The organism is Stieleria magnilauensis, from assembly GCA_007753675.1.
Lineage (GTDB): Bacteria > Planctomycetota > Planctomycetia > Pirellulales > Pirellulaceae > Stieleria > Stieleria magnilauensis.
Genome location: CP036432.1, coordinates 10,664,154 through 10,769,056 on the forward strand (window position 1 = coordinate 10,664,154; position 104,903 = coordinate 10,769,056).

General features: G+C 59.0%; 82 protein-coding genes (1 of these 82 only partly in view). 46 read left to right on the plus strand and 36 right to left on the minus strand.

Annotation, left to right across the window (positions count from 1 at the left end; all coding sequences use genetic code 11):
• Together TBK1r_RS37645 and TBK1r_RS37650 are read left to right on the plus strand one after the other, a co-directional pair.
• Positions 1-1,494, plus strand: partial view of an Rne/Rng family ribonuclease gene (locus tag TBK1r_RS37645; RefSeq protein WP_145221621.1) — the 3' portion only. The gene continues 111 nt to the left of window position 1, outside the view; the window shows 1,494 of its 1,605 coding nt (coding positions 112-1,605); its start codon lies off the left edge, out of view; the stop codon is at positions 1,492-1,494.
• A gap of 496 nt (positions 1,495-1,990) precedes the next feature.
• Positions 1,991-2,977, plus strand: a complete 987-nt coding sequence (locus tag TBK1r_RS37650) for a DUF6807 domain-containing protein (protein WP_145221624.1) — start codon at positions 1,991-1,993, stop codon at positions 2,975-2,977.
• Between the two features lie 382 nt (positions 2,978-3,359).
• On the opposite strand, the gene metG is transcribed toward TBK1r_RS37650, so the two are convergent.
• On the minus strand, positions 3,360-5,405 hold the full coding sequence (gene metG, locus TBK1r_RS37655; RefSeq protein WP_145221627.1) for a methionine--tRNA ligase: 2,046 nt from the start codon (positions 5,403-5,405) through the stop codon (positions 3,360-3,362).
• Between the two features lie 257 nt (positions 5,406-5,662).
• Here metG and TBK1r_RS37660 point away from each other — a divergent pair, with 257 nt between their 5' ends.
• The 15 genes from TBK1r_RS37660 (at position 5,663) to TBK1r_RS37730 (ending at position 19,892) form a co-directional block, all read left to right on the plus strand.
• Positions 5,663-6,997: a trypsin-like peptidase domain-containing protein gene (locus TBK1r_RS37660; RefSeq protein WP_145221630.1), complete on the plus strand. Its 1,335-nt coding sequence runs from the start codon at positions 5,663-5,665 to the stop codon at positions 6,995-6,997.
• Between the two features lie 131 nt (positions 6,998-7,128).
• Positions 7,129-9,678, plus strand: coding sequence for a secretin N-terminal domain-containing protein (locus TBK1r_RS37665; protein WP_145221633.1), 2,550 nt, complete (start codon positions 7,129-7,131; stop codon positions 9,676-9,678).
• A 14-nt stretch (positions 9,679-9,692) separates the two neighbouring features.
• Positions 9,693-9,929, plus strand: a complete 237-nt coding sequence (locus TBK1r_RS37670) for a hypothetical protein (RefSeq protein ID WP_145221636.1) — start codon at positions 9,693-9,695, stop codon at positions 9,927-9,929.
• A complete protein-coding gene (locus tag TBK1r_RS37675) occupies positions 9,926-10,408 on the plus strand; it encodes a hypothetical protein (RefSeq protein ID WP_145221639.1) in 483 nt (160 codons plus the stop codon). The genes TBK1r_RS37670 and TBK1r_RS37675 overlap by 4 nt, the downstream gene beginning before the upstream one ends.
• Positions 10,405-12,045: a GspE/PulE family protein gene (locus tag TBK1r_RS37680; protein WP_419580781.1), complete on the plus strand. Its 1,641-nt coding sequence runs from the start codon at positions 10,405-10,407 to the stop codon at positions 12,043-12,045. The genes TBK1r_RS37675 and TBK1r_RS37680 overlap by 4 nt, the downstream gene beginning before the upstream one ends.
• A 5-nt stretch (positions 12,046-12,050) precedes the next feature.
• On the plus strand, positions 12,051-13,256 hold the full coding sequence (locus TBK1r_RS37685) for a type II secretion system F family protein (RefSeq protein WP_145221642.1): 1,206 nt from the start codon (positions 12,051-12,053) through the stop codon (positions 13,254-13,256).
• Between the two features lie 76 nt (positions 13,257-13,332).
• Complete coding sequence (gene gspG / locus TBK1r_RS37690) at positions 13,333-13,797, plus strand: type II secretion system major pseudopilin GspG (RefSeq protein WP_419580782.1); 465 nt, start codon at positions 13,333-13,335, stop codon at positions 13,795-13,797.
• A complete protein-coding gene (locus tag TBK1r_RS37695; protein WP_145221645.1) occupies positions 13,794-14,297 on the plus strand; it encodes a type II secretion system protein in 504 nt (167 codons plus the stop codon). Before gspG ends, TBK1r_RS37695 begins: the two co-directional genes overlap by 4 nt.
• Complete coding sequence (locus TBK1r_RS37700) at positions 14,294-14,668, plus strand: type II secretion system protein (protein ID WP_145221648.1); 375 nt, start codon at positions 14,294-14,296, stop codon at positions 14,666-14,668. Before TBK1r_RS37695 ends, TBK1r_RS37700 begins: the two co-directional genes overlap by 4 nt.
• A gap of 158 nt (positions 14,669-14,826) precedes the next feature.
• Positions 14,827-15,402: a PulJ/GspJ family protein gene (locus TBK1r_RS37705; protein WP_419580783.1), complete on the plus strand. Its 576-nt coding sequence runs from the start codon at positions 14,827-14,829 to the stop codon at positions 15,400-15,402.
• Entirely contained in the window at positions 15,392-16,351 is a 960-nt protein-coding gene (locus TBK1r_RS37710; RefSeq protein WP_145221654.1) for a hypothetical protein, read from the plus strand. The genes TBK1r_RS37705 and TBK1r_RS37710 overlap by 11 nt, the downstream gene beginning before the upstream one ends.
• A gap of 36 nt (positions 16,352-16,387) precedes the next feature.
• Complete coding sequence (locus tag TBK1r_RS37715) at positions 16,388-16,975, plus strand: type II secretion system protein N (RefSeq protein ID WP_145221657.1); 588 nt, start codon at positions 16,388-16,390, stop codon at positions 16,973-16,975.
• Positions 16,972-18,339: a type II secretion system protein L gene (locus TBK1r_RS37720; RefSeq protein ID WP_145221660.1), complete on the plus strand. Its 1,368-nt coding sequence runs from the start codon at positions 16,972-16,974 to the stop codon at positions 18,337-18,339. The genes TBK1r_RS37715 and TBK1r_RS37720 overlap by 4 nt, the downstream gene beginning before the upstream one ends.
• Entirely contained in the window at positions 18,336-18,857 is a 522-nt protein-coding gene (locus tag TBK1r_RS37725) for a type 1 periplasmic-binding domain-containing protein (protein WP_145221663.1), read from the plus strand. The genes TBK1r_RS37720 and TBK1r_RS37725 overlap by 4 nt, the downstream gene beginning before the upstream one ends.
• Before the next feature lie 21 nt (positions 18,858-18,878).
• Positions 18,879-19,892, plus strand: a complete 1,014-nt coding sequence (locus TBK1r_RS37730) for a tetratricopeptide repeat protein (protein WP_145221666.1) — start codon at positions 18,879-18,881, stop codon at positions 19,890-19,892.
• A 466-nt stretch (positions 19,893-20,358) separates the two neighbouring features.
• On the opposite strand, the gene TBK1r_RS37745 is transcribed toward TBK1r_RS37730, so the two are convergent.
• Positions 20,359-20,877, minus strand: coding sequence for an FxsA family protein (locus tag TBK1r_RS37745; RefSeq protein ID WP_145221675.1), 519 nt, complete (start codon positions 20,875-20,877; stop codon positions 20,359-20,361).
• 181 nt (positions 20,878-21,058) lie between these two features.
• Here TBK1r_RS37745 and TBK1r_RS37750 point away from each other — a divergent pair, with 181 nt between their 5' ends.
• Positions 21,059-22,006 (plus strand): alpha/beta fold hydrolase, encoded by a 948-nt coding sequence (locus tag TBK1r_RS37750; RefSeq protein ID WP_419580784.1) that lies wholly within the window; start codon positions 21,059-21,061, stop codon positions 22,004-22,006.
• Between the two features lie 77 nt (positions 22,007-22,083).
• Here TBK1r_RS37750 and serS read toward each other — a convergent pair whose 3' ends face one another.
• Positions 22,084-23,358, minus strand: a complete 1,275-nt coding sequence (gene serS, locus TBK1r_RS37755; protein WP_145221681.1) for a serine--tRNA ligase — start codon at positions 23,356-23,358, stop codon at positions 22,084-22,086.
• A gap of 420 nt (positions 23,359-23,778) precedes the next feature.
• Here serS and TBK1r_RS37760 point away from each other — a divergent pair, with 420 nt between their 5' ends.
• On the plus strand, positions 23,779-25,050 hold the full coding sequence (locus TBK1r_RS37760; protein ID WP_145212265.1) for an IS110 family RNA-guided transposase: 1,272 nt from the start codon (positions 23,779-23,781) through the stop codon (positions 25,048-25,050).
• 86 nt (positions 25,051-25,136) lie between these two features.
• Here the strand turns inward: TBK1r_RS37760 and TBK1r_RS37765 are convergent, their stop codons facing one another.
• The gene (locus tag TBK1r_RS37765; protein WP_145223397.1) at positions 25,137-26,507 is read right to left on the minus strand and encodes a dipeptidase; all 1,371 of its coding nucleotides are present in this window, start codon (positions 26,505-26,507) and stop codon (positions 25,137-25,139) included.
• 209 nt (positions 26,508-26,716) lie between these two features.
• Between TBK1r_RS37765 and TBK1r_RS37770 the strand changes: the two genes are divergently transcribed.
• A complete protein-coding gene (locus TBK1r_RS37770) occupies positions 26,717-27,052 on the plus strand; it encodes an ATP-dependent Clp protease adaptor ClpS (protein WP_145221684.1) in 336 nt (111 codons plus the stop codon).
• A 3-nt stretch (positions 27,053-27,055) separates the two neighbouring features.
• A complete protein-coding gene (gene mtaB / locus TBK1r_RS37775) occupies positions 27,056-28,369 on the plus strand; it encodes a tRNA (N(6)-L-threonylcarbamoyladenosine(37)-C(2))-methylthiotransferase MtaB (protein WP_145221687.1) in 1,314 nt (437 codons plus the stop codon).
• Positions 28,370-28,412: 43 nt separating this feature from the next.
• Here the strand turns inward: mtaB and speA are convergent, their stop codons facing one another.
• The 3 genes from speA to accD form a co-directional block, all read right to left on the minus strand.
• Complete coding sequence (speA, locus tag TBK1r_RS37780; protein ID WP_145221690.1) at positions 28,413-30,461, minus strand: biosynthetic arginine decarboxylase; 2,049 nt, start codon at positions 30,459-30,461, stop codon at positions 28,413-28,415.
• Between the two features lie 95 nt (positions 30,462-30,556).
• Positions 30,557-31,486, minus strand: a complete 930-nt coding sequence (locus TBK1r_RS37785) for a serine/threonine protein kinase (protein ID WP_145221693.1) — start codon at positions 31,484-31,486, stop codon at positions 30,557-30,559.
• A gap of 7 nt (positions 31,487-31,493) precedes the next feature.
• The gene (gene accD, locus TBK1r_RS37790; protein ID WP_372894788.1) at positions 31,494-32,330 is read right to left on the minus strand and encodes an acetyl-CoA carboxylase, carboxyltransferase subunit beta; all 837 of its coding nucleotides are present in this window, start codon (positions 32,328-32,330) and stop codon (positions 31,494-31,496) included.
• 322 nt (positions 32,331-32,652) lie between these two features.
• Between accD and TBK1r_RS37795 the strand changes: the two genes are divergently transcribed.
• From TBK1r_RS37795 to TBK1r_RS37815, 5 genes are all read left to right on the plus strand, one after another.
• A complete protein-coding gene (locus tag TBK1r_RS37795; protein WP_419580785.1) occupies positions 32,653-34,977 on the plus strand; it encodes an FAD-dependent oxidoreductase in 2,325 nt (774 codons plus the stop codon).
• Positions 34,978-35,137: 160 nt separating this feature from the next.
• Entirely contained in the window at positions 35,138-37,858 is a 2,721-nt protein-coding gene (locus TBK1r_RS37800; RefSeq protein ID WP_145221702.1) for a DEAD/DEAH box helicase, read from the plus strand.
• A gap of 210 nt (positions 37,859-38,068) precedes the next feature.
• Complete coding sequence (locus TBK1r_RS37805) at positions 38,069-39,406, plus strand: glycosyltransferase (RefSeq protein ID WP_145221705.1); 1,338 nt, start codon at positions 38,069-38,071, stop codon at positions 39,404-39,406.
• A gap of 20 nt (positions 39,407-39,426) precedes the next feature.
• Complete coding sequence (locus TBK1r_RS37810) at positions 39,427-40,383, plus strand: glycosyltransferase family 2 protein (protein WP_145221708.1); 957 nt, start codon at positions 39,427-39,429, stop codon at positions 40,381-40,383.
• Positions 40,384-40,640: 257 nt separating this feature from the next.
• A complete protein-coding gene (locus tag TBK1r_RS37815) occupies positions 40,641-44,435 on the plus strand; it encodes a DUF4347 domain-containing protein (RefSeq protein WP_145221711.1) in 3,795 nt (1,264 codons plus the stop codon).
• 72 nt (positions 44,436-44,507) lie between these two features.
• On the opposite strand, the gene TBK1r_RS37820 is transcribed toward TBK1r_RS37815, so the two are convergent.
• Both TBK1r_RS37820 and TBK1r_RS37825 read right to left on the minus strand, forming a co-directional pair.
• Entirely contained in the window at positions 44,508-45,494 is a 987-nt protein-coding gene (locus TBK1r_RS37820) for a sulfotransferase family protein (RefSeq protein ID WP_419580786.1), read from the minus strand.
• A gap of 71 nt (positions 45,495-45,565) precedes the next feature.
• The gene (locus TBK1r_RS37825) at positions 45,566-46,378 is read right to left on the minus strand and encodes a glycosyltransferase family 2 protein (protein ID WP_145221718.1); all 813 of its coding nucleotides are present in this window, start codon (positions 46,376-46,378) and stop codon (positions 45,566-45,568) included.
• Between the two features lie 704 nt (positions 46,379-47,082).
• Here TBK1r_RS37825 and TBK1r_RS37830 point away from each other — a divergent pair.
• Positions 47,083-47,811: a DUF2071 domain-containing protein gene (locus TBK1r_RS37830; protein ID WP_145221721.1), complete on the plus strand. Its 729-nt coding sequence runs from the start codon at positions 47,083-47,085 to the stop codon at positions 47,809-47,811.
• A 95-nt stretch (positions 47,812-47,906) separates the two neighbouring features.
• Here the strand turns inward: TBK1r_RS37830 and TBK1r_RS37835 are convergent, their stop codons facing one another.
• From TBK1r_RS37835 to TBK1r_RS37890, 12 genes are all read right to left on the minus strand, one after another.
• Positions 47,907-48,251 carry a hypothetical protein gene (locus TBK1r_RS37835; protein WP_145221724.1) on the minus strand — a complete coding sequence of 115 codons (345 nt, stop codon included), beginning with the start codon at positions 48,249-48,251 and terminating at the stop codon, positions 47,907-47,909.
• Positions 48,252-48,301: 50 nt separating this feature from the next.
• Positions 48,302-49,765 (minus strand): sigma-54-dependent transcriptional regulator, encoded by a 1,464-nt coding sequence (locus tag TBK1r_RS37840; protein ID WP_145221727.1) that lies wholly within the window; start codon positions 49,763-49,765, stop codon positions 48,302-48,304.
• Between the two features lie 155 nt (positions 49,766-49,920).
• The gene (locus TBK1r_RS37845) at positions 49,921-52,419 is read right to left on the minus strand and encodes a PAS domain-containing hybrid sensor histidine kinase/response regulator (RefSeq protein ID WP_145221730.1); all 2,499 of its coding nucleotides are present in this window, start codon (positions 52,417-52,419) and stop codon (positions 49,921-49,923) included.
• A gap of 305 nt (positions 52,420-52,724) precedes the next feature.
• Positions 52,725-53,858, minus strand: a complete 1,134-nt coding sequence (locus tag TBK1r_RS37850; protein WP_145221734.1) for an endonuclease/exonuclease/phosphatase family protein — start codon at positions 53,856-53,858, stop codon at positions 52,725-52,727.
• A gap of 146 nt (positions 53,859-54,004) precedes the next feature.
• On the minus strand, positions 54,005-55,054 hold the full coding sequence (locus TBK1r_RS37855; RefSeq protein WP_145221737.1) for a mechanosensitive ion channel family protein: 1,050 nt from the start codon (positions 55,052-55,054) through the stop codon (positions 54,005-54,007).
• 90 nt (positions 55,055-55,144) lie between these two features.
• On the minus strand, positions 55,145-55,324 hold the full coding sequence (locus tag TBK1r_RS37860) for a YqaE/Pmp3 family membrane protein (RefSeq protein WP_095741812.1): 180 nt from the start codon (positions 55,322-55,324) through the stop codon (positions 55,145-55,147).
• Positions 55,325-55,463: 139 nt separating this feature from the next.
• Positions 55,464-55,739 (minus strand): hypothetical protein, encoded by a 276-nt coding sequence (locus tag TBK1r_RS37865; protein ID WP_145221740.1) that lies wholly within the window; start codon positions 55,737-55,739, stop codon positions 55,464-55,466.
• 643 nt (positions 55,740-56,382) lie between these two features.
• Positions 56,383-56,646 (minus strand): hypothetical protein, encoded by a 264-nt coding sequence (locus TBK1r_RS37870; protein ID WP_145221744.1) that lies wholly within the window; start codon positions 56,644-56,646, stop codon positions 56,383-56,385.
• 4 nt (positions 56,647-56,650) lie between these two features.
• On the minus strand, positions 56,651-57,136 hold the full coding sequence (locus tag TBK1r_RS37875; protein WP_145221747.1) for a phage holin family protein: 486 nt from the start codon (positions 57,134-57,136) through the stop codon (positions 56,651-56,653).
• Positions 57,137-57,142: 6 nt separating this feature from the next.
• A complete protein-coding gene (locus TBK1r_RS37880) occupies positions 57,143-57,346 on the minus strand; it encodes a hypothetical protein (RefSeq protein WP_145221749.1) in 204 nt (67 codons plus the stop codon).
• Positions 57,343-57,750, minus strand: a complete 408-nt coding sequence (locus tag TBK1r_RS37885; protein ID WP_145221753.1) for a hypothetical protein — start codon at positions 57,748-57,750, stop codon at positions 57,343-57,345. The genes TBK1r_RS37880 and TBK1r_RS37885 overlap by 4 nt, the downstream gene beginning before the upstream one ends.
• Before the next feature lie 2 nt (positions 57,751-57,752).
• Complete coding sequence (locus TBK1r_RS37890; protein ID WP_095742511.1) at positions 57,753-58,184, minus strand: CsbD family protein; 432 nt, start codon at positions 58,182-58,184, stop codon at positions 57,753-57,755.
• Between the two features lie 408 nt (positions 58,185-58,592).
• On the opposite strand from TBK1r_RS37890, the gene TBK1r_RS37895 reads away from it, so the two are divergent.
• The 6 genes from TBK1r_RS37895 to TBK1r_RS37915 all read left to right on the plus strand — a co-directional run bounded on the left by TBK1r_RS37895 (position 58,593) and on the right by TBK1r_RS37915 (position 63,981).
• Positions 58,593-59,783, plus strand: a complete 1,191-nt coding sequence (locus TBK1r_RS37895) for a mechanosensitive ion channel domain-containing protein (RefSeq protein WP_419580787.1) — start codon at positions 58,593-58,595, stop codon at positions 59,781-59,783.
• Between the two features lie 374 nt (positions 59,784-60,157).
• Complete coding sequence (locus TBK1r_RS37900; RefSeq protein ID WP_145221759.1) at positions 60,158-60,622, plus strand: response regulator; 465 nt, start codon at positions 60,158-60,160, stop codon at positions 60,620-60,622.
• Positions 60,623-60,896: 274 nt separating this feature from the next.
• Positions 60,897-62,555 carry an ABC1 kinase family protein gene (locus TBK1r_RS37905; RefSeq protein ID WP_145221762.1) on the plus strand — a complete coding sequence of 553 codons (1,659 nt, stop codon included), beginning with the start codon at positions 60,897-60,899 and terminating at the stop codon, positions 62,553-62,555.
• Between the two features lie 113 nt (positions 62,556-62,668).
• Positions 62,669-63,127: a PA2169 family four-helix-bundle protein gene (locus TBK1r_RS37910; RefSeq protein ID WP_145221765.1), complete on the plus strand. Its 459-nt coding sequence runs from the start codon at positions 62,669-62,671 to the stop codon at positions 63,125-63,127.
• A 110-nt stretch (positions 63,128-63,237) separates the two neighbouring features.
• Positions 63,238-63,360, plus strand: coding sequence for a hypothetical protein (locus tag TBK1r_RS39410; protein WP_419580788.1), 123 nt, complete (start codon positions 63,238-63,240; stop codon positions 63,358-63,360).
• Positions 63,361-63,423: 63 nt separating this feature from the next.
• Positions 63,424-63,981, plus strand: a complete 558-nt coding sequence (locus TBK1r_RS37915; protein WP_145221768.1) for a c-type heme family protein — start codon at positions 63,424-63,426, stop codon at positions 63,979-63,981.
• Here TBK1r_RS37915 and TBK1r_RS37920 read toward each other — a convergent pair.
• The 3 genes from TBK1r_RS37920 to TBK1r_RS37930 all read right to left on the minus strand — a co-directional run bounded on the left by TBK1r_RS37920 (position 63,966) and on the right by TBK1r_RS37930 (position 66,176).
• Positions 63,966-64,424 carry a hypothetical protein gene (locus TBK1r_RS37920; RefSeq protein ID WP_145221771.1) on the minus strand — a complete coding sequence of 153 codons (459 nt, stop codon included), beginning with the start codon at positions 64,422-64,424 and terminating at the stop codon, positions 63,966-63,968. The two genes, TBK1r_RS37915 and TBK1r_RS37920, sit on opposite strands and share 16 nt — an antisense overlap.
• 333 nt (positions 64,425-64,757) lie before the next feature.
• Positions 64,758-65,696: a histone deacetylase family protein gene (locus tag TBK1r_RS37925; RefSeq protein ID WP_145221774.1), complete on the minus strand. Its 939-nt coding sequence runs from the start codon at positions 65,694-65,696 to the stop codon at positions 64,758-64,760.
• A 6-nt stretch (positions 65,697-65,702) separates the two neighbouring features.
• Positions 65,703-66,176, minus strand: coding sequence for a DUF1579 domain-containing protein (locus tag TBK1r_RS37930; protein WP_145221777.1), 474 nt, complete (start codon positions 66,174-66,176; stop codon positions 65,703-65,705).
• 514 nt (positions 66,177-66,690) lie between these two features.
• Between TBK1r_RS37930 and TBK1r_RS37935 the strand changes: the two genes are divergently transcribed.
• Positions 66,691-67,455, plus strand: coding sequence for a 50S ribosomal L9 C-terminal domain-containing protein (locus tag TBK1r_RS37935; RefSeq protein WP_419580790.1), 765 nt, complete (start codon positions 66,691-66,693; stop codon positions 67,453-67,455).
• A gap of 398 nt (positions 67,456-67,853) precedes the next feature.
• On the opposite strand, the gene TBK1r_RS37940 is transcribed toward TBK1r_RS37935, so the two are convergent.
• From TBK1r_RS37940 to TBK1r_RS37970, 7 genes are all read right to left on the minus strand, one after another.
• Positions 67,854-68,957 (minus strand): hypothetical protein, encoded by a 1,104-nt coding sequence (locus TBK1r_RS37940; RefSeq protein ID WP_145221783.1) that lies wholly within the window; start codon positions 68,955-68,957, stop codon positions 67,854-67,856.
• A gap of 443 nt (positions 68,958-69,400) precedes the next feature.
• On the minus strand, positions 69,401-70,816 hold the full coding sequence (locus tag TBK1r_RS37945; RefSeq protein WP_145221786.1) for a UdgX family uracil-DNA binding protein: 1,416 nt from the start codon (positions 70,814-70,816) through the stop codon (positions 69,401-69,403).
• A 9-nt stretch (positions 70,817-70,825) separates the two neighbouring features.
• Complete coding sequence (locus TBK1r_RS37950; protein WP_145221789.1) at positions 70,826-72,079, minus strand: putative DNA modification/repair radical SAM protein; 1,254 nt, start codon at positions 72,077-72,079, stop codon at positions 70,826-70,828.
• Positions 72,080-72,254: 175 nt separating this feature from the next.
• A complete protein-coding gene (locus TBK1r_RS37955; RefSeq protein WP_419580149.1) occupies positions 72,255-73,583 on the minus strand; it encodes an IS4 family transposase in 1,329 nt (442 codons plus the stop codon).
• A 292-nt stretch (positions 73,584-73,875) separates the two neighbouring features.
• Positions 73,876-74,187, minus strand: coding sequence for a Wadjet anti-phage system protein JetD domain-containing protein (locus tag TBK1r_RS37960; protein ID WP_145221792.1), 312 nt, complete (start codon positions 74,185-74,187; stop codon positions 73,876-73,878).
• A gap of 48 nt (positions 74,188-74,235) precedes the next feature.
• The gene (locus TBK1r_RS37965; RefSeq protein WP_419580791.1) at positions 74,236-75,684 is read right to left on the minus strand and encodes a sigma-54-dependent transcriptional regulator; all 1,449 of its coding nucleotides are present in this window, start codon (positions 75,682-75,684) and stop codon (positions 74,236-74,238) included.
• A 24-nt stretch (positions 75,685-75,708) separates the two neighbouring features.
• Entirely contained in the window at positions 75,709-77,247 is a 1,539-nt protein-coding gene (locus TBK1r_RS37970; protein WP_145221797.1) for an ATP-binding protein, read from the minus strand.
• Positions 77,248-77,844: 597 nt separating this feature from the next.
• Here TBK1r_RS37970 and TBK1r_RS37975 point away from each other — a divergent pair.
• Both TBK1r_RS37975 and TBK1r_RS37980 read left to right on the plus strand, forming a co-directional pair.
• Positions 77,845-80,121: a bifunctional SulP family inorganic anion transporter/carbonic anhydrase gene (locus TBK1r_RS37975; protein WP_145221799.1), complete on the plus strand. Its 2,277-nt coding sequence runs from the start codon at positions 77,845-77,847 to the stop codon at positions 80,119-80,121.
• Positions 80,122-80,220: 99 nt separating this feature from the next.
• A complete protein-coding gene (locus TBK1r_RS37980) occupies positions 80,221-82,410 on the plus strand; it encodes a cation:proton antiporter domain-containing protein (RefSeq protein WP_145221802.1) in 2,190 nt (729 codons plus the stop codon).
• 42 nt (positions 82,411-82,452) lie between these two features.
• On the opposite strand, the gene csrA is transcribed toward TBK1r_RS37980, so the two are convergent.
• Positions 82,453-82,671 (minus strand): carbon storage regulator CsrA, encoded by a 219-nt coding sequence (gene csrA, locus TBK1r_RS37985; RefSeq protein WP_145221804.1) that lies wholly within the window; start codon positions 82,669-82,671, stop codon positions 82,453-82,455.
• Between the two features lie 537 nt (positions 82,672-83,208).
• Between csrA and TBK1r_RS37990 the strand changes: the two genes are divergently transcribed.
• The 5 genes from TBK1r_RS37990 to TBK1r_RS38010 all read left to right on the plus strand — a co-directional run bounded on the left by TBK1r_RS37990 (position 83,209) and on the right by TBK1r_RS38010 (position 92,467).
• The gene (locus TBK1r_RS37990; protein ID WP_145221807.1) at positions 83,209-84,105 is read left to right on the plus strand and encodes a hypothetical protein; all 897 of its coding nucleotides are present in this window, start codon (positions 83,209-83,211) and stop codon (positions 84,103-84,105) included.
• 683 nt (positions 84,106-84,788) lie between these two features.
• Positions 84,789-87,413 (plus strand): DUF1592 domain-containing protein, encoded by a 2,625-nt coding sequence (locus TBK1r_RS37995; protein WP_419580793.1) that lies wholly within the window; start codon positions 84,789-84,791, stop codon positions 87,411-87,413.
• 34 nt (positions 87,414-87,447) lie between these two features.
• Positions 87,448-88,890 carry a DUF1552 domain-containing protein gene (locus TBK1r_RS38000; protein ID WP_145221813.1) on the plus strand — a complete coding sequence of 481 codons (1,443 nt, stop codon included), beginning with the start codon at positions 87,448-87,450 and terminating at the stop codon, positions 88,888-88,890.
• Between the two features lie 361 nt (positions 88,891-89,251).
• Entirely contained in the window at positions 89,252-90,799 is a 1,548-nt protein-coding gene (gene malQ / locus TBK1r_RS38005; RefSeq protein ID WP_145221816.1) for a 4-alpha-glucanotransferase, read from the plus strand.
• Between the two features lie 144 nt (positions 90,800-90,943).
• Positions 90,944-92,467 (plus strand): mercuric reductase, encoded by a 1,524-nt coding sequence (locus TBK1r_RS38010; RefSeq protein WP_145221819.1) that lies wholly within the window; start codon positions 90,944-90,946, stop codon positions 92,465-92,467.
• A gap of 127 nt (positions 92,468-92,594) precedes the next feature.
• On the opposite strand, the gene TBK1r_RS38015 is transcribed toward TBK1r_RS38010, so the two are convergent.
• Both TBK1r_RS38015 and TBK1r_RS38020 read right to left on the minus strand, forming a co-directional pair.
• Entirely contained in the window at positions 92,595-94,295 is a 1,701-nt protein-coding gene (locus TBK1r_RS38015) for a glycosyltransferase family 8 protein (RefSeq protein ID WP_145221822.1), read from the minus strand.
• Positions 94,296-94,368: 73 nt separating this feature from the next.
• Positions 94,369-96,507, minus strand: a complete 2,139-nt coding sequence (locus TBK1r_RS38020) for a prolyl oligopeptidase family serine peptidase (RefSeq protein WP_145221825.1) — start codon at positions 96,505-96,507, stop codon at positions 94,369-94,371.
• A 133-nt stretch (positions 96,508-96,640) separates the two neighbouring features.
• Between TBK1r_RS38020 and TBK1r_RS38025 the strand changes: the two genes are divergently transcribed.
• The 3 genes from TBK1r_RS38025 to hemA all read left to right on the plus strand — a co-directional run bounded on the left by TBK1r_RS38025 (position 96,641) and on the right by hemA (position 101,545).
• Positions 96,641-99,262: a ComEC/Rec2 family competence protein gene (locus TBK1r_RS38025; protein ID WP_145221828.1), complete on the plus strand. Its 2,622-nt coding sequence runs from the start codon at positions 96,641-96,643 to the stop codon at positions 99,260-99,262.
• 169 nt (positions 99,263-99,431) lie between these two features.
• On the plus strand, positions 99,432-100,268 hold the full coding sequence (gene ccsA, locus TBK1r_RS38030; RefSeq protein WP_145221831.1) for a cytochrome c biogenesis protein CcsA: 837 nt from the start codon (positions 99,432-99,434) through the stop codon (positions 100,266-100,268).
• Entirely contained in the window at positions 100,268-101,545 is a 1,278-nt protein-coding gene (gene hemA, locus TBK1r_RS38035; RefSeq protein WP_145221834.1) for a glutamyl-tRNA reductase, read from the plus strand. Before ccsA ends, hemA begins: the two co-directional genes overlap by 1 nt.
• Before the next feature lie 10 nt (positions 101,546-101,555).
• Here hemA and TBK1r_RS39415 read toward each other — a convergent pair whose 3' ends face one another.
• Complete coding sequence (locus TBK1r_RS39415) at positions 101,556-101,984, minus strand: hypothetical protein (protein ID WP_419580794.1); 429 nt, start codon at positions 101,982-101,984, stop codon at positions 101,556-101,558.
• A gap of 105 nt (positions 101,985-102,089) precedes the next feature.
• Positions 102,090-102,866, minus strand: a complete 777-nt coding sequence (gene scpB / locus TBK1r_RS38045; RefSeq protein WP_419580795.1) for an SMC-Scp complex subunit ScpB — start codon at positions 102,864-102,866, stop codon at positions 102,090-102,092.
• Between the two features lie 143 nt (positions 102,867-103,009).
• On the opposite strand from scpB, the gene TBK1r_RS38050 reads away from it, so the two are divergent.
• Positions 103,010-103,657: a hypothetical protein gene (locus TBK1r_RS38050; protein ID WP_145221837.1), complete on the plus strand. Its 648-nt coding sequence runs from the start codon at positions 103,010-103,012 to the stop codon at positions 103,655-103,657.
• On the plus strand, positions 103,658-104,803 hold the full coding sequence (locus tag TBK1r_RS38055; protein ID WP_145221840.1) for a cysteine desulfurase family protein: 1,146 nt from the start codon (positions 103,658-103,660) through the stop codon (positions 104,801-104,803).
• Positions 104,804-104,903: the final 100 nt, after the last annotated feature.

Sequence of the window (104,903 nt, forward strand, 5' to 3'; positions counted from 1 at the left end):
TTTGCGGGAAACATCTACCGCGGAAAAATCGTCAACTTGGAACCCAGTATCCAAGCCGCCTTCGTCGACTTCGGCGTCGGACGCAACGGCTTTCTGCACATCAGCGATGTCGAACCGGAATACTTTCGACAAGGCGGCTATGACCCCGAAGAGATCAAACGGGAATCGGACGAAATGGCCGAAGCGGCCGCCAAGCGCGCCCGCGAATCCGGACGCGGCTCCAAACGAGCGTTCAAAGGCGGTCGGCCACGGATCAAACCGCCGATCCAAGAAATCTTTAAACGTGGCGACGAAGTCTTGGTGCAGGTGATCAAGGAAGGGATCGGCACCAAGGGCCCCACACTCAGCACGTACATTTCGATCCCCGGACGTTACCTGGTGCTGATGCCCGCACTGGAACGGGTCGGTGTCAGCCGCAAGATCGAAGACGACGACGACCGCAAACGGCTCCGTCGCTGCCTGCTGTCGCTCGGCCCGCCAAAGGGGCTCGGCTTCATCGTCCGCACCGCCGGTGCCGGCCGCAGCGAGAAAGAACTCGGCCGTGACATGGACTATCTGATCCGGTTGTGGAAGACGATCGTCCGTCGCGTCAAAAGCGGCAACCAACCCGGCGTGCTGTACGAAGAGAGCGATCTGATCATCAAAACGATTCGCGACATCTACAACGATGACATCGACCAGATCGTGATCGACGAGAAAGAGGCGTTCGAAAACGCCCGCGACTTCTTGAAAATGGTCATGCCCCGCGTCGTCGATCGGCTGAAACTCTATGACGGTGCTTCACCTTTGTTCCACAAGTACAACTTGGAACAAGAGATCGTCAAGATTCACCAACGCCAGGTCAAACTTCCCAACGGCGGTTCGATCGTCATCGATCCGACCGAAGCGTTGGTCGCGATCGATGTGAACAGTGGCAACTTCCGCGGCGAAAAGTCGGCCGAAGACAACGCGTTTCGCTTGAACCTGGCCGCCGCCAAAGAGATCGCCCGTCAGTTGCGACTGCGTGACCTGGGCGGCGTGATCGTCAACGACTTCATCGACATGCGCAAAGAAAGCCACCGGCGCAAAGTCGAACGGGCGCTGCGTGATGCGATGGCCGGCGACCGCGCCCGCACCAAGATCTTGCGGACCAGCCCGTTCGGATTGATCGAAATGACGCGGCAACGGATTCGACCGAGTCTGAAACGCAGCATCTATCAAGATTGTCCGTGTTGCGAAGGTCGTGGGTTGGTCAAGACCGCCGAAAGCATGTCGATCGAAGTCGTCCGGATGCTGGCCCTGGCCGTCAAGAACGAACACATCCAACGCGTCACCGTTCGCGTCAACGATGCCGTTGCGGCGCACCTGAACAACCAGAAGCGCCGCAGCGTGATGGAAATGGAAGACACCGGCGGCATGACGGTCCAAATCCTCGGCAGCGAAGGCCTGTACCCCGAGCACCTGGAAATGGACTGCCGCGACGCCCAAGGCGAACGCGTCGAAATCGACTCCTAAACGCTGCCATTGCGTGGGATAGGCTTCCAGCCTGTCGTCCTCCACTCGTTCCCAGGCTCCAACCTGGGAACGAGATGTACGACGTCTTTTCCAGGTCGTCGCGCGTCACTGGTCGTCCACCGCAGCGTCGTTTTCGATTGGGCTCAGCAGTCGCCGTCGTCTCCATTCTGCCCGAACGATTCTGCCATCCCGCTCTTGATTTCCGCCGACGTGACAGGACGCCTTGGCTGGGTGGAGCGGTAGGAAAATTTTGGAGGTAAGAAAATTGGCGCAATCGAACGGTTTTTGCATTTCAACATTTTCTTACCCCCGAAATCTTCTTAGCTGATTTACCGCAAAAGCTGGGCCGCGTGCACGAACCGACTGATGTCAGTTGCGCTTTCCAGCCCAGTCGCCACATGTTTGTTTCTGGTCGATCGCAAAACCGCCCGCCGGCAGTTCTACTAAACTATGGGGGCTGTACCTTCCACATCCCACCCTCGATCCCCACCGCAACATGACCGCTCGAATCCTGTTTGCCTGCTTGGCGTTGATTCCGTCCCTCTGTCTGGTCGCCGATGCCCCGGCTGCCGATGCCCCGGCCGCCGATGTCCAGATCACCGACGATGGCACCAAAGCGGTCGTCACGATCGACGGACAGCCGTTTACCGAATACCGATACAGCGGTTATGCCAAGCCGATCCTGTATCCGGTGTACGGTCCCGGGCAAAAACCGATGACCCGCAACTACCCGATGGTCAAGGACGTCGACAACGAGGCGAGCGACCACCCGCATCATAAATCGATCTGGTACACGCACGACGAAGTCGGCGGCATCCGATTCTGGATGGAAGATGCCGAAGGCAAAACGTCCAAAGACGTCGGCACTCAGGTGCAAACGTCGCTCAAGATCGACGGCAACAAAATCATCGCCCAAAATGATTGGAAAAGTTCCGACGGCGAAACGGTTTGCAGCGATCAACGAATCTTGACCTTCGGCAGCGACGGCGAAGCCCGAACCATCGATTACGAAGTCACCTGGATCGCCTCCTCCGGTGACCTCGTCATCGGTGACACCAAAGAAGGCACGATGGGCATGCGGACTCATCCACGGCTGCGTTTGAAAGCTGACCCGAAGCGCGGCAATCACACCGCCGGCGGTCACTCCATCAACAGCGAAGGTGTCGAGGGAAAAGAGATGTGGGGTAAACGAGCGGCTTGGGTCGACTACTGGGGAGAGATCGATGGCCAGCTGACCGGCATTGCAATGTTCGACCATCCCAGCAACCCGCGTCATCCGACCTGGTGGCACGCTCGCGACTACGGACTCGTTGCAGCGAATCCCTTCGGCGTCAATCATTTCGAAAACAAACCCGACGGCAGCGGTGACATGACGCTCAAGGCCGGGGAGACGATGACGTTCCGTTATCGATTCCTGTTCCACACCGGCGACGCCGAATCCGCCAACGTCGCCCAGGCGTACAAGGCGTACGCGGAGGAGTGAGCGGCGGGTAGAGTCACTTGGGGTGCGCTTCGCGAACCGGACCGTGTTGTGGCACAGGAAGAGGTAGCGGAACGGCGCGAGCCGTCCGGTGACGCCGCAGAGCGGCGTGAGAGACCGGAGGGCTCGCGCCCTACCGCTAACAACGGCAGCAAAACGCATCGTAGCGGAACGGCGCAAGCCGTCCGGTGACGCCGCAGAGCGGCATGAGAGACCGGAGGGCTTGTGCCCTACCGCTAACAACGGCAGCAAAACGCATCGTAGCGGAATGGCGCGAGCCGTCCGGTGACGCCGCGAACGCCGTGAGAGACCGGAGGGCTTGCGCCCTGCCGCTAAAAAATGCTTCGCCGCGATACCCGTTCGGGTTCTACCGCACCGGCCAACATCAATGCACGCGTTGACCGGGCAGGGCGCCTTCGTCGGGCGAGAGCAGGAACACGTCTTCACCGCCGGGACCGCTGGCACACACCATGCCTTCGCTCAATCCGAACCGCATCTTGCGCGGCTTCAGGTTGGCCACCATCACAACCAATCGCCCGACCAGACTCTCCGGTTCGTAGGCCGCCTTGATTCCGGCAAACACCTGACGCGTTTCGTCACCACCCAGACCCAGTGTCAGCTTGAGCAACTTGTTCGCTTCGGGAACATGTTCGGCCGACAGCACGCGGGCGACGCGAAAGTCGACTTTGACAAAGTCGTCGATCGTGATTTCATCGGCGATCGGTTCGTCTTTGAGCGGCTGATCAGAATCGTTGAACGTCGGTCGATTCTCTTCGGCGGCTTCTGCGGCAGCAGCTTCTTTGCTCTCTTCAATCATCTTTTGCAAATCCTCGGGTTGAATGCGTTCCATCATGCGTTGAAATTTCGCCACCGATGTCCCCAACAGCGGCGTTTTACTTTGGTCCCACGACGTGATCGGCTCGCCGAGCAGCGCGTCGCATTTCTCAGCCAGCGTCGGTAACACGGGCGCCAGATAAATCGTCAGTTGCCGAAACAGGTTCAGTGCGACGGTGACCACATCGCGTAGTTCGTCCTGTCGCTCGGGATCTTTTTTCATCTCCCAAGGCTTGGCGTGCTCGACGAACGGGTTGGCGGCATCGGCCAGTTCCATGATCAACCGCATCGCGCGGCTGTAGTCGCCGACTTCGTACGCTTCGGCAATCGAATCCCCGGCTTTGGCGGCGGTTTCAAACAAGCCTCCGTCGTCGGGATAGGTTTCCGCCAGCCCGGTGTTCTTGGCAAACTTGCCGACCCGGCTGGCCAGATTGACGACCTTGCCGACCAGATCACTGTTGACCTTTTCGACAAACTCGTCGATGCCCAAGTCCAGGTCCTCGACACGCTGCGTCAACTTGGTCGCGTAGAAATAACGCAAGTAGTCTGGATCGGAATGTTTGCGATAGGTTTCCGCGCTGATCAACGTCCCGGTCGACTTGCTCATTTTTTCGCCGCCGACGTTCAAGAATCCATGAATGTGGACCTTCGTCGGCAACTGCAGGCCCGCGGTGTGCAACATGCCCGGCCAGAACAACGTGTGGAAATACGTGATGTCTTTGCCGATGAAGTGGTGGATCTCGGTCGACTCGCTGCGCCACCAATCGTCGAACGATTCCCCGTTGGCCTCACACCACTCCTTGGTGCTGGAAACGTAACCGATCGGCGCGTCGAACCAGACGTACCAGTAGTTGCCCGGTGAATCGGGGATCTCGAAACCGAAATACGGGCCGGGGCGGCTGATGTCCCAGTCCCGCAGCTCTTTGTCTTCGGCCAGGAAGAAACCCTTCAAATAGTTGGCGGTTTCTTTTTGCAGTGCATCGCCGTTGTCGATCCACTCGATCAGGAACGAACGCAGCTTTTCCAGGGTGACGAACAGATGGACCGCCGAGCGGACTTCGGGCGTGGCGCCGCTGAGCGTGCTTTTGGGATCGATCAAATCGATCGGAGAATACGTCGCCCCGCATTGGCAATTGTCCCCCGGTTGGTTCTTGTGACCGCTGACCGGACAGGTTCCACGGACGAAGCGATCGGCCAAAAACGTCTCCGCTTCGGGGTCATAAAGCTGTTGGATGCTCTTTTCGGTGACCAGATCGGCGTCGCGGAGGGCTTGCCAAAACAGGTGACAAAGCTCCCGATTGGCGTCGCTGTTGGTGCTGCCGTAGTGGTCAAAGTCGACGTGAAAATCGGCGAAATCGCGTTGGTGCTGAGCGCTCATGTCGGCGATCAGTTCCTCTTCGCTGCGGCCTTCCTTTTTCGCCCGGATCATGATCGCGGTGCCGTGCGTGTCGTCGGCGCAGATGTAGACGCAGCGATTGCCGATCAGACGCTGAAAACGCACCCAAATATCCGTTTGAATGTATTCCACCAGGTGGCCGATGTGGATCGGCCCGTTGGCGTACGGTAGGGCGCTGGTGACCAAGATGCGTCGGGTCATGATTTGAATAATGGGCGTGTCGAAACGGGGGGATTCAGGGGCGGATTGTACAGATCGTCGTGAAACACGTAATCCCGAATGTTTCACAGGGTTTCCCAGGGGGAAGGGTTTCGTTTGGGGTTGTCGCCACGGCGGCCGATTTCGGAAAGTCCCTTTGTCGTCAGTTTGTCTCAAGTGAGCACTCACTTGTGACGGGGGACGACAACCATTCGGCTGAAGGATCGGCCGATCCGGGCACTTGTCTAGGGAGAGACACTTTGAACACGCATTTGTTCGGCCGGCTATACCCGGCCATCGTTTCGGCGTTTGTACTGGCCACCGTGACCGTCGCGAACGCCTCGGCAGCCAACAGCGTGCTCCTGGCGTTCTCCTCGGACCATTGCGGTCATTGCCAGGCCATGGTGCCGACGCTGCGGCAACTGGAGCAACGTGGAACGCCGATCCGGCACGTCAACGTCAATGCGGAGCCCGAACTGGCGCGACGCCACGGCATTCGTCAAGTGCCGACCTACGTCGTGCTGTCGGCCGGCCGCGAATTGACGCGTTTGGTCGGAACGCAGTCCGCGCAAAGCCTGCAGCAAGCGTTGGCGATTGACCCGGCCGGCCCACTGTTTCAAACCAAAGCCAATCTCCACAGCCAAACGGGCCCGGACGCGGCCCAGGCCCGCCGCGCCGCCGGACCCTCCGCTCCCATCGGCGACGCCCGTGGCGAAGCGATGCCCAGTCTGACGATGGCCGACGCCGTCGAACGCGCTCGAGCCGCGACGGTGCGACTGAAGGTCCACGACGGCAACGGGTTCGGGGTCGGGACTGGAACGATCATTGATCGACACGGCGACGAAGCCCTGGTGCTGACCTGCGGTCACCTGTTCCGTGAAACCAAACTGCAATCCAAAGTCGAAGTGGAACTGTTTGTCGCCGGGCAAGTCAAAACGGTCCCCGGCCAAGTCATCGACTATGACGCCGACAACCGTGATATCGCTCTGGTCGTGATGCGGCCGGGATTCGACGTCCAACCGATCCAGATCGCCAACCCCGACAACCCGCCCCAGACCGGTCAAACCGCGTTCAGCTTCGGCTGCGACCACGGCGACGATCCCTCACGCCGCGACACCGCCATCACCGGAATCAACAAGTACAACCAACACGTGGGCGCCTCGAACATCGAAATCGCTGGTGCCCCGGTCGACGGGCGCAGCGGCGGCGGACTGTTCGACGCCATGGGCCAGCTGATCGGCGTCTGCAACGCCGCCGACTACAAGGGCGATGTGGGGATCTACACCGGACCGGGAAGCGTCAAATGGCAACTCGACCGCGTGCAACTGGCTCACCTCTACCAAACCCAGCCCCCGGCACCGGTGACCGTGCCGTCGCGACGACCCAACGGCCAGCCCGGCCAGCCCCAGACCCGATTGGCCTCGCTCAACGCTCCTCAACAAGCCTCACCGAGTCACGCACGCGCCAGCCAACCCGCCGTGACGGAAATGATCGTCATCATCCGCGATCCAAACGCTCCGGGAGGGCAACGCGTGATGAACATCCAGCAGCCGACAGCTGAACTGATGGAAGTGATCAGCCGCCACGCTCGGTAACAGGCGTCTCCTGATGGAGGGTAAGAAGATTCTGGAGGTAGGAAAATGAGTTCGGCCGAACAACGACCACCTCTTCCTACGACAATCAATCTTCTTGCCCCATCATTTTCTTACCCCCCTCTCCACCTCCTATGACTGCTAGCAAATCGTTTCGACGCTGCTGTTTGCCGCTCGCCGCTGCGCTGGCATGCGTACTGGCGGGCAGCGGAGTCGTGCAGGCACAGCTTGACGATGGGGACGAGATTGTCGAACTCAACTTATCGGGAACCGTCCGCGTCACGACGTTGTTGGATTTGATGAGCAAGCAGTTGGGGATCCGGTTCTTGCACGCCGCGGACATCGCCCGCCGTGACGTGACGGTTTACACGCCGGCCAAACTACCCAAGAAAGTGTTGCCGACGTTGTTGGGCAGCCTGCTTCGCGAAGCCAACTTGGCCGTCGTCGATTCCGAAGTCCCGGGTTGGAAACGCGTCGTCGACATCGCCGACATCGTCAGCAGCGCGCCGGCCGGTGACGCCGCGGAAATCTCGCGTCGCAACGGCCCCGCCGCCGCCGTGACTCAGGTGTTGCCGGTCAAACACATTGACATCACCACCGCATCAACGTCACTGAAACCCTTTCTCAGCAAGACGGGATCCAACATTGTCGCACTCGGCGATCAAGGCATCTTGATCGTGTCCGGTTATGCCGCTGACGTGCGGTTGGTCGCGGAGCTGTTGGCGATGATCGATCGCCCCGACGCCGAGGGAACGATCGAGTTCTATCAGACGCGGCGTCGACCGCCATCGATGTTGATCGAACAATACGAAACGATTCAACCAACCGACACCACCACCAAAGCTGCCTCGGACAACAAATTAAAACTGTTGGTCGACAAGACCGGCCGTCGTGTGGTCGTGGCAGGCCGCAAAGATTTGGTCGCTGCGGCGATCGGGTTACTGGAACGACTGGATTCCGGCACGGAGTTTTTGACTCGCGTTTATCGGCTGGAATACATCGGCGCATCGCGACTGGACAATCTGATTCGAGGGTTCGTCGAGATGCCCGGTGAAGGCAATCGACGGACCGAGTCGAGATCGATTGAAACGACGATCGACGAAGAAGGCAACTTGTTGGTCGTGCGTGCCGGCGCGGAAGTTCATCAACAGATCGAAACCTTGCTCAAGGAACTCGACCAGCCGGTGGATTCCGACGAGAGTCCGATTCGGTTTTATAAGCTCAAGAACGCGACTGCGATGGAGGTGCTCTATTCGTTGCTGGCACTTCAAGAGGCCGCCGGCAGCGGTGTTGCCCAAGCCGGCGGACTGGGCGCGGGAGCGTTCGGCACGCTCGGCGGCGCGAACATGGGTGGCATCAGCCCCGCGATGGGCTTTGGCGGCAACCCGATGGGTGCTGCCGGAGGCGGCGTGAACAGCATGTTTCAAGGCGGTCGATCACGGGCGCAACAACGACTCGACGAACTCGGCGGCGGATCGTTCGGCGTGGCGGGTCAAAACTTGAGCAACAACATGACCTCCAGCCGGGTCCCCAATCAGAACGCCGCACTCGGTTCGATGGCCGGTATCGGTGCCGGAGGATTCGGCGGTGGCGGCTATGGAGCGGGCGGTGGCGCCGCAGTGGCCACGTTGCCCGGCGGCGCGCGAGTGTCGGCCGATGTCGCGACCAACAGCCTGATCGTGTTCGCGCCTTCGAACGTCCAGTCGCTGTACGAAAAACTGATTCGGTCGCTCGACCAACGCCGTCCGCAAGTATTAATTCAAGCCGACATCTTGGCGATCGACACGAGCGACAATTTCTCGCTAGGCGTGGAAATCAGCGGCGGCGATCGCGAGGGATCCAAACGGCTGTTTGAATTCACCTCGTTCGGACTCAGTGAAGTCGACCCGACGACCGGCGCCCTGTCGATCAATCCCTCGCTGGGTTTCAACGGCGTCTTGGTGGACCCGGAAGTCGCCGATGTGATCGTCCAGGCGCTCAGCCGACACCGGCGCGGCCGCGTGTTGTCCTCGCCGAAGGTCTTGGTCAACGACAATCAAACCGGAACGCTGAACAGTATTTCCAGCATCCCGTTCCAGGCATTCAGCCAGGGTGAAACGACCACGCTGACGGGCCTGGGCGGCAACCAGGAAGCGGGCACGACGATTTCCGTCACGCCACACATCAACGAAGACGATCATCTGCAATTGGAATTCGATGTCGAATTCAGCACCTTCATCGGTACGGCCAGCGATAATCTGCCGCCGCCGAGACAAATCGATCGAGTCGGTAGTGTCGTCACGATTCCTGATGGCAAGACGATCGTCGTGGGGGGGCTGAAGCGAACCCTCGAAGGCAACTCGTTCACCGGCGTCCCCTGGTTGGAAAAGATTCCCGTGATCCGTGATCTGACCAGCTTGCGGAGCGAAGAACAGACGACGACTTCGTTCTTTCTGTTCATTCGTCCCCGAATCCTCCGCGACTCGCAATTCCGGGATTTGCAATTCCTGTCCGACCTCGAAACCCAAGACGCACAGCTGCCGGCCGACTATCCTGTTAGCAGGCCCTTGCTGGTTCCCTGCCCGACGCCCGCTGGATTGGATCCGATCGGTTCGGAACACTTGTTGCCGCCGATGCACCAAAGCGATCCGATGGACGAGTACGAAGTGATCGGCCAACCGCAGGTGGTCTATCCGTCGCCGTAGCACGAACAAACGCCATGTCCGATCACGAATCTGCCACCGAAGCCTACCGCCGCAAGATCGCCTGGCAGCGGACGCCCGAAGAGAACATGCGTTTGTTTGTCCAATTGCAACGGCAAGCGTTCGAAGTCTTGGAAGCGTGTCCCGACGCCATGGACCACTTCATCCGTCGCAACCACCGCAAACGCCGACAATCGGAGGTGGACAAGTTGCTTCGACGTCACGGGATCTCTCGCCCCCCTTCGTGTCCATGACCGCTCGCCCGTTCGCCCTGATCGAATTGCTGCTCGAACATTCGGTTCCGTTGGTCATCATCGGAGGACACGCGGTCAACAGCTACGGTTACGCTCGCGCGACGGAAGTTACGGATATCATCTTCGATCGAACCGAATCATCCGAGCAGGCTTTGTATTCGGCACTATCAAAGATCAACGCGTTTTGGATCAGCGTTGACATCGACCCGGTGACGCGTCTGGAGAAAACGGTCCAAGTCGATCTCCAGTACATTCGGTCGCATCGATTCATGATGCTGGGAACGGACTTGGGCTACCTCGACGTTTTCGATTATCTCCCCGGCGTTGACGATGAGCCGACGTCCGTCGCATTCGAGGACGTTCATGTCGTCGGTGGGTTGCCCTACGTTTCATTGCGTTTGTTGCGAAAGATGAAACGCGCGTCGGGACGTGGCACGGATCTGTTGGACCTCGAGAACCTGCCGACGGAAGCGACATGACCGAGACGCTCAGCCAAGATCGTCACGAATCCGCCACCAGGCAGGCGACCGAGCAGCTCGCCGAGCGGCTTCAGATGCCGGTCTCCGAAGACCTGTCAAAGCTGCAGCCCTCGGATGTCTTTCAGAACCGCATCCCGATCGCGCATGCTCGCGAGCATTGCGTGATGGGCTTTCGCGGCAAGCAGGACGACGACGTGTGGTTGGCGATCGACTCGATGGCCGGATACGAACACTTGGATATCATCGCCCGCGCACTCGCCCAACGACCCGAAGGCGGGCTCCGCCCGTTGCGTGTGCGTCCGTTGCCGGCAACCACCACCGCCATCGGACGCGCGATCAACGCTGCCTATTCCGATCAATCCAGTCGAACGCAAAGCGTGATCGATTCGCTCGATCGCGACGAGTTACTGGGCCAGCTGGCCGGCTTGGGTCCCAAGGAAGACTTGCTGGACACCGAAGGCCGCGCTCCGATCATCCGCTTGGTCAATCACATCCTGTTCGATGCGGTCAAATCGGGCGCGTCGGATGTTCACATCCAACCGTACGAAGACCGGTTGATGGTGCGCAAGCGTATCGACGGCGTCTTGTTCGATACCTTTGAAATTCCCAAATCTGTCCAAGAAGAGGTGCTGTCTCGGGTCAAGGTGCTGGGCAAAATGAACATCGCCGAGAAACGCTTGCCGCAAGATGGACGGGCGACGGTGCAACTGGGTGATCGCACGGTCGACTTGCGGATCGCGTCGCTGCCGACCAGCCACAACGAACGCATCGTGATTCGGTTGCTGGACAAGAGCGCGCGGCTGTACACGCTGGCCGAACTCGGGATGCCGGCTCATGATTTCCAACGCTTCGCATCGTTGATCGCTCGCGACCATGGCTTGATCTTGGTCACCGGTCCGACCGGCAGCGGCAAAAGCACGACGCTCTACGGAGCACTGCAGGAACTCGATAGCGAAGAACTGAATATCCTGACGCTCGAAGATCCAATCGAGTATCAGTTGGACGGGATCAGCCAAACCCAGATCAATGAAAAAAAGGGGATGACGTTCGCCTCCGGCATGCGGAGCGTGCTGCGGCAAGACCCCGACATCATCATGGTCGGCGAAATCCGCGATGCCGAAACCGCGATCATGGCGATCCAAGCCTCGCTGACCGGTCACCTGGTGTTCAGCACGCTGCACACCAATGATGCCGCGAGCGCCGTGACGCGTTTGTTGGACTTGGGGATCGAGCCCTATCTGGTCAGCAGCTCGCTCGTCGCTTCGCTGGCCCAGCGTCTGGTCCGCAAGTTGTGCGTCGACTGTAAACGCCCACGACGCAGCAGCGAGGTGTTGCCCGATGTGCCCCCGCTGCTGCTGGAGTCCCATGGTTTGGCGCAGTCGGATTTGGTCGGCGTGTTTGAGCCGGTCGGATGTGATGCCTGTCGTGGGTCGGGATTCCGCGGCCGGGTCGGATTGTTTGAACTGTTGGTCATCGATGACACCTGTCGTGAATTGGTCCAAACTCGAGCCAATGCATCAGCGATCCGCGAAGCCGGGCTACAATCGGGGATGCACTTGTTGTCGATGGACGGTTTGTTGAAAGTCCATCAAGGCGTCACGACGCTCGATGAAGTCCTCCGCGTAACGACGCTGTGAGCCCGATGGCTGTCTTTTCTTATTCCGGTATCGACGCGGCTCGCAAATCCGTCCAGGGAACGATCAGCGCCGACACCGCTCGCGAAGCCCGCGATTCGCTCCGTGGCCGCGGCATCCACGTTCGCAAAATCGCGGCCTGTAACCACCGCGAATCGAAGTTCCGTCTGCCGCGATTTTCGCTGATCGGATCGAAGAGTCATTGGGCGACCGCCGTGTCGGAGTTGTCGATGCTGTTGCACGCCGGCATCCCGATGCTCGATGCACTCGATACGATCGTGGAACAGAATCACGGTTCGTTTCGCGCGGCGCTGCTGGCGGTCCGCGATCGAGTCGCCGCGGGTGAATCATTCGCCCAGGCACTCGGCGGACGTCCCGATCTGTTCGACGAGGCTTCGGTGCAGATGGTCGAAGTCGGCGAGAATGCAGGGACGCTTGACGAAGTGCTTTCGCAACTCGCCGAATTCAAACAACGCCAATCCCAGTTCACCGATGCGGTCACGACCGCGCTGGTCTACCCGATCTTTCTGGTTTGCTTTGGAACCGCGGCCGGCGTGTTCTTGATGACCAGCGTCCTGCCGCCGCTGCTGGAGAACCTGGAAGAGACTCTCGACGAGCTGCCGTTCCCGACGCGGGTCGCCAAATCGCTCAGCAGCTTGCTCGTCGACTATCGCTGGTTCTGGATCGTGGGGCTGGTCGTCGGCGTAGTCGCTTTGACGTTGGCCTTTCAAAGCCGCCGGGGCAGGCAGGTCTTCGATCGCCTGGTGTTGCGCGTGCCGATTCTTGGTCCGATGCTGGTCAAACAAGGTGTCTCGCGGATCGCGATGATCATCGGAACGCTCTCGCGAAGCGGCGTCGAATTGACCCGAGCGTTTGAGTTGGCTGAACGATCGACCCGCAACACGGTGTTCCGATCGGCGCTGCGTGAATGCGGCAGCCGGATTTCCGCCGGTGAAGAGCTTTCCGATGCCTTGCAACGCAGTGGGGCGTTTCCCCCGCTGGCGGTGCGGGTGTTCTCCATCGGCCAGGAGTCGGGAAAACTCGATGAAATGCTTTTCCGTCTCGCCGAAGACTATGATGAACAAGTCAAAACGGCGTCGGCACGACTGACCTCGTTGATCGAACCGGTTCTCATCCTCGTCTTGGCCGCCATGGTGGGATTTCTGTTGTTGGCCACAATCCTTCCGATCCTGGAGGCTGGAAATGTTTTGTGAGAGGGGTGAAACGAAGTCACCCTCCCTCGGGGAGGGTCGCGGAGGCGTTTACGACGACGCGGGGAGGGAGGTTGCGATGGTAATGTTGCCAACATGCACCAAACAAAGAGATCCGCATCAGTATCGGAACCCTTCGCGGACCAACGACCGACGCGGCTTCTCCCTCGTCGAGTTGATCGTCGTGATGGTGATTCTGGGCATGTTGGCCGGGTTGGTCGCCGTTCGCACGCGTGGCTATTTGGTCAACTCGCGCAAGAACGCGGTCAAAGCAGAAATCGCAACGATCGTGAACGCACTGGAGACGTATCGCATTGATCAGGGACGTTATCCCACCGAAGACGAAGGGCTGGAGATTCTAAGGGAGGAAACCGAAACTTGGCCGGAAGGTTTCCTGACCAAGATGCCCGTCGATCCTTGGAAGAACCCCTACCTGTACTTCGTCAGCGAAGAGGGCGTCGAAGTGGTCAGTCTGGGTGCCGATGGACGTGAAGGAGGTGACGGAGAGGACGCCGATTTCTCCAGCGCGATGTTGGAAGAATGAGGGGTCGTTCCGCAGAGACGTTGGAATCCGGTTTCTCCCTCATCGAATTGGTCGTCGTGTTGGTGCTGATGGCGGTGATCGCTTCGCTGGCGACGTTGTCGGTCCGCGGCGTGATCGCCAGGCAACGTCTCGGGCGAGCCGTCGAAGTCATCGAGCAATTTGATACCGCGCTGCGTCGCTCCGCACGCGACCAGCGCCGCCAAGTCGCCGGTGTCATCGACCGTGGGCGCGGCCGGCTGACCGTTGATCCGTCGGGGAATCCATCAAGAACGTACACGTTGCCGCGACAAGTTTCCATCGATGCGATTCGGTTCGGCCCTGTGCAAAGGTCGGCAGCAGGTTCCCAAATCATCGCAAACGCTGACGGTTCGTCGTCCAGCTATGCGCTGCGACTGGCCACCGGTGACACGCGGCGCTGGATCTTCTTCGTCGGGGGAAGCGGACAGGTCGTTGACGATTTCAACGACATGGCAGTCGATCTGGCATTGGGGATGCGATGAACCGTCGACGTGCATTCACGCTACTGGAAATCATCGTCGCGTTAGCGCTGATGGGCTCGGTGCTGGTTGCATCCTTGCTCGCGTTTTCGCGGCATCGTCAACAACTCTCGATGGCCGAGAAACGGCTGGAAGCCACCCGAATCGCCGATCGATTGGTGCACGAACTCTCGGCACAGCAAGGCGGATTACCGATCGCCTCGCGCGGCGCGGTGGCCGGCAAGGGCGATTGGGTTTGGCAAACCTCGCTGATCGGAAGCACAGTCTTGGCGACCGTTGAGATGCAGGTCGTGCGGTTTGAAATCGTGGAACTCGGTGCCGCACCAACGCCGTTGGTCACGGTCGATCTGGTCAAACCGGCGGGCGTTCCATGATGATGCGACGTAATCAAAGATCGGCAAAGGAGTGTCTGCCCAATGGCACGGGCAGAGCGGTTGGTGTGCAGGCTTTAGCCGCCCACTGTCGCTGCATCGCAGCGACCGGACATCGCCTAAAGGCTAGACACCAACGGTTGCGGAATCCTTTTTTGGTGATGCCCGTTCCGTTGGAGTGTGTGCCGCTGTGTAGCTGCCGTCGCCAGACGTCAGGCCATCCACGCTCCGCGGCCGACGCCTTCACCTTGATCGAGATGATCGTCGCGCTGGTGCTGGCGTCGTTGATGATGGTCGGCTTGTTGGGCATCGTGGCGTCGGTCTCGACGCAGTCCACTCAATTGCGTCGCGAACAAGTTGATCATGTCGCAGCCGGGATTCTGGCCGATCGTTTGCGGAACGATTTGATCAACGCGCGAGGCATCGCCGCCGGCACCGACACGTTGATTCTGTCGGGTTACGTTTCGCCACAACAGGTGCCGGGTATGATCCGTTATACGCAGGCGACGATCGGAACGCGACGATTGTTGATTCGTCTCGCAGGTGGTCAGCGTGATCTGTGCTGGATCGATTTCGGTGCCTTCGACTTCGAAACGTATGACGAGTTCGATGCGGAAACCCCCGTACCCGACATGACCGGTGGGCTGCTGCCGATGCCCAGTCGCTTTCGCATCGCCGGTCGGGACGTACAAGGTCGAGTCTTGTTCAACGAGGTGATCGACCATCATGCGGACTGAACGAGGTCGCTCGGGATACGTGCTGTTGGCGGTGCTGGCCGTGATGGTGTTGATGGTCACCGTGCTGGCGACGCTGTCCAAGCTCAGCCTGCGCCGTGCACTCGCCGCAGCCGATGCGCAGGTTCGTCTGCAACAGCGGCTTGGTGCCGAGTCGATTGAACGAGTTCTGTTGCCGCAAGCCGGCAAGGTCTTTGATCAACGGGAAGAACAAGCCGATGCGATGGCAAAATCGACGGGAACGGTTAGCCCCTTTCCCAGGCAGATTCGCGGCGCGGTGACGATCGGCGGCGTGACCTTTGACGTGGTTCTGGCCGACGAAGATGCCAAGTTGAATTTGAATCAGGTTTACCACATGACCGGTCGGCGGCGGACGGAGACGACCCTCGGCGAAGTGCTCGGGCCGGTCGCCGCACGGGCGGTGCGGCTGTTGCCCGCCACCCGTCCGATGACCGACGCGTTGCTGGAGTCGGCGGCCGACGACGGATCCGAGGACGAATCGGATCAGCCGATGACGGAAATCCCGCGTGCGTTTCGAAGCTGGGGAGAGGTATTTGATCTGTCCAGACTTTCCGCCAGTATCGGATCGGACGCCGCCCTGCCGTCGGTGAGTGGCGACATCACGTGCTGGGGTGGCGGCGGGCTGAATCTCCGTCGGGCCTCGGAGACATCGATTCAAGCGGCCGCGGCCTGCGTTTTATCCGATGCTGGAGCCCGCCGGCTGGCCAGCCGATACAAAGACAATCCGACCACGTCGCTGGCGATTTTGGTCCAGCAAGAAGGGAAAACGGAAACCGAACGTCTTCGGCTGCTTAGAATGTTATCCGAGACCAGCACGCACTTTTCGCTTTGGATCGATGCCTCCGCAGTGGCCCGTGGAAGCATGCGGACCTTTTCGGTGATGCGAACGACCGATGACGGTTTGACGCTCAACGAACGCTTTTCTTTTTGAATGACCTCGCAGTTGAACGAGAGAGATTGCTGAAGGATGGATTTGACCGCCCAACGACGATTGATCACCGCGTTGACTGCAGGCTGCTTGGCCGTTGCAGCGGTGGGAATCGTCTGGTCGCTCGGCGGTATTGATTCACCCGGTCGGCAATTCGACGCCACACGCGGATCGCAGCCCGGCAAGAAAACCGCGGTCGACCCGCCGCAGCAGGAGTCGCCGACTGTCGAAGCGGCAGGCCAGATCGACCTGGCGTTGAAACTGCAACAGCCCCTCTACGACCCGCCCAAGCCACCGCCGCCCAAACCCAAACCTCAACCGAAACCCGTGGTCGTCCGCAATCCGCCGGCGGTCAAAGCGCCGCGTCTGGATTGGACGCTGACCGGAACGATCATCGACTCCGCTCAAAGCGTTGCGATCCTGACCGATGCGTCCGGCAAGACCGACATCCGTGGTGCGGGCGAAGTCGTCGAGCTGTCACCGCCGGGCGTATTGGTTCGAAAGATCGATTCAGAGAAGGTCACGCTGGAGGTTCGCGGAACGGAGTCGACGTTGCGATTGAAATCGTCGTTTCAGTCCAGCGGCGGCGGCAAGCCCGATCGGCCGAACCGGAGACCAGCTCGATGAGCGATCGGTTCTGCATCGACGGCGGTGGATTGATCGCGCACACCGAATCAGGATGGTTCCTTCAAGTCGGCTTCGAACAAACCGAACTTGCCGCCGAAACGCCGCCGAAAGTTGTCGCCGAACGGTTCGCCCATCTGTGCGACTCGGTCAAAGGGGCCGACAAACGATGTGTGCTCGGCGTGCCCAGCGGCGAGTGCTTTTTCGTCTGCGATGAACTGCCCGATTCGATCGACGCCAAAGACCGTAGCGCCGTCACGTTTGAACTGGAACGCCATTTTCCGCTCGACGCCGAATCGATGGTCGCGGACTATTTTGTCCGTGCCGCATCGGGGCAAATCGCTGCGGTCGCAATCGAAACCCGCCGACATCAACCGACGGTCGACGCGCTTGAAGCGGCGGGGATCGAAGTCGTTTCGATTCTGCCGACGGCGTTCCTGATCGCCAGAGCCTTCTACCGCAGCGACGCCGAAAAGTCACCGTTCACCTTGTGGATCTTCGCCTCGACGTCGGCCGAATCGTTGTCGGTCGACGGCGGCGGGGTGTATCGCTGGCGGCAGTTCTACGACGCCGATGATGAACTTCGTCGACATCAAGCCACCGTCGCGGACCAAGTCGACGCATCAGAAAGGACCGTCATTGTCGGCCGAAGTGAATTGACGTTTCAACCGCGCGGCCGAGTCCAATGGTGTGATCGCGATGCCGTACGTCTGGCCGCCGAAGGTGCGGGGCTTGCACTCGGCGGTCGTTGGGGGCGTTGGCCCGACTTGCGGCGTGGTGACTTGGCACCGAGCGATCCGCTGTTCGCCGTCGCCGGCCCCCTACGCAAGCTCGCGGTGGCGGCGACGTGTTGCTTTCTGATCCTCTCGATCGCGGCTTGGTATCGCGGCAATCGGCTGGCCGCCGAATCCGAATCGGTTCGACAGCAACAGCGCGCCGTGTTCGCCGAAGCCTATCCGGGGCGACGCGTTCCCGTGATGTTGATGCGAACCGTACGGGGCGAGTACAGCAAGACGCTTGGTTCGCGCGGTCGGGGCGATGCGATCAAGCTGCCGGTTCCCGCGACGCGCGTGCTCAAGGATCTGTACCGCGGTTTGGAACACGCGCAACGTGTCGGCGGCGTGCGGCTGCGTTTGATGGATTTGAAGATCGTCGATGGCGTCTGCTCCTTGACCGTGCGCGCCGTCGACGCCGTCCAAATCGGGACCATCGCCAAGTCGCTCGAAACGATCGGGTTCGACGTCACGCCACCGGCCGCCGAGCAGATCGATCCCAGCAAGGACGAGCCGATTCCGACTTACCAATCGACCCTCTCGGCCGTTTGGAATCCGCCCGCGAATCGGGCGGAGGAAGGAGTCGAATCGTGACTGTAACGACGAAACGATTGATCGCCGCCGCAGCCATCGTGCTGTTGGGACTCTACGCCACGTCGAGTGTCATGAACACGTGGTCAGCGGCGAGCCGGCTGCAGCTGGATCGCCAAGACTTACACGAGCTGCGTCAAAAGCTGGACGAGATCGAACGGGTCGCCGACGCGCCTCGCGTCGCGGCGTTGGAACTGGAAGAACCCAACCAAATCTTGGATCGCATCAACGCGGCGCTCAAGCAAGCCAATCTGTCCTCCGATTTGCTGTCAAATCAAACTCCCAACCAACCGCAGCGGATTGGTCAGACGGATTTCAAACTTCGGCGGGTCGAAATCAAACTCAACGCGGCCACGGTTCCCCAGATCGTCGCCTTTTGTGACGCGCTCAAGGATGAATCGACCGGCAGTCTGGTGAGGGATTTGCAGCTCTTTGATCCTCGGCAATCCGGCTCGCGGGAAACCTGGAATTCTCAGCTGACCTTGACCCAAATCATCTTTTCACCGAAAAGCGACACGTGAAAGTGCCTCGGTGGAAATGGAATGCGTCGAAACGGAGTTCGTAGCGATCGATTGCGGCTAACGGTGTTGTCTGCTGCGCGGGCGACGGCGCGTCTGACGGTGCGTGCAGCTGTGGGGTCGTTGAGCGGTTCGCGGCGAGCTTGGGGTCTGGTCATCCTGTCGGTCGCCGGTTGTCTGTTGCCGGGCGGGTGCTCGTCGCTTCAGAGCAAGAATCGATCGGTCATCAAGGTTCAGACCAAACGGGACACCGAGCGGGCCAATCGGCTGACGTATGCGGGGATTCGATCACTGCAAAAGCAGCAGATCGACCGGGCGGCCAAACAATTTCGTGAAGCGGTCGAGGCTGATGAGACGTATGGCCCGGCGCACAATAATCTGGGTCTGATGCATTATGAACAAGGCAACTTGTATCAGGCCGTGATGGCATTTGAGCAGGCGCGGGAGTTTTTGCCTGGCGACCCGGCGGTGGTCTACAACTTGGCATTGGCGCTCGAATCGGCCGGACGGACCGACGAAGCGCTCGAGCTTTATTACACCGCCATTGCGATGGATCGCGCCAATCCGCTTTATCTTGGCAATTTGGTCCGGTTGCGGGTCCGGCTGGGCGAGCACGATGACGTGCTGGTCCAGCAACTCAAGGATTTGGCCCTGATCGAAACGCGACCGGATTGGAGACGCTGGGCGGACACACAGTTGGCGCTGTCGCAAAACGATGTGTTGGATCGCGGACCGGAGACACCGGATCTGGAGTCGACGGTCGACCGCGCAGTCGGGTCGGATCCCGGGGAACTGCGTACCAAGATCATCGATTTGACACCGGTCATGACGGCTTCGGCGGAGGAGCCGATTTCAGACCCGCTCAGGTTCGACGATTTGCCCGATGCTCCGCGCCGCAAAGCCCCACCGCTCCGAGCTCCACGCAAGGCCCCACGCCAAGACGGTCCGACCTTAGACTTGACTCCGCCCGCCCCGCCCGCCGCCGAAGCGTCATCATTAGAAGAAAGCTACGTCGAAGACCTGACCGACCACGACTAAACATTCGCTCCACCCCCACACCCGTCCACCCAGGGACAGACCCCATTCACCCAGGGACAGACCCCATTCACCCAGCACCCGTCCACCCAGGGACAGACCCCATTCACCCAGGGACAGACCCCATTCACCCAGAATGTTCACCCGGGGACAGACCCCGGATGCTCCGAAATTGCGGGGACAGACCCCGGGTGCTCGAGCGGACGAATGTTCACGTGAATGTTCACTTGGGGACAGACCCCGGTTGTTCAGGGACAGACCCCGGTTGTTCAGGGACAGACCCCGGTTGTTCGGGGACAGACCCCGGTTGCTCGGGGACAGACCCCGGTTGCTCGGGGACAGACCCCGGTTGTTGGGGACAGACCCCGGTTGTTGGGGACAGATTCCGGTTGTTGGGTGTTGCTAGCAACTTGGAGGTCGACGGCATTCTTATCGGTGCCGTGTCCCCGGTGGGTGCTGGTGGGGTTTGCTAGCGGCGGGTGGCTCTGCCTTCGATTGTCTTGCTGTCATCGAAGGGGTGCAGGGGTGTGCTTTCAAAGGTGGTCTTGGTGTGGACGTGCACGGACCCGAAGCCCCCTGACCCGGAGCCCCCTGACCCGGAGCCTCCTGACCCAAAGCCCCCTGACCCAAAGCCGCGGAACAGTCGCGAAAGTACAAACTTGCGAATCAGATTGCGTCCGACCGGAACCAGCATCACAAAGCCGACGATGTCGGTCAGCAAGCCGGGGGTGAGCAGCAGGGCGGCGGAAAATACGATCATCAATCCGTCCTGAATCTCGCGGCTCGGCATCCGGCCTTCGGCCAACGCCAATTGAAACTTTTGCCACGCAATCAGGCCCTCACGTTTGGCCAGCCAAGAGCCGATAATGCCGGTAATGATGACCAGCAAAAATGTCGGACCCGCCCCCGTGAAACCGGCAAGCTGCAACAACAGATACAGCTCCACCAGGGGGACGGTAATGAACAGCAGAAGAAGTCGAAGAAGCATCTCGATCGCCTGAAATGGGCGGAAAAATTGGACGACAGCGTTCAAAATGAACCTGTTTCGGACCGGTCCGTCGGAGTGCCATCCTGACAAATGTCCCTTGCAGAACGGATCAGGACGCGAATTTCGTGCCAGATCCCACAATTTCCAATCACCCCCCGCACCAATCCATCAGGTGACGATCGTGATCGCCCAATCCCTGACGATCCCCAACGCGGAAGATTTGTACGCGCGGCTCTGGCATCGCGGCGACGGCACGGAGCTGGGCGTGATGATTTTGGTGCACGGATTGGGGGATCACGGTGGACGATTCGCGTCCTTTGCCAAGCGGATGCTGCGTCGCCGCTGGGCGGTTTTCGCCTTCGATTTGCCCGGTCACGGCCGCTCGCCGGGACGACGCGGAACCGTCAAGAGTTACGATTCCATTTTGCAGATCATTGCGTCCTCGCGGAGGCTGTTGTGGGACCGCTTCGGCGAGAAGGATCAGGTCGTGGCCGGCCACAGCATGGGAGGCAATTTCGCGGTCAACTACGCCCTGCGCCGCGATGAGTTTGATTCGGTTTCGACGCCAGATCTTTCGGGATTGGTATTGGTCGCACCGATGTTGATGCCACCCACTTTCCTGGATCGACCGAAGCTATTCGCTGCCTGGGGAACCGGCCAGTTGTTTCGTTGGATCCAAATTTCCAAACCGGCCAGAGTGGAACAATTGACGCGCGACCACGAAGCAGCCGAGCGTCTTCGAGCAGACCCGTTACAACACAGTCACGTCTCGCTGTACTTGGCGACCCAACTGCTAGCGCAAGGCCGATTCGCACTCGACCACGCCGCCGAGATCGAGACACCGACGTTGATCATGCAAGGGACCGAGGACGAGTTGATCGATCAGGCCGCCTGTCGCAATCTGGCACTCCGCATGCGTGATCGCGGCGAGTTTGTGCGGTGGTCAGGCGGACGACACGATTTGGTCCACGACGTCGACGCCGACGCCGTGGCGGATCAGATGGCGGGTTGGATGAACGGCAAGCTCACCCGAGTCACACCGACAGTGTCGAACGGGTCGACTGCACTCGGTACGCAACTGCCGTCACGGGCTCAAGTAACCGAACTGTGTTGCGACGGTATCGCTTGAGACATAAAACGCGCAGTGCCGGGACATAGCCGCTGGGACATAGCCGCTGGGGCAGTGATCGCGGAAGCAGGCGCTGCTTACCCGATCACGTCGCAACCCATCCAGGGTTGCAGCACCTTGGGAACCGAGATGCTGCCGTCGGCGCGTTGATGGTTTTCGATCACCGCGATCATCGCACGTCCGGTGGCGACGGCGGTGCCATTGAGCGTGTGCAGGAACTTGGTTCCCTTCTCTCCGGTTACCTTGTAACGCGTGTTCAGCCGACGCGCCTGGTAGTCGGTGCAGTTGCTGGTGCTCGTCACTTCGCCCCACTCGCCGGCGTCGCCCCGCCCCGGCATCCAGGCTTCCAAATCGTACTTTCGATAGGCCGGACCACCCAGGTCGCCGCTGGCAGTGTCGACGACACGGTAGGGGACTTCCAAGGCATCGAACAATTCACACTCCAACGTCCGCATCTCTTCGTGCATCGCGTCACTGTGCTCGGGCAACGTGAAGGCGAACATTTCGACCTTGGTAAATTGATGCACGCGGTACAGACCTTTGGACGCGCGACCGGCCGCTCCGGCTTCGGTGCGGAAACAGTGACTGAGCCCGCACAGCTTGATCGGCAACTCGGTGTCGGTCAACGTTTGATCGGCCATCATGCCCCCGAGTGTGATCTCCGCGGTGGCGACCAGGTTCAGCTCCGTGTTCTCGATGCTGTAAATCTGCGTCTCCGGACCGCGCGGGTTGAACCCGGTTCCCTGCAGCACGCTGGTCAGCGCCAGGTCGGGCGTGGACACGGGGGTGAAACCGCGATCGGAAAGGAAGGCAATGGCGAACTGTTGCAGCGCCAGGTCCAAGCGGACGGCGGCGTTGCGGAGAAAGTAGAACCCGGCCCCGGCGACACGCGCACCGGCTTCGAAATCAAACAGGTCGTGCTTTTCACCGAGCTGCAGGTGGTCCAGCGGCTGGAAATCGAACTCCGGTTTCGGCGTCGCACCGAACGACAATTCCTTGGCATCCTCTTCGCCACCGGTCGGCGCGTCGGGGTGCGTCAGGTTGGGGATCAGCGTTTGGATCGCCAGGATTTCAGTTTCGAGATCGTCGCATCGTTTTTGTGCGTCATCTTTCTGTTGTCGCAGCTCGCGGCCCTTGGCGATCAGCTCTTGCCGTTCGGCATCCCCGGCGGCCTTGGGGATTTGTTTGCTGACTTCGTTGGCTTGGCGATTGAGCTCTTGGGCGAGCTGCAATTGTTCGACGCGTTGACCGTCCAGCTCGACGATGCGATCGACATCACATGGCACGCCGCGTCGCTCGCAGTTCTCGCGGACCAGGTCGACGTTTTGGAGGATGAATTTCCGATCTAACATGATGAGTTGAGGTAGGTGGGGAAAGGTGAATTCGAAAGTGTTGTAGTCGTCTCAGCGGCGGGTGAATGTTGATCGAGGCTGAAAATGATTCGATGACGCCTGATCGACCCTCCCCTTATAGCATCTCCTCAGTGTTCGGCGTTGAGCGTCCTTGCCATCGCGCAGCCCTTTCCGCAGCGCAGCTTTGGCATGGCGGATTCTCAACGCCGCGCTGATTATTATTTGAAGCGGTAGCCAGCGGAGTGCTACGGATCCCCTCCCCAGCCGCATGACGGCTTAGCGAGACTTCCGAGCACACCGCTCGCTTCATCCCAAAACGGATCACTCAGATGTAGCTTAGCGGGCTCTCTATAAGGTTTCCGAAGTGGGTGAGGCTGGACTACCAATCACACAAGCCTTTCAACTCGGTGAGACTACAGCATGAACGACAATTCACCCACACTCAACCAATCCATCGCGCTTTTTGTTGGAATCGATTGGGCTGATCAGAAACATGACTGCCACATCATTGATTCTCAAGGCAGAGAATCGGCGATGGAACTGCCCCACACCCCCGAAGCGATCAACCAATGGATCGCCAAGATGACTGAGAAAGCCAAGGGCGGGAAAATCGCGATCATGCTCGAACAGTCCAAGGGCCCCCTGATCCATGCCTTGATGTTCCGTCAGAACATCGTTCTCTACCCGATTAACCCTAAACAACTCTCTCGCTATCGAGAAAGCTATCCGGGTGGCGATGGCAAAAGTGATCCTACCGACGCGATGTATCTGGCCAGGCTTCTTCGCGAACGAATCGAGACCCTTAAGGCATGGCTGCCTGATGATGAGCAGACGCGATTGCTGAACCGGCTTTGCGAGCAAAGACGCTTCATCGTAGGCAGCCAAACAAAACTGCGTCAGCAGCTTATCAGCGTACTTAAACAGTATTTTCCTGTAGTTTTGGAGCTGTTCGGCAAATCCCACCAGCTGGATTTGCTACTGGCTGTACTCAAGCGGTGGCCTGATCCCAGGCAACTCCGTCGTGCTGATCGTCGGTTGATTGTTCGGGTTCTGCGAGAACACGGAGTCCGAAATGAGGAGCGGCAAGAAGAAGCCCTCGATGCCATTCGTAGCTCGCCGTTGCTCTGCGATGACTCTGCCCTGATCACTCCCATGTCCATGACGGTTAAGCATTTGGCTCAGCAAATCGAAGGATCCATCAAAACGATTGAGCAGTTCGACCAACAGATTAGCGAGTCGTTCAAGGCTCACGGCGATGCCCACCTGTTCTCCTCGCTCCGAGGAGCCGGCCCAGCACTTGCGCCTCGACTTCTGTGTGCGTTCGGTTCGCAGCGTGATCGCTGGTCCGATGCCGATGAACTGGCTTCCTTTAGCGGAATCGCACCCATCACGCGTCAAAGCGGAAAGCAGCGTCATGTTCAACGGCGCTATGCCTGCCCGAAATACCTTCGCCAAACCTTTCATGAGTTTGCAGCCGCAGCCCGGACATGGTGTCCGTGGACCAAAGCTCGCTACCAAATGTTACGAGCCCAAGGAATGAAACACCACGCGGTGCTACGCAAGCTCGCACGTAGTTGGATCCGGATTCTCTACCGCGTCTGGCAGACCCGCATCCCGTTCGACTGTGGTCGATACATTGAAACTCTCAAACGCCGATTACCCGGTATCGTCCCCTACCTCGAAAATTCCTGAAATCCGAAAACAAGCCACTTGCTCAGAGCTCAGATGTCTCGCTTCGCTCGACCCTCCCGGCCAGGGAGGGTTGCTTCATTGGAAGCCTATTCCACTTGTTTGGCGATTTCATTCCAGAGCCGGGCGGAGGCTTGGATGCCGCGATGGTAATCCTCGACACGAAATTTTTCATTGGGGCTATGGGCGTTATCGTCGGAAAGCCCCCAGCCGAGCAACAGGCAATCGCAGCCCAAGACCTCTTGGAAACGGGTGACGATCGGAATCGAGCCGCCTTCGCGAATGAAGACCGGTTTGGCACCGAAGGCGGCGTCGATGGCCCGTTCGGCGGCCTTGGCGAACGGCGTGTCGATGTTGGCCAGCATCCCGGGCGCCCCGTGATCGGATACCAGTTTCCAGCGGACACCGGGCGGAGCGTTGGCGCTGAAGTGTTCGTTCAATTGCTGCGTCAGCTCCCGGGGGTCTTGGTCGGCGACCAACCGAAAGCTGATCTTCGCGGACGCTTTGGCGGGGATGATCGTCTTGACGCCTTCACCTTGATGGCCCGAGGTCAGCCCGTTGATGTCGAACGTCGGTCGTGCCCAACGTCGCTCGTCAGTCGTGTAGCCTTGTTCGCCGAACAGTTCCTGGACACCCACGTTTGCGGCAAACGCTTCGTCCGATTGCGGAAGCTCGCGCCATTGCCGCCGTTCCTGGTCGGTCAGCGGCTGAACGCGATCGTAGTACCCTGGGATTTGGATCACGCCGTTTTCATCGACCATGGAGGCCAACATCTTGCACAGCGCGATGGCGGGGTTCATCACCGCACCGCCGAATGATCCGCTGTGCAGATCTTGGCTGGGGCCGTCGACGCTCAATTCGTAGGTGGCGATGCCCCGCAGCCCATACGTGATCGCCGGTTGTCCGTCGGCGTACTGGCTGCTGTCGCTGATGACGACGCAATCACAGGCCAGTTTTTCGGCCAGATCCGGCAACATTCGCTCCAGGTTTTCGCTGCCCACTTCCTCTTCGCCTTCGATCAGAAACTTGATCTGCAGCGGCAAGGGGTGACCGGCCGACAGCCAGCGACAAACGCTTTGAATGTGCGTCAGAACTTGTCCCTTGTCGTCGGTCGCACCGCGGGCAAACAGATCTCCATCGCGAACGGTCGGTTCGAACGGTCCGCTGACCCAATCTTCCAGCGGCTCGGCGGGCTGGACGTCATAGTGTCCATAGACCAAAACTACCGGCGCTCCCTCGATCGGAGCGGTTTGGGCAACCACCATCGGATGTCCCTCCGTCGCGATGGTTTCCACCGACAGTCCGGCCTGCTCCAGTTTTCGGCTGACCCAGTCACAGGCCTGGCGAACTTCCCCCTGACGCCGGCTGTCGCTACTGACGCTAGGGATCCTTAACCACTCCAGAAGGTCGTCCAAAAGCGCGTTGCGGTCGGAATCGAGCGATTCAATCAATTGGTCCAGTGACGCGTCGTCGAGCGGCCCGGTGGCCGCATTTTCACGGGATGGAGACACGGGAACGACTCAGTGAATGTGGATGAAAATCGGAAAAAACCATCAAAATCGGGTCTGCCTTCGGTTCTGCAGCCGCGCTACAATAGGTCCCGTGTAATCGTAGCAACAGAGGGCGTGACCGTTCGCCCAGCGTTCACACGACGGAGCAGTTTTCGAAAATGTCAGACAAGCAAGTCGCGGTTGCCGATCCGGCCGTCGAGCAAGAGCAACAAACCAAACCGAAGAAACAGCCTCGCTACAACGTCGTCCTTTGGGATGACTCCGATCACAGCTACCAATACGTCGTGATGATGATGCGAAAACTGTTTCGCTACCCGGTCGAAAAAGGGTTCCAAATCGCGACCCAAGTCGACAGCCACGGCAAAGCGATTTGTCTGACCACCACCATGGAACACGCCGAATTGAAACGCGACCAGATTCACGCCTACGGCAAAGATGACTTGATCCCGCGTTGCAAAGGCAGCATGAGTGCGACCATCGAACCGGCCGGCTAAAGCATGTCGGCAAAGCTACGCGTCACCACACTCGGTTGCAAAGTCAACCAGTACGAAACCGAACTCGTCCGACAAGGCTTGCAGCGTGTCGGATTTGAAGACTGCGCCCAGGGAGACCAGGCCGACGTTTGCATCGTCAATACCTGCACCGTCACCAATCAAGGTGACGTCAAAAGTCGGCAGGTGATTCGCCGCATGGCGCGGGAAAACCCCGATGCCCGGATCGTCGTGATGGGCTGTTACGCCACGCGGGCGCCCGAGGAAGTCGCCAAGCTGCCCGGGGTGGCCGAAGTCGTCACCGACAAACGAGAACTGCCCGATCTGATGTCGCGGTTCGGCGTCGTCGACGTCCCCACCGGGCTGGACGGCTTTTCCGGACGGCATCGCGCGTATGTCAAAGTGCAAGACGGTTGCTTGCTTCGATGCAGCTACTGCATCATCCCCCACGTGCGACCCAAACTGACGTCGCGGCCGCTGGCACACATCGTCGACGAAGTCCGCCGGTTGACCGAAGCGGGCCATCGCGAAGTCGTTCTGACGGGAATTCACCTGGGACACTACGGCGTCGATTGGAATCGCAACAAACCGCGCGACGAATGGACGCGGCTGTCGGATCTGGTTCGACAGCTCTGTCAGCTGCCCGGCGATTTCCGCATCCGACTGTCCAGCATCGAAGCGACCGAGGTGACTCGCAGCCTGATCGGCGTGATGACCGAGTTTTCCGATCGCCTCGTCCCCCACGTCCATCTGTGTCTGCAATCGGGCAGCGACTCGGTGCTGCGTCGGATGCGTCGACGCTGGGGCACACGGATGTTTCTGGACCGTTGCCGCATGCTCAATGAAGCGCTCAACAAACCGGCGATCACAACCGACATCATCGTCGGATTTCCCGGTGAAACCGAAACCGAGTTCCAGCAGACGCTGCAGACCTGTCGCGCCGCCGGGTTCTCCAAAATCCACGCCTTTCCCTTCAGCGCTCGCCGCGGCACACCCGCCGCCGAAATGCCGGACCAGTTACCCGGCGATCTCAAGAACCAACGCGTTCACCAACTCGCCGAACTGGAGTCCGAACTTCGCCGCGACTACTTTGCCAGCCTGGTCGGTGAATCCGTGCAAGTGCTGGTCGAATCCGATCGCGAACTGGTCCGGCTCGATGGCAGCGAGAGTGAATCGCGGTTGTTACGCGGGACGACCTGCCGCTACGCGCCGGCCGAGTGGGTCAGTGATGATCCCGGCATCACGACCGGAGATCTGGTAACCGCCAAAGTCATCCGTGCCGACGACGAACGGATCACCGTTTCGGCGTCCAACGGATAGGTCACGCTGTGCGTGACCGATGCCTGCAGCGTCTCCCCCACGCCTACGTCGTCGAGCTTTGCTTTTCGAATGTCGCGGCCTGGTCTTGTGGTGCGTTTTCGAATTGCTGTGGCACTTCGAAGTCTTCCATCGGGGCACCCTTGCTGGTCGGTTCCAGGTAGGTGTATCCGGCGAGAGCTTTTTCGAACGCGGCGACGATTCGGCCGGCTTGTTGGTGATCGATCCGCTCATCCGAGATGGCGTCTTCGACCGACTGCCCGATCCGGTCGAGCAATTCGCGGTCGTCGTATTGAACGTAGCTGAGCACTTCGGAGACGGTGTCGCCCTTGACGATCGAACGGATCTTCACCGCCGATCCCTCGCACTCGACGTGCACCGCGTGCGTGTCGCCGAACAGGTTGTGCAGGTCGCCGAGGATTTCTTGATACGCCCCGACCATGAACACCGCCAATTGATACGGCTGGCCGTCTTCGGGCGGATGAAGCAACAGGGTGTCACAGCAATCGTTTTCAGAAACAAACGAATCGACTTTGCCGTCACTGTCGCAGGTGATGTCGCCCAGCACGGCGTGCCGGGTGGGGCGTTCGCCGAGCCGATGGATCGGCATGATCGGGAACAACTGGTCGATCGCCCAGGCATCGGGCATCGATTGAAACAGCGAGAAATTGACGAAGTAAATGTCGGAAAGCATGCGATCAAGATGTTCCAGCTCGGCCGGCAAATCGCCTTCGGCCTGGGCCAGTTCGCGGACGCGATGGCACAGGGCGAAGTACAGGTTTTCGGCTGCAACACGCTGTTCCAGCGGCAGGTACCCGCCGCTAAATAGGTTCATGCACATGTCCAACGTCAGCTGCGCATCATGAAACTTTTCCATCATGTTGTCGGCCGTCAGATTCGCGTAGGCGTCCCACAAATCACGGACCGGTTGTTCGTAATCTTCCGGCGGCCCTTCCGACTGCGGCTCGCCGTTGCCCGGCGACGCGGCCCAGGGTGGCAAATCCGCGTTACCCTGTTTGGTGACGCCCAGGGTTTCCATCACCAGGATGCTGTGATGGGCGGCAACCGCGCGGCCGCTTTCCGAAATCAATTGCGGGTGGGGAACGCCAGCTTCGTCGCAGACGCTCTGCACGTGGTAGACGACGTCGTTGGCGTATTCTTGAATCGAGTAGTTCATACTCGATTGGCTGTCGGTCTGGGTGCCGTCGTAATCGACGCCCAATCCCCCGCCGACGTCCAGATACCCCATCGCGGCACCACGGCGTTGCAGATCGACGTAGATCTGGGCGGCTTCCAGGATCGCCGACTTCAGCTGACGGATGTTTCCGATCTGGCTGCCGACGTGAAAGTGCAGCAGTTGAAAACAATCCTCGAATCCCATTTCGATCATGCGGTCCAGCGACGCCAAAACCTCCGCCACCGTCAGCCCAAATTTACTGCGGTAGCCGCCGCTGGCCTGCCAACGGCCGCTGCCGCGGGTGGCCAGTTTGACCCGCATGCCGATCGTGGGGCGGACGCCGACGGCCGACGCGACACGGAAGATCAGATCCAACTCGCTGGCTTTCTCGACCACGGGGAACACGGTTCGCCCGAGCCGCTGGGCCATCATCGCCAAACGGATGTACTCTTCGTCTTTGAAACCGTTGCAAACGATCGGCACCGAAGCGTCGCTCATCGCGATGGCGGCCAGCAGCTCGGGCTTGCTGCCGGCTTCGACGCCGAAACCCAAGGCGGCGCCTTCGGCGACAATTTGTTGAACGACTTCGCGCTGTTGGTTGACCTTGATCGGGAACACACAGCGATAGCGGTTCCGGTAGCCGTTTTCGTCAATCGCCTGGGCAAAGCAGTCGTGCAGATGATGCAGTCGGTCGCGGAGGATACCGTTGAAGCGGAGCAGAATGGGCAGGCTGAGCCCGCGGTCGACGAGTTGGTCGACGAGGGCCTTCAAATCGATAGACGTATGTTCATCTCGCGAAGGCGAAACGACCACCGTGCCTTGCTCGGAAATACTAAAATACCCGTCGCCCCAGCGATCGACACCATATTCTGCCACCGAATCTTGGACCGTCCAGCGATCCTGACGAACTTGCTTCAATGCTTGATTGCCTCGAGAAAGAGGTCTCGATCGGTCGACCGAGACGTGTTGGGAAAGGGTTCAACGACAGAGCGTAGTGGAATCGAGCGGGCCTGTCAGCTCAACTCGGGACTCGGCGCCCCGTTTTGGTAGACACTTTGCACCTTGGCGATCCGCTGAATGAACTGTTCGATCGTCGGCGTTCGCTCTTCGACTTTGGGGTGCATCAACTGCATCACACCGCGGGCCAACGAGGGATCGACGTTGGGGCAGACATCGACCAGCGGTTTGGGGGGCGAGGTGTCGTGATGCAGGGCCGCCCGTCCGCTGACAACATCCCCCTGCCAGGGATGGCAAAAGGCGATCAAACAGTAGAACGTGACGCCGAGCGAGAACAGATCGACGCGTTTATCGGTCGGCCGTCGGCGGACGATTTCGGGCGACATGTAAAGCGGCGTCCCGGTGCGGTTGCCGGGCACCATGAACGGCGGGGTGGCCGGCAGGGTCAGCCCAAAGTCGATCAGTTTGACGTCCTCGGACTCCGGCAGCAGGATGAAGTTGCGGGGGCAGATGTCACGGTGGATGAAGCCCTGGTTGTGCACATACTTGAGTGCTTCACACATCGAACGGATCAGCATCATTCGTTTGCCGGCGACATGATGTTCCTGCTTTTGGACGATGATGTTCTGCATGCTCGGCCCGGCAACGAACTCCATGATCAGAATCGGTTGCCCCTTGGTGGACATGCCGATTTCATAGGTTTCGACGACGTTGGGGTGGTGCATTTTCAGGGCGATTTGGCCCTCGGACGGTTTTTTCAGGTGGCGAAACCGGCTTTCGAACAGCTCCACCTTTTCCGGGTCCAGGATCTTGATCCCGACCAGGCGGCCGCCATGATCGTGGTCCTTGGCGACGACAAACTTGGCCATCGTGCCGGTGAACGCGGTCCGTTCCAGCGTGAACCGCTTTTGAATATCGATGCGTCCACCGCTGCTGCTGCCGCCGCTGCCGCCGAGCATCGATTTGACGGAATCAAAAATCCCCATGGATGACCTACTTTCCGCAATAGTCGATCGCGCGGGCGATTTCAGTTTTCAGGTGTTTGCGATGCACAATTCGGTCGATGTAGCCGTGTTCCAGCAAAAACTCGCTGGTCTGGAACCCTTCGGGCAATTCAATTCCGATGGTCGCCTTGATCGTTCGCGGGCCGGCAAACCCGATCAAGGCTTTGGGTTCGGCAAACACCAAGTCTCCCAGGGAAGCGAAACTGGCGGCGACACCGCCCATCGTGGGGTTGGTCAGGACGCTGATGAACAAGCCGCCCGCTTTGTCGTAGCGGGCCAGTGCGGCGCTGACCTTGGCCATTTGCATCAGCGACAAAATGCCTTCGTGCATCCGTGCCCCTCCGCCACTGGCGCTGATGATGATCAGCGGCAAGTCTTGCGTGGTCGCATGTTCGATCAACCGCGCCAAACGTTCACCCACCACCGAGCCCATGCTTCCCATGATGAACGCGCTGTCGGTCACGGCGAGCGCGACGCGGCGGGCCCGAATCATGCCGGTCCCCGTGATCGCGGCGTCGGACAAACCCGTTCGCTTTTGTTCCCCGACGAGTCGTTCGGCGTAGCGTTTGCGGTCGGAAAACTCCAGCGGATCGGTCGGTCGCAGGTGCTCGTTCATCGCCTCGAACGTGCCTTCATCGACCACCTGGACGATTCGATCGGCCGCCGAAACGTAAAAATGGTGGTCGCACTTGGGGCAGACGTTGAGTCGCTGTTCGACTTCTTTTTTGTAGACGCTGGTCCCACAACCGGGACACTTCAGCCACAAGCCTTCGGGGACGCCCCGTTTCTTGGGTGGCTCCTGGGGGGAATCGCTAGGTTCGGGCATGGTAGAATGAGGCTGAGATTCGAGGGTGTCCATGCGAAAGAATCGAAGCGTTTCGGGCGATCGGCTTGCAGTGGAGTGGTGGAGCGCGCAGGCTGTCCGTCGGCCTGTCTGGCCACGTAGTTTAGCTGATGACGTCGTTTTTCTCAGCCCCTAATTGAAATCCAACCTCGCGATCGGGCGGTCTGTCCTTGGGCGGTACGATTTCTCTGGCCGAGCGAAACGCTGAAATCTCCGAGAATCGATGTCCAAATTGGGCGTTTGCTCCACTAACGAAGTATCCTGCCCAACCCCCTTTCCTCCCTACTGTTTCCGACTCACAACCATGATTGGCAATCTCTCCAAATCACGATTCCGGGGCTTCCTGGCACCATTGGCCGTGCTGGTGGCGGTTTGCACGCCGCACCTCGTGTTGAATTCGGCCCCCGCGGCCGAGATCTTTGTCGAAACCGAGAGTTTTGACGATCCCGGCGGGTGGAAATTGGACACCCAGTTCATCCAGCAGATGGGGTCTCCCTACCTGCTCGCGCACGGACTGGGCACGCCGGTCGACGACGCCGTGACCCAGATCGACGTGAAACAACCCGGGACCTACCGCGTCTGGGCCCGCACCTTCGACTGGGTAGCTCGCTGGGACGCCCCCGGGCACCCTGGCAAATTCCAAATTCAGATCGGTGACCAAACGCTCGACGAAACCTTCGGCACCGAGGGTGCGACGTGGGGCTGGCAAGACGGGGGAACGATCCAGCTGTCCCAAGGAAAAACGGAACTGCGGCTGAAAGACTTGACCGGATTTGACGGCCGTTGCGATTGTCTTTACCTGACGACGCAACTCGACAGCGACCCACCGCCACCGGCCGACAAGGTGTTGTCGGATTGGCGACGGAAGCAATTAGGGTTGCCCGACGAGCCGCTCCAACGTGGACCGTATGACTTGGTGGTCGTCGGTGGCGGTTACGCCGGCATGGGCTCGGCAATCAGCGCCGCCCGGATGGGATGCCGCGTCGCCCTGATCCAAGATCGTGGTGTCTTGGGAGGCAACGGATCGAGCGAGGTGCGTGTCTGGGCGATGGGCAATATCCGCCGCGGGAAGTTCCCCCGGATCGGCGAGATCATCGAGGAGTTCGCCGACCAAGCGACCAAATCACCCGGCCGCTATGAGGAGTTCGGCGATGATCTGAAAGAACGCGTCGTTCGCGCCGAGCCCCAGATCGATCTGTGGCTCAATCACCACGCCTTCGATGCCGTCGTCCAAGACAATCACATCGTCTCGGTCGATGCGCTCAACACGAAAACCGGCGAGGTCGTTCGCATGCTCGGAGACCGTTTCGTCGATTGCACCGGTCACGGTTGGCTGGGCCAATTCGTCGGTGCCGATAGCGACATGGCGCCCGATGGCCGAATGGGGATGAGCAACATGTGGCGATGGGATGAAACCGATTCACCGAAGTCGTTTCCTGAAACGCCGTGGGCGCTGGATTTGGAAATGCAAGACTTTCCCTATCCCCGCGACCACCACGGTCAGTGGTTCTGGGAAAGCGGTTTTGACAAGGACGCGATCGGTGACGCCGAAGGCATCCGCGACTGGAATTTGCGCGCCGTCTACGGCGCGTTCAACGCCATGAAGAACCGCGACGGCGCCGCCGATCACAAGACCGCCGTCCTCAGTTGGGTCGCCTACGTCGGTGGCCCACGCGAGAGCAATCGGTTGCTCGGGGACGTCGTTCTGACCCAGGATGACATCGTCGCCAAACGCGATTTCCCCGATGGCTGTGTCCCCAGCACCTGGTCGATCGACCTGCATTACCCCAAGGAACAATACGCCAAAAAATATCCCGACAACCCGTTTATCAGCGTCGCCGTCCATGACCGCCGCGTCGATCGATCCTACGGTTACCCCGTCCCCTATCGCTGTTTCTACAGCCGGAACATCGACAACCTGTTCATGGCCGGACGAAACGTCAGCGTCACCCACGAAGCCCTCGGCACCGTTCGCGTGATGAAGACCTGTGGCATGATGGGCGAAGTCGTCGGCAAAGCGGCATCGATCTGCGCCCTTCGCGATTGCACCCCACGCGACGTTTATCAAAACCACCTCGATGAGCTGCTGGAATTGTTGGAATTGCCGGGCAAGGCGCGTCGCAGCACTCCGTCGGCTCCGATCACGATCGACGAAGGGGCACTGCCACGGGCATCCAAATTCGGCCCGATGACCGGCCAAGATCCGGCGTCCTTCGAAGGCATCGTGATCGACGATCGTGAAGCAGAGCTGAAGGGGAAATGGACCAGCGGCGGCGGCCGAAATGATCGATATGTCGCCTACAGCTACAAGTACGCCGGCCCGGGCTCGGGGGCCCAAGCGACCTACACGCTCAAAGCCCCGCGAAGCGGTCGATTTCAAATCCTGGTCGGTTGCTCTCCGGCCGATGACCGTTTCAACAATCGCGCCACCGATGCTCCGGTTGAGATTCGAATCGGAGATCAAGTGGTAACCGAGAGCGTGAACTACCAGGGAACCGAGGACCGCCAGTTCACGCCGGTCGCGACCATCGACGTCGAAAAGGACGAAGAAATCAAAGTCGTGATCTTGACCGAACAAGCCAACGGTCTGGTGCATCTGGATGCCGTCCAGATGATTCCGGCAAAGTGACCGACGGCTGACGTGACGCATGCAGGACGGAATGACATTCCGTCCTGCATGGTTGCCGCGCACTCATCGGCAGGCCAGATCAAACTTGCCAGTCGTCTCTGATCCCGTTCTAATTCCCGTTCTGCGTCAATCGACCACGGAACCAAAGAACGGAAGGCAGATGAGTCAAACGAAGACCCGATCGGCACCATCAGGTGTCCGACGCAAACAAGGCAACGTCTTCCACCAGCGACTCGGGTCGTTGACGTTTTCCCAAGCCTGCCAGTTGCTCGGTGACGAAGGCGCCGCCTTGATCCGCCAGGGGGCACAGTTTCTTGAGCTCCATCACGACGATGTCTTTCTGGGCGGCGATCTGTTCCGCGTCCGACTTCCGGACGCCGAAGCCGACAACGGGGTGGCGATCGCGACCATCACGCTGCAGTCGGGACGCCGTCGGCAATTGATCGTCAACTGCAACCAATGCGAGACCCCCTGCTTGCACGTCGGCGCGGCACTGGACCATCTGTTGCAATCCAAAAGCGACCTCGGACTGGCACAACCGCCCGACGAATCGGTTCCCTTGGAACACTTGACGCCGAAAGAGCTGCACCAGCGAGCAATCGCCGACCGGGTCAAGCGCGCCGCCGAAGAACGCATGAAAGTGCGATCGACCAACACGACCAAGCCGTGGACGGATTACCTCGTCACCAGCGAACGATCCGGCCGAACCTATCGCGTCGCGCTGCGAGGGTTCGATACGGGTCAGGCCTATTGCACGTGTCCCGATTTTCGTACCAACAAACTGCAAACGTGCAAACATGTCCTGCACGTCCAAACCAAGGTTCAAAAACGTTTCTCCGCCGCCAAACTGCGTTCGCCTTACCGCCGCAAAAAGCTTTCGCTGGCCCTTTGCTACGGCGAAGATCGCGGCCTGCTGTTTCATCTGCCCACGAAGGTCGATCCCAAAATGGAAGAGATCGTCGGCGAGGCAAACACGACCCCGATCACCGACGCGTCAGACGCGATGACGCGGATCTCCGCGTTGGAAAACGCCGGGCAGGATGTCACGATCTATCCCGATGCCGAAGCGTTTATTCAACGCCAGTTGACGCAACAGCGTGTTCGCCAAGCCTGTGAGTCGATTCGCAAGGACACCGAGAATCACCCGCTACGAACAGAACTGCTCAATGCAACCCTGCTGCCTTACCAGTTGGACGGCATCGCGTTCGCCGCAGGCGCCGGACGCGCGATCCTGGCCGATGACATGGGACTGGGCAAAACCATTCAAGGCATCGGCGTCGCAGAACTGTTGTCCCAATTGGCCGACATCAAACGCGTGCTGATCGTCTCTCCGGCCTCGTTGAAGACGCAGTGGCGAAATGAAATCCGACGCTTCAGTGACCGAACAACCCAAATCGTGCTCGGCACCGGCGCCGAGCGATACGAGCAATATCGCAGCGACGCGTTCTTCACGATCTGTAACTACGAACAAGTCCTCCGTGACCTGACCGCGATCGAAGAGGTGCCCTGGGATCTGATCATCTTGGACGAAGGTCAGCGGATCAAGAATTGGGAGTCGAAAACCAGCAACGTGATCCGGCAGTTGGAAAGCCCGTTCCGATTGGTGTTGTCGGGAACACCGCTTGAGAACCGGCTGGGCGATTTGTTCACCGTCACGCGGTTCGTGGACGAAGACCGTTTGGGGCCGGCGTACGAGTTCTTTCACAAGCACCACGTGGTCGATGAACGCGGCAAAACGCTGGGCTACCACCGCTTGGACCAGCTACGCGAATCGCTCAAACCGATCCTGCTTCGCCGCACGCGCAGCGAGGTCGCCAAGCAGCTTCCCGAACGGATCGACGAAGTGATTCGCATCGAACCGACGGCCGAACAAAAAGAAATCAACGATTCCCATGTCGCCATCGTGGCCCAGATCGTCAACAAAAAGTTCATGACCGAAATGGACTTGCTGCGGATGCAAAAATCGTTGCTGATGGCGCGGATGTCCTGCGACAGCACGTATCTGATCGACCAGGAGGAAACCGAATACAGCAGCAAGCTGGAACGATTGACCGAATTGCTGGAAGGGTTGATCGAAGACCCGACGAGGAAAATCGTGTTGTTCAGCGAATGGCGACGCATGCTGGACCGCATCGAGCGACGATTGGACACGATGGCCTGTGACTACGTCCGTCTGGATGGACAAGTGCCGCAAAAGAAACGTGGCGAACTGGTGTCGCGTTTTCAAAACGATCCGCAATGCCGTGTGATTTGCATGACCAACGCCGGGTCGACGGGATTGAATTTGCAAGCGGCCAACACAGTCATCAACGTGGATTTGCCCTGGAACCCCGCCGTTCTGGAACAACGCATCGCCCGCGCCTATCGGATGGGACAAAAGAACCCCGTCCATATTTACAAATTGGTCACCGTCGGCGACACCATCGAAGAACGGTTGCTGGAGACACTGGCGTCGAAACAGGAACTCGCCGACGCATCGATCGACATGGACAGCGACGTGTCCGAGGTCGCGATGGTCAGCGGCATGGAAGACTTGCGACGCCGATTGGAAGTCATCTTGGATCCGTTGCCCGCCGCGCCGGTGGACCAAAGCCAACAGCGAAGGGTCGAGGCCGAGGCTCAAGCCTTGCAAGCGAAACGAGAAAAAGTCGCCGCCGCGACCAGCGGCCTGATCACCGCGGCGCTCTCGTTGGCGGGCGAACTGATTCCATCGGCTGGCGACAAAGCACCCAGCGATGAAACGGTCGCCACCCTGACCGAGCGTTTGTCTCAGTGTGTCGACAAAGACGAACAGGGACGGCCACAACTGACGATCACGCTGCCGGACACCGACGCGCTGCGTGGTCTCGCCACGACGCTGGCAAAGTTGCTCGATTCGTAAGAATTGATTTTGATCGGGTGTGGATCACGACCAGGATGACCGCAATCCGACCCGGCCAATCCCTATCACCGGCCCATCCCGACCGCAATAATTTGCCAAACCCGACCAGCTGAATCCGCCGGCAGACCACTCATCGTTTGCCGTCCTTTCCGGCGATTGAAGTGAAAAGAGTCCGACACTCTCTTAAGCTTCGTTTTCCGGTGGGATCCAGTGTTTGTCAGTCATTTCAACAGCTTTCTTCGCGGCGGAGCCGCGACGGCTGCGCGACAATTGCACGCCGCGCTGCGCAACCGCGGAATCCAAAGCCGGTTTCAATACCTTGCCGGTCAATCCTTCAACGATTCGCAGCCTGCCGAATTTGATACCGACGAGTTCTATAGCACCCAATGGGCGCGCAAGGGGACGTTGCCAAATGCGCTCGATCGGGTCCGGTTTCGTGTGCATCGCCAGTCGTTCAAACGTGCCACACGCGGCGCGAAAGATGGGGCAGAAATCTTTACTTCGCCGCACGGTCAGCCGTTCACTCCTTGGCCGCCGCTGGATCACCCCGCGGCCGCCGACCCAGCCCAGCCGCATCTCATCCACCTGCATTGGATCTCCAAGTTCATCGACTTCCCCAGCTTCTTCGGTTCGCTGGACCCAGACCAACCGGTTGTCTGGACACTTCACGACATGAACGCCCTGACCGGCGGTTGCCACTTCGCCGGCGGCTGCCAACGGTTTCGTGTCGGCTGCGGAAACTGCCCCCAAGTCAAACGGTCCGGTCAAACCGATGTCAGTTTTCAGGCGTTCGAAACCAAACGCCGCGCCTTGAAAGACATCAATCTGCACATCGTCGCGCCGAGCCGTTGGTTGTTGGGGTTGGCGCAATCCAGTCCGTTACTGGCCGACGCGAAATCGTTCACCCGAATTCCTTATGGAATGCCGACCGACAAGCTCTACCCGATGCAGAAACAATTTGCCCGTGAAACGCTCGGCATTGAGCCCGATGCCTTCATCATCGGCTTTGGTGCGATGAACTTGGGCAGCCGCCGCAAGGGCGCGACCGAACTGTTGGCGGCGTTGGAACGTGTGGGGTCGAATCCCAACGTCCGCGGCTTGGTCTTCGGCAGCGGCACGCTCTCCGATGCGACCAAAACGTTGCCGGAGATGATCCACGTCGGCAACGTTCAAGACGATCGCACGCGCCGTCTGGTGTACAGCGCCGCCGATGTTTTCGTCCTTCCATCGACCGAAGACAATCTTCCGTTGACCGGTCTGGAGGCGATGGCGTGTGGTACGCCGGTGATCGGATTCGATGCCGGTGGAATCCCCGACTACGTGATTAACGGCAAAACAGGATTGCTCGCCGACAACGGTGACGCCGCCCAACTCGCACGACGTTTGCAGACCGCGATCGCCAACCCGGATGCCATGCAAGCGATGGGTTCCCAAGCCAGGGATCTGATCATGAATCAGTTTCAATCCGATACGCAGGCGCAATGCTACATGGAACTTTATCGAAGTCTGATCGGGTCCGAAAACCAAACACAGCGTCGCGCTGCCTAACGATCTCCTGGTAAGCCATCATGTCATCGTCGAATCATCGCCGTCCCACGTTCCGAATCGTTACCCCATCGTACAATCAGGCAGAGTACTTGGAGCAAACGATCCTGAGTGTCTTGACGCAAGAAGGTCGTGACAGCGACTTTCACTTGCAATACGCTGTCGTAGACGGAGGCAGTTCGGATGGATCCGTCGACATCATCAAACAGCACGACAGCGAACTGACCTATTGGTGTAGCGAAAAAGATCGCGGTCAATCCCATGCGATCAATAAAGGATTCGATCGAGTCGATGGTGACATCTGCGCCTACATCAACAGCGACGATTATTATCTGCCGGGCGCTTTCCGAAGAATCGTCGCACTTTGGAAAGAGAACCCCGATGCAGATCTGTTTTCCGGTGTCTGCCGAAAAGTGGATGCGCAAGGAAAACGACTTCGCGATCAGTGTTCGGATATTTCAACGTTGGCCGAAATCGTCGATTTGTGGAATCACTGGCTTCACCCGAATCCCAATCGAAATTTTATCCAACCCGAAGTGTTCTGGACGAAACGACTGAGCGACCGACTCGGACCGTTCAATGAATCGCTCTACTACACGATGGATTTCGATTACTGGTTGCGGGGCTTCGACGCGGGAATGAAGGTCGCCAAGACCGATCGGCCCCTCGCTGCGTTCCGCATTCACGCCAGTCAAAAAACGTCGGCCCGTAACGCCAGCATTTTGGAACTGCTCGACCGAATCGCGCCCTACCTCACGTCAGACGACGATCGGATTTCGGCCGCACATCGACAGCGATTGCTCCGCCACAGCAGGATGACGCGACGAGTCATCGAATCGTCGAACTCAGCTCCCGAACAACGAATCCTTTCACTGTTGGCACTCGCCGCCGACGAGCCGGGCTTGCTGACGTCCAAGCACTATTGGCGGCAGATGCGACGAAACAGCAAACGAGTGTTCTGGAAACGCCACGCCGCCTGAGCGAGCAAGGCGTAGATTCCGACACTTCTTTAACGGCCACCGCCCACATCTATCCGCCCGCGTCAATCTGACTCGTCATTTCCGCGAGTGTGATCCGGGTCGCGACGAAGCGCGCCGCGAAACCGATACGATCGGACCAGACGTTGTAATTCGCGCGATGATCAAGCGGGTCTGTCTTGCTTTGCTTGACTCAGGGAGTAACGTCAGAAACTGATCTTTCTGCCACGTTCTCTTTGCCACAAAGCTCGGTCGCTGCAATGGTTCGCTCACGCGCCACCACGGGCATCAAACGCCGTCAAACACATCGATCCCCCCGATGGACCGCCGGTCCGATGGAGCCGCGGATCATGCTGGCCGCCGACGCCGGCGCGGCAGTCGCTGCGGTGCCGGTCGCTGAGCCGGTTGAAGTGGCGGCCGCCGGCCCCGTGGCTGATTCGATTCAGAGCTCGGCGGTGTCGCTGAACCCGACAGCGACGTTGGTGATCGTCGATCCCAGCGTCGCCGACGACTTTGATTTCACCGACGCGATCCCCGCCGGTGCCGAGTTGGTCGTGCTCGATCAAGCCGTCGACGCCGTTTCACAGATCTCTGAGATCCTGTCCAACCGATCCGGGCTCAACAGCGTGCACCTGATCAGTCACGGGCAGCCCGGCCGATTGCAATTGGGGCAAGCTCGGGTGGACGCGGACACGGTCGCCAATCGGGCTGCGGAATTGACGCGTTGGAAAGCCTCCTTTGCCCCCGGCGGCGACTTGCTGATCTACGGCTGTGACGTGGCCGCGGGTGCCGAAGGCCAAACGTTCTTGCGCCAGATCGCTACCGTCACCGGCCTCGACGTTGCCGCGTCGATTGATCGTACCGGCAGCACCCGTCACGAAGCCGACTGGGACCTCGAGCAAACGATCGGGTCGGTGACACACGCCAACGACCTGGACCGATCCGTTCTGGCACAGTTCCCAGCCGCGCTGTCAATCCAGATCTACGCCGCCGGTCAAATCGGTGAGGAGGAAATGCAGCTGCAAATCGGCAGCGACGTCGTCGGCACCTGGACCATGACAGGTACCGACGCGGGCAATCGACTCTTCGGCGAATTCAGTGTCGGCATCGACAACGCCTCCGTCGATGACATCCGAATCAACTTCACCAACGACCGGTGGAACCCTGCGACCGGATTTGATCGGAACCTCCGCATCGATCGGATCGTCGTCGACGGCGTGACCTATCAAACCGAAGACCCAGCGGTCTTTTCAACGGGGTCGTGGCGAGCCGAGGACGGCGTGGTTCCGGGCTTTCGCCAATCAGAGTACCTGAACGCAAACGGCTACTTCCAATTCGCCTCCACCGGCAACGGCAGCGGATCTGTCATCTCCATCGATGCGTCGGGCAAGACGGGGCAGGAGCGAATGGAACTGCTCATCGACGGGAACGTTGTGCGAACCTTTGACAACGTTTCGACCACCCAGTCGATATACACCTACACGGCAAACCAGACGGTCACTGCCGATCGCATCGAGATCGCGTTTACCAATGACTTTTATGATCCCGACAACGGCATCGATCGCAACCTGAAAGTCGATCGAATTCGAATCGGAGCCCAGGTGTTCGAAACCGAAGCCCCGTCGACCTACACGACCGGGTTTTTCATCGAAGGCCAAGGCATTGTGTCCGGGTTCCATCAAAGCGAAACGTTGTACGGAAACGGCCGCTTTCAATACTTAGCCGACACCCCTCCGCCACCGGTCGACCCTCCCAACAATGGCGAATCTGGCAGCTTTGTCTTGGCGGAGGATTTTGCATCGGTGTTCGAATCCGATGCATCGGTCACGCTGACGATCGCGCGTGTCGGCGGCAGCGACGGGACGGCGTCGGTCCACTATGCCACGGCTTCGGAAACCGCCACCGCGGGTAGTGACTTCATCGCGAATTCCGGAACGCTGGTCTTTGCCGACGGTGAAACGAGCAAGTCGGTCACCGTCATGCTGCTGCAAGACGGCATCGCCGAAGGGACCGAGTCGTTCAGTTTTCGATTGACAGGATCGGAAAACGCCAGCCTGCTCGCACCACGCACGGCAACCATCAACATCCTGGACATCGATCAGGGCTTGCCGACCTACGCCTCGTTTGACTCCGCCGCCAATCTGCAGCTCAACCGCAACGCAACGCTCAACAACGGCAAGCTACAACTGACCGCCGCGGCCCCACAGCAACGAGGCTCGGCTTATTACACCACGCCGATCAGCGTGAACGCCGACACCTCATTCCAAGCGACCTTTGCCGCACAATTCAGTGGCGGACAGGGATCCGCCGGCGGTGAAGGATTGGCCTTCATCATCCAGAATTCTCCCGGTGGTACCGCCGGACAAGACTTCGGCAACTATTCCGGCGGCCTGGGCTACAACGCCCAACAGAACACCATCGGAATCGAACTGGATACATTCCAAAACAGCTACGAACAATTTGCCGACGAAATCACCATCACCGTCAACGGTGTGCTCGTCACCCCGGTCCGCACGATTCAATCACCCTACGATCTCAACGACGGGCGGACCTACTACACCTGGGTCGACTACAACGGGCAAAGTGACAGCCTGTCGGTCTACCTTTCCGATACCAATGAAAAGCCCGAATTTGCGTTGATGAAAACGACGCTGCAACTGGACGGTATCGTCGGCAATCAGGCCTACGTCGGGTTCGCGGCCTCGACCGGGAACGCCTACAACAACACCTCCATTCGGTCCTGGAGTGTGACACTGGATACGCCGGCTGCTGATCCGCCCACCGTGCCGACCGGCGAAATCATCCGAGAAGACATCATCACGGGACTGAATCAACCGCTGAACGTCGAATGGTCACCCGATGGACGCAACCTGTACGTCGGTGAAAAAGCCGGCATCATACGAGTCTCCCGCGACGGCGGACCGCTGACCGAAGTCGTGGACCTCTCCGGGATTACCAACAACGTCCAAGATCGCGGGCTGGTCGATTTTGAACTGCACCCGGATTTGTTTAACAATCCCTATCTGTACATCAACTACACAGTCGATCCTCCAGAAGTCTACAACCACGTCGGTAACCCGCTGGCCGGTCCCGATGGTTCGGGCAACCGAGCCGGCCGGCTGATTCGTTTGACACTCGATGCGTCCACCAACTACACCACGATCATCCCCGACAGCGGCATCACGTTGCTGGGCGCCAACAGCACGTGGGAGAACTTTAACGCGTTCGTCGACAGCACCTTGAACTTCAACGAACCACCGGCGGGACTCAACCCCGATGGCAGCTACCTCCAAGACTTCATCAACAGCGACAGCCGATCCCACACCGTCGGCGGACTGGCCTTCGGCGGCGACGGCGCCCTGTACGTCGGCATCGGCGACGGCGCCAGCTTCAATCAAACCGATCCCCGCGCCTTGCGCGTTCAAGACCCCAACAGCCTGTCCGGCAAGATCCTTCGTATCGATCCCATCACCGGCCAAGGATTCAGCGACAATCCGTTCTTCGACGGGGACGTCCATTCCAACCGCAGCAAAGTCTATCAGCTCGGGTTGAGAAATCCCTGGCGACTTTCGGTGAACCCGAACAACGGACGACTCTACATCGGCGAAACCGGGCTGGTCAGTTTTGAAGAGATCAACACCGGACCGTCAGGAACCAACTTTGGCTGGCCCTATTACGAGGGCGGCCAAGGGGTCAATCGCCGCACGCCGTCGTATCAGGGATTGCCGCAGGCCCAAGCGTTTTACAATTCGGGCCAGCCCGCCAGCCCCGCCTTCATCGCCCAGCCACACACCGCGGGGACCGACGTGATCGTTTTGGGCAGCGTCGGCTGGAATCTGAATTATGGTCCACAGTACAACAACGACGTGTTCTACGCCGATTTTGCCAGCGGCGTTGTCCGACACGGAAACGTCGACGCGGCGGGCAACTTGACGTCCGTTGGAGTGTTCGCAACAGGAGCCAACTTTGCCGTCGACATCCAGCAAGGCCCCGATGGATTGCTCTATTACGTCGACATCGTGTCCGGATCGATCGGACGATTCGTGCTAATTTGAACGGTGGGTACAGGAGTCGAGATCAGCATCTTGCTTGCCGTCTCGAATCGCAGTGATTCGCAAACGGGACGCTCACGCCGCCTTACCCAACTTCGTCACGACATCCGCCGCCATGCGTCGCAATCGGATCGCGCTGCGTCGCGGTTCCGCCGGCCGTGGACTGACCTGCGACGACAGTGTCGGGGCTAGCGCCGCACCCAGCGGTTTGACCGCGTCGAGTTGTCGTTTTAACGCGTCGTCGTCATATCCCAATCGATGCAGCAGATCGTGGCCGAGATGACGCCGGTAGTCATCCATCAATCTCCAGTCGGTCGCACGCGTCGCCGCCCGCTGCAGATACTTTTCGATCGAATCGAGTTGCGCCGCAGCATGCTGATGAACCCCTTTAGGATCACCATAGGTGCGTCGCTCGGCGCTGCCGTAGTGCTGCAGGCCGTCGACGGGCTGGAGGCCGATGAAGGATTGCAGTTGCATCAAGTGCTGCGCGGGATCACGTACCAAATCTTCGTACCGCAGCGAGTGGATCCGGTCGTCCTGAATCGACATCGCAGCAGCGATCCGCGCCGGTGCTTCCAGCAAGTCGCCGCGATAATCTTTTAAGAAACCGACTCGCGTGCGACGTGTCCATGTTTCCATGATCGATGATAAAACCGCCAGCGGGTTGCGCCGCAGCAAAATGATGCGGCAATCGGGGATCAGACTCAGTAAGTCTTCGATGATCCAGTAGTAGCGGGGTGTCTTGTCGATCAGAACGCTTGCGCCGGCGCGGACGCGTGCCGCTTCGTAGATCCGCGCCGCCGCACGACCGATCTCGGCTTGCATTTCACTCCATCCGCCGCTCAGATTTTCGCGAACAAACTCGCCGACCGCGTCGTCGGCCAAACACTGGTCATAGGGTGATTGAACGTCACGGCGAGATCCAGCAATCGCGTGGACCAGCGGCAACATCAACCAGGCTTCACCGGGAGCATGAACATCATCGTGCCGGGATAACATGGTTTGCAACAGCGTCGAACCCGCACGCGGCTGGGAGACGATAAACACGACAGAAGATGTCACAACAAAATCACTCTTCAGTAGAAGGAGCGGCGAGTGCTCGGCCAATCCTAAAATTCATACTCAACAAACCATTAGGCGGCCTTGCGGTCCCGTAGTCGATTGCGGGTCAAGATGCCATGCAGTCGTCCGGCCAGGGAGAGCAATCGCATCGGATCGCCGTCAAAGCCTTCGCCGCCATGTTTCTTTCGAATCACCGCTTGGCATTTTTGATGCAACGGTGCGGCTGCGGCGGACAGACCGCTGCCGTGTCGACGATAGCCGATGCCGACCGCACCGGTGTACTTGAAAACCGCTTTCTGTGCGAGCCGCAGCTTGTAATCCCAGTCCTCGTAGATCGGCAGGTCGACATCAAATCCGCCGACACTGCGAGCCAGTTCAGCCGACAGCAAAAAGTCACGCGGGATCATCACGCGACGGTCCAAGATCGCCTGGTACAAGATGCCTTCCATCGGCGGCGCGATCGCGCTGGATTGCAGCATCGTTTGGCCGTTTGCATCGATCCACCTCACGTCGCTGTAGACGATCGTTCGTTCGGGATCCGGACACGTGTGCAACAATTCCCACTCGCGAGCCAGCTTTCGCGGATCAACATACAAGTCGTCGCCGTCGAGCGACGTCAAGAACCCGCCGTTGGCCGCTTCGAGCAATTGGTTGCGCACCCGCGAGATACCGCAGTTGTTTTGGTTCGGGATCAATCGGATTCGCGAATCTCCGATCGCCTTGATACGGTCGACCGAGTCATCGGAGGAGGCGTCGTCGATGATCAGCAATTCCAACGGGACGTCGATTTGCTGTGACAGCACCGACTCGACCGCTGCTTCGATGTATCGGGCATTGTTGCAACACGGCATCATCACCGAGATCGTCGGGCACGTGTCGTCCATGAAACCATCCGATTGGGAATGAAGTGGCGTGAGCGTCCAGCTTGCGAGATCCGATCCGCGCCCGCGGATCCCCGGCCACGCAACGGCACAGCACACGCAAACCTCGCAAAAACCCGGCGCAAATGTCAACACGAAGTCACGACAACATCGAGCGCGAATCGTCCGAAGTGGCGTAAGCTTCCAGCTTGCGAGATCCGAGCCGCGTCAGCGGATCCCCAGCACGTCACGAGGATCAGCACCTCGATTGTCCGACCCCCAAATTTCCGACCTCTCTGCGGCCCTAATCCTCGGGTGCACGCTGCCAAGATTCAATTGATATCAAACCACACACCATCCCTGGGGTCTGTCCCCACACACACGAACCGGGGTCCACACGAACCGGGGTCTGTCCCCGAATCGATCTCTGGGGTCTGTCCCCGAATCGATCTCTGGGGTCTGTCCCCGAATCGATCTCTGGGGTCTGTCCCCGAATCGATCTCTGGGGTCTGTCCCCGAATCGATCTCTGGGGTCTGTCCCCGAATCGATCATTTGATAGCAACCTCACGGAACCAGCACCGGGGTCTGTCCCCGCGCATGGATCTGGGGTCTGTCCCCGCATGGATCTGGGGTCTGTCCCTGGGTGGAGTGGGGGGGGTTAAGTTGAGGCGGGGGCTGCGGTTGGTTCTTGACGCTCGATCGCAAACCTTTTTTCCAGACAACCCGAATGCGCATTCCAACCCTCCGTGGGCTCATTGACCGCCGCGTGCTCGTTAATTTCCGGGTGGATCCTGAGGTGCTGTCGCGCGTTTGTCCCTCGCCGTTTCGCCCGCAGATTGTTAATGGATACGGCGTCGCGGGCATCTGTCTGATTCGCCTGAAACAGATTCGCCCGAAACGTTTGCCTTCGTTTGTCGGCATCACGTCGGAAAATGCCGCGCACCGCATTGCCGTCCAATGGGATGCTGATGGCGTCGCGCAGACGGGAGTCTATATCCCCCGACGCGACACCTCATCGTTCATGACAGCATTTGCCGGTGGTCGAATCTTCCCGGGCGTTCACCATCGTGCCCAGTTTGATGTCCACGAAACGGACCACGAGTATCGCATTACCATGGCCAGCAAGGACGGCGCCGTTCATGCTGCTGTCGATGGACAAACGACCGACGAATGGCCGGACACTTCCGTTTTCACAACGGTTGCCTCCTGCTCGCAGTTCTTCGAAGCTGGCTTCCTGGGATACTCCCCGGCGAGTTCACCGGCAACCTTCGATGGGCTGGAGCTGCAAACGCGCAACTGGCACGTGCAGCCGCTTTCCCTACGCAACGTACAGTCTTCGTTCTTCGACAACCGCGACGCGTTTCCTGAGGGTTCGATCACCTTTGACAACGCACTGTTGATGCGAGGAATCGAACACGAATGGCGGAGCCGAACGTCATTGTGCGGCGACTGCTGAATAGAATTGGACGCGCTGCTGCGTCGCGAACCCCTTCGCCATTTGTCCGAGCTTCGCTCAGCCCGTCGCACACCTCTGTCAAACCGCCGGCCAGTTCAGCCGGCCAATTCGCCGATCTCGGTCACGAGCGTGTTCAATTGTGGTCGGACCGAGGCGTGAACCGACGTCACCGAGGCTTCGTCACCGGCGCGTGCCGCGTCGATCAAGGGTTGCAGTTCACTGACCGGTTCGCCGGTTTCAAAGGTGCTCAAGAGCCCCTTGAGCGCGTGACCGACCTTCGCCGCCTCGGCGAGTTCGCCTTGCTGGATGTGATCCTGCAATTGAGACATCAATCCGGGAGCGTCCTCGGCAGCAATCTTCGCCAACATCTCCAGGACTTCCTCGTCGCCCGCGACTCGACTGAGGGCTGCGGAGAAACGTTGTCGTTGTGATTCGGTCATCTTCTTCGGTTGCCGGTGTGTGGTTTGCAAAGGCATTGGACCAGTCGCCTCTACTCCTCGACTGACACGTCGCTCTTGAGGACGATGTTGTACGAGTTGATTCGGTCTCGCAATTTGCCTCGCGTGATGCCGAGCATCTCCGCCGCTTGGCTCTGGTTACCATCGGTCGTTTGCAACACTTTCAGGATGACAAAACGTTCCATGTACTCCATCGCTTCGGCGTAAATATTGGTCGAACGTTCATCTAGCAAACGCTGCACCAATTGCGGCAATTGTGTTCCTTCGGTGGGTTCTTCTCGCGGGACGACATCCTGGGTCGGAGTTTTCTTGACCGGAGAAACGGTGCCGGTGATCGCGCCGGGGAGGATGTCGGGGGTAATGACCGGCATGACGGTGTCGAGCACGCAGCGGCGGATCACGGCCCGCAATTGTCGGACGTTGCCCGGCCAGTCGTACGCGGTCAGCAATGCCACCGCCTCGGGGGACAGCCCTTCCAGGTCGGGTTTGTTGAATTCCTTTTTGGCCTGGGCGAGAAAGAAGCGAATCAAGGACGGGACGTCACTGAGACGGTCGCGCAGCGGGGGCAATTCGATGGTCACCCCGTTGAGCCGGTACAGCAAGTCTTCGCGATATTCGCCGTCTTCGACCATCTGTTCCAGCGGTCGGTTGGTCGCGGCGATGATCCGAACATCGGTGGTCAGCTCTTTGTTGCCACCGACACGTTCAAAGCGTTGTTCTTGTAGCACGCGCAGTACTTTGGCCTGGACGGTCGGCGCCATGTCACCGATCTCATCCAAGAACAACGTGCCGCCGTTGCATTGTTCGAACTTCCCGATCCGGCGACTTTCGGCCCCCGTGAACGCGCCTTTTTCGTGTCCGAACAATTCGCTCTCGAGCAAATTATCTGGCAAGGCCGCACAGTTGACGGCCAGAAACGTTTCCTCGCTGCGGTGGCTGTATTGGAACAGGGCCCGGGCGACCAATTCTTTTCCGGTGCCGCTTTCACCCCGAACTAAAATCGGCACGTCTTGCTTGGCGACCTTTCCGATTGCTTTAAAAACGTCCAGCATGGCTGGTGAGCGACCGATGAACAGCTCGGCTGCTTGGTCGCCCCCTTCGTCATCGGCGGAGATGGCGACGGGCACGCTGCTGATCTGCCGCTGCTCGATCGCTTTTTCGACCAGATCCCGTAACGGTTCGACGTGCAGGGGTTTGGCGATGTAATCAAACGCCCCCAACTGCATCGCTTCGATCGCGGTGTTGCTGGCCGCCTCGACGGTCATGAAGATCACGGGGATGCGGCGATCGTGCTCGCGGATTTCGCAGTAAACGGCCAGCCCGTTTTGATCGGGCAGCTGAATATCCAGCAACACCGCGTCGTAGGACCCGCGTCTCAGTTCGGCCAGACCCTCGCCGGCGCTGGCACAGGTGGTGATGTCCGCAATCGGCGAAAGCGTTTTTTCCGCCAGAGCCAAAATTGCACGGTCATCATCAATGACTAAGAGACTAGGCATCGCTTTGGACCACTTGGATCGGAGGATGGGCTGGGGTTTGGATAAAGTGGTGCCTGTTGCCATGGAAGATCACCTGGACTGAAAAAATATCATCGCTGTAGCGGTTTGTCGATCGGATTGGTCGCTGACCGAGCAAAAGGCGGGCCAAACGTGGCCTAGTCCTGACCGCTTTCCAGATGGGCCCTCAATTTCGCCGCTCGGGCAGTTCGCTTTTGCCGCAATTGTTCGATCGAAATGTCTTGGCTGTAATGAGCCACCATGGCGACCAGTTTGGCCTGGTCGATGGGTTTGGCGAGGTAATCGTCGCAGCCGCCGTTGAGGCAACGGTCGCGGTCTCCCTTCATCGCGTCGGCAGTCAGCGCGATCACGGGCCAGTCGATGCCGACCGACCGCAGCATCGCGGTGGCCTGCAAGCCGTCCAGATTGGGCATTTGCATGTCCATCACGATCACGTCAAACGGTTCGCCCGAATCCCGTGCCTGGACCGCCGCATCGTAACCCTGTCGGCCATCTTCGGCCGTCGCCACCGTCGCCCCGGCTTTTTCCAGAAAGTGCTGACTGATATGCCGCACGTCGCGTCGGTCGTCGACTACCAAGACGCGGCAGGCGAGTTCTTTGGGGGCCGCCGAACGGCTTTTGGATTCGGTATCCCGCCTGACGAGATCGGGTTTGACCAAATCGATCTCCGCGAACGACGCGGTCGGCAAGCGGACGAAAAACGTCGACCCCTGGCCGACCGCGCTGCTCAGATCCATTTCGCCTTGCAGCATCTGCACCAGCCGCTGGCTGATCGCCAGTCCCAATCCGCTGCCGCCATAGCGGCGCGTGACAGACGAGTCCCCCTGGGAAAATGGCCGGAACAGCCGATCGATTTGTTCCTCGCTCATTCCGATTCCGGTGTCGACCACCGCGAATTCGACCACCGGTGGATTGCTCCCCTCGACGAATTTTACTCTCAATCGCACCTCGCCTTCGTCAGTAAATTTGATCGCGTTGCCGATCAAGTTGATCAAGACTTGCCGCAAACGGATTGGGTCAGTCTTGATCGTCCGTGGCACTTTACCGTCAAACTCGACTTCGAATTTGATCTCCTTCTCCTCCGCCCGCACCAGCATCAACGATTGAATGTCAGCGACCATTTGCGGAAGCGGGCATTCCTCCACTTCCATGTTCAATTTGCCGGCTTCGATCCGCGACAAATCCAAGATGTCATTGATCAATTCCAACAAGAACTGGCCGTTCTTCTTCATAATCAGCACACAGTTGCGATTGTCGGGGTCTTTCAGGTGTCCTAACAAGACATCGGCGTAACCCAGAATCGCAGCCATCGGCGTGCGGATCTCGTGGCTCATGTTGGCCAGAAACTCGCTCTTGGCTTGGTTCGCTGCCAAGGCGATTTGCTCGCTTTCCCGCAGTCGCTGTTCTTGCTCCTTCCGTTCGGTGATGTCCTGCACGATGGAGCTGACCGCCGTGACGCGATGATCGTCGGTCGAACCATTCTCCTGCGGCAATTCGAGAGGATAGTAACTCGCAAGCCAGGTGCGTTCCTTTTTCGATGCCGGCGTTTTGCCGACGATTTCCACGTTCAACACCGGTCGGCCGGTCTCGAACACCCGATGGCAGATCGGTTCGACTTGATCGTTGAGACCGTGCAGAATCTCGTCCAATCGAGATCCGATGTGATCGTCTCGCGAGCGTCCATTGATATTCGCCAGCCTTTCGTTGACCCGCAGGAACCTCAACTCGCGGTCGATCACGCTCATACCGACCGGGGCGGCCTTGTAGATCAGTTCCAATTCGCGGTTTTTGCGGGCCAGTTCGGACTGGATCACACCCAAGTTCGTTTCCGCTTGATGTTGTTCTTCCATGTCCCCGATCGTGCCGACCCATTCCCGGATCGACCCGTCGTCGTTCTTGATCGCGACCGCCTCGGCCGCGAACGTGCGGTACGATTGACTGTCTCGGTGCCAGATGCGACCGCTGGCTTGATATTTGTTGCCTGAATCCAAGGCGGCTTGCCAGCGACGCTTCAACGAGGGTCGGTCATCGGGATGGATGGCGTCGATCCATCCGAACCGGCGATGTTCGCTCCACGATTGTCCGGTGTAGCGTTCCCAGGAAACTTGGGGCGTCGAAAAGTTTCCTTCCGGATCCGACGTCCAAACGATACTGCGAGTTCCGGATAGCAGAGCGACATAACGCGCCTTGGCTTGCTGCAACTCGCGCTGCGTTTCTTCTCGTTGGCGGATCTCCAACTTCAACCGTTCGTTCGTCGCCACAATCGAAGGCAGACGCAAGATTCGAGGCATGTGTTGAATCAGGATGATCACCGTCCCCCAGGAAACCGTCGCCGTGATGAACTTCATCAGCCCCGAGACGCGATGGATCGGATACCAGAAAATGATCGCTTCGATCAGATGCACCAAACCGCAGGCCGAGATGAACGCCGCGAACAACCAAAACAACTTGGTGAACGGAAAGTCGTCTCGTCGACGTGCGAAGTAGACCAGCACGACCGGGATGGCAAAATAAGCGCCAAAGGTCGCGAGGTCGCTGATGATGTGCAGCCAGCCAAGAAACTCCGACCAATTGCCGCAACTCCATCGCGCAGGAAAATCAGAGGTGTCCCAGAATTTGCCAATCAAATCGCCCATGCCTCACTTTCCCACAGAAAACCGGGCGATGAAAAAGGCAAACCCAAACTCTCTCCACCTCAGCATCACGCCCTGCCAGAAGCCTCACACTCGTAAGATTGAATTCGACGATTGCCGGATCGTCAATGAGATGCAACGCAGGATCGCCGCGCTCGTCGGTTGGACCAAGCGACCCTTTCCATCACGGGCTGCCTGTGGGGAAATCGGCTCAGCGTCGCTGCACCCGCAACTGACCGGGCTGGAGGTCACTCGCCAGATGCGGTGAGGCAATCAGCACCATGACTGGTGCGTGCGTCGCGGAGGGCTCACCGAGCTGGAATCACGGTTTCGACGTGTAGCGGGTCGGCCTGCTTGGCTCGCATCAGTCGCTCTGCGGCTTCTGCCTCATCGCCTTCCTTTTCTTCAAGTTGATCGTGTTCGTGATGCATCGTCGGTTCGAGCTGCAGGTCGATCAGAATTGGAAAGTGGTCTGAGCCGACATGCGGTAATCGCCGCAGATCACGAAACGCAAAATGCGTGGAGTGAAACACATGATCGAGCGGAAACCGCATCCACATCCGATCGGCGTGAAACGAGTTGAAAAATCCCCGTCCGCGGCGTGGGTCCAGCAATCGACTCAGACGCAGAAACAGGCGCGTTGATTGTGACCATGCGACATCGTTCAAATCACCACCGATGATAATTGGGCGATCGTCTTCGGCGAGTTCCTTGCCCCACAAAACCAACTCAGCGTCGCGGGCGGTTGCATCGTTGTCGCGGATCGGCTCGGGAGGCCGCGGATGAACCCCCACAATTCGGACTTCATCACCGCTGGGCAATTGGACCATCGTGTCAATCGATGGCACATCATCCTGCACTCGAAAACGAATCTCACTTTCAAGGATCGGAAGTCGCGACAACAACGCCATCCCGTACCAATTGCTTTGGGGGTGAACGATTTGGTTGGGATAGTCTGATTTCAGCTCCGCGATCGCTTCGGCCCACCGCTGATCCACCTCGGCGACGATGATGATGTCTGCGTCCTGTTCCAGAACGACCTGTTGCCAACGAGCAAATTGATCGTTCTCTTCTTCCACGTTGGTAACCAGCACCCGAAGCCGACGGGCATCGTGATCCGGGTCGGCGGCCTGTTCCGGCCGCCAGGACTTGGTCTGCGTCGCCGCCAGGGGCGTGTACGGGATGATGCGGAACAAATGCCAAACGGTTAATGCCAGCGTTAAGGTCGCGATGACAGTCCATCTGACCGTCGACGGTTGTCCGGCGATCGCATTGGTTGTGATCAGCGCCGCCGCAGCCAGCCACGTGATCACCAGGATTTGCATCCGCGGGAAATCCCAGCCACGAATGAACCAGTGTGGATGCGAGCTGAGCGGCAACAACGATCCGGCCACCAAGATGCCGAAAAGCAAATAGATCACGCAGTTGAAGAAGGATAACATGGGGATCCTCGTGGTGGCCTCCGGCTAGGTGAGGGAATGGCGGTTTCGAGTACTCGATGGGCCGGAGGATCGATTGGGATTCTGGTTTCTGACTCCGTTTCTAATCTCATCAGCAGCTCTTGATAATCACCGGGTGCGACGCCATCCTAAACACTACCTACGGGCCGCGGTTGAGGCGGCTTGTTTCCTGCCGGCCACCCCTCACGTTGTCGCGTTCGATCGCCGTCGGATTGTTCGGTTTGATCGTGGAACAGCATCACATTGGTCGGGTACGGCATATCGATTGCGGCGTCATCCAACGCTTCTTTGATCGAGGCGATCACTTCATTGCCGACTTGGACGACGTTCGCTCGCTCTGGGGCGGTCCACCAGCGGGCACGTAGTACGACACTGCTCCCGCCGAGCTCCGTGGCAATCACATCCGGGGCCGGATCGCTATCCACTCCATCGACAGACTCCAACGTCTGCTGCATCACCTGCGCGGCTTTCCGCAAATCGTCTCCATAGCCGACGCCGACGTCGTACTGACTGCGAATGCATTGAAACGCGGTATTAACGACAACGGGGTTTGTGTAGATCTGACTGTTCGGGATAACGACCTTTTTGCCATCGTACGTTCGAATGTTGGTGGCTCGAGTTTCGATCGATTCGACCGTCCCCTCGTGGTCCCCAGAGACGATTTGGTCGCCGACGCTGAACGGTTCATTGATCAGAATCAAAAGGCCGGCCATGAAGTTTTGCAAGATGTCCTTGAACGCGAATCCGATCGCGACCCCACCGATACCCAGGGACGCAATCAGCTTACCGGCCGTGACCGTAGGCGCCATGATGGTGACTGCAAGCAACAAGCCAATAAAGACGAGTGCCCATTGAGCCAACCGACCGACGACGCGACCCACATTGGCCGACGGTTTGTCAGCGGTCGCGCGGTTGATTCCCTTGCGAGCGAACTTGCCGACGAAAAAAAAGACCACGAAGACCACGACGCCAATCAACAGGAACGGCAGACGGTCGAGAAATCCATCGATCATGTTGTCGATGGTCTCCCAGACGGTGGCGACCGAAACGTCGATCTCACCGGTCTTGTCGACAGCGCCAGACGCATCGCCTGGCGATGGGTCGCCTGCCGTCGTCTCGCTACCCGCTTGCGCCAGGAGCGCGGCAAACGGTGTGGACAAATTGTCAATCATGGTCATGGAACTCAAGTCGGGGGTTCGATCGGTCGGCAGGGAAAGTGAGCTGCCGGACCGCGCCGTTTGACGGCCGTCCGGCATCTCGGATCACCCTTACAACACGACGATCAACGCGTGAATGATTCCGATGATCCAGAATCCGACCAGGGTCAACACAATGTTCAAGATGAATTGCGTTCCGACCCCACGGTCCATGAATACCGCCAAGGGTGGCAGCAAGATGGCGAGGATCACTTTCAGCAGGGTGTTCTGGCTTTTAACGGTGGTTGACATAACAGGTTCCGATGTTTGAGGTGTGCTGTGAAGCGTGCGGTAAAGCAATGTGTTTGGTGTGGCGGCGGGGAATGCCTGCGGTGGCTCATCAATCATTGGGGCAAGACCGGATTGAGCCCGCCCACCATCGGGCCGACGTTTATTCGTCAGCAGGCAAGTCGACGTCCACGTCGGGAACTTTCACCTTCTTCTTTTCCATATCGACGTCCACATCTGGGACGCTGATCTCCTTTTCTTCCATCGAGACATCCACATCAGGACCGTCGACATCGTATTCGGGCAACTTGCCCGGATCGCCTGACACATCCACGTCTACATTCGGCAGCCGACCATCTTCTGTCTTATCGACATCGCAACCTGCAGTGGAAAAAGCCAGCGCGAGCGAAAGCGAGGCGTAAAGAAATTTCTTGATCATGTTGATTCCATGGGCTTTCCCAGGCTTGGCGGCACATCGCCTGTGGAGGTGTGTGAAAGGTTCATTCGCCGCTGCACACCGACAAACGCAAAGGGTGTGCCGGAGAGGCCGAAGCAAGAGAAAGACCCTAATTTCGTTCCAACAGACGAAGATTTGACAGACGATCAACCGCGCTGGTTGAAACAAGACCACACGTGAGCGTTTCTTTCGGCGTGGTGGACGTTCAAGTCCAGGATTGACGGCAATCCTGCGAAGCTAAGCGTCGTCTCTTCTCGCTTCGGCCCATCGGCTCGCGACTAACGGCTGATCGCCCAATGAGAACAGCCGATTTGCGCCATCGTCCGCGCCCCCCTCATTGACGTTGTTGATTTCATAGCGGAAATCAAGACAAGCTTGGACGAGAATCGTCCACACGTTTAGAAAGAATGGGCCGCAGCCCAGATAGACGACGCGCGAGAGCCATCGGATTGATGAAACAATTGCCGGGCAACGTTGAACGCGCTACGCCAACGCTGTGAAGCGTTTATTCCCTGCGTTTGACGAGGTGTCAGCGGCAGGACGCAAGCCCTCCGGTCCCTCATCATTCCCGAAATACCGGAGGGCTCGCGGCCTACCGCTAAAAAAATGCGTCACAGCGTTGCCGTCACGGTTTCAGTTTCCACCCGACCACGACCCCCAGACCGAACGCCCAGCAGGCGGCGACATCGGGGTGATCCTTGGCATACTCCTTGGCCAGACTGATCAAGTCCTTGGCCGGTTCCTGGACGTAATGCTGGGCCGCATCCTGTCCGATCTCCTTCGCACCCGTCGCAATCCGCTGCGCCGTTTCGCGAGCGCGTCGGGCTGCTTCACTGTTGGATTGATCGGTGTTTTGGGCAGACGTATTGGGAGCTTTCGTATCGGACATGGAATTACCTTCGTGACAGGGGAGAGACGGTTTCGGTGGTGTAGTAACGCTCGCGACGTCCGTCATTGGCAAACGATTCGCGGCGAAACTGATTTCGTGGGGAGGAGTCCGGCGCCACGAGTGTTGCTTTGAGCCAGCGGAGATTCTCGCTGAACTCGGACTTCGATTCATCCATGGCGGCGGCGGCCGATTTAGCACCGCTCATCGCGATCAGCAGTAGGACGCCGACGACGACTAACGTCCCCGCGCCCACAATCAGCAGCGCCGTGCCGGTCGACAGAACCGTCCATTCATCGAGCAGGAATCCGAGGCCGAAAAGGAAAACGGTGAATCCCGAGCCGACCAACAGCAGCGCGACCAAACTGCAGACAATTGCCCGGCCGAGACTTCGCTTGGCAGCTTGTGCATCAACTGAGAACAATTGCCATTGCAATTCCCAGAGGTCGATGAGGTCGTGAATCACTTTTTGAAAACTTGAATTTCGGTGCATGGTCCTTTACCGCCATTTACGTTTAACGAGCCAACCGAGTGTCAGTCCGACTGCGCCGGCGGCGGCCAAGGCCAGCGTCGGGTGCTTGGCGATGGTCTGATGAACAAAGCTCGCCTTCGATCGCTCAGGATCGTTGCGATGCAGTGGACGATCCAGATCATCGAACCGTTCATCTTCCAGGGGGCGCGACGGGAATGGAGGAGCGATCATGGTGTTTTTGGTTTGGTCAGAAGTTGACTGATCTGGTGCGAGGCGACCGTCGTGAGTTGTTTTAAGGCGAGCGAGGTGACAGCTCCCATGATTCCACCGATGAAGCCACGCTTCGCGGGAGCCTGCGCTGCACCACATTCTTTCGTGGTGTTGCCATGCGAGTCCTGGTGAATGATGATCGGCTCGGCTGCCGGTTTCGATTTGGAAGGGACGAGCAAGTAGCCGATACCCGCGGCGACCGCCAACAGCGGCAGCGGGTGACGCGCCATGTGATACTTCCAGTCGGTCAATTCACGCACACGCATGCGGGCGTCGTCGACGTCGTAAGGCAACTCCGTACGAATCTCCGCCATCCGCTGCTTGATCGCGTTGGCCTGTTTTTCAGTGGCAAGCGTGGTGGCCATGACTATTTCTTGTTCCCCATGAAGAACAACGCACCGGCTGCGATCCCCAGACCGAAGGCGATCGCCAGCGACTCGGCGGGACGACTGCGAACCGTCTCGGCGACTTTTGCGGTGTATTCGCCCGACTGTGACGCCAAACGGCGGTAATTCTCGCGGGCGTAGGCGGCTGCATCGGTGGCCGCAGCCTGTGCCGCTTCGGCATACTGTTGAACGCTTTCGGCAGCGCGATCGCCAAAGCTTCCGTTGAGCACGTTGTCGAGAAACGATTCGACTTCGCTGCGGCTGGCCCCCGTTTTTTGCTGGACAACACCGACCAACTGATCGGCTGACCCTTCGGCGCGCTGCAAGTCGTCTTCGGTGAGTTGGCCCCAATGTTCTTTCAAGCGTCCCTTGACTTCGTTCCACTGACCCTTGAGCTCTTGTCGATTGACCATTTAATTTTCCTCCATTGATGAAACTCGCTGTAATCCCGTCATCGGGCTGTTTCAACTCCACGACGCATATCGCGGACCAATCGTCTTTCAGCGGCAAAATGTCCGTTTCGGCGCCCGGATCGGGCCAGACGGTGGGGCGGCAGGAACCAAGCTGGACGGAAATCGTCCACCGCTGCGGCCGTATGTCGTCGCGTCTGCCGCCGATCGAGCGTTGGAACGCGGTTTGCGTCGCGGCTTGGTTTTGCGTCGCGGCTTTTGCGTCGCGGCTTTTGCGTCGCGGCATGGTTACGAAAATGGACTCCTCACCCGAACAACTTCCTCATGGCATTCGTCCGACTTGCGATCCTTCTCCTCGTACTCGCGTCGGTCGGGCAAGGTTCCGTCGCCCTCGTGTCTGCGCAAGATCCAATGGATTCACTGCAGCAGGTGCAGGACGCTGCAACGTCCGAGTCGACCACCGAAACCAACGGCCCCGCTGAGACCGTCGCGGTGAAGGGCGTTGCCGATGATGCCTCGATCCGCCAGCGGTTGTCCATGATCTATGACGCTGCGGCGAAGGCGGGTTGGTTGACCGAGATCGACGTGGACTTGAACAGCGGCATCGTGACCTTGAAGGGGCGCGCGGACTCCGAGGAGCACCGTCAGTGGGCAGAAAATGTTGCCCGCAAGACAGAAGACGTCGTGGCCGTCATCAACGAGCTGGCTGTCGATCAGCAGCTGGATTTGGAATCGACGCGGGACGTTGTGGCGCGATCGCTGAATACCTTATGGACGGATTTCCTGGTGCGGTCACCGTTGTTGCTGGCCGCGGCGGTGATCGTTGTGCTGACCGGGTTGCTTGCCAAACTATCCAGTTGGACCGTGCATCGGGTGCTCGATCAGCGTGGCATCCGGGCCAGCTTGAAGGACTTGGTCTACCAGTTCACCACCATCATCATTTGGATCATCGGCCTTCTGGTCGCCACCGTGGTCGCCTTTCCGGGCATGACCCCCTCCAAAGCACTGACGGTACTCGGACTCGGGTCGGTTGCGATCGGGTTTGCGTTCAAAGATATCTTCGAGAATTTCTTTGCCGGCATCTTGATCTTGTGGCGCTACCCCTTCGATCGCGGAGACTTCATCACGTGCGGCGACCTGACCGGCAAAGTCCAACAAATCACGATTCGAAATACGATGATCCAGAGACTCGATGGTGAATTGGCAGTCGTCCCCAACGCGACGCTGTTTAAAAACAACGTCGACGTCCTGACCAGCCAACCGCAACGCCGCGTCCGGATCATTTGCGGTGTGGCATACGATGAAAACGTCGAACAGGCGCGTGAGGTCATCAAACAGGCCGTGCTGTCCTGTGATTCGGTGTTGGGCAAGCGGACGGTGGAAGTGTTCGCCCAAGAATTCGCCAGTTCCAGCGTCAACTTCGAAGTCGCCTGGTGGACGGGATCCAAGCCGGTCGACATCCGACGCAGTCGAGACGAAGTGGTCGAGGCGATCAAACGCGAGCTGGACGGGGCTGGCATTGAAATCCCGTTCCCTTATCGCACGTTGACGTTCAAGAACCCCGCGGTTGCCGAGGCGGTCGCGAACGCAGCAGCCCAGTAACCAGCAGCCCAGTGACGCACTCGCGTTCGTGCTCGCTGATTGGGGACCATTCGATGTGATCGATCGGGGGGCAGTCCGCTCGATGCGTCTGACCGATCGGTCCGCACTCTCGGCCTATTTGACCGGGCAATAGGCTGGATCGGGGTGATGCCACGCTGCGCAGCACGGTTTTCGGCATATCGTTTGCGACCCATCCCTCGCAGCTCATTTCAAGAATGCAGCGCCGAATCGAGACGGGGGCTGTCATCGATCTTGGCTCTCTCGTCAATTCCACTCGAGGGGCGACATGAACTGGCAAAGCTTTTAACGCGGCTTGATCCTAGCGCGTGACGATTCGGCATGACTGACCTAACACCGTATTCCAGGAACGCCGGATGATTAAACCGATTTCTCTTCATGGACCGGTTCGATCGTTGAAGTCGTTGGGAGTGCGGACCGCGCTGATCGTCGATGATGTGGAAGCCATGCGGGCGATCGTCGATCGCACGGTTCGGCAACTCGATGTCGCGACCCTTGAAGCCGGAAATGGCCGAGACGCCTTTGACCTGCTGCAGCAACATCCGATCGACGTGGTGATTACGGATGTCGAGATGCCGGTGTGGAGCGGGTTTGATCTGCTGGAAGCGATCCGCAGCTCAGATGATCCAGGATTACAAGAGCTGCCCGTCGTCGTGATCAGCAGCTTGCCCGATCGTGCGATCTTGGTCCAAACCACGCAGTATGAGGACACCTACTTTTTACCCAAGCCGGTTTCGATTCCGCAATTGCGAGTCACGTTGAAGATGATCGCGACCCGTCTTTGGTTGCGCAACCATCCGTTTGCGAACCATCGCCAGTAGCGTCCCAAAAGCCTCAAGGGCTAGTCGATTCAATCGATATACCGTCGACCGTCTCTGCGAGAGGCCTTTCGATCGGTCGTTGAAAGCCCAAGCTGGTTGGTCATGCACCAGTCTTTGCCCTGGACTCACTTTAGGGCTGGCAATCGATCGCTCGGTATACCGTTTGCTCCCCGTTGTGGCTTTGATCCCCGCTGTCCGTCGTATCAGGACCATTGTTTCGCCCGATCAGGGTCATTGTTGCGGGGCCTTTTGCGTCTACCACCGATCAACTGACATGCTGACCACGCTGCCCGCCGATAGTGTTCATTACGCCAAGCTCTCTGTGCTGCTGTGGAAGCATGGGCGCCATGACCTTGCCGAACAACTCGGCTGGACAAAGAAGGAGAACGATGCCGACGGCTCTTGTCAAAGCGCGACGGCTCGGGAGGCTGCCGAAGAATGTGCGCGGGATATCGAACAACTCGGCACGGCGTACATCAAGCTCGCCCAAATCGCCAGCACCCGACAGGACATGCTGCCGCCCGAATACGTGGACGCTTTCGGGCGACTGCAAGACGACGTCGAACCGGTATCCGTGGAGGAACTCGAAGCGATCTTGGAAGAAGGGCTTGGTGCCAAACCATCCGTCTTGTTCAGCCGCTTCGATCGATCCCCACTGGCCAGCGCTTCGATCGGGCAAGTTCACCGAGCGGCATTGCATGACGGCCGCGAAGTGGTGGTCAAGTTTCGACGCCCGGGTATCGCTCAGCAAGCCACCGAGCAACTCGGCAGTTTAAAGCGACTGGCCGCAATGGTCGACGACAAGACGGAGATCGGGAAACAGTTTCGTTTTCGTTCGCTCGTTGGCGCCGTCGAGTACGCTTTGAAAAGCGAACTGGACTACTGCCAAGAAGCCAACCATCTGCAGCATTTGGCCGAGAACCTGAAAGCGTTTGACCGAATCCGTGTCCCGCTTCCGGTGTCGCAGATGGTCTGTAGCGAAGTGCTGGTGATGGAGTATCTGTCCGGACCGGCGATCAAAGATGTCAGCGGCGTGGTGCTGAACGAAGTGGACACGACAGCCCTGGCGGACGAGTTGGTACGGGCCTACCTCCAACAGATTTTGATCGATGGCTTGTTCCATGCCGATCCGCATCCCGGCAATCTGATCTTGCACGAGGGTGGAAAGATCGGTCTGCTCGATGGCGGGATGGTCGTGAGCCTTCCGCCGATGCTTCGTCGCGAGATCGCTGCGTTGTTGTTGGCATTTAGTGCCGGTGAAGGTGAACGAGCCGCGGCGATCGCAAACCGGATCGGCCAGACCGATGTCGGTTTTGATGCCCAAGCGTTTCGCACCGCGGCGTCGCGAGTCGTTGCGTCGGCCGGTGACGGCAAGTTTGATTCAATGTCTTTAGGACGCACCCAGGTTGAGTTTCTCAATGTCGCCGGCAGTCACGGATTGGTGTTGCCGTTCGAAATGATCTTGCTGAGCAAAGCGTTTTTGCAACTCGAGACGACGCTCGCACAGCTGAATCCCGACCTAGACGCCAAGGCGATCATCCGGGGTTACACGCTCGAACTGTTGGCCGACCGCGCCAAGGAACAATTGAGTGTCAGCCAGATCGCGGCCGCGGCACTGGATTCCGCAGCCTTGGCGTCCAATCTGCCTGCTCGGATGAACGAATTCACTCGCTTGCTGGCCGAGAATCAACTGCGTGTCGATGTCGATGCGATCGACGAAGCGGCTTTGTTGGCGGGGCTGGGAAAAATCGCCAACCGAATCACATCCGGATTGATTGTCGCGGCCATGATCGTCGGGGCCTCTCTGATCATGCGGATGCAGACGGGCACCCAGCTGTTCGGCTACCCGGTACTCGCCACGATCTTCTTCCTGCTCGCCGCCGCAATCGGGCTGGTCTTGTTATACAAGGCCATGTTTGCCGACGAACGCTAATGCCTCAGCCGCACGAGACCGAACCATTGGGGGATCGGCACGTCCGATGCAACCGTTTTGCCTGCCGCGCGATGATTCGTCACGCGGATTCGAATCACGTCGAAGAGAACGCCATGAATCTTGAAACGAAGACCAACCTGAGCGACATCACAATCGCCAAGTTGCAGAAATTGATTCAAGCCAATCTCGATTCGTACGCAGGCTTTCACGAAGCGGCCGACAAGCTCAAACATGCCGAGCTTGCGGCGCTCTTTCGCAGCATCGGCAACGAGCGAGCCGCGATGGCGAGGGAATTGCAACAGTACGTCGAGTTCAGCGGCGAAAAGCCCCGGGACGACGGAAGTGTTGCCGCCAAGATCCATCGCCTCTGGATGGACATTCGCGCCGAACTGAACGATGGCGATCCGCAGGTAATATTGAATGAAGCCGAACGCGGCGAAGATCACATCAAGGAAGCCTACGAAGCCGTGTTGAAAGAAACCGCCGGCGGCGCAATGAATGACGTCTTGATTGTACAGTTCGCCAAAATCAAAGCCGGCCACGACAAGATTCGCGATCTCCGCGACGCCTGAAAACAAATTCGTTGCCTGTTGCATCGACAGACGTTGTGGGTGCTACGCGAGAACACCGGTGCACCACGTTTTCAGCTCCCTGTTTATCTGATTGACGAACGTGCAATCTGATGGACATTCGCCAGCTGACGACCCAGTACGATGTCAAGACCGGCAATGCGACGCATCACACGTCGCGATTGACAGACACCCGGCAAAACCTTAGAAAGCTGTACGGCGTATGCATCTTTTGATCGGTTGGGCGTGACGCGTTGGGAACAACGCATGACGCAGCGGTGTTGTGGACGGAAACTGGCATGAAACGAAACGTGATCTTGGTCTCGATCCTGCTCGGTTCGTTGGGCGTATCGATGCGGCTCGGAGTGCCCAAGCAGCTGTCCGCTGACGATTCGCATCCGACTTCATCGGCGACGTCATTCCCCGCGCCGACAACGACGCTTGAGGCTCGAGCCCGGGCCAAGTTGCTGCATGAGGCGATTCGAGGAACGCTGCAAGTCGTCCATCGCGATTTCTTTGACGAGGACGATGCGCACGCGATCCCTTCGGCTTCGCTCGAAGACGTCTTTCATGCGATGTCGGAAAGTTACGACGTCGAATTGAAATGGTTGATTGTTGAAACCGACGTCGTCAACGTCGATCACCAGCCCCAAGACAAGTTTGAAAAGGACGCGGTGAGGGCGCTCAAGTCGGGCAAGCCGATGCATGAAGCCGTGCAAGCGGAACGTTATCGATTTGCCGGCCCGATTCGATTGGCCTCGCAATGTTTGAAATGTCACGTCAAGAATCGAAAGAGCACCGAGGATCGAACCGCCGGCCTGTTGATTTCGATGCCGCTGGTTCAGCGGAGCTTTTGAAGCAGCGCTTCGATCGCCCGGGTTTCGGTCAACTCGTGTTGTTCCATTCGCTTGATAAAAACCTGGACTTGCTTCATCGCGGCTTGCCATGAAGAAAAAGGTGGATCCATCTCGCTGAGGCGGTCCACCAAGTCGTCCAAATGGGCGCCCAGCAAGTGGTGATCATTGAGCGACTGTGACCGCAAGTGGTCAAAGTCCACGGAGGGCTCCGCCAGCGATTCCGCTAGGCGGGTGATCATTTCATCTTCCTGCTGAAAATGCTTTTGCAAACGCTCACGCAAGGGGAGCAGCCGATTCGCGGTCTCACCGAAATGGGGGATGCCGAGTTGTTCAACCTCCGTCATCCAGTCACGGACCTCGCGGAGTGATTCGTGCATTCGGCGGTCTTCGCTCAACCAGTCGTCAAAGATTTTCGACAGGGGTTCGCTAATATTCGAGCTCATTTTGCTCCTCACGGATCAGAATCGTCGCGTGCTGCGTGGAGTTCAGGTTGATGGCAAATCGCGTGGTCGTGTGACACCGTGCACCACAGCGGTTGATCGGCAACACCCATGCCAAATCGGCTGGCAGCAAGGCGATTCGGTCCGGAACGGTTGCCGGTCGTAACCTGGGGCACTTCGAGAGATCTGCATCAGTAATGCTCTGAAGTGCACGATGCCGGCTCGAAATTGCTCGATGCGGTCGCGTCGTGCTGAGTTCGACCACCGCTGGCGAAGCATGATGAAGAATTTGCTGAGGCCGGCGACAAAATGATTCGGCGTCCGCACTGTGTCACATCAGCACGCTTTTGTCAGCAAGGCTTCCAGATGAATCCCAACGCAATCGGTCAGGGCATCTGGGTTGTATCCCCCTTCCAAGACGCTGACCAGTTTTCCGTCGGTGTGTTCTTCCGCGACGTCCAGCAGGCAACGCGTGAGAACACCAAAGTCATCGCTCTCCAGGCCCAACGAACCGATGGGGTCATCCTTGTGGGCGTCGAAGCCGGCGCTGACGAGAATGAGTTGAGGTCGGATCTTCTCGGCGAAGCGTTTGACTTCACGTTCGAACAGTCGCAGTTGCTCGTCACGTGGCGTACCGTAGGTGATCGGCAGATTGAGCGTGGTTCCGGTGCCGGCGCCGGCGCCGATTTCGTCAGCCGCACCGGTTCCCGGGTAGAAGGGCGACCGGTGCATCGACAGAAAGCCGACATCGGCTGCTTCCCAAAACATCGCTTGTGTTCCGTTGCCGTGGTGCACGTCGAAGTCGACGATCAGCGCCCGCTCGATCCCTAGCTCTTGCGTGGCAACACCGGCACCGACTGCGATGTTGTTAAACAAACAAAACCCCATCGCGTGGTCCGGCATCGCGTGGTGTCCCGGCGGACGAATCAGACAGAATGCGTTCTTGTCTTCGCCGCCGACCACGCGTGCGACGGCATCACAAACCGCCCCGGCGGCCATCCGCGCGACGTCGTACGACCGCACGCTGACGACGGTATCCGGTTCGATGTAGCCGCCACCGCTGGCGGCAAAATGGTGGATCAGGTCGACGTAGTCTGGCGTGTGCACATAACGCAGCCGCTCCAGCGAGGCGGGCTCCCAAGCGGGCCGACGACAACAGCTGTCCAGTGCCACAAAGTTCAAATGCCGAACCACCGGAAGAATCCGGTCACCGTTTTCTGGATGGTCTCCCGTGACGTGCTCTTGAAACACCGGATCGTAGTAAAGCAGTGTCATCGGGTTTCAGCCACGCGCGTGTTTTCCAGTCATGAATCGTACCCACTCGCCTGTCCCGGTCTGCAACTCGCTGGTCATCCGCCAATGGTCAGCGTCGGTGATTTCGATCGTGTCGCGATAGTTGCAGGTCCCACCGCCGTCAAAGCTTGGACCGAGCGTCTCGAGCACCAGTCGCTTTCCGGTCGCGTCCAGTGCGCCCTGGTACAGCCAGAGGTTGGCCATCATGGAACCGACAAACGTGCCGACGTATTGGTCTTTTGCCGGATCAAAGCCGAGCGTCATGATTGACGACCATGGGCCACTGTCGGGCGCGTCACCGCTGCTTTCGCAGACCAGCCAGAGTCCACCGAGCGAGCGGCATGTCATCTTGCCGGACGCGGTTGAAGTGTTTCCATCAGGCATTTGACAGTCATGGTCAAAGCTCCAGTCGCCGAGCAACTGATCCAGCCAGGTGTGTTCGGCTTGTGGTTTGGCAAACATACGTGATTCCTACCGATCCGAAAGAGTGACTGTTGAACGAACGCGCCCGGCCAGTGGCAAGTGTAGTGACTGATTGTTTCCAGATTCTCGATTCATCGTGGTCCAAATCGACAAGGAATCACCGAATTTCTGCAAATTCACACCCCATCGCCTGACCACCAGTCGTCCCAGCAATCACCAACCGCTCAGGGACAGACCCCAACCATCCCATCATCCGGGGACAGACCCCGAGATTCACGAGTGTTCAGATCCGAATCATCCGGGGACAGACCCCGGTTGGCACGGGGACGGTTGGCACGGGGACAGACCCCGATTGGGTTGGCACGGGGACAGACCCCGGTTGGGACAACCATCCAGTTAGATTCCGGAGGCAGACCCCGTAATTCACCATCCTTCGATAGGTCTACTGGAACGTCGAAATCGCAGAGAAGACGAAAGGAATCAAGACATGCTATATTCGATCGAGTCGTCTGATTGCAATCATTGTCAAATCCAACCGCCAATGGAGGTCACCATGATAGGTTGGCTTAAGTCATTGTTTTCCAGACGGGAAAGGTGCGATCCTGAGCCGGATGATCTGTGGAACGCCATGGAATCGATGGATCCACGAAACTCTCTCGCTCGACTTTATCAGTTAAAGTTGGACTCGAAGCAATTTCCGGTCGTAAAGAGATTGCTCGACGGCACCCTTTCTCCGGCTGATTTCCCCGGCGTCACCGACTGGTGTCAAGCAGAAGCGGTGAATCCAACTGGAATGGACGCCCTGGCCTATGCCCTGCAACTTGCACTGAACAGTTCCGGCACACTCTATGTCATCCCGAAAGGTCAGATCGTTCCGGCTGCAATACTGCCAAAATTTGTCAGTCGGGGCCAGCTGACCATTGTCGTAAACCACATGGGCGGCACGCCTGTCCTTCTCACTTCGCTGGATGAGTATCTTTCGAGCAACAACATCGTTGACTACTCGTTGGAAACCCTGACACCGTCAAAATGGCGTCGGCGATTGCCGAGTAAGTCGGATCGCGTTCGAGATCGCAACGTCACTCCAAGTGTCACGATTGAGAAGCGTACCAATGATCAAGGTCGTCTGCTGGAACCGTTGGCGGCGAACGATTTGGTCGCCGCGATCAATCAAGAACTAGACTACAATCTGACACCGGACCAGCTACTGAAGGATTCGCATCCCATCGATCAGTTAGGTCTCTACAATTTTGATGTCCAAATCGATCCCTCGAGCAAAAAGAAGATCAACGTCTGGGTTGTTCCATCTGTGGATTAGGTAGGATCGAAGATCTAAAATCATCCACGCCAGTAGGGTCTGTCCCCAATGCTTTCCGTAGGGTCTGTCCCCAACAATGCTTTCCGTAGGGTCTGTCCCCAATGCTTTCCTCTTCGGGGACAGACCCCGCGAGATTGACCCCGCGAGATTCCTCGGACAACTCGACGGGCGCCAGGGGGTTGCGCGCGTGGATCGGTCGATGCGGCATGAGAGGTCACGACGCCACTGTGGTGTCCTGTCCGGTGACCAGCGGCCTGTCAAGTTGGACACGCGGCTTCAACCGTTTGATAACTCACCGCGTTCGCGTCGCCCTCCGCGGTCACCGTGTGCAAATCCCGAGCGACTCGCAGCAGCGTGGTTTCGATTCCCTGGAAGGGATCGTTGAGAGGAGGGGTTCCCTAAGCCGCTTGGCCGAATAGGTCGCGGGCTTGCTTGGGCACGTAGAAACGACGCCCTGTCTGCTTGGTCCGCTCGGTATCGAGATGATCCGGCCGACCCGCGATAGTGGAAAACAGGCTGCCGAAGTTTGCGACGAGCGACAACCAAAGCGTCGGCGATAAACCAAGACGCTCCAAGATTGGCGGATATCCTTTCGGGGTGCAGCCTCGTTTGCCCGCAGCCAAATGACGAGCGCTCCAGTCCAACACCTCCAAGTAGTTCTCTTCGCTCATTGTGAGGAAGCCTTTATCGCTACAACGCGCGTTCGTTTTGCTCGGCTGCGGTCCAACTGGAGCATTTGCCTCGTGAAGATTCACGGGTGACAGAAAGGCGTCCGCACGGCGAGCTTGCGGAACGGCGGTTGGTGTATTGTCAACAACCGACGCGTTCGATTCGTCCGGTGGAGCCTGCTGTGAAGCCTGGACCGATTCGACCCGCCGTTGTGCCGACGTATGGTCACTCAGCTCAATCGTCTCCGCGAGGCACGCTCGGATTAGATTCAGATCGACATAGACAGAACAGGCCAAAACAGCCTCTTCATCGACCAGCGGAACCGCCTTGAAGCGTCCTTCGAAAAAGTGCCCCCTCGTGTCGTCTTCCATGTGGGCGCGTTGAGCGATTCGCTGATTCAACAGACGCATCCACCAGGAAATGTTGCTCAGCCGCTCGCGGATCTCGGCAAGCTTCTTGGGACATTTCCGAATGCGATCCAGTTCCGAAGCTGACGGCGCCATCGGATTGCCCTGGTCGTCTCGTCGCTCGGGGCAAATCATCAGCCAGCGCCGGGCCACTTCGGTGTCGTCCCACGTCTTTACGATGTCAGCGCGGGATCGCAGCACGAGGTGGAAGTGGTTGGAAAGAATGGCGAAGGACAGTAAGTCGATCGCGAAGCACGCTGCAAAACGTTGGAGGTACTCTTCGATCCAGACTTTACGGTGGTCGTAGTTCTTGCCTGAGATCGCATCCTCGCCGAAGAGCCAGCAAGCACGCGTGGTTCGGCTGATGACGTGAAAGACTTGAACTTCGCTCGGATCCACCACTTCGCAACGATTGGATCTTGCCATCGCAGAGTCTCCCCAACTCGTTTCAGGAAACTGCTGCGGGATTGAGGATCTTTCTCAACCATTCGCAGCGAAACTAACGAGTAATCGTGATACTCTGCCTAACTACACCCATTCCACCCGAATGGTCCTTGGAAGTCAAGTAAAAAAATGACGAACAAGCGTGCGAGATCTTGCAGGGACAGACCCCGAATCTTGGACAGACCCTACGGGTCCTGGGGTCTGTCCCCGTTCGAATTTTGCGAGATCTTGCAGGGACAGACCCCGAATCTTGGACAGACCCTACGGGTCCTGGGGTCTGTCCCCGTTCGAATTCCCGGTGGGTTGGGGACTGTCCCCGGTGGGTTGTTCGGTGAGTTGGGGACTGTCCCCGGTGGGTTGTTCGGTAAGTCGGGGTCTGTCCCCGGTGGGTTGTTAATAAGTCGGGGTCTGTCCCCGGTGGGTTGTTAGGTTGGGGGGCGGGTGGGGTGGATGCGTGTGAGGTCGGCAACGAGTTGTTGTTGCATTTCGGTTCGTCGGTGCTGGTCGGGCATGCGGAGGATCGCCGCGGGATGCCAGGTGGCCATCGTGCGATCGCACCAATCGGTCGCGCGGATCTCGCCGCGGTGCTTGGAGACTTGAAAGTCGCGTCCAAACAATGCTTGCGATGGCGTTGCTCCCAAACAGAGGATCGCGATGGGTTGGATCAGCATCAGTTCCGCTTCCAACCACGGCCGACAGGCAAACACTTCACGTGCGTTCGGCTTTTGATGCAGTCGACGTTTGCCGCGGGACGTCGGCGGTTCGGTGAACTTGAAATGCTTGACGACGTTGGTCAGATAAACGTCACCGCGGCGGATCCCGGCTTGGCTCAATGCCTCATCAAGCAGCTTGCCGGCCGGACCGACGAAGGGGCGTCCGTCCAGATCTTCCCGATCCCCCGGCTGCTCGCCTACCAAAACGATTCTGGCATCCGGTGGCCCCTCGCCGAACACCGGTTGTGTCGCGTGTTGGTGCAAGTCACACGCCTGACAATCGACCACCGCAGCGCGCAACGATTCCAAGTCGATTCGCTCGGGCATGTAGTGCATCGCCGTTTCCGCAAAGCCCTCGTTCTGATCCACCATCGCAGCCACCCGCTCGGGCGCAGTGTGCAGCAAATCGGCAATCAGCGACGTTTCCGGCAGCGTCGGCCAATGACGCACCGGCATCTCTCGTTTCATCGTGTCGACTTTCACGCGAGCCGGGTTGAAGATCGATGCGTAGTACGTTTTCCAAAGCTCTTCCAACGCATCATCGTCGGGGGCATCGCTGACAGGGACGCCGGGGCCGTATTGCAGTGACGTCTGGTCCCAGGTCACCGATTCGTCGGGCGTGAGGATCGACCAATTCATGCCGCTGAATCGGCGGCTAAAGAACGGAGCGGCTAAGCGGACAATGCGATGATCAGGCCGGTGCCACGCGACGTAAACCTCTCGTCCGTCCGAATCGATCACTTTGCGAAACCGCACGAACGCCTTCATCTTGTGAACGTCTCGCGTGACCGCTTTCCGCATCGACATCAATGCGTCAACGTCCTGGTCGGTTGTAATCTGCAACAGATGACGTTCGCCATGCATCAGACGCCACAAGGTCCGGTAGAGCAACGACCAACGCGTCCCTATGCGATGACAGGCGATGATCTTGGCCAACTCCAAAAACGCTTTGGGAACGGTGAAGGCAGCTTGTGTCACGGGAAGTTCCGCATCCCCATGTGAATCGAACAAGGAAAGTTGCTCGTCGTCCGCCATCCAAGCCACCTGCTCCGGCGGCACATCGGAGAGGAGCAACCGCCGCGCTTCGGTCCGCCACTGGTCGAACGTCTGGACCTTCACAAACCGCATGACGTGAACTTAGACCTCGCCGGTCAGTGCGGATTGGCGGGTGTCGAACAACATCAGTTGTGTCGGTTTGGGTTGTGCTCGCTTGCGGAGATCGGCTTTGTCCAAATTGGCCAGTTGGGGATTGTGGTCCGCGGTCAACACAAAGTACTTGGCCCGGTTCCAAGCGACGCGAAGTTTCTTCAGGTCTTCGCTGCGCAAGTGCTTGTGCCGGCGAATGCCCAAGATCCGTTTGACGCTACGGGCGCCGATGCCGGGAATCCGCAACAACTCTTCCCGGCTGGCACGATTGACATCCACCGGAAAGAAGTGCCGATTGGCGAGAGCCCAGGCCAGTTTCGGATCGATATCGAGCGAAAGATTCTGATCGGCCTCGGCGACAATCTCACTCGCGTCGAAACCATAGAAACGCATCAGCCAATCGGCTTGATAAAGACGATGTTCGCGGACCAGCGGGGGTGATTGGCCGGGCAACCGGGCATCGGCATGCGGGATGGGGCTGTAGGCCGAGTAATAGACACGACGAAGGTTCTGTCCATCGTAGAGCTGTGACGCCGTCTTCAGGATTTCGACGTCGGGCGTGTCCGTCGCTCCGACGATCATCTGGGTGCTTTGCCCGGCCGGTGCAAAGTTCGGCGGATGAAGCCCCGCATTCTGATCGTCTTTGGTTTCGTCGATCTTTTGTCGAATCCCCTGCATGGCGTCGACAATTTGTGGTTTCTTCTTCTCCGGAGCAAGTTTTTGAAGGTCGCCTTCGGTCGGCAGTTCGATGTTGACGCTCAACCGGTCAGCCCAGAGGCCGGCTTCTTGAATCAGTGCCTGCGACGCGTTGGGGATGGTTTTCAGATGGATGTATCCGCCGTAATGTTCATCCGTTCGCAACTTCTTCGCGACCGAAATCAGTTGCTCCATCGTGTAATCGGATGTCTGAATGATGCCAGAACTAAGGAACAGTCCTTCGATGTAGTTGCGTTTGTAAAACTCGATCGTCAACGAGACCACTTCGTCGACGGTGAATCGAGCCCGCGGCGTGTCGCTGGAGATTCGGTTGACGCAATATTGACAATCGTAGATGCAATAGTTCGTCAGCAAGATTTTCAGCAACGAGATGCATCGACCATCCGGCGTGTAGCTGTGGCAGATGCCCATCCCCTCGGTGCTGCCGATCTTGCTGCCGGCCCGAGTGGACTTGGAGCCGCTGCTGGCGCAGGAGGCATCGTATTTGGCCGCGTCGGCGAGAATCGCAAGTTTTTCACGAACGTCCATTTCCGCCACGGCAGAACCAGAGAGATGATTGGGAAGAGGGTTTTACATGGATACGATAGGCAGGTGGCAAGCCGGTCGGATGGAAGGTGCACGCGGCCTGAATGGGTTCTTTGCGGCGGCAATTGTTCAGCGGTGACCGTCGACCCTCCCCTCGCTTCGCTCGACCCCATAGGCATCAAGTTAAGGAATATTCGAGCAAGTTGGGATCGCGGAGCAATTCCGCAGTTCCCGGCTTTTTCCGCCTTTTTGTTCGCTTGCAGATCGGTAGGACTCGGTTTCGGATTTTTGCGAGATATTCGCAAAGTCTTGAATGCGATACGAGGCAACTGGCCAATTCATCCATCCAATTTGCAAGCCGCTTAGCTATCTTTGCGAAGCTTAGCGATGAATTCTCGAACCAGCCCGCCAGTATGACCAACCACTGCTGGAGAAGTGCACCACAGAGGCGGACCCAAAACCGGGCCATCGAAATGGTGTCCGTGCGCCCATCCATCAGATCGATCTGGCAGTACGTTTTCCATCGCTTGAAGAGCAATTCAATTTGCCAGCGGCTGCGGTACAAAACGATCGCCTCTTGGACGCTCAATTGCTCTACTGCAAGATTGGTGGCTAAAAAGTTCCAGTCGCAAGCCGCCAAGCGGTCCTGACTCGGTGTACGGCCCTTCTTTTTCGCCCGTTTGCGAACTTCCCTGCGACGTTTCGCGGCGATTGCCTTGGGGATTCGCCATGCGATCAATCGGCAGTCCAGCGGAGTGCCTTGGCCGACTGTGACGTCGCAGTCGATCAGTGAGTCATTTTGTCGGCTCAGCCAAGCAACTAGCCCTTCGGAGTGATCGTCCACCTTGATTTTCACGTTGTAAAGCAATCGCGTCAGGAAAAAGGCTCCCCACGCTGCATAACACGAAAGGACGGCGGATGAGAAATAGCCGAGGTCAGCGATTCGAAGTGAGCCTTTCTGGAGTGGCACGACTTGACGGTTTGTTGCCTGATCGGGCGACTTCCCTGGTTCGAGTTGAATGCACTGCAACTCCCCATTGGCCAGGTCAAGTTCGGTTTGAAGCTTCACTGCAGCGGTATTGTGCTCCCCTACACCGCCACAACCTGCAAATTCTGCTGCCAAACTCGGCGGCAAGCTGATCACCGAACTGTCGATCAGCTTGACCGACGTAAATCGTTCCAAAAGCGGGGCGAGCTTCGACTCGGAGTGCATGACCTGCATACTCATCTTGGCAAACAGCGAACGAAAGAAGGCGACCAATTGATCGCTATATCGTTGCTCAACGGCCTGGGGAGAAATCGTCAGCCCCACAGAAGCAGCCATGCTGGCAATGTCCTCCTCGTTGGCGGTCGGTTTGGCTAGCATGGCCAAAATGAACGACTTCGCGAGCGTTGAGGCATCAAACTTTCGTCGTCGTTTGATGACCTTGGATTCGGCGGCAGATTGCTCGGCAAGTTCTCCGAAACTGGTCTGTAACAAAGTGGCCAATCGATCTATGGTCTTCACGGCGGAAACTCCTTCTTCCGAGGTTGTGGTGATAACTACCTCATGAAGGTTTTTCCGCTTTTTTTCTACCTCAATTCCTTAACTTGGTGCGTATGCCCCTCGCTTCGCTCGACCCTCCCTGCCAGGGAGCGTGACTTCGAAACCTGCACGACCGTTTTTCTCAGAGAGAGAGAACCGTTGGTGGGTCTGTGCAAACGCGATGGAGGCGATGGACACGTCGCCTGTACGGTCAGCTCCAATTGCGAACGAAGACCCGAAGACCCACCGATGGACCGCGTTAAACCGACCCACCCTACACTTGAAGCAGCTCCACCAGCCGCTGCATGGGCAGGTGCTCTTGTTCGATCCGTCGATTGGTTCGGCAAACCCTCTCGTAACACGCTTGTTCATCGTCGCTTAGATGGGGCAGTTCTCGCGTCTGCGAACCATTGCCGGCCGTGGCCAAGTCCTGGAATTGATCGAACACACTTCCGTCCATCAACAGGCTTTGCACGCCGGGCAGCGCTTGCCGTAAAAAGTAAACCACATACGCGGCGAGATCCGCCTTGAGCAATCGGGCGGTGGGGGATGACTCCAGAAAGGTGGTGAGGGCGTCGAGATTCATGGCCCGATTTTAATCACAACCGGGGAGTCCATGCTTCACGGCGTTGCCTCAACGGGTGTCCGAATCCGCCTTGAGCCGTTTTTCGAAGGTCAGTCCCAGATCGGTGATCTTGGTTCGCAGGGTGCTGCGGGCGATGCCCAGCAGTTCGCTGGCGTGGGCCTGATTTCCGTCGGCGTGGTTGAGCACCTCGGGAAGCAGGATGCGGTCGATTTCGCTATGCAATTCTTGATAGACGTTGGGCTGGTCGTGGGACAGCAGGTCGTGGATGAAGTTGCGAATGTTCTCGGCATCCAGCTCCGACCGATGTTTTTCTGAACCGGTCGGTCGGATGTCGCGGCAGGTATCCGGCAGGGAGGAGACCGTCAGCACTTCGCCGACGTTTCGCACCAAGGCGTGCTTCATCGCGCTTTGAAGTTCACGGACGTTGCCCGGCCAGCGGTAGTGTTTCAGCCGCTGCATCGCGTCGGGTGCGATGGAACGAATCTGTTTTTGCATGTCTCGGTTGAGCAGATGGATAAAGTGTTCGGCCAGCACGGGGATGTCTTCGGGCCGTTCACGCAACGGCGGCAATTGGATCATGAAGACGCTCATCCGGTAGTACAGGTCTTCGCGAAACGTGCCTTCTCTGACCATCTGGAGCAAGTTGCGGTTGGTCGCCGCGATGATTCGGACGTCGACGCGGATCGTTTCGTTGTTACCGACGCGTTCAAAACTGCCGTCTTGCAGCAACCGCAGCACCTTGGCTTGGGTCGCCGGAGTCATGTCGCCGATTTCGTCCAAGAAGATGGTTCCGCCGTTGACCTGTTCGAACTTTCCGATGCGGCGTTTGTCGGCGCCGGTGAAGGAACCGCGCTCGTGCCCGAACAGTTCGCTTTCGAGTAAGTTTTCGGGCAGGGCGGCGCAGTTGATGGCCATGAACGGTCGTTCGGCTCGGCGACTGTGTTGGTAGATCGCGCGGGCAACCATTTCTTTGCCGGTTCCGCTTTCACCCAGGATCAGTGCGTTGACATCTTGCGGGGCGACCTGTCCGATCAACTTGTAGACTTCCTGCATCGCCTGAGACCGACCGACGATTTGGTCGGCGGAAGTATCGCCATCTGAATCGATACCGAACTGGGCCGGGGTGCGACTCATCAAGCTGACGTCGATGGCGTTTTGGACGGTTGTCAGCAGCTTTTCGAACTCGACGGGTTTGAGCAGGTATTCGAATGCGCCCCGCTTCATCGCATCGATCGCGGTCTCGGTCGTCGAATACGCGGTGATGATGATCACCGGGACTCGGGCATCGAGTTCGTGGATGATGCTGAATGCGTCCAACCCGGACATGTCCGGCAACCGCACGTCCAAAATGACGGCATCGGGTTGATGCTCGCGGACGGCCGCGATGCCGCTTTCGGCGGTCGCAGCGGTGACCACTTCCAAGCTGTCTGTTTCGAGACTTTTCTTGAGCGAGTAGCGGAGGTTGGGTTCGTCATCAATGATGATTAATTTCGGCACATTCGATTCCAATGCGGGAAAGGGTTAGCACTGTCCGTTGAAGCGGGCTTTCGAGTCGGCCGATGGCAGCGGCAGGATCACCTTGACGACCGTGCCGCCTTGGGGGCGATCTTCGGCCAGCAACTGGCCTTCGTGTGCGTCGATGATTCGTTGGGAGATCGCTAAACCGAGCCCCAGACCTGGATCTTTGGTGCTGAAAAACGGCTCGAACATGCGGTCTCGGTCGCGCTGGTCGGCGGGCATTCCGCAACCATCGTCGGCGACGCTCAAGCATACCCACTCGGTCGGCCGATTCGGTGTCGCGTGCGGAACCTCGTCGCGGCCGATCCGTTCCACCGTAACGGTAATCCTGCCTTCGGTGGGCACCGCATCCAAGGCGTTGAGCAACAAATTGAGTAACACCTGTCGCAACTGCATGGCGTCGCCGCGGACCTGAGCGGATGCGCAGGGAAGTTGACAGTCGATTCGAATGTTCCGTGTCTCGGCGCGGCTTGCCACCAGGTCCACGGTTTGATGCACGATCGGTGAAAGTTCGACCAGACAGAACTGCGGTTCCGAGGGGCGAGCGAAATCGAGAAACGTTTGCAGCAGACTATCGACCCGTGTGATCTCCTCATCCAGCACGGCGATGTCGGTCGCATTCAAGCTGCCCGAATCGGGGTTGCGTCGGGCGGACTGCACCAGGGTTTTCATGCACATCAGCGGGTTGCGCAATTCGTGTGCCAGACCGGCCGCCAGTTTTCCGACCGCCGCCAACTGATCCGCCCGGACGATTTCTTGATGCCGCTGATGCAACTGTTCGACGACCGAACCGACACGCGAAGAAACGGTCTCGAGCACCAGTTGCAGATCGCGGAGGCTGGGGTCCGCGGAGACTTCGACGGGTCCGACGACGGTTTCGAGCTTGCCCGCCACATCACGGATCGGGACCGACAGCATAAACATCGTTCGGTTGATGGCTTGGGCGACACCGTAGCCGGCTTCCAATCCGGCGATGGCGCCGCAGATGCCCAAGAACACCATCACCATGGCCAGCTTTTGGGCCAGACGTTGGTTTTCTTGGTTGCTTTGTTCCAGCTCCGACTCGTTGAACTTCAGGTAGTTGTGGGCGGCGACCAAGATTTGCTCGGAAAGCGTTTTCTCCTCCAGCTGATCGACCACTTCGGAAGAAATCGCCCTGTCCGGGTCATCGATCAATTGATGCAGTTGTTCAAAGTACTTTTCCAGTCGATGCTCAAGATCAGCGACGAATGCTCGCTCCTGGTCGGTTGCGGAAAGTTGACGCGCCTTGGACAGCCACGCGTTGGCCTTGTCCTGCTTTTCCGCCGCCCTGACCAGGTAGTTGCGGTCCATCGTCAACAGAAAACGATCCAGTTCATGTCGCATCTCGCGAGCGATCAATTCCAATTCTTCGGCGCAGCGAATACTGGCGACGTTGATGTCCAGCAGGCGTGAATTCTGTTTCTGGATTTCAATGACGTACCACGCGCCCGAAATGCCCAGACACAACAGGATGCATCCGGTGATCGGCAGAAAGCAACCAATCTTGTCGCGCAGCTTCATGGAATCGGTCTCGTGATGTGCATGAAATTCAGCCAGATCGTCGGGAATTCGGGCGCGGTCGGTTGGTGGTGTGACGTCGATGGAGTGGCTGAAGAAAACCCGGGCAGGGTTTGTTCCCGCAGTACACGCGACACGTCCGATCGCCTGTTGGCAAACGCTGTGCCCTGGAAGCGTTGGATCGTTTGATTGCGATGCTTTTTTGATCCCGAGCCGGTTGGGGGTTTCCGATCCGTTCGTCTGCGATCACCGGCCGCGACCCCGATTGCGTTTCCTGGCGCGTTTTGTGGGGTGGGCAGTTCAGCGGGCAGTTCGGCGCACCATTCAGCCAGCCGGCGGCGAAAAACAGTCAGCGCGACTGAAATTCGACAGTTTGAATAAACATTAGACCGATTCCGCGAAGTGATCGAGTGTTAAATCGATGATCGGACTGCACGTGAGGAGGAAATTCAGTAGGATTGCAGGGAGATTCCAGGGTGCCTTTGGACCAGCCCGAGCGAGTTGGCCCGACCTTTGCTAAGCGAAAACCCGCTTCGACGTGCGCACGTCGCACGATTACGCGAAAGATTCGTTTCAAGATCGATGGAGAACAGCTGGACTATGGATGACTCATCCAACTCGATACTCGCCCCGACCAATCTACTTCGTGACTTCACGGCGTCGATTGTGGTGTTTCTGGTGGCACTTCCGTTGTGCCTGGGGATTGCGCTGGCGTCCGGTGCACCGTTGTTTTCTGGTCTGATCGCTGGGATCGTTGGCGGGATCGTCGTCGGATCGCTGAGCGGATCGCACACCAGCGTCAGCGGCCCGGCGGCCGGATTGACGGCGGTGGTGTCGGCCCAGATCGCGAATCTGGGCACCTTCGATGCGTTCTTGCTTGCGGTCGTCGTCGGCGGGGTGATCCAAATCGGGTTGGGCATCGCCAAGGCCGGGGCGCTGTCAGCGTTTTTCCCCTCCAGCGTGATCAAGGGGCTGTTGGCTGCGATCGGGGTGATCCTGATCTTGAAACAGATTCCCCACCTGTTCGGTCACGATACCGATCCGGAAGGGGAGATGTCGTTCTCGCAGCCGGATGAGCAAAACACGTTCTCCGAACTTTACACGTTGATCGCCGGTGATTTGCACTTTGGTGCCGCCGTGGTGGGACTGCTCTCACTCGGCTTGTTGTTGATTTGGGATCGGACGAAACCGCTGAAGAACTCGATCGTCCCGGGGCCGTTGGTGGTGGTGTTGGTGGGCGTCGCACTGCAAGCTCTGTTTGCCGGGTTCGGCGGCTCCTGGGCGATCGGCGTGACGCACTTGGTGCAGATTCCGGTGGCGGAAAGCTTTTCGGACTTCGGCAGTTTTTTGCGGACGCCCGATTTCTCCCAATGGGCCAACCCCGCGGTTTACATCGGCGGCATCACGATCGCGATCGTCGCCTCGCTGGAATCATTGCTGAACTTGGAAGCGACCGACAAGCTCGACACCCAACGCCGTAGTTCGCCGCCCAGTCGCGAGCTGTTGGCGCAGGGGTGCGGTAACGTGGCGGCCGGATTGATCGGTGGGATTCCGGTCACGTCGGTGATCATCCGCAGTAGCGTGAACGTCAACTCGGGAGCCAAGTCGAAGTTGTCGACGATTTTCCACGGCATCTTGCTGTTGGTTTGTGTCGGTATGTTCCCGGTTTATTTGAACATGATCCCGTTGAGCGCGTTGGCGGCGATTCTGTTGGTGACGGGGTTCAAACTCGCCAGCCCGCAATTGTTCGCGCAGATGTGGAAGGAGGGTCGGTATCAATTCATCCCGTTCATCTCGACGGTCTTGGCGATCGTGCTGACGGACTTGCTGATCGGCATTCTGATCGGACTGATGATCAGCGTGTTGTTCATCCTCAACAGCAACCTGCGTCGGCCGATCCGCCGGGTGGTCGAGACCCATCTCGATGGCGACATCCTGCACATCGAATTGGCCGATCAAGTCAGCTTTCTGAATCGCGCCGCGTTGGACAAATTGTTTAACAGTGCGGCCCGGGACACCAAGCTGTTGATCGACGCGTCGGGTTCGGATTACATCGACCCTGACATTCTGAGTCTGATTCGTGATTTCAAGAACAACATCGGCCCCGCCCGCGGGGTCAGTGTCAGCCTGCGCGGATTCCGAGACAAGTACGAGTTGCGGGACGACATTCAATTCGCGGACTATTCGACACGGGAATTGCAAAGTCGCATCACGCCGGAACAGGTACTGAAGATTCTGCGCGACGGCAACGAGCGTTTTCGCACGGGACACCGCATCACTCGGGATTTCGGTCGTCAGGTGGGGGCGACGGCGACGGGGCAAAGCCCGTTGGCGGTGGTGCTCAGCTGCATCGACTCACGTGTTCCCGCCGAACTGGTGTTTGATCTCGGCATCGGCGACATCTTTAGCGTGCGGGTCGCCGGAAACATCATCGGCACGAAGTCGCTGGGAAGCATGGAATTTGGCGTCGCGATTGCCGGCGCGAAACTGATCGTCGTGCTCGGTCATACCCGCTGCGGTGCGGTCACGTCGTCGGTGGAGATGTTTGAGGACAGAACGGATGTCGAGCAGGCGAGTGGTTGTGGCCACCTGCACGCCATCGTGTCGGAGATCCAGCAATGCATCGATCCCGACGAGTGTCGTGGCATCAGCAGCATGACGCCGGAGGCCAAGGACGCCTGTATCGACTCGGTTGCTCGGAAGAACGTGCAACGAACGGTTCGTGAAATCATTGCCCGCAGCGATGCCATCCGCCGAGCGGTTGAAAACGGCGAGGCCATGGTCATCGGTGCGCTCTATGATGTAAAAACCGGCGAAATTGATTTCATGACGGATCGTGCGGTCGACTCGCAAGCCTCACATCAAGCAAACGTGTAGCGGCAAAGTCGACGCCGCATCCCAGGCTGTCGTCTCGCCCAGACGTGGTTTTGAGCAGATGCGTCGGAATCGAGATCAGGGTGGGGCGCAGGAAGCTGGATGCATACCAACGAAATCTTGACGAGCTTCACGCTGGCCGCAGCGCTGGGCGTGTGCCTGTTCACGGTGGCGTCCTACTTGCGGACCTCCCCGATCGTGTTGCTGCTCCTCGGCGGGATCGTGGCCGGTCCCGAGGTGTTGGGGCTGGTTCATCCCAGTGCACTCGGTGACGGACTTCGCACGATCGTCTCGCTGGCGGTCGCGATCATCCTGTTCGAAGGCGGCTTGACGCTCGACTTGCGCGGGTACCGGACCGTCAGTCAGGAGATCTGCCGCGTCCTGACGATCGGAGTGCTCGTCACCTGGATCGGAACGGCGGTCCTGTTGCGGTTGATCTTTGGATTTGACATCGCCTTCTGCGTGCTGGCGGCTAGCCTGGTGATCGTGACCGGGCCCACCGTGATCGGCCCGCTGCTGCATCGGATCCGAGTTCAACCCAAACTGCATCACATTCTTCACTGGGAGGGCGTTCTGATCGATCCGATCGGCGTGTTCCTGGCGTTATTGAGTTTCGAGTTCTATGTGAGTACCGATGGCACGCAGCAATTGGTCGTCAAAGACTTTCTGTTGCGGTTTGCCGTCGGCGTGGTATTCGGGGTCGCGTTCGGTTTCCTGATGGACTTTTTGTTGCGACGCCAATGGATCAGCAAGGGGCAAACCAACATCTTCGTTCTCGCGATGGCGATGTTGAACTTTGCCATGGCCGATGTAGCGATCAGTGAAAGCGGATTGTTGAGCGTGACGGTCGCCGGTCTGGTCCTGGGCAGCCGCAAGACGCCGCAGTTGCGTGAGATTGTCAGTTACAAGATCGAGCTGAAAGATTTTGCGATCGGGCTGTTGTTCGTGCTGCTGGCGGCCAATCTGGAATTGCGTGCGTTCGTCGAGTTCGGCTGGAATCTGATCCTCGCCGTGATCGGGATCATGCTGATCGTCAGGCCGCTGAACATCTTTCTATCGACGAGTCAGAGCATCCTGACGTTGAAAGAAAAACTGTTTCTGTGTTGGATCGCCCCCCGCGGAATTGTGGCCGCCTCGATGGCGTCGCTGTTCGCGTTGGAGTTGCGGCGTCGCGGGATTGAAAACGCGGTCTTTCTTGAATCGTTCACGTATTCCGTCATCGCCGGAACCGTCGTGGTGCAAGGCTTCACGGCGGGATCGGTCGGACGCTGGCTGGGTGTTGTCCGTCCGGTGCCGACCGGATGGATCATCGTCGGGGCGCACGCACTGGGGCGTCAGGTCGCGAGGTTTTTTGGCCGGCACGGCGTGGATGTCGTGTTGATCGACACCAACGCCCGCGAAGTCCGCGCGGCTGAGCGAGACGGATTGGTCGCCATCAACGAAGACGCGATGCAAGTGACTCCGGAGAAATACGCCGCGTTCTACCGATGTGGGAATCTGCTGGCACTGACCGCTAACGCCGATCTCAACCGGATGTTGTGTCGCCGCTGGTCTGAATTGCTGGAAGAGGCAACGTTGTTTCGATGGGAGAGGTCCGGCTATCAAACGGCGAACAACGAACACCTGTTGGTCGGCAAGCGGGTCTGGACCGAATTGCCACTAAACCATTGGATGCACCCCGACAGCGAACCGCCACCGCTGGATATCCGGCTGCGCGCGACCGATGCGTTGCCAGAACCCGAGAATGTTTTGATGACGGTCCGCAATGGCGTGGTGGTGCCCGGCGACGCTCGCGAGCTGGATGACAACGACGTCGAATGGCTGGTGTACGATCCCCGCGGGGAACAAGAAACGAGTGTCCTGCCACTCGCGCAAGAGAACGTCATTTTCTCCGCGCAAACCGATCTCCGCGAACTCTATCGCGAGATGCTGTACCACCTGCGAAATCAACTTCCCGGCATCGACCCGGAGCAGATGCTGGTCGAGATCTGGCGCCGCGAGGAGGACTACACCAGCCTGCTCGGTCATGGGATCGCGTTGCCGCACACCTGGTCCAGCGCCGTGGATCATGCGACGTTGATGGTCGCGCGTCCGCAGAATCAATTGCTCTGCCCGCTGACAGATCTGCCGATCGAAATCGTGTTCATGTTGCTCAGCCCCGCCGGCCAACCCGACGAGCACCTGGCCTGTCTCTCTTACATCGCGCGGCTGATCGGAACGGAATCACGGCGCGAACGCATTCTCGCCGCCGACAACGCCGCCGAGTTGCATCGGTTGATCGTCCGCAGCTGAGCCGTCGAGCGCTCTAGCACACTAACAGATCGGGCCGCAGCGTTAGGACGCCTGTGCGTTCAAGTCGCCACAGGCAGGCGTCGGTTGCAGCGGCGCCGCAACCGGTTCGATGAACTGACGCAGTTCGCCCCGCTGGATGGACACATTGCGGGGCGCTTCGATTCCGATCCGCACCCGACCGCCGGAAAGACTTGACACCTTGATGATGATGTCGGATCCGATTTGGATCGTTTCGCCGACCTTGCGAGAAAGAACTAACATGGGGCCATCCTTGCAAAAAAATGTGGGAGGTCGCCGAGTGCGAGGGGCACTGGGTCGAATCGGGATTTGTATCTTTGCAAATGTTGAGCCAATTTTTCTATTTTCGAGAAAGTTCATACAAACAACCCGAATTAGCGTTGTGGAGGTCCTTGTTCGCTGCCCTTGCGCGTCGCTTGCAAATGCAAGCAAACGGTGAACGAGCTGCATCCGTTTGCATGACCCGGAAAAAATTTGCCGGCTTGGCAGGTTTCTTGCCAGCGCACAGTTTCTTGCCAGCGGTCAGTGGCTTGCCAGCGGTCAGTGGCTTGCCAGCGGTCAGTGGCTTGCCAGCGGTCAGTGGCTTGCCAGCGGTCAGTGGCTTGCCAGCGGTCAGTGGCTTGCCAGCGGTCAGTGGCTTGCCAGCACACCACGATTCGGACTGCTCTTGCCGGGGGGGGAACTAGACCCTTAGGATCGCGCGGGTGGCGAGGTCGCCACGGCTGCGTCGCGCATGGCGGAGTCTGTCTCCGTCTTCACTTGGGCTAAGAGTGACTCTATATGCAACGCCCCATCGTATTTGTTCATTGTGGCAGCGGCGAGCATCTCCATCTGGCGACCCGTCAAGCCAAGCTACACAACCCGGATTCGCCGATTGTGCTGTTGGGCGATCATTCCAACCGCACGCTCAAATTCGTCGACCAGCATTACTGCGCCGCAGATTTCTTCGACGGCGCGGCCCGATTCGCCGAGCGCTACATTCACCACAGCCGCAATCGCGTCGACTGGGAACGATTCTGTTTTGAACGCTGGTTCATTCTCAACGAGTGGATGGGCAAACAGGATTGCGAGTCCGCCTGGACCTTTGATTCCGATGTGTTGGTTTACAGTGACCTGGACGAGGTCGCGGCGGAGCTCGCCGGCGACGCTCTGGCATACTGCACGGTAAGCGGTCACGCCATGTTGGTCGCAGCACGTACCGGCCTGGATGCGTTTTGTCATTTTTGTGAATCGATGTACGAACCCACTGAGCAAAAGCGGCAGCGGTTGGCGGATTACGCCGAGGCTCAGTTGAAACGGGACGGCCAGGGTGTCTCCGACATGACCGCACTGGCTTGGTTTCGCCACGAGTCTGGATTGTCGATCGGGGACTTGTCGTGCCCGATCAACGGACGTTTCTTCGACGATAATCTCTGTTTGTCCCAGGGCTACGACGCCGTCGGTCGCAAACGGATCCGTTGGCGAGACGGTCTGCCGTACGCGACCGACACCGCAACCGGGCAGTTGGTCGGAATGCACGCGATCCACTTTCAGGGAAATGCCAAGAAGCTGATGCCCGCTTACTCCAGTCGCCCCGATCTGGTCGTACTGGGCAGTTTTCTGCGTCGCAACTTGCACTCGCCCATCCGCCGAATCCGTCGCAAACTCAAAATGATTCGAGCGTCTCAGGCCGCCTAGTGCTCCGGCAACGTTTGGATAGAGGGTGCCATGTGAGGGGACCCGTAGGCCCCGCGCCAAACGGCTGATCATCGTTTGACATCAGCCGGTTCGCGCCAGCGTCCGGGCGGCGCATCAATCTCGATTTAGCGGTTTTGGTCGCGAGCCCTCCGGTCCCCAATCGTTCCCGCAACACCGGAGGGCTCGCGCCCTACCGCTAAAAAATGCTTCACAGCGTTGCCCGGACGGGGTCGCAGCGAATCAATCTGCCGGCGGAGCAGCAGTGCGCCCTTTTGAAGGAGTTGGTTGGTGAGCTGGAGCGTGCGGGCTGGCCGGGTCCGAGGGCTCTAACGTCAATTGCTTCGACACCCTTCGGGGTCGCGTCAGGCGGGGGACCGGATTTCCGGAGGTGTCGCTTCGCTCACCTCCGGCTACTGGCTTTGACCCCGTCGGGGTCATGCCGCCCACTTTGGCGTCGAAGGTGGTAGCGGAATGGCGCGAGTCGTCCGGTGGCAGTGTCGAAAACGCGGTGACAGACCGGAGGGCTCGCGCACTACCGCTAAAAACTACTTCACCGCGTTGCGAGCCAGGGTCGGGGCGTCTGTGCTGACTTCTCGACGCGGATCGCCGCGGTGACGCTATACTGCTGGATGGTTCGCACCCAGTTTTGGGGTGCACCCGACAAAAACCCAATGAGGCGTCTTGTGCAATTTCGGACTCTGCTGACGCTGGCATCCCTGGCGTTCATCGCGCCTGTCGCTCGTGCCGTCGATCGCGTCGAGCGTGGCTTGCTGGTTCGATACGACTTCAGTGAGAACGACGGGCAGACGATTGTCGATCGCAGTGGCGTCGGAAAACCGTTGAATTTGGAGATCGATCGATCCAGTCGCGTGCAACGTTCCGATGGGTCGTTGGTGGTCGAATCGTCTTCGTCGATCGCGTCCACACAACCGGCCACGAAGATCATCGATGCCGTCAAGAAGTCCAATGCGATCAGCGTCGAAGTCTGGCTGAAACCTGCCAATCGATCCCAGTCCGGCCCGGCCCGCATCGTGTCGATCTCCGCGGACACCAGCCAGCGCAATTTGACGCTGGGACAAGACAAGGATTTCTACGACATTCGGCTACGAGCGACCGGCAGTGACAACAATGGACTTCCCTCAACGAGCAGTCCCAAGCGATCCTTGCACACCAAGTTGACCCACGTCGTGTTCACCCGTGAGGCCGGCGGCAAGACGACGATTTATCTTGACGGAAAACGCGTGGCCGGCAAAACGGTCAAAGGCAACTTCCGCAACTGGGACCATCGACAGCGATTGTATCTGGCCAATGAAGCGACGAAAGACCGACCCTGGCTGGGCGAGTTGCATCTGGTGGCCGTCTACGATCGGGCGCTGTCGGACAAGGACGTGCGGCAGAATTTCGCGGCGGGAAGTCGTGCCGGGCGTGCGGCGTCCTCCGCCGGCTACGTTGCCAAAGCCGACACGCTACTGTTCGACCGACACGTCGCGCCGCTGTTTGCAAAACATTGTCTCGAATGCCATGACGCGGCGATCAAAAAGGGCGAACTGGATCTGTCCCACAAGGCGTCCGCCGTGGCCGGGGGCGAAAGCGGCAAGGTGGTTGTGCCGGGAAAAGCGTCGCAAAGTCTGCTCTGGGAATTGGTTTCCTCGGATGAGATGCCGAAGGATCGTCCACCCCTGTCACCCGAAGAAAAAGACTCGCTGCGAAACTGGATCGACTCCGGCGCGGCCTGGCCGGTCGAGGCAATTGATCCGGCGGTCTATCTGAACGAAGGCCATGCGGGTGAAGTCTGGTTGCAGCGACTGACCGTCAGCGAGTACATCGCCACGGTGCGCAGCGCGGTCGGCGTCGACATCGCAAACGAAGCCCGCCAGATCTTGCCGCCCGACTTGCGTGCCGATGGCTTCAACAACACCGCCTACAACTTGAACATCGATTTGAAGCATGTCGAAGCCTACAACAAGCTGGCCGAAATCATCGTCAGCCGGATGGACATCCTGGAGTTCGCCGGGCGGTTCTCCAAGAGTCGAAAACTTTCCACCGACGACACGATGCGCGATCACGTCGCCGCGATGGGGAAATGGTTGCTGCGTGGTCCACTGGATTCCAACGAGATCAACAAGTACAGCGGCATCGCGACGACGGTGGCTAGCGCCGGTGGCGATTTCAAAGAGGCGATCGGCTACATCGTGCAAGCCATGCTGCAATCGCCCCGGTTCGTGTACCGCATCGAATACCAACACGGCGACGGCAGTTCGCGGCTGGTCGATGACTATGAACTCGCGTCCCGGATGAGCTACATCCTGTGGGGAGCGCCGCCGGACGAGGACTTGCTGCGTGCGGCCGAGAAGGGCGAATTGACGGACCGAACCGTGGTCGAAGCCCATGTCAAACGCATGCTCAAAGATCCGCGTACGATCGTGCGTTCCGAGGAGTTTGTTTCACAGTGGTTGAACCTGGGACGCTTGGCCAACTTGCGCCCCAATGCCAAGAGGTTTCCGAACTGGAATGCACAGCTCGCTGCGGACATGCAACAGGAAACACTCGCCTATTTCAAAGAGGTGGTGTGGACCCAGAACCGGCCGCTCTCGGATTTGTTGAACACACAAGTCACCTTCGCAACCCCAGCGCTAGCGCGGCACTACGGACTCCAACCGACGGACAAGAGCACTGACAGCAAGCCCGCTCGATACGATCTGACGAAGGTCCCCAGTCGCGGCGGCTTGCTGACTCAGGCGAGCGTGTTGACGATCGGCGGTGATGAAGCGTCCATGGTCGCGCGCGGTTTGTTTGTGTTGAACGATTTGCTTCGCGGCACGATCAACGCACCTCCGCCTTGCGTCAACACCGTTCCACCGCCGACCAAGACGGGTCTGACCCAACGAGGGATCGCGGAAACTCGCATCGCGGACAACAAGTGCGGTGTTTGCCACACCCGTTTCGAACCGCTGGCGTTCGGGTTGGAAAAATTCGACGGCATCGGTGCGTACCACGACAAAGACGAGCATGGCAACACGCTGCGCGACGACGGCGAAGTGCTGTTTCCAGGCACGGCGAAACCGGTGGCGTATCAGACATCGAAGGAATTGATGGATCTGCTGGCGACCAGCGAGCGGGTGCAGCAAAGCTTGACCTGGAAGATGACCCAGTTCGCGCTCGGCAGACCGCTGGTCGCCGAAGATGCTGCGACTGTCGACAAGATTCACAAAACGGCACAACAAGCCGGCGGAACCTACTCCGACTTGATCACCGCGATTGTCATGAGCGATCTGGTTCAGCGGGCCAGAACCGAAGCGACCGAGTAGAAACCAAACAGATTAATTCTGGGAGTATAGGCTGATGCACAGGAAACGAATCGACCGCCGCACCATGCTCAAGGGCGTCGCGGTCAAAGGCGCCGGGGCGGTCGCGATCGGGTTGCCGTTGTTGGAGGAGATGACGCTGACGAAGGCGATGGCGGCCGAGCAGGTGGATGTTCCGGTGCGGGCGTTCAATGTGTTCTTCGGACTCGGCATCCCGGCCCCGCTGCAGAAAGAAGGTTTCGACGGAGTGCTGGAGCCACTGAAACCGTTGAGCAAGAAATTGCTGATCATGCGCGGCGTCGATCAGTTGCGTGCCGACGAGAAAGGCATCAACGCGCACTACGACGGCGCGACCGCGGCGTTCACCGCCGAACCGCCCGATGGTGAAGCGAAGGCGGGTGGCGCGTCGATCGATCAAGTGATCCGTCGCAACCACTATCGCGACGGCATGCCGGCCGGCATGGTGCCCACGCTGGTCGCCGGAACGTTCTTTCGCCGCAGCCGGATTGGTCGGTACGTTCACAGTTACAACGCCGACGGGACGGTTGCCGCGACGATGCAGGAAAAACCGCGTGACCTGTTCGAGCGCGTGTTCGGAACCATCGGCGCGGCCGACGAGGATCCCGACAAACGCCGCGCTCGATTGAAACGGAGCGTGCTGGATACGGTCGTCGACCAGTACAAGTTCTACACCGGCGCGAACTCTCCGCTGGGTTCTACTTCCAAGGCACGTATCGCTGAGCATCTGGACCGGATTCGTGAATTCGAACAGCGGGCGTATGCGATGAAGGGCAAAGTCGCCGGCGCGCCTCCGTTGCCGCCGCAGTCGCAGTTGCTGCACGGCGGGTCGGCCGATCCGGGCGGCGAAGGCATCGATATCACGCTGGAGGAATTGTCGTCGGAATGGCGTCTGATGGCCGATCTGTACGCCTTGGCCATCCAAACCGATCGCACCCGCTTCGGCGCGTTGACCTTTTTAGCCGCCGGCGAACGCATTCGTCTGAAAGGCGACTACGAATACGACGGCCGCAAGGTCTTTCAATTCGACGACGAAGGACAACACAAGAAATCCGGTTCGGCGGGCTGTAGCCACGAGTGGTGGCATCAGTTCAATGAGAACAAGAAGAACGAAGCGCTGCGCGCCCACGCGCACCTGAAAATGCGCGAGGTCGCCTACTTCCTCAGCCGACTCGATACCGAGGATTCGGTGGACGCCAATGGCAAGACGATTCTGGAAAACTCACTGATCACGATTTCCACCGAGTCCGGCGACGGGCGTCACAACGATGTCAAACGCGAACTGTCGGGCGTGTTCCATGCGATCAGCGGAGCCGGGGGGCGTTTCAAAACCGGCCAAATCCTGGACGTCGGTGCCGAGGGTGTCGACGTCTACAACACGATGCTGACCGCGATGGGCTGCAAGGATCTCCTTGGCCCCCAGAAACGCGACGCGAGAGCCGTGGATGCGATTCGCGCATAGTGCTCTGTGCAGATCTGAATGGTGCAGATCTGAATTGAGGGTTGCGTTTGACAAGCGAACCAAGGTCGGGCTGTAAACTTGCCGGAGTGCTTCGTCAAGATTGAATGTGGCCAGAGCATTCGTGTCTTGTCGCGTGATTCGAGGTTGAAACCGGCGCTAGGGCATGGCAGCGTGGGTTCAACCGCGATAGCCGGTTGACCGGCTTGACTGATCGGTCGCCGCCCGGTCTGTTGCTCGATGTCTGCGGCGAGTGTGTAGCCGCAACAGAACGCACGCCTCAACCCACTGGCCGGCCCCAACCCATCGACCGGCCCCGTTCGGCTCGTCCACGAGATGATGACGGCCAATCAAAGGGACCCGTATGACTGACGAGTGCCAGCCAAACCCCGTGTTCTCTCTCCAGGATCGCGCCGCGGGCGTCTTGTTGCACGTCACGTCGCTGCCGTCACGTTACGGCATCGGCGACCTGGGGCCGCAGTCGCGGATTTGGATCGACTGGCTTCACGACGCCGGGCAATCCTGTTGGCAAGTCTTGCCGCTGGGACCGATCGGGTGTGGTTACTCCCCGTATTCGTCGCTGTCGTCGTTCGCCGGAAACTGGCTGATGATCAGTCCCGACGATCTGGTCGCCGAGGGTCTGTTGCAGGCTGACGAGCTGGCCGACGAGTCCCATTCGGCCGCGAGCGACTCGGAAACCTCCGTCGACTACGATTCCGTCATCGCGTTCAAGCAGCGGTTGCTGACGACGGTCTGGACCAACTTTCGCGGCGGCGCCGGCGACGCCGAGTTGCGACCGGCTTACGAGCAATTCTGTCTGGCTGCGTCGCACTGGCTGGACGATTTCGCGATGTTCTGTGCGCTGCGCGATCGGCACGGCGAACACTACCTGCAATGGTCGCGCGAACTGGTCCATCGTGACGCCGACGCGTTGGCCCAAGCCGGCCGCGATCTGGCGGACGAAATCGATCAGGTTCGATTCAGCCAATTCCTGGTGTTCCGTCAGATCGCCCGATTGAAAGCCTATGCCCATGCCAAGGGTGTGCGGTTGATCGGCGACCTGCCGTTCTTTGTGTCGGCTGATTCGAGCGACGTGTGGGCCAATCCGGAAATGTTCTTGCTGGACGAGGAGCGTCGACCGCTTTTCGTCGCCGGAGTCCCGCCGGATTACTTCAGCGCCGATGGCCAGCTGTGGGGAAACCCGGTCTATGACTGGGCGGCGCTACAAGCCACCGGTTACCGCTGGTACATCCAACGCATCCGAGCGTTGTTGACTCAAGTGGATCTGGTTCGCCTGGATCATTTCCGCGGATTCGCAGCTGCCTGGCACGTGCCCGCCGGCGCGGAGACGGCACTCAGCGGTGAGTGGGAGCTTGGTCCGGGTGCCGATTTCTTTTGCGCCCTGCAAACGGATCTGGGGGCACTTCCGTTTCTCGCCGAGGATTTGGGGTTGATCACGCCGGACGTCAACGAGCTGCGTGACCAGTTTGATCTACCGGGAACACGTGTGTTGCAGTTCGCGTTTGACGGCACGCCGGACAATCCCTATCTGCCAGAAAACCACGTGCCCAACACCGTGGTGTACACCGGCACGCACGACAACAACACGACGCGGGGTTGGTTCGAATCGCTCACCGAGGAGGAGCAGGAAACGGTTTGCAGCGTCCTGAAGATACCCGGTCTGGACGGTGAAGCCGCTGCCGCCGAACTGCTGCGTCTGACCTGGTCGTCGACGGCGAACCTGGCGATCGCTCCGCTGCAGGATCTGTTGGGCTTGGGCGCGGAAGCTCGCATGAACGTGCCGGGAACGACGCAGGGGAATTGGAGCTGGCGCGCGACCCCATCGATGCTGTCCGCGACGGCCTGCCAGCGGTTGCGGGATTTGACGGAAGCCTGCGATCGATTGCGTTGACGGTGTGTCCGCTGTCGGCGACCCTTGGCGGTCCGCAGGCGCGGTTCACTATTATGCGATTGGGAAGCGAGCGCGTGCATCGTGTGAACGTGCTGCGTGCCGTCAGATCACCGATCCGCCAAGTAAGCCTGGAACACCGACAGCATGAACGCACTTCTACCGCGCGACCAGCACAACGAACAACTTGAAGCGAACGTTCATCCGCCGACCTGGATCAATCCGGCACCCGAGGCTCCTTATCACTTGGTCGTCATTGGTGCCGGGACCGCCGGTCTGGTGACCGCCGCCGGAGCCGCGGGTTTGGGTGCCCGCGTGGCACTGATCGAACGCGACCTGATGGGCGGCGATTGTTTGAACGTCGGTTGCGTTCCATCCAAGGGCGTGATCAGTTCGGCGCGGATTGCCGCCACGGTGAAGCAGGCCTCGAACTATGGCGTCGACGTGCCCGGTGGAGCAGAAGTGGATTTTGCGGGAGTGATGCAGCGGATGCGTCGACTGCGCGCCGGCATCAGCCGTAACGATGCGGCGGACCGTTTTCGCGATCTTGGAGTGGATGTCTATTTCGGACAAGCCAGTTTCGTCGACTCCGAAACCATCGACGTCGCCGGCACCAAGCTGCAGTACAAGCGGGCGGTCATCGCGACCGGTGCCAGAGCCGCGGCGCCGCCGATCGACGGACTCGATCAAATCGACTACCTGACCAACGAGTCGGTGTTCTCGCTGACCGAGCTTCCGCGACGATTGGGAATCATCGGTGCCGGCCCGATCGGATGCGAGATGGCGCAATCATTCGCCCAGCTGGGGTCGGAGGTGCTGTTGGTCGAATCCGAGCATGGCATCCTGACCAAAGAAGATCGTGACGCGGCCGAGATCGTTCAACAAGCGATGCTGCGTGACGGGGTAAAACTGTTGTGTTGTGGTCGTCAGTTAAAGCTCCGGCAAGATGAAACAATCCGGTTGACGGTCGATTCGCACGACCAGCACTACGACGAGCCGATCGATCAGTTGCTGGTCGCCGTCGGTCGCGCACCGAACGTGGAGCATTTGAACCTGGACGCGGTCGGTGTTGATTTTGATTCCAAAGGCGTCCGCGTGAACGATCGGCTACAGACGACCCATCCGAGGATCTACGCCGCGGGCGATGTGTGTTCGAAGTATCAATTCACGCACGCGGCCGATTTCATGGCCCGGATCGTGATCCAGAATGCCTTGTTTGCCGTCGGGCCGTTTGGCAAAAAGAAGGCCAGCGACTTGGTCATTCCGTGGGCCACTTACACGTCACCTGAAATCGCCCATGTCGGCCTGTACGGGCACGACGCCGAGCAAGCGGGAATCGAAATCGACACCTACGTCCAGCACTTCAGTGACGTCGATCGCGCGATCCTGGAAGGCGAAGAAGAAGGTTTTGTGAAAGTCCATACCAAGAAAGGCACAGGTCAAATTGTCGGGGCAACCATTGTCGCCAAGAACGCGGGCGACATGATCTCCGAGATCACGTTGGCGATGGTCAATGAAGTGGGACTGGGAAAGATCGCCAGTGTCATCCACCCTTATCCGACTCAAGCGGAAGCGATTCGCAAGTTGGGCGATCAATACAATCGAACGCGATTGACCCCGACCAGCAAAACGGTGTTGGGCTTGTTGCGACGGTGGAACGTCGGACAGTAGCACACGCCCGGCCGGCGAACCGTGAATCGCAACCAGCGATTAGCGTGCACACTGAGATGGCGAACAAGGTGACGAACGCGAGCAGCAGACGGATGGAGAAACGCTGGGGATCCGCTTCGGGGTGAAATTACGCGGCGCGGGCCGTGGTCGTTTGGCGTTGGGGGAAATCGTTTCGAGATTCACAGACGAGCCATTGCATCGGGCCGCCGCGGCGTTCGCCGATCACTTGGGCTTGCCGTGGTTCGCTCAAGTTGGCCAACTCGGGAAGCGACCAATGTTGGGGACGTTGGTCGTCCAACACCGCATCGATCACGGTCACGTGATGCGTGCTGGCAAACTGATCGTACAATCGTTCGCAGATCCCCGCTCGAAACATCTCGTGCGTTTCGATGATGAAGTCGGAATCGGCGAAGGCTTCCGCCGCATGATCGTTGACCAACAAGTCCGCTTCGCCGCCTTCGATGTCACAGATCACCAAGCCGCGTTTTCCATACAGGTCGCCGAACATGCACTCGGCTTGGATTGCCACGCGATCGGCCACACCGTTGGCGGCGGCCATCTCGGCGATCGCGGCACGGGCTTCGCGTTGCAATTCATAGGCGATTACTTTCGCGTCCGTCCAACGCAGCGCACAACCGATCGCATAGTACCCTTCGGCGCCGCCGACATCGACGATCACCGGGTAGTCTTTACTGAGCAAGCGTTCGAGAATCGGTTGCAATTCGGCTTCGTAGGTTCCCAACAACTTCGGTGCGAGCGTGCTGCCGTGTGAATAGGCTTCGGGATAACACAGTCCGGCAAACGGGCCGCGTCGAACCGTCATTTCACTGGCAAATTGCATCACCATTTCACGGTCGCGTGTTTGGAGCATCGCGCGTCGCGATTGCCGCTCGGCTTCCGCCCGTTGACGACGCTGCTGACGCAACCCGCGACGGTGGTTTCGATAAGCCGCGATTGGACCGCGTTGGTACCAGCGACGTTTCTTTTGCGGACGATCGGGAAGTTCGAATCCGGCATCGCGAACGACTTCCGCGACCGCCCAAAACTCATCGGCATAGGGATGCGGACGCGATGTCTGCCAAGGTTTCAGACCCTGGCCGGTGAAATGAATGATGTGCGGATCCGTCGTCGGCAGCGGCAACGACGAGGGACCGGCAAAGAAGCGGTGCGTGACGTTGTATTCCGGTGCCAATCGGGTCCAGCCGTCGGCAAACTGCACGGCCAAGATATCCTGGTCGGGATAGACCCAGCGATCGGGATCTTTCATCACCCTGTCCAACATCGTTTCGCTGGTCCGGTTGCTGCGCCACGTGGACAGGTCGATCGCCAACACGCCGCTGTTGAGGTAGGCCGAATCGCGCGACAAACCGAGTCGCTGGACGGCCGGGTGGGCTTCGGGAACGGCGGCCAATCCGGACTGCCCCAAGTCGAGCTGGAAGAGTTCGTCCAGCGGCCGGCGCACCAGCGTGTCCCCGTCCAAGTAGAGCACGCGATCGATGTCGGCCGGCAGAATCTGGGGCAGAGCGAGACGAAACAGGACAGAGACGTCCCAGCTGGAATGTTCGGCGAACTGGCGGGGAAAGTCGTCGCCGACGCGATGGAAGTCCACCGATGCACCCTTCGCGTTGATCAATCGTCGCATCTTGGCTTGATCGATGTCGTCTAGATCGCCGTCATGCACGATGTGAAACGCACTGGGTGGAAACACACTGGGCTGTGTCTGAGACTCGATGACCGACAGCATGCTCACCAAGGCGAACGGGATGTAGTCACGGTTGATCGTGTAAACAAACCGGAGCGATTCGCTTGGGGTCCGCTGGCAATCCATTGGCGGGCTTTGTGTCGGGGTGATGGGGTGTGGGTGGGTTGCGGATAACAAATGCGCCCAGCGGGCGGCAAGATCACTTCAAATTTGCTTTCAAGAAGGCCCACAAGTCGGCGTACTGGTCAATCTGCTTGCTGACCGGCGTGCCCGCCCCGTGTCCGGCTCGGGTTTCGATGCGGATCAACGTGGGATGATCACAACCCTGGGCGGCTTGCAGTGCCGCGGCGAACTTGAAACTGTGACCGGGGACGACGCGGTCGTCACGATCGGCGGTGGTGATCAACGTTGCCGGATAACAGGTGCCCGGTTTCAGATTGTGGAGCGGTGAATAAGACAACAGGTTTTCGATCTGGTCCGCCTCGTCGCTGCTGCCATACTCGGTGACCCAGGCCCATCCGATCGTGAACTTGTGGTAACGGAGCATGTCCAGCACGCCGACGGCCGGCAAGCAGGCACCGAACAAGTCTGGCCGCTGAGTCATCACGGCGCCGACCAGTAAACCGCCGTTGCTGCCGCCGCGAATCCCCAATCGACTGCTGGTCGTGTATCCGGCGTCGATCAAATGTTCGGCCGAGGCGATGAAATCATCGAAGACGTTTTGCTTGTTCAGCCGCATGCCCGATTCGTGCCACTCGCGTCCGTATTCTCCGCCGCCGCGCAGGTTCGCCACCGCGTAGATGCCTCCGGCGTCGACCCAAGCCGCATTGGCCGGCGAGAACAGGGGCGTCAGCGACACGTTGAAACCGCCGTAGGCGTACAGCAGCGTCTGATTGGTTCCGTCCAGTTTGCTGTCTTTGCGGCGGGTGATGATGATTGGAATCTTCGTGCCGTCTTTACTTTCGCAGAACACCTGCTCGGTGATGAACGCATCCAGGTCCATGTCGATTTCGCTTTGCCGCCACAGCGACGTCGCTTTGTCGGGCGACGATTCGGTCAAGTCGACTCGATAGATCGCCCCCGGTGTGACGTAATTGGTGAAGCGAAAGAACGTTTCGGTGGCGTCTTGGCGACCGCCGAACCCGCTGACGGTTCCGACACCGGGCAGATCAAAATCGCCGATCGGTGATCCGTCGACCCCGTACCGGCTGACGTGGCTGCGTGCATCGCGGAGGGCATCGACGTAAAACGTTTCGCCGAACAAGCTCACCGATTCGATCACGTCACTCGACTCGCCGATCACCTGTTTCCAGTGCTCGCGTTCCGGCGACGTGACATCGACGGCGATCACGCGTCGCCGCGGGGCCTGGTGATCGGTCAAGAAGTACATCGTGTCACCGACCGAGGCGATGAAATCGTATTCGAAGTCGAACCCGGTGATCAGCGGGGTGACTTCTGAATCCGGATCGCGGAGATCTTTGACGAAGATTTGCGCTTTCGGCTCGCTGCCTTTCCAGTTTTGGATCACCAGGTATCGCCCGTCATCGGTGACGACGGGAGAGAAACCCCATTTGGGATGATCGGGCCGCTGCAGGATCAACGGGTCTTCGCTCTGGTCGGTCCCCAGGCGATGAAAGTGCAATCGTTGGTTTTCGTTCGTGCCGGTCAGTTCGGATCCGGCATTGGGTTCGTCGTAACGGGCGTAGAAGAAACCGCTGTTGTCGGGCAACCAGGCGACCGAGCTGAACTTGACCCAATCGATCACATCGTCCAGGTCGTTGCCGGTCGCGACATCACGGACTTTCCAGGTCCGCCAATCGCTGCCCCCGTCGGCCAATCCATACGCGACCAGGGATCCGTCACGGGTGATCACCGTTCCCGCCAGCGCGACCGTGCCGTCGTCACTGAGTTTGTTCGGATCGATCAACACCTGGCGTTCAGCCGAGAGCGAATCGGCCTTGTAGAGAACGCTTTGGTTTTGCAGCCCGTCGTTGTGGGAATAGAAGTAGCGATCGCCGCGACGACGGGGAATGGTGTAGCGTTCGTAGTTCCACAATTTCTCCAGCCGTTGCCGCATCGCTTCGCGTTGCGGCAGCGATTTCAGGTACGCCTGCGTGACTTCGTTTTGTGCCGTGACCCAGGCTTCGGTTTCCGCACTCTCGGTGTCTTCGAGCCAGCGATAGGGATCGGCCACCTCGATGCCGTGATAGGAATCGCGGACATCGGACTGTTGGGTGACGGGGTATTTCAGCGTGGTGGGTGTGACTTGTGCGTTCAAAGTGGAAACAGCAACTAACAGCAAGGTGATGGACGTGATCGCTCGCGTGGGATGATTCATGGCGGTGGATGGCCCGAGTGGAGTGGCGTGGCGATGTAAAGTTTTTCACGGGGGGTGTCGGACTACTTCATTACCGGTCGCGACTTGCCTATTCTAACGGTTTTGGCAAGCACGCTAATGGGAGCGAATCGGGGTGGAAGCGGCTTGGAGGCGACGATTGCTGCGGGGACGATTGCTGCTGCGCCAGCGGTTGGAGCGGGACGTGTTCGAGCCCCGCGGGCGCGTGGTGTCGAGCCTTCATCGGTTTCCGTTTGTCGTCGCCAGCTTCTTTGCAACGCTCGGTGTGATCTGCGATGCGTGGTGGTACGAAACGTTCTGGACCAGCGTGACACGTTGGTTGTTGATCGGCGTGGTCGCGGGGTTGCTGCCGGAACTGGTTCATCGTGTGTTCCGACCGTCGCGGCCCGGTGTCAAGGGTTTGGCGAGAGTGATCACCTGGGCCTGCAACGCGGTTTTGTGGACGAGCTGCTTTGGAACCTTGCACGCGTGGAGCGAAGCTTCGTTTCGCAGCGCGTCGATCCTTCCCTTGGTCGATCAATCCGCGCAGCCGATCGTCGTTCGGGGAATGTTGGATCGAACGGTCTCGTTGCGGCGAAACCCCGTTTCCTTTGGCCGCCGCGGCGCGGACGAATCTCCCTGGCAAAGTCAACTGACCGTCGACCTGCAGCAGCGGCGTGTCGAAGACGGGTTTGAGGCCACTGACGGCAAGGTGTTGGTTTACGTTGACGGGGACTTGAGCCAGTTGCGGCCCGGCGACCGGATGGAGATTTATGGATGGTTGCATCCGTTTGAAGGTCCGACCAATCCCGGTGAACCGGATCTTCGACCTGCCTATCGACGACGTGGGCTTCATGCTCGAATCGAGACCAAGAACGCCGGAGCGATCACGCTGTTGGAAACCTCGTCCAATCCGATCGCGTCGGCGGTCGCATCGATCGCGACGCGGGGCCGTGAGTCGTTACTCAGCCACACAGACGATCAAACTGGACCGCTGGCGGTCGCCCTGGTGATCGGGCAGCGGGAATTCGTGGATCCAAAAACACGTGACGCCTTGTTGGCGACCGGCACGGCCCATTTGCTTTCGGTCAGCGGCATGCACCTGGCGATCCTGGTGCTGGTGGCGACTTGGATCGTTTCGGCGGTGGGGCTGCAACCGGTCAGTCGCTTTGTGGTGATCGTGGCGATCAGTGCGTTGTACGTCGCCGTGACTGGCGGCAGGCCTCCGGTGATGCGCGCGGCGATCCTGATTTCAATGTTGCTGTTATCGACCTGTGTCCGGCGGACCTCCCAACCGCTCAACACCTTGGGCGTGGCAGCGATGGTGTTGATCGTGGTGAATCCGATGAACGTCTTTTCGGTCGGGGTTCATCTGTCGTTCTTGGCGGTGATCACGTTGATGTTGGCCGGTCGACCGATCGCGCCGGGATCGATGCGTTCGGAATTGGAGTTACAGCGTGAGGCCGGGTTTCAATCGATGGTCGACGCGTCATCGAGTTCCTGGGTGCGAAATCTGAAAACGGTGGCGCGGTTCTTTGCACAGATGGCTTGGTTGAGCGGATGTGTGACGGCCGTCAGTTTGCCGTTGGTGTGGTCGCAATTCCATTTGGTCTCGTTGGTCAGCGTGTTGACCAACGTGTTGGTTTGGGTGGGGTTGATGGTGGCGTTACCGGCGGGCGTGTTGACGGTGATCGTCGATCCGGTTCATACGTGGTTGGGTGCGGTCCCCGGAACGGTTTGTCACCTCGCACTGCGTTACATGTGGTGGGTCATCGAGTGGACGGCGGGTTGGCCGCGCGGGCATGCCTGGTTGCCGTCGCCGCCGGGGATCGGTGTGGCGTTGTTTTACGTCGTGATGGCGGCATCGTTGATCTGGCGATCGCGTCGGGCGAGATGGTTTCGTTGCGGCTGGGTGCTGGTTTGGGGCGTGGTGATGTTTTGGGTTTCGACGCGGGTGGCGGCGCTGCCGCCGAACACGTTAGAAGCCACGTTCATCGATGTGGGGCACGGAACGAGTGTGATCGTGAGGACGCCCGAGGGAAAGATTTGGTTGTACGATTGCGGCCGGATGGGCAACCGTTTGGGCACCAGCCGCGACATCGACACGGCGCTTTGGTCGCTGGGCGTGACGAGATTGGATGGCGTGTTTCTGTCCCATGCCGACGCGGATCATTACAACGCGTTGCCGGCGATCCTGGATCGGTTTTCGGTGGACGTCTTGATCACGCCGCCGGGGATGCTCGAGGGCCGCGACGCGGCGCTGGCGGACGTCCGCTCGGCGGTGCGGCGACACCGGATCGCGGTGCGCGAAGTTTCCGCCGACGTTCGGGACGCATGGGTCGACCGAACGGGCATGTCGGTGTTGCATCCTCCGCGGGCGGGGATCGCCGGCAGTGACAACGCGAACAGTTTGGTGTTGCGGATCGATCATGGCGGTAGGGCGTTGATTTTGCCGGGTGATTTGGAGCCACCGGGAACCGAGCCGCTAGTTTCACGTCCCCGGCCGCCGGCGGGCGGTGTCTTGATGGCGCCGCACCATGGCAGTTTGTCGATGGACGCGGACGTGGTGTTGGCCTGGGCTCGTCCGCGGCAAACGATCGTCAGCGGCAGCCGTCGGGCGGCGCGGACCGAGGTGGAAGCGATGTTGTCGGTGACCGGAAGCGGCGTTCACATCACGGCCCGCGAGGGTGCCATTCGGGTGCGACTGAATGGCTCCGGTCAGCTGGACATCCGCAAGTGGCTGGTCAGCCCCTGGTAACGCCGGCCAATCGCACGGTGTCCCCGCTAGATCCTGGTGAACCCGAGGCATCCAGTGCTGCCGAGGGATCCTTCGGTCGGCGGTTGACACTGGCCATTTTCACGGCGATGTGTACCATGACAGGCTGAGTCGTTGTATTGTCGGGACCGCTTTTGGAGCCACTTCGCCCGTGTTGGGAATCCTTCACCAGATTTCTATCACCTGTTTTTTCACCAGTTACTTGGTGGCGTTGCTGCTGGAGCTGACACGATTTTTCGGTCAATTCCGCTTTCGGATGCCGGCGGTGCTGACGATGATGGGTCTGGGGTTGTTCACCCATGTCAGTTACCTGTTCTTGCGGGCGATCGATCTGCCGGTCGAAGACGGCCGCGGGTTGCTATCCAGCTGGGCGGAATGGTCACTGTTGTTGGCCCTGGGACTGGCGATTTGTTTTTTCATCGCCTACGTCCGCCGCAGCGACACGATCATCAGTTTCTTTTTTCTGCCGCTGATTTTGTTGACGATCGGGCTGGGGATCTGGGTCGGCGGATGGGAGCGTTTTTCGCGGACTGAAACGGCCAACGCGTGGCGCTCGATCCACGGGGTGGCGATGATGGTCGGCACCGGTGCGGTGCTGGTCGGTTTTCTGGCCGGCGTGATGTATCTGGTGCAATCTTGGCGACTGAAACACAAACGCGCCGGGTCGCGGATGTTTCGGTTGCCGACGCTGGAGACGCTGGATCGGGCCAACCGGCGGACGCTGCTGATCAGCACCGCTGCGGTGGCGATCGGGGTCGTGGCCGGGGCGATCATGAATTTGAACCAGAACGAACAATTCAACTGGACCGACAGCGGCATCTTGCTGTCGCTGGTGCTGTTCCTGTGGTTATTGGCCGCCACGGCGATCGAGTATCTCTATTCGCCGGCCAGCCGGGGGCGGAAAGCGTTTTACATGACCTTGGCCAGTCTGGGCTTTCTGGTCCTGGCACTCGTCGGCGTCATCCTCAGTTCCCACGGGGTGAGCTGATGAAGCTGCAGATGATTGGCTGTAGCCATCATGACGCGGCCGTCGAATTTCGCGAACGGGTCGCGTTTTCCGGCAATCAAATCGATTCGGCCTTGAATGAATTTCGCCGGCGTTATCCCAAAGGCGAACTGGTGCTGTTGAGCACCTGCAATCGGACCGAGCTGTACACGACGACCGACGAAGAGTTCGAACTGGACCGCGAAGCCGTCGTCCGTTTTCTCGCCGAGCAACATCAACTGCCCACCGACGAAGTGGTCGAGCAGATGATTTATCGCAGCGGGAACGACGCGGTCGAGCACCTGTTCACGGTGGCGTCGAGTTTGGACAGCATGGTGATCGGCGAATCGCAAATCCTCTCGCAAGTCAAACAGGCTTACGATTTAGCCTGCCAATCGGGGTCGGCCGGACCGCTCACCCACGCGGTGTTTCAAGCGGCCAACCACGCGGCCAAACGGGTGCAAACCGAAACGGAAATCCACCGCCGACGGGTGAGTGTGCCCAGCGTGGCGGTGGGCGAAGTGGTTCCCGAGGTGTTCGATTCGCTGGTCGGCAAGCGGGTGCTGATTTGCGGTGCCGGCGAGATGGGTGAAGAGACGCTGCGTTACCTGATCCAAGCCGGAGCCGACGACATCGTGGTGCTGAACCGCTCGCTGGGACGTGCCAAGACGCTGGCCGAGACGTTCTCGATTCGGTATGCCCCCTGGGAGACCTTGCTCGATCAAGTCGTCCAAGCCGACTTGTTGGTCGGCACGACGGCGGCCACCGAACCGATTCTGACCTACGAGCAATACGACAAGCTTCGCCCGCAGCGACGTGACCGCGTGCTGCTGGTGTTGGACCTGGCCGTCCCACGCGATTTCGACCCCGCACTGGACGATTTTCCCAACCTGTACCTGTACCAGATCGACGATTTGCAGGCGGCCTGTCAGCGAAATCGGCACGAGCGGGAGAAGGAATGGCCCAAGGCGCAGCGGATCATCACCGAGGAAACGCAGCGGCTATTGGTCGATTTGAATCATCGTGCGACCGGCCCGGTGATCAAACGGTTGCGGGAGCACGCACAGCAGATCAAGCGGGACGAGCTGGAGCGATTGTTGCCCAAATTGCGTGCGTTGGGTGGCGAGCCGGCGATGCAGAAAGAGATCGAAAAATCGCTCGATCGTTTGATCAACAAACTACTGCATCCACCACTGTCGTCGTTGAAAGAGGATGCCGCCGAGGGGCATCAAAAGGGATTGGTCAAAGCCCTGCGAGAGTTGTTCCGGCTGGGAGACTGAGCGTCACCGCTCAATCCCACTCCTCGTCGTCGTCGTCGTCTCCGCCCTCTTCCCAATCGTCGTCGTCCTCGTCGTCGTCCCAGTCATCGGCTTCGTCGTCATCGAAGTCGTCGGCGTCTTCTTCTTCGTCATCGGCGAAGTCATCGTCGTCGTCGTCTTCGTCGTCGACTTCCTCCCAGTCATCGTCTTCTTCGTCGTCGTCGTCATCATCATCATCATCGTCGTCGTCATCCTCGTCGTCGAGTTCGTCCCAGTCATCGTCCTCGTCGTCGAAGTCATGGTCGCCTTCGTACAGATCGTCTTCTTCATCTTCGATCACGGCGAGCGGGCCGCTCATACCAGCGAGCAGGCCATCGAAATCTGCGAGCGGGCCATCGATGACCGGATCGACCGAGAACAGCAGCGACAGATCATCGGCGTGATGACTTGTCGGTGACACTGCACTTGTCGGTGACACTGGGAATGACGCGTAACGGTTGGTTGGGGTGACCGATGCGAAAGCAACAAGGCTCACGACTGACTCCTTCGTAGATGTCGAAACTGCTTAGGTCGAGTGTTCTGGATCAATTGATTCTGGGTCAAATTCTTCATCTTCTTGTAACGGTTCCCAGTTGATCGGCGGCAGCGCGTCGCCGGAGGGAAGTCCAAAAAGTTGTAAAAATTGCTTTGTTGTATCGTAAAGGTAGGGACGTCCGAGCTCTTCGCTTCGCCCGGAGATTCGAATTAAATCGCGTTCCATCAGCTGCCGCAACAACTCACCACAGGCCACACCGCGAATTGCTTCGATATCGGCGCGTGAAACTGGACCGCGATACGCGACAACGGCCAGCGTCTCCATCATCGGCGATGATAACCGAACCGCTGAAGGTAAATGTCCCAGTCGGGCCAACCAAGGGGCATAAGCGGCGCGGGTTAACATTCGAAAACCCCCGGCCACCTGCTCGATCCGTATCGATCGCCCCAGGTTGTCGTAGATTTGATTCAGGCGGCGGACAAGTGTACGAGTCTCGGTACCATCCGCCAAGTGAGCCAATTGGGCCAGTTTGCGACTGGTCAACGGTGTTTTGGCGAGCAACAAAACGGCTTCCAACCGCATCCGGCGAATCGTGGGGTCACCCTCGTCGGCCGGGTCGTCGTCGCTTCGTTCCCCCGGCGGCCTGGATGGCGGCGTTGGTGAAGTCGGCAAAAGCACCGCGTAGGGGCGTCGCACCGCCTTGGCCGGCCCCGGATAGGCTGGCAGCGAGCCGGTGTGGGGGCGACCGTCGCCGCCGCCTGCGGAGACCTTTCGCAGTGAATGGTGGAGGGACGTGGGTCGAGACATGGCATAAAATGGCGGATGCGGTACTTTGATGGTTTGCCCAAACATCCCCAATGGTTGGCATCGTGTCCACGTCGGTCTCTTCATCCCCTTCGCCCCGCCCTTCGAGCCGTGCTCGCCGGGGCTCCCGTCGCTCGCTGATTATCGTGTGCACGATTCTCAGCCTATTCTTGGTCGGCGCCGTCGTCGCGATCAAGGGCAATGTTTCGGGTACCGAATTTGCGCCCAGCCACTTCCAGACGCGTGATTTCGCGTTCTACGAGATCCCGTTTTTCCACATCCAGATCACCCCCATCACCCGGAAAAACACGACCGGAGCCGTCCAGCGGCAGCTTCGGGCCAAGGGTTGGATCACCGTTCCGAGGGGAAAAAAGCCGACCCAGTGGCACCTGGTCAGTCTCAGTCGTGGCCCCACGGCGACTCCCGCCGTCGCCGGTCTGCTGTCCGATCAAATGCAGATTCAAGATTCGGGCAACCCGTTTTGGGTCGGCTGGAACAACGACCACCCCAATCGGGCATCCGTCCTTTGGCCGACCGTCCAGCAGCTCGCCGAGCGGGAACTGTATGTGCTGATTCCCGAACTGTTCCAGTTGGCCCGCACCTTGCCAGGCAAGGACAACGCCGCCGAGATGACCGCGGCGATCGATCGCTGGCTGGTCGGCCAATACGTGGGCTTGGTAAAGGACCTTCGCGATGCCGACCGCGGTGTGTTAGCCGACGAATTGTTGGCCGAAGCGATCCGCGATTATCCCTCCTCCCCAGAACTGGCTGACCTTCGCAGCAGCGGCGGGTGAATGATTTATCTTGATAACAACGCGACCACGGCGATCGACCCGCAAGTCGCCGAAGTGATCGCCGCTGAATTCCAGCGTGGCCCGGCCAATCCGTCCAGCCAACATGCCATCGGACGTTCCAGCAGCGATCGGCTGGACGACGCCATCCTGCGGATCGGGGCGTGTTTGGGAAGCGATCTGTCGCTGCCCGGCGGAGCGCGGCTGATCACCACCAGCGGCGGCACCGAGTCCAACAACTTGGCTTTGGCCGGTCTGGCCACACCCGATTCGCCGCTGATCGTCAGCAGCATCGAGCACGCCAGCGTGATCGCGTTTGCCGAGCAGGCGAAGAAGTCAGGTCGCCAGGTGCATGTTCTGCCGGTCACGCCCAATGGCGTCGTCCGCATCGACGCCTTGCAGCAGACCCTCGCCACGCTGGACGCCGACCAGGCCGTCGTGTCGGTGATGTCGGCCAACAATGAGACCGGCGTGGTCCAGCCGATCGCCGAGGTTGCCGAGGTCTGTCGCCAGGCAGGTGCATTGTTGCACGTCGACGCAACCCAATCGATCGGCAAACTCCCCGCCACCGTCAACGAGATCCCCGCCGCCGCGATCACCGTCACCCCGCACAAGTTCCACGGTCCGGCGGGTGTGGGAGCCCTGTGGATCGATGCCGGAATCAAGCTCCGACCCCTGCTGTTCGGTGGGGAGCAACAGCTCGTCACCCGGCCAGGCACCGAGCCGGTCGCGCTGATTTTGGGGATGGCCAAAGCGCTCGAAATCGCTGTGGAAAAACAGTCGGCGGTGTGTCAGCAGATGGTCAGTCGACGCGATCAGTTCGAAGCGACGTTGCGTCGCGAGTGCGCCGGGTTGCTGATCCACGGGGAGAACGAAAAGCGTTTGCCAGGAACGAGTTGCGTTTCCTTTGCCGGGACCGATCGGCAGTCGATGCTGATGGCATTGGACTTCGCCGGGGTGGCCTGCAGCAGCGGATCGGCCTGCAGCAGCGGAAGCAGCCCTCCGAGCCACGTTTTGCTGGCGATGGGGTGCCCCGATTGGGCGGTGGAGAGTGCGATCCGGTTCAGCCTGTGTCGGTTTTCCACCGATGAAGAAATCGCCGATGCAGCCGATCGTATCTGCCGTGTTTACAATAGGTTAAGATCTTAAGACTTTGTGGAAAACTAAGTGGAAAACTGACTTGAAAAAGTCTCGTTTGGGGTAAAATAGGGGTGGACGTGAACTCGATACCGCCATCCGATTTGTTCCC

Excerpts from the sequence above, each read along its gene's own strand:
- TBK1r_RS37650 (WP_145221624.1), top strand. The coding sequence starts at position 1,991 with ATGACCGCTCGAATCCTGTTTGCCTGCTTGGCGTTGATTCCGTCCCTC.
- metG (WP_145221627.1), bottom strand. The coding sequence starts at position 5,405 with ATGACCCGACGCATCTTGGTCACCAGCGCCCTACCGTACGCCAACGGG.
- TBK1r_RS37665 (WP_145221633.1), top strand. The coding sequence starts at position 7,129 with ATGACTGCTAGCAAATCGTTTCGACGCTGCTGTTTGCCGCTCGCCGCT.
- TBK1r_RS37670 (WP_145221636.1), top strand. The coding sequence starts at position 9,693 with ATGTCCGATCACGAATCTGCCACCGAAGCCTACCGCCGCAAGATCGCC.
- TBK1r_RS37675 (WP_145221639.1), top strand. The coding sequence starts at position 9,926 with ATGACCGCTCGCCCGTTCGCCCTGATCGAATTGCTGCTCGAACATTCG.
- TBK1r_RS37680 (WP_419580781.1), top strand. The coding sequence starts at position 10,405 with ATGACCGAGACGCTCAGCCAAGATCGTCACGAATCCGCCACCAGGCAG.
- TBK1r_RS37685 (WP_145221642.1), top strand. The coding sequence starts at position 12,051 with ATGGCTGTCTTTTCTTATTCCGGTATCGACGCGGCTCGCAAATCCGTC.
- gspG (WP_419580782.1), top strand. The coding sequence starts at position 13,333 with ATGGTAATGTTGCCAACATGCACCAAACAAAGAGATCCGCATCAGTAT.
- TBK1r_RS37695 (WP_145221645.1), top strand. The coding sequence starts at position 13,794 with ATGAGGGGTCGTTCCGCAGAGACGTTGGAATCCGGTTTCTCCCTCATC.
- TBK1r_RS37700 (WP_145221648.1), top strand. The coding sequence starts at position 14,294 with ATGAACCGTCGACGTGCATTCACGCTACTGGAAATCATCGTCGCGTTA.
- TBK1r_RS37705 (WP_419580783.1), top strand. The coding sequence starts at position 14,827 with ATGCCCGTTCCGTTGGAGTGTGTGCCGCTGTGTAGCTGCCGTCGCCAG.
- TBK1r_RS37710 (WP_145221654.1), top strand. The coding sequence starts at position 15,392 with ATGCGGACTGAACGAGGTCGCTCGGGATACGTGCTGTTGGCGGTGCTG.
- TBK1r_RS37715 (WP_145221657.1), top strand. The coding sequence starts at position 16,388 with ATGGATTTGACCGCCCAACGACGATTGATCACCGCGTTGACTGCAGGC.
- TBK1r_RS37720 (WP_145221660.1), top strand. The coding sequence starts at position 16,972 with ATGAGCGATCGGTTCTGCATCGACGGCGGTGGATTGATCGCGCACACC.
- TBK1r_RS37730 (WP_145221666.1), top strand. The coding sequence starts at position 18,879 with ATGCGTCGAAACGGAGTTCGTAGCGATCGATTGCGGCTAACGGTGTTG.
- TBK1r_RS37745 (WP_145221675.1), bottom strand. The coding sequence starts at position 20,877 with ATGCTTCTTCGACTTCTTCTGCTGTTCATTACCGTCCCCCTGGTGGAG.
- serS (WP_145221681.1), bottom strand. The coding sequence starts at position 23,358 with ATGTTAGATCGGAAATTCATCCTCCAAAACGTCGACCTGGTCCGCGAG.
- TBK1r_RS37760 (WP_145212265.1), top strand. The coding sequence starts at position 23,779 with ATGAACGACAATTCACCCACACTCAACCAATCCATCGCGCTTTTTGTT.
- TBK1r_RS37770 (WP_145221684.1), top strand. The coding sequence starts at position 26,717 with ATGTCAGACAAGCAAGTCGCGGTTGCCGATCCGGCCGTCGAGCAAGAG.
- mtaB (WP_145221687.1), top strand. The coding sequence starts at position 27,056 with ATGTCGGCAAAGCTACGCGTCACCACACTCGGTTGCAAAGTCAACCAG.
- TBK1r_RS37785 (WP_145221693.1), bottom strand. The coding sequence starts at position 31,486 with ATGGGGATTTTTGATTCCGTCAAATCGATGCTCGGCGGCAGCGGCGGC.
- accD (WP_372894788.1), bottom strand. The coding sequence starts at position 32,330 with ATGCCCGAACCTAGCGATTCCCCCCAGGAGCCACCCAAGAAACGGGGC.
- TBK1r_RS37795 (WP_419580785.1), top strand. The coding sequence starts at position 32,653 with ATGATTGGCAATCTCTCCAAATCACGATTCCGGGGCTTCCTGGCACCA.
- TBK1r_RS37800 (WP_145221702.1), top strand. The coding sequence starts at position 35,138 with ATGAGTCAAACGAAGACCCGATCGGCACCATCAGGTGTCCGACGCAAA.
- TBK1r_RS37810 (WP_145221708.1), top strand. The coding sequence starts at position 39,427 with ATGTCATCGTCGAATCATCGCCGTCCCACGTTCCGAATCGTTACCCCA.
- TBK1r_RS37815 (WP_145221711.1), top strand. The coding sequence starts at position 40,641 with ATGGTTCGCTCACGCGCCACCACGGGCATCAAACGCCGTCAAACACAT.
- TBK1r_RS37825 (WP_145221718.1), bottom strand. The coding sequence starts at position 46,378 with ATGGACGACACGTGCCCGACGATCTCGGTGATGATGCCGTGTTGCAAC.
- TBK1r_RS37830 (WP_145221721.1), top strand. The coding sequence starts at position 47,083 with ATGCGCATTCCAACCCTCCGTGGGCTCATTGACCGCCGCGTGCTCGTT.
- TBK1r_RS37835 (WP_145221724.1), bottom strand. The coding sequence starts at position 48,251 with ATGACCGAATCACAACGACAACGTTTCTCCGCAGCCCTCAGTCGAGTC.
- TBK1r_RS37840 (WP_145221727.1), bottom strand. The coding sequence starts at position 49,765 with ATGCCTAGTCTCTTAGTCATTGATGATGACCGTGCAATTTTGGCTCTG.
- TBK1r_RS37845 (WP_145221730.1), bottom strand. The coding sequence starts at position 52,419 with ATGGGCGATTTGATTGGCAAATTCTGGGACACCTCTGATTTTCCTGCG.
- TBK1r_RS37850 (WP_145221734.1), bottom strand. The coding sequence starts at position 53,858 with ATGTTATCCTTCTTCAACTGCGTGATCTATTTGCTTTTCGGCATCTTG.
- TBK1r_RS37855 (WP_145221737.1), bottom strand. The coding sequence starts at position 55,054 with ATGACCATGATTGACAATTTGTCCACACCGTTTGCCGCGCTCCTGGCG.
- TBK1r_RS37860 (WP_095741812.1), bottom strand. The coding sequence starts at position 55,324 with ATGTCAACCACCGTTAAAAGCCAGAACACCCTGCTGAAAGTGATCCTC.
- TBK1r_RS37865 (WP_145221740.1), bottom strand. The coding sequence starts at position 55,739 with ATGATCAAGAAATTTCTTTACGCCTCGCTTTCGCTCGCGCTGGCTTTT.
- TBK1r_RS37870 (WP_145221744.1), bottom strand. The coding sequence starts at position 56,646 with ATGTCCGATACGAAAGCTCCCAATACGTCTGCCCAAAACACCGATCAA.
- TBK1r_RS37875 (WP_145221747.1), bottom strand. The coding sequence starts at position 57,136 with ATGCACCGAAATTCAAGTTTTCAAAAAGTGATTCACGACCTCATCGAC.
- TBK1r_RS37880 (WP_145221749.1), bottom strand. The coding sequence starts at position 57,346 with ATGATCGCTCCTCCATTCCCGTCGCGCCCCCTGGAAGATGAACGGTTC.
- TBK1r_RS37885 (WP_145221753.1), bottom strand. The coding sequence starts at position 57,750 with ATGGCCACCACGCTTGCCACTGAAAAACAGGCCAACGCGATCAAGCAG.
- TBK1r_RS37890 (WP_095742511.1), bottom strand. The coding sequence starts at position 58,184 with ATGGTCAATCGACAAGAGCTCAAGGGTCAGTGGAACGAAGTCAAGGGA.
- TBK1r_RS37895 (WP_419580787.1), top strand. The coding sequence starts at position 58,593 with ATGGATTCACTGCAGCAGGTGCAGGACGCTGCAACGTCCGAGTCGACC.
- TBK1r_RS37900 (WP_145221759.1), top strand. The coding sequence starts at position 60,158 with ATGATTAAACCGATTTCTCTTCATGGACCGGTTCGATCGTTGAAGTCG.
- TBK1r_RS37905 (WP_145221762.1), top strand. The coding sequence starts at position 60,897 with ATGCTGACCACGCTGCCCGCCGATAGTGTTCATTACGCCAAGCTCTCT.
- TBK1r_RS37910 (WP_145221765.1), top strand. The coding sequence starts at position 62,669 with ATGAATCTTGAAACGAAGACCAACCTGAGCGACATCACAATCGCCAAG.
- TBK1r_RS39410 (WP_419580788.1), top strand. The coding sequence starts at position 63,238 with ATGGACATTCGCCAGCTGACGACCCAGTACGATGTCAAGACCGGCAAT.
- TBK1r_RS37915 (WP_145221768.1), top strand. The coding sequence starts at position 63,424 with ATGAAACGAAACGTGATCTTGGTCTCGATCCTGCTCGGTTCGTTGGGC.
- TBK1r_RS37920 (WP_145221771.1), bottom strand. The coding sequence starts at position 64,424 with ATGAGCTCGAATATTAGCGAACCCCTGTCGAAAATCTTTGACGACTGG.
- TBK1r_RS37925 (WP_145221774.1), bottom strand. The coding sequence starts at position 65,696 with ATGACACTGCTTTACTACGATCCGGTGTTTCAAGAGCACGTCACGGGA.
- TBK1r_RS37930 (WP_145221777.1), bottom strand. The coding sequence starts at position 66,176 with ATGTTTGCCAAACCACAAGCCGAACACACCTGGCTGGATCAGTTGCTC.
- TBK1r_RS37935 (WP_419580790.1), top strand. The coding sequence starts at position 66,691 with ATGATAGGTTGGCTTAAGTCATTGTTTTCCAGACGGGAAAGGTGCGAT.
- TBK1r_RS37940 (WP_145221783.1), bottom strand. The coding sequence starts at position 68,957 with ATGGCAAGATCCAATCGTTGCGAAGTGGTGGATCCGAGCGAAGTTCAA.
- TBK1r_RS37945 (WP_145221786.1), bottom strand. The coding sequence starts at position 70,816 with ATGCGGTTTGTGAAGGTCCAGACGTTCGACCAGTGGCGGACCGAAGCG.
- TBK1r_RS37950 (WP_145221789.1), bottom strand. The coding sequence starts at position 72,079 with ATGGACGTTCGTGAAAAACTTGCGATTCTCGCCGACGCGGCCAAATAC.
- TBK1r_RS37960 (WP_145221792.1), bottom strand. The coding sequence starts at position 74,187 with ATGAATCTCGACGCCCTCACCACCTTTCTGGAGTCATCCCCCACCGCC.
- TBK1r_RS37970 (WP_145221797.1), bottom strand. The coding sequence starts at position 77,247 with ATGAAGCTGCGCGACAAGATTGGTTGCTTTCTGCCGATCACCGGATGC.
- TBK1r_RS37975 (WP_145221799.1), top strand. The coding sequence starts at position 77,845 with ATGGATGACTCATCCAACTCGATACTCGCCCCGACCAATCTACTTCGT.
- TBK1r_RS37980 (WP_145221802.1), top strand. The coding sequence starts at position 80,221 with ATGCATACCAACGAAATCTTGACGAGCTTCACGCTGGCCGCAGCGCTG.
- csrA (WP_145221804.1), bottom strand. The coding sequence starts at position 82,671 with ATGTTAGTTCTTTCTCGCAAGGTCGGCGAAACGATCCAAATCGGATCC.
- TBK1r_RS37990 (WP_145221807.1), top strand. The coding sequence starts at position 83,209 with ATGCAACGCCCCATCGTATTTGTTCATTGTGGCAGCGGCGAGCATCTC.
- TBK1r_RS38000 (WP_145221813.1), top strand. The coding sequence starts at position 87,448 with ATGCACAGGAAACGAATCGACCGCCGCACCATGCTCAAGGGCGTCGCG.
- malQ (WP_145221816.1), top strand. The coding sequence starts at position 89,252 with ATGACTGACGAGTGCCAGCCAAACCCCGTGTTCTCTCTCCAGGATCGC.
- TBK1r_RS38010 (WP_145221819.1), top strand. The coding sequence starts at position 90,944 with ATGAACGCACTTCTACCGCGCGACCAGCACAACGAACAACTTGAAGCG.
- TBK1r_RS38015 (WP_145221822.1), bottom strand. The coding sequence starts at position 94,295 with ATGGATTGCCAGCGGACCCCAAGCGAATCGCTCCGGTTTGTTTACACG.
- TBK1r_RS38020 (WP_145221825.1), bottom strand. The coding sequence starts at position 96,507 with ATGAATCATCCCACGCGAGCGATCACGTCCATCACCTTGCTGTTAGTT.
- hemA (WP_145221834.1), top strand. The coding sequence starts at position 100,268 with ATGAAGCTGCAGATGATTGGCTGTAGCCATCATGACGCGGCCGTCGAA.
- scpB (WP_419580795.1), bottom strand. The coding sequence starts at position 102,866 with ATGTCTCGACCCACGTCCCTCCACCATTCACTGCGAAAGGTCTCCGCA.
- TBK1r_RS38055 (WP_145221840.1), top strand. The coding sequence starts at position 103,658 with ATGATTTATCTTGATAACAACGCGACCACGGCGATCGACCCGCAAGTC.